General features: G+C 39.1%; 103 protein-coding genes, 1 tRNA gene, 2 pseudogenes and 2 riboswitches. Of the genes and pseudogenes, 30 read left to right on the top strand and 76 right to left on the bottom strand.

The genetic code is table 11. The features are described 5' to 3' along the window. Positions 1-102, top strand: a pseudogene (locus HC176_RS19985) (ISAon1 family transposase); the annotation flags it as partial. Between the two features lie 141 nt (positions 103-243). Here the strand turns inward: HC176_RS19985 and HC176_RS10795 are convergent. The 4 genes and pseudogenes from HC176_RS10795 to HC176_RS10780 form a co-directional block, all read right to left on the bottom strand. Next, positions 244-316: transfer RNA gene (locus HC176_RS10795), tRNA-Met, on the bottom strand. 28 nt (positions 317-344) lie between these two features. Next, positions 345-558 (bottom strand): annotated as a pseudogene (locus HC176_RS10790) (CPXCG motif-containing cysteine-rich protein). A gap of 67 nt (positions 559-625) precedes the next feature. Then, the gene (locus HC176_RS10785; RefSeq protein WP_167918213.1) at positions 626-1,447 is read right to left on the bottom strand and encodes a Two component regulator three Y domain protein; all 822 of its coding nucleotides are present in this window, start codon (positions 1,445-1,447) and stop codon (positions 626-628) included. Positions 1,448-1,555: 108 nt separating this feature from the next. Next, positions 1,556-3,466, bottom strand: a complete 1,911-nt coding sequence (locus HC176_RS10780) for an ABC-F family ATP-binding cassette domain-containing protein (RefSeq protein ID WP_167918212.1) — start codon at positions 3,464-3,466, stop codon at positions 1,556-1,558. An 87-nt stretch (positions 3,467-3,553) separates the two neighbouring features. Between HC176_RS10780 and HC176_RS10775 the strand changes: the two genes are divergently transcribed. Further along, entirely contained in the window at positions 3,554-3,940 is a 387-nt protein-coding gene (locus HC176_RS10775; protein ID WP_167918211.1) for a DUF983 domain-containing protein, read from the top strand. A 72-nt stretch (positions 3,941-4,012) separates the two neighbouring features. On the opposite strand, the gene HC176_RS10770 is transcribed toward HC176_RS10775, so the two are convergent. The 11 genes from HC176_RS10770 to HC176_RS10720 all read right to left on the bottom strand — a co-directional run bounded on the left by HC176_RS10770 (position 4,013) and on the right by HC176_RS10720 (position 17,618). After that, positions 4,013-5,065 carry an NAD(P)/FAD-dependent oxidoreductase gene (locus HC176_RS10770; protein ID WP_167918210.1) on the bottom strand — a complete coding sequence of 351 codons (1,053 nt, stop codon included), beginning with the start codon at positions 5,063-5,065 and terminating at the stop codon, positions 4,013-4,015. A 244-nt stretch (positions 5,066-5,309) separates the two neighbouring features. Continuing rightward, positions 5,310-6,200, bottom strand: coding sequence for a type IX secretion system ring subunit PorN/GldN (gene porN / locus HC176_RS10765; RefSeq protein WP_167918209.1), 891 nt, complete (start codon positions 6,198-6,200; stop codon positions 5,310-5,312). Between the two features lie 65 nt (positions 6,201-6,265). Beyond that, a complete protein-coding gene (porM, locus tag HC176_RS10760; protein ID WP_167918208.1) occupies positions 6,266-7,828 on the bottom strand; it encodes a type IX secretion system motor protein PorM/GldM in 1,563 nt (520 codons plus the stop codon). Between the two features lie 43 nt (positions 7,829-7,871). Beyond that, positions 7,872-8,510, bottom strand: coding sequence for a type IX secretion system motor protein PorL/GldL (gene porL, locus HC176_RS10755; protein ID WP_167918207.1), 639 nt, complete (start codon positions 8,508-8,510; stop codon positions 7,872-7,874). 79 nt (positions 8,511-8,589) lie between these two features. Beyond that, positions 8,590-9,951 (bottom strand): T9SS ring complex lipoprotein PorK/GldK, encoded by a 1,362-nt coding sequence (gene porK / locus HC176_RS10750; protein WP_167918206.1) that lies wholly within the window; start codon positions 9,949-9,951, stop codon positions 8,590-8,592. 163 nt (positions 9,952-10,114) lie between these two features. Then, complete coding sequence (locus HC176_RS10745) at positions 10,115-11,281, bottom strand: formimidoylglutamase (RefSeq protein WP_167918205.1); 1,167 nt, start codon at positions 11,279-11,281, stop codon at positions 10,115-10,117. A gap of 91 nt (positions 11,282-11,372) precedes the next feature. Then, positions 11,373-13,880, bottom strand: coding sequence for a type I DNA topoisomerase (topA, locus tag HC176_RS10740; protein ID WP_167918204.1), 2,508 nt, complete (start codon positions 13,878-13,880; stop codon positions 11,373-11,375). A gap of 137 nt (positions 13,881-14,017) precedes the next feature. Continuing rightward, a complete protein-coding gene (locus tag HC176_RS10735; RefSeq protein WP_167918203.1) occupies positions 14,018-14,785 on the bottom strand; it encodes a hypothetical protein in 768 nt (255 codons plus the stop codon). An 18-nt stretch (positions 14,786-14,803) separates the two neighbouring features. Further along, a complete protein-coding gene (locus tag HC176_RS10730) occupies positions 14,804-15,577 on the bottom strand; it encodes a hypothetical protein (protein WP_167918202.1) in 774 nt (257 codons plus the stop codon). 244 nt (positions 15,578-15,821) lie between these two features. Further along, positions 15,822-17,060: an LVIVD repeat-containing protein gene (locus tag HC176_RS10725; protein ID WP_167918201.1), complete on the bottom strand. Its 1,239-nt coding sequence runs from the start codon at positions 17,058-17,060 to the stop codon at positions 15,822-15,824. A 108-nt stretch (positions 17,061-17,168) separates the two neighbouring features. Then, the gene (locus tag HC176_RS10720) at positions 17,169-17,618 is read right to left on the bottom strand and encodes a hypothetical protein (protein ID WP_167918200.1); all 450 of its coding nucleotides are present in this window, start codon (positions 17,616-17,618) and stop codon (positions 17,169-17,171) included. Positions 17,619-17,786: 168 nt separating this feature from the next. On the opposite strand from HC176_RS10720, the gene miaB reads away from it, so the two are divergent. The 9 genes from miaB (at position 17,787) to groL (ending at position 25,397) form a co-directional block, all read left to right on the top strand. Further along, positions 17,787-19,235, top strand: a complete 1,449-nt coding sequence (gene miaB, locus HC176_RS10715; protein ID WP_167918199.1) for a tRNA (N6-isopentenyl adenosine(37)-C2)-methylthiotransferase MiaB — start codon at positions 17,787-17,789, stop codon at positions 19,233-19,235. 42 nt (positions 19,236-19,277) lie between these two features. Further along, entirely contained in the window at positions 19,278-20,546 is a 1,269-nt protein-coding gene (locus HC176_RS10710) for a sigma-54 interaction domain-containing protein (RefSeq protein ID WP_167918198.1), read from the top strand. Positions 20,547-20,667: 121 nt separating this feature from the next. After that, positions 20,668-20,901 carry a hypothetical protein gene (locus tag HC176_RS10705; RefSeq protein ID WP_167918197.1) on the top strand — a complete coding sequence of 78 codons (234 nt, stop codon included), beginning with the start codon at positions 20,668-20,670 and terminating at the stop codon, positions 20,899-20,901. Next, positions 20,885-21,184: a type II toxin-antitoxin system RelE/ParE family toxin gene (locus tag HC176_RS10700; RefSeq protein ID WP_167918196.1), complete on the top strand. Its 300-nt coding sequence runs from the start codon at positions 20,885-20,887 to the stop codon at positions 21,182-21,184. Before HC176_RS10705 ends, HC176_RS10700 begins: the two co-directional genes overlap by 17 nt. Before the next feature lie 60 nt (positions 21,185-21,244). Then, positions 21,245-21,760, top strand: a complete 516-nt coding sequence (locus tag HC176_RS10695) for an LptE family protein (RefSeq protein WP_167918195.1) — start codon at positions 21,245-21,247, stop codon at positions 21,758-21,760. Positions 21,761-21,921: 161 nt separating this feature from the next. Continuing rightward, entirely contained in the window at positions 21,922-22,869 is a 948-nt protein-coding gene (locus HC176_RS10690; protein WP_167918219.1) for a hypothetical protein, read from the top strand. Next, positions 22,869-23,246, top strand: coding sequence for a preprotein translocase subunit SecG (gene secG / locus HC176_RS10685; protein WP_167918194.1), 378 nt, complete (start codon positions 22,869-22,871; stop codon positions 23,244-23,246). The genes HC176_RS10690 and secG overlap by 1 nt, the downstream gene beginning before the upstream one ends. A gap of 147 nt (positions 23,247-23,393) precedes the next feature. Next, positions 23,394-23,669: a co-chaperone GroES gene (locus tag HC176_RS10680; RefSeq protein WP_167918193.1), complete on the top strand. Its 276-nt coding sequence runs from the start codon at positions 23,394-23,396 to the stop codon at positions 23,667-23,669. 96 nt (positions 23,670-23,765) lie between these two features. Next, a complete protein-coding gene (gene groL, locus HC176_RS10675) occupies positions 23,766-25,397 on the top strand; it encodes a chaperonin GroEL (protein ID WP_167918192.1) in 1,632 nt (543 codons plus the stop codon). 193 nt (positions 25,398-25,590) lie between these two features. Here the strand turns inward: groL and HC176_RS10670 are convergent, their stop codons facing one another. From HC176_RS10670 to xrtF, 6 genes are all read right to left on the bottom strand, one after another. Further along, the gene (locus HC176_RS10670; protein WP_167918191.1) at positions 25,591-25,953 is read right to left on the bottom strand and encodes a heavy-metal-associated domain-containing protein; all 363 of its coding nucleotides are present in this window, start codon (positions 25,951-25,953) and stop codon (positions 25,591-25,593) included. Between the two features lie 167 nt (positions 25,954-26,120). Then, entirely contained in the window at positions 26,121-28,364 is a 2,244-nt protein-coding gene (locus HC176_RS10665) for a TonB-dependent receptor (RefSeq protein ID WP_167918190.1), read from the bottom strand. 4 nt (positions 28,365-28,368) lie between these two features. After that, the gene (locus HC176_RS10660; protein ID WP_167918189.1) at positions 28,369-29,091 is read right to left on the bottom strand and encodes a heavy-metal-associated domain-containing protein; all 723 of its coding nucleotides are present in this window, start codon (positions 29,089-29,091) and stop codon (positions 28,369-28,371) included. A 79-nt stretch (positions 29,092-29,170) separates the two neighbouring features. Then, a complete protein-coding gene (locus HC176_RS10655) occupies positions 29,171-29,572 on the bottom strand; it encodes an HYC_CC_PP family protein (protein WP_245234879.1) in 402 nt (133 codons plus the stop codon). A 59-nt stretch (positions 29,573-29,631) separates the two neighbouring features. Further along, on the bottom strand, positions 29,632-30,060 hold the full coding sequence (locus HC176_RS10650; RefSeq protein ID WP_167918188.1) for an exosortase F system-associated membrane protein: 429 nt from the start codon (positions 30,058-30,060) through the stop codon (positions 29,632-29,634). Then, on the bottom strand, positions 30,053-30,604 hold the full coding sequence (xrtF, locus tag HC176_RS10645) for an exosortase family protein XrtF (RefSeq protein WP_167918187.1): 552 nt from the start codon (positions 30,602-30,604) through the stop codon (positions 30,053-30,055). The genes HC176_RS10650 and xrtF overlap by 8 nt, the downstream gene beginning before the upstream one ends. Before the next feature lie 121 nt (positions 30,605-30,725). Between xrtF and HC176_RS10640 the strand changes: the two genes are divergently transcribed. The 8 genes from HC176_RS10640 (at position 30,726) to def (ending at position 39,370) form a co-directional block, all read left to right on the top strand. Next, positions 30,726-31,184: a GAF domain-containing protein gene (locus HC176_RS10640; RefSeq protein ID WP_167918186.1), complete on the top strand. Its 459-nt coding sequence runs from the start codon at positions 30,726-30,728 to the stop codon at positions 31,182-31,184. Between the two features lie 220 nt (positions 31,185-31,404). Continuing rightward, entirely contained in the window at positions 31,405-32,937 is a 1,533-nt protein-coding gene (gene purH / locus HC176_RS10635; protein WP_167918185.1) for a bifunctional phosphoribosylaminoimidazolecarboxamide formyltransferase/IMP cyclohydrolase, read from the top strand. Between the two features lie 188 nt (positions 32,938-33,125). Next, complete coding sequence (locus HC176_RS10630) at positions 33,126-34,154, top strand: rod shape-determining protein (RefSeq protein WP_167918184.1); 1,029 nt, start codon at positions 33,126-33,128, stop codon at positions 34,152-34,154. 20 nt (positions 34,155-34,174) lie between these two features. Next, positions 34,175-34,993 carry a rod shape-determining protein MreC gene (mreC, locus tag HC176_RS10625; RefSeq protein WP_167918183.1) on the top strand — a complete coding sequence of 273 codons (819 nt, stop codon included), beginning with the start codon at positions 34,175-34,177 and terminating at the stop codon, positions 34,991-34,993. Beyond that, positions 34,994-35,500, top strand: a complete 507-nt coding sequence (mreD, locus tag HC176_RS10620; RefSeq protein WP_167918182.1) for a rod shape-determining protein MreD — start codon at positions 34,994-34,996, stop codon at positions 35,498-35,500. After that, complete coding sequence (gene mrdA, locus HC176_RS10615; protein WP_167918181.1) at positions 35,497-37,434, top strand: penicillin-binding protein 2; 1,938 nt, start codon at positions 35,497-35,499, stop codon at positions 37,432-37,434. Before mreD ends, mrdA begins: the two co-directional genes overlap by 4 nt. Continuing rightward, positions 37,434-38,711, top strand: coding sequence for a rod shape-determining protein RodA (gene rodA, locus HC176_RS10610; RefSeq protein WP_167918180.1), 1,278 nt, complete (start codon positions 37,434-37,436; stop codon positions 38,709-38,711). The genes mrdA and rodA overlap by 1 nt, the downstream gene beginning before the upstream one ends. 32 nt (positions 38,712-38,743) lie before the next feature. Next, complete coding sequence (def, locus tag HC176_RS10605; protein ID WP_167918179.1) at positions 38,744-39,370, top strand: peptide deformylase; 627 nt, start codon at positions 38,744-38,746, stop codon at positions 39,368-39,370. Between the two features lie 3 nt (positions 39,371-39,373). On the opposite strand, the gene gldC is transcribed toward def, so the two are convergent. Together gldC and gldB are read right to left on the bottom strand one after the other, a co-directional pair. Further along, on the bottom strand, positions 39,374-39,706 hold the full coding sequence (gene gldC / locus HC176_RS10600; protein ID WP_209309700.1) for a gliding motility protein GldC: 333 nt from the start codon (positions 39,704-39,706) through the stop codon (positions 39,374-39,376). Continuing rightward, positions 39,706-40,668, bottom strand: a complete 963-nt coding sequence (gene gldB, locus HC176_RS10595) for a gliding motility lipoprotein GldB (RefSeq protein ID WP_167918216.1) — start codon at positions 40,666-40,668, stop codon at positions 39,706-39,708. The genes gldC and gldB overlap by 1 nt, the downstream gene beginning before the upstream one ends. 92 nt (positions 40,669-40,760) lie before the next feature. On the opposite strand from gldB, the gene nadE reads away from it, so the two are divergent. Both nadE and HC176_RS10585 read left to right on the top strand, forming a co-directional pair. Beyond that, positions 40,761-41,549 carry an NAD(+) synthase gene (gene nadE / locus HC176_RS10590; protein ID WP_167918178.1) on the top strand — a complete coding sequence of 263 codons (789 nt, stop codon included), beginning with the start codon at positions 40,761-40,763 and terminating at the stop codon, positions 41,547-41,549. A 96-nt stretch (positions 41,550-41,645) separates the two neighbouring features. Beyond that, positions 41,646-42,278, top strand: a complete 633-nt coding sequence (locus tag HC176_RS10585) for a response regulator (RefSeq protein ID WP_167918177.1) — start codon at positions 41,646-41,648, stop codon at positions 42,276-42,278. Here the strand turns inward: HC176_RS10585 and dnaG are convergent. From dnaG to rsgA, 9 genes are all read right to left on the bottom strand, one after another. Continuing rightward, positions 42,273-44,231 (bottom strand): DNA primase, encoded by a 1,959-nt coding sequence (gene dnaG / locus HC176_RS10580; RefSeq protein ID WP_167918176.1) that lies wholly within the window; start codon positions 44,229-44,231, stop codon positions 42,273-42,275. The two genes, HC176_RS10585 and dnaG, sit on opposite strands and share 6 nt — an antisense overlap. 75 nt (positions 44,232-44,306) lie before the next feature. Next, a complete protein-coding gene (locus HC176_RS10575; protein ID WP_167918175.1) occupies positions 44,307-45,284 on the bottom strand; it encodes a polyprenyl synthetase family protein in 978 nt (325 codons plus the stop codon). Between the two features lie 36 nt (positions 45,285-45,320). Then, entirely contained in the window at positions 45,321-46,361 is a 1,041-nt protein-coding gene (gene rlmN, locus HC176_RS10570) for a dual-specificity RNA methyltransferase RlmN (RefSeq protein ID WP_167918174.1), read from the bottom strand. Between the two features lie 77 nt (positions 46,362-46,438). Beyond that, a complete protein-coding gene (gene queA / locus HC176_RS10565; RefSeq protein ID WP_167918173.1) occupies positions 46,439-47,488 on the bottom strand; it encodes a tRNA preQ1(34) S-adenosylmethionine ribosyltransferase-isomerase QueA in 1,050 nt (349 codons plus the stop codon). Between the two features lie 69 nt (positions 47,489-47,557). After that, positions 47,558-48,784, bottom strand: a complete 1,227-nt coding sequence (locus HC176_RS10560; RefSeq protein WP_167918172.1) for a 3-phosphoshikimate 1-carboxyvinyltransferase — start codon at positions 48,782-48,784, stop codon at positions 47,558-47,560. 54 nt (positions 48,785-48,838) lie between these two features. After that, complete coding sequence (locus HC176_RS10555; protein WP_167918171.1) at positions 48,839-49,165, bottom strand: nucleotide pyrophosphohydrolase; 327 nt, start codon at positions 49,163-49,165, stop codon at positions 48,839-48,841. A gap of 203 nt (positions 49,166-49,368) precedes the next feature. Continuing rightward, positions 49,369-49,674, bottom strand: a complete 306-nt coding sequence (locus HC176_RS19980; RefSeq protein WP_342448684.1) for a metal-dependent hydrolase — start codon at positions 49,672-49,674, stop codon at positions 49,369-49,371. Then, complete coding sequence (gene dtd / locus HC176_RS10545; RefSeq protein ID WP_167918170.1) at positions 49,674-50,126, bottom strand: D-aminoacyl-tRNA deacylase; 453 nt, start codon at positions 50,124-50,126, stop codon at positions 49,674-49,676. The genes HC176_RS19980 and dtd overlap by 1 nt, the downstream gene beginning before the upstream one ends. Then, on the bottom strand, positions 50,127-51,077 hold the full coding sequence (gene rsgA, locus HC176_RS10540) for a ribosome small subunit-dependent GTPase A (protein ID WP_167918169.1): 951 nt from the start codon (positions 51,075-51,077) through the stop codon (positions 50,127-50,129). It lies immediately after the preceding gene. A gap of 89 nt (positions 51,078-51,166) precedes the next feature. On the opposite strand from rsgA, the gene HC176_RS10535 reads away from it, so the two are divergent. Then, entirely contained in the window at positions 51,167-51,616 is a 450-nt protein-coding gene (locus HC176_RS10535) for a hypothetical protein (RefSeq protein ID WP_167918168.1), read from the top strand. A 65-nt stretch (positions 51,617-51,681) separates the two neighbouring features. On the opposite strand, the gene HC176_RS10530 is transcribed toward HC176_RS10535, so the two are convergent. The 4 genes from HC176_RS10530 to HC176_RS10515 all read right to left on the bottom strand — a co-directional run bounded on the left by HC176_RS10530 (position 51,682) and on the right by HC176_RS10515 (position 55,800). After that, entirely contained in the window at positions 51,682-52,764 is a 1,083-nt protein-coding gene (locus tag HC176_RS10530; protein ID WP_167918167.1) for a bifunctional 3-deoxy-7-phosphoheptulonate synthase/chorismate mutase type II, read from the bottom strand. Between the two features lie 84 nt (positions 52,765-52,848). Further along, the gene (locus HC176_RS10525) at positions 52,849-53,700 is read right to left on the bottom strand and encodes a prephenate dehydrogenase (RefSeq protein ID WP_167918166.1); all 852 of its coding nucleotides are present in this window, start codon (positions 53,698-53,700) and stop codon (positions 52,849-52,851) included. A 130-nt stretch (positions 53,701-53,830) separates the two neighbouring features. After that, positions 53,831-54,976 (bottom strand): pyridoxal phosphate-dependent aminotransferase, encoded by a 1,146-nt coding sequence (locus HC176_RS10520; RefSeq protein WP_167918165.1) that lies wholly within the window; start codon positions 54,974-54,976, stop codon positions 53,831-53,833. After that, positions 54,973-55,800, bottom strand: coding sequence for a prephenate dehydratase domain-containing protein (locus HC176_RS10515; RefSeq protein ID WP_167918164.1), 828 nt, complete (start codon positions 55,798-55,800; stop codon positions 54,973-54,975). The genes HC176_RS10520 and HC176_RS10515 overlap by 4 nt, the downstream gene beginning before the upstream one ends. Positions 55,801-56,132: 332 nt before the next feature. Between HC176_RS10515 and gldA the strand changes: the two genes are divergently transcribed. The 3 genes from gldA to HC176_RS10500 all read left to right on the top strand — a co-directional run bounded on the left by gldA (position 56,133) and on the right by HC176_RS10500 (position 60,410). Continuing rightward, complete coding sequence (gene gldA / locus HC176_RS10510; protein WP_167918163.1) at positions 56,133-57,029, top strand: gliding motility-associated ABC transporter ATP-binding subunit GldA; 897 nt, start codon at positions 56,133-56,135, stop codon at positions 57,027-57,029. Positions 57,030-57,129: 100 nt separating this feature from the next. Continuing rightward, positions 57,130-59,220: a phosphate acetyltransferase gene (pta, locus tag HC176_RS10505; RefSeq protein WP_167918162.1), complete on the top strand. Its 2,091-nt coding sequence runs from the start codon at positions 57,130-57,132 to the stop codon at positions 59,218-59,220. Between the two features lie 2 nt (positions 59,221-59,222). Next, positions 59,223-60,410 (top strand): acetate/propionate family kinase, encoded by a 1,188-nt coding sequence (locus tag HC176_RS10500; protein ID WP_167918161.1) that lies wholly within the window; start codon positions 59,223-59,225, stop codon positions 60,408-60,410. Here the strand turns inward: HC176_RS10500 and HC176_RS10495 are convergent. The 23 genes from HC176_RS10495 to HC176_RS10390 form a co-directional block, all read right to left on the bottom strand. Then, positions 60,396-61,142, bottom strand: coding sequence for a head GIN domain-containing protein (locus tag HC176_RS10495; RefSeq protein ID WP_167918215.1), 747 nt, complete (start codon positions 61,140-61,142; stop codon positions 60,396-60,398). The two genes, HC176_RS10500 and HC176_RS10495, sit on opposite strands and share 15 nt — an antisense overlap. A gap of 1 nt (position 61,143) precedes the next feature. Beyond that, positions 61,144-62,244 carry an acyloxyacyl hydrolase gene (locus HC176_RS10490; protein ID WP_167918160.1) on the bottom strand — a complete coding sequence of 367 codons (1,101 nt, stop codon included), beginning with the start codon at positions 62,242-62,244 and terminating at the stop codon, positions 61,144-61,146. Positions 62,245-62,279: 35 nt separating this feature from the next. Beyond that, positions 62,280-63,236 (bottom strand): methylenetetrahydrofolate reductase [NAD(P)H], encoded by a 957-nt coding sequence (metF, locus tag HC176_RS10485; protein ID WP_167918159.1) that lies wholly within the window; start codon positions 63,234-63,236, stop codon positions 62,280-62,282. Between the two features lie 142 nt (positions 63,237-63,378). Then, positions 63,379-66,078, bottom strand: coding sequence for a methionine synthase (metH, locus tag HC176_RS10480; protein WP_167918158.1), 2,700 nt, complete (start codon positions 66,076-66,078; stop codon positions 63,379-63,381). 2 nt (positions 66,079-66,080) lie between these two features. Continuing rightward, on the bottom strand, positions 66,081-66,437 hold the full coding sequence (locus tag HC176_RS10475) for a four helix bundle protein (protein ID WP_167918157.1): 357 nt from the start codon (positions 66,435-66,437) through the stop codon (positions 66,081-66,083). A 63-nt stretch (positions 66,438-66,500) separates the two neighbouring features. Beyond that, on the bottom strand, positions 66,501-67,502 hold the full coding sequence (locus HC176_RS10470; protein WP_167918156.1) for a homocysteine S-methyltransferase family protein: 1,002 nt from the start codon (positions 67,500-67,502) through the stop codon (positions 66,501-66,503). A 55-nt stretch (positions 67,503-67,557) separates the two neighbouring features. After that, positions 67,558-67,682: riboswitch (SAM riboswitch) on the bottom strand. An 89-nt stretch (positions 67,683-67,771) separates the two neighbouring features. Next, positions 67,772-68,662 (bottom strand): cysteine synthase CysM, encoded by an 891-nt coding sequence (gene cysM / locus HC176_RS10465; protein WP_167918155.1) that lies wholly within the window; start codon positions 68,660-68,662, stop codon positions 67,772-67,774. After that, entirely contained in the window at positions 68,646-69,389 is a 744-nt protein-coding gene (epsC, locus tag HC176_RS10460) for a serine O-acetyltransferase EpsC (protein WP_167918154.1), read from the bottom strand. Before epsC ends, cysM begins: the two co-directional genes overlap by 17 nt. Before the next feature lie 111 nt (positions 69,390-69,500). Further along, positions 69,501-70,553: an NAD(P)/FAD-dependent oxidoreductase gene (locus HC176_RS10455; protein WP_167918153.1), complete on the bottom strand. Its 1,053-nt coding sequence runs from the start codon at positions 70,551-70,553 to the stop codon at positions 69,501-69,503. Between the two features lies 1 nt (position 70,554). Beyond that, positions 70,555-71,139, bottom strand: a complete 585-nt coding sequence (locus HC176_RS10450; protein WP_167918152.1) for a precorrin-2 dehydrogenase/sirohydrochlorin ferrochelatase family protein — start codon at positions 71,137-71,139, stop codon at positions 70,555-70,557. Positions 71,140-71,142: 3 nt separating this feature from the next. Beyond that, entirely contained in the window at positions 71,143-71,904 is a 762-nt protein-coding gene (gene cobA, locus HC176_RS10445; RefSeq protein WP_167918151.1) for a uroporphyrinogen-III C-methyltransferase, read from the bottom strand. 9 nt (positions 71,905-71,913) lie between these two features. After that, a complete protein-coding gene (locus tag HC176_RS10440; protein WP_167918150.1) occupies positions 71,914-74,016 on the bottom strand; it encodes a HEPN domain-containing protein in 2,103 nt (700 codons plus the stop codon). 9 nt (positions 74,017-74,025) lie between these two features. Further along, positions 74,026-75,273 (bottom strand): sulfate adenylyltransferase subunit 1, encoded by a 1,248-nt coding sequence (locus HC176_RS10435; protein WP_167918149.1) that lies wholly within the window; start codon positions 75,271-75,273, stop codon positions 74,026-74,028. A gap of 125 nt (positions 75,274-75,398) precedes the next feature. Then, positions 75,399-76,304 carry a sulfate adenylyltransferase subunit CysD gene (cysD, locus tag HC176_RS10430; RefSeq protein ID WP_167918148.1) on the bottom strand — a complete coding sequence of 302 codons (906 nt, stop codon included), beginning with the start codon at positions 76,302-76,304 and terminating at the stop codon, positions 75,399-75,401. 114 nt (positions 76,305-76,418) lie between these two features. After that, a complete protein-coding gene (locus tag HC176_RS10425) occupies positions 76,419-77,039 on the bottom strand; it encodes a phosphoadenosine phosphosulfate reductase domain-containing protein (protein WP_167918147.1) in 621 nt (206 codons plus the stop codon). A 15-nt stretch (positions 77,040-77,054) separates the two neighbouring features. After that, complete coding sequence (locus HC176_RS10420; protein WP_245234877.1) at positions 77,055-77,300, bottom strand: DUF2061 domain-containing protein; 246 nt, start codon at positions 77,298-77,300, stop codon at positions 77,055-77,057. Between the two features lie 174 nt (positions 77,301-77,474). Next, entirely contained in the window at positions 77,475-77,894 is a 420-nt protein-coding gene (locus tag HC176_RS10415) for an RrF2 family transcriptional regulator (RefSeq protein WP_167918145.1), read from the bottom strand. Between the two features lie 18 nt (positions 77,895-77,912). Further along, entirely contained in the window at positions 77,913-78,557 is a 645-nt protein-coding gene (locus HC176_RS10410) for a PhzF family phenazine biosynthesis protein (RefSeq protein WP_342448683.1), read from the bottom strand. Further along, positions 78,544-78,714, bottom strand: coding sequence for a PhzF family phenazine biosynthesis protein (locus tag HC176_RS20325; RefSeq protein WP_342448682.1), 171 nt, complete (start codon positions 78,712-78,714; stop codon positions 78,544-78,546). The genes HC176_RS10410 and HC176_RS20325 overlap by 14 nt, the downstream gene beginning before the upstream one ends. 6 nt (positions 78,715-78,720) lie before the next feature. Continuing rightward, positions 78,721-79,893 (bottom strand): trans-sulfuration enzyme family protein, encoded by a 1,173-nt coding sequence (locus HC176_RS10405; protein ID WP_167918144.1) that lies wholly within the window; start codon positions 79,891-79,893, stop codon positions 78,721-78,723. Between the two features lie 162 nt (positions 79,894-80,055). Next, entirely contained in the window at positions 80,056-83,454 is a 3,399-nt protein-coding gene (gene thrA / locus HC176_RS10400) for a bifunctional aspartate kinase/homoserine dehydrogenase I (protein ID WP_167918143.1), read from the bottom strand. Between the two features lie 63 nt (positions 83,455-83,517). Continuing rightward, positions 83,518-84,792, bottom strand: a complete 1,275-nt coding sequence (locus HC176_RS10395; protein WP_167918142.1) for an O-acetylhomoserine aminocarboxypropyltransferase/cysteine synthase family protein — start codon at positions 84,790-84,792, stop codon at positions 83,518-83,520. Between the two features lie 115 nt (positions 84,793-84,907). Next, positions 84,908-85,020: riboswitch (SAM riboswitch) on the bottom strand. Between the two features lie 94 nt (positions 85,021-85,114). Then, complete coding sequence (locus HC176_RS10390) at positions 85,115-86,668, bottom strand: hypothetical protein (protein WP_167918141.1); 1,554 nt, start codon at positions 86,666-86,668, stop codon at positions 85,115-85,117. A gap of 149 nt (positions 86,669-86,817) precedes the next feature. Here HC176_RS10390 and HC176_RS10385 point away from each other — a divergent pair, with 149 nt between their 5' ends. Then, positions 86,818-87,993, top strand: a complete 1,176-nt coding sequence (locus HC176_RS10385; RefSeq protein WP_167918140.1) for a 2-isopropylmalate synthase — start codon at positions 86,818-86,820, stop codon at positions 87,991-87,993. Between the two features lie 15 nt (positions 87,994-88,008). Further along, complete coding sequence (gene leuB, locus HC176_RS10380) at positions 88,009-89,127, top strand: 3-isopropylmalate dehydrogenase (RefSeq protein ID WP_167918139.1); 1,119 nt, start codon at positions 88,009-88,011, stop codon at positions 89,125-89,127. A gap of 379 nt (positions 89,128-89,506) precedes the next feature. On the opposite strand, the gene argH is transcribed toward leuB, so the two are convergent. The 17 genes from argH to HC176_RS20320 all read right to left on the bottom strand — a co-directional run bounded on the left by argH (position 89,507) and on the right by HC176_RS20320 (position 107,351). After that, complete coding sequence (gene argH, locus HC176_RS10375; RefSeq protein ID WP_167918138.1) at positions 89,507-90,781, bottom strand: argininosuccinate lyase; 1,275 nt, start codon at positions 90,779-90,781, stop codon at positions 89,507-89,509. Positions 90,782-90,973: 192 nt separating this feature from the next. Further along, positions 90,974-92,041 carry a M20 family metallo-hydrolase gene (locus HC176_RS10370; RefSeq protein WP_167918137.1) on the bottom strand — a complete coding sequence of 356 codons (1,068 nt, stop codon included), beginning with the start codon at positions 92,039-92,041 and terminating at the stop codon, positions 90,974-90,976. Between the two features lies 1 nt (position 92,042). Further along, entirely contained in the window at positions 92,043-92,819 is a 777-nt protein-coding gene (gene argB, locus HC176_RS10365; RefSeq protein ID WP_167918136.1) for an acetylglutamate kinase, read from the bottom strand. Positions 92,820-92,947: 128 nt separating this feature from the next. Continuing rightward, a complete protein-coding gene (locus tag HC176_RS10360) occupies positions 92,948-93,892 on the bottom strand; it encodes an N-acetylornithine carbamoyltransferase (protein ID WP_167918135.1) in 945 nt (314 codons plus the stop codon). Between the two features lie 46 nt (positions 93,893-93,938). Further along, positions 93,939-94,703 carry a glutamate 5-kinase gene (gene proB, locus HC176_RS10355; protein WP_167918134.1) on the bottom strand — a complete coding sequence of 255 codons (765 nt, stop codon included), beginning with the start codon at positions 94,701-94,703 and terminating at the stop codon, positions 93,939-93,941. Positions 94,704-94,724: 21 nt separating this feature from the next. After that, a complete protein-coding gene (locus HC176_RS10350; protein ID WP_167918133.1) occupies positions 94,725-95,882 on the bottom strand; it encodes an aspartate aminotransferase family protein in 1,158 nt (385 codons plus the stop codon). Position 95,883: 1 nt separating this feature from the next. Beyond that, positions 95,884-96,678, bottom strand: a complete 795-nt coding sequence (gene proC, locus HC176_RS10345) for a pyrroline-5-carboxylate reductase (RefSeq protein ID WP_167918132.1) — start codon at positions 96,676-96,678, stop codon at positions 95,884-95,886. 34 nt (positions 96,679-96,712) lie between these two features. After that, positions 96,713-97,696, bottom strand: a complete 984-nt coding sequence (argC, locus tag HC176_RS10340) for an N-acetyl-gamma-glutamyl-phosphate reductase (RefSeq protein WP_167918131.1) — start codon at positions 97,694-97,696, stop codon at positions 96,713-96,715. Positions 97,697-97,762: 66 nt separating this feature from the next. After that, positions 97,763-98,941 carry an argininosuccinate synthase gene (locus tag HC176_RS10335; protein ID WP_167918130.1) on the bottom strand — a complete coding sequence of 393 codons (1,179 nt, stop codon included), beginning with the start codon at positions 98,939-98,941 and terminating at the stop codon, positions 97,763-97,765. Then, positions 98,938-99,534, bottom strand: coding sequence for a hypothetical protein (locus HC176_RS10330; protein WP_167918129.1), 597 nt, complete (start codon positions 99,532-99,534; stop codon positions 98,938-98,940). The genes HC176_RS10335 and HC176_RS10330 overlap by 4 nt, the downstream gene beginning before the upstream one ends. Before the next feature lie 520 nt (positions 99,535-100,054). After that, positions 100,055-101,029 carry a ThuA domain-containing protein gene (locus tag HC176_RS10325; protein WP_167918128.1) on the bottom strand — a complete coding sequence of 325 codons (975 nt, stop codon included), beginning with the start codon at positions 101,027-101,029 and terminating at the stop codon, positions 100,055-100,057. Between the two features lie 10 nt (positions 101,030-101,039). Beyond that, positions 101,040-101,777 (bottom strand): 3-keto-disaccharide hydrolase, encoded by a 738-nt coding sequence (locus HC176_RS10320; RefSeq protein WP_425338199.1) that lies wholly within the window; start codon positions 101,775-101,777, stop codon positions 101,040-101,042. A gap of 45 nt (positions 101,778-101,822) precedes the next feature. Continuing rightward, complete coding sequence (locus HC176_RS10315; RefSeq protein WP_167918126.1) at positions 101,823-102,875, bottom strand: sugar phosphate isomerase/epimerase family protein; 1,053 nt, start codon at positions 102,873-102,875, stop codon at positions 101,823-101,825. A gap of 20 nt (positions 102,876-102,895) precedes the next feature. Next, positions 102,896-104,044, bottom strand: a complete 1,149-nt coding sequence (locus tag HC176_RS10310; RefSeq protein ID WP_245234876.1) for a Gfo/Idh/MocA family protein — start codon at positions 104,042-104,044, stop codon at positions 102,896-102,898. Positions 104,045-104,050: 6 nt separating this feature from the next. Next, positions 104,051-105,217: an MFS transporter gene (locus HC176_RS10305; protein ID WP_167918125.1), complete on the bottom strand. Its 1,167-nt coding sequence runs from the start codon at positions 105,215-105,217 to the stop codon at positions 104,051-104,053. A 27-nt stretch (positions 105,218-105,244) separates the two neighbouring features. Further along, positions 105,245-106,207, bottom strand: coding sequence for a sugar phosphate isomerase/epimerase family protein (locus HC176_RS10300; RefSeq protein ID WP_167918124.1), 963 nt, complete (start codon positions 106,205-106,207; stop codon positions 105,245-105,247). 100 nt (positions 106,208-106,307) lie between these two features. Further along, entirely contained in the window at positions 106,308-107,351 is a 1,044-nt protein-coding gene (locus HC176_RS20320) for a helix-turn-helix domain-containing protein (protein ID WP_167918123.1), read from the bottom strand. Between the two features lie 126 nt (positions 107,352-107,477). On the opposite strand from HC176_RS20320, the gene HC176_RS10290 reads away from it, so the two are divergent. The 3 genes from HC176_RS10290 to HC176_RS10280 are packed head-to-tail and all read left to right on the top strand — an operon-like array spanning position 107,478 to position 110,594. After that, a complete protein-coding gene (locus tag HC176_RS10290; protein WP_167918122.1) occupies positions 107,478-109,181 on the top strand; it encodes a GMC oxidoreductase in 1,704 nt (567 codons plus the stop codon). Next, entirely contained in the window at positions 109,178-109,765 is a 588-nt protein-coding gene (locus HC176_RS10285) for a gluconate 2-dehydrogenase subunit 3 family protein (protein WP_167918121.1), read from the top strand. The genes HC176_RS10290 and HC176_RS10285 overlap by 4 nt, the downstream gene beginning before the upstream one ends. Positions 109,766-109,796: 31 nt before the next feature. Then, a complete protein-coding gene (locus tag HC176_RS10280) occupies positions 109,797-110,594 on the top strand; it encodes a 3-keto-disaccharide hydrolase (RefSeq protein WP_167918120.1) in 798 nt (265 codons plus the stop codon). Positions 110,595-110,765: the final 171 nt, after the last annotated feature.

Here is a 110,765-nt window from a genome sequence, read left to right as displayed (position 1 = left end):
GCGGAATCCTTTAATGCCAAAATTAAAGCGTTTAGAATGCAACTTAGAGGTGTAAGAAATAAAGAGTTCTTCCTGTTCAGATTAACTCAAGTTTATGCTTAGTCCCCAACTTTTGTACTTGATCCAACTTTTGTACTTGATCCGTACTTGATCCCGTTTTTGTTGCAAGTCCAGTTTAAAAGTAAGCATAAAAAAACGGTTTAGGAAAACCTAAACCGTTGATTACGTCTGTTTTAAACTTAGTAGCGGGAACTGGACTCGAACCAGTGACCTTCGGGTTATGAGCCCGACGAGCTACCTACTGCTCTATCCCGCGATATTGGACTGCAAATATACAACCCTTTTTAGTTTCTGCAAGCATTTAGCAATAAAAATTTATGTTCTATATTACTTATCTGAAAATCTATTAATTGCGTCCCATTAAATTTTAAACTTATTTGAATCGGGTTACAGCAGACTTCACAATCTTCGATATATTTCTCAGTCAGAAATAGAGTTATCCAACAACATGGAAATTTGTTCCCAACAATATGGACAAGTAAAATAATGTTCAATCATTTATAAATATAAAAAAAGCCATCAAAATATTCGATGGCTCCCTTTAAACAAAATTATAAGCTTTACTTTATTCTTTTTCTAAATCCATTACAGCGGTAGAATTTTCTATTTCCATCATCAATGCTGGCGGGTTTTTACCTGAAATACTTATATACTCGTAATTCAGGTTATTGTCACTTACCATAAACGTATTCAATTTTTCTAAATTCAAAAACTCTTTTGGAATATCACCTGTAAATTGATTTGTTGATAACAACAACTCTTCCAATTCAGTCAAACTAGCCATTTCTGAAGGAATTTCGCCATACATCTGGTTATCCATCACGCTAAACTTTTGCAAGTTTGATAAAGCACCAATCTCGGCTGGAATCGGTCCTGTTAGAAAATTACTTCCTAACAAAAGCACCTTCAAATTAGTCAACCTCATTAAAGAGTTTGGTATTTCTCCAGTAAACTTATTGCTGTACAACTGTAATGACTCAAGCTTTTTTAATTCACCAAGTTCAGAAGGGATTTGTCCTTCAAAACGGTTCATAAACAATTCTAAAGCTGTTAATTCTTTGAGGTTTCTTAATGATGAGGGCAACTCTCCACTTAACTTATTAAAACCTAGATTTATTTTCCTAAGATTAGTCAAGTTTCCTATTTCTTGAGGCAATTTTCCAGATAAATTGTTGAATTGTAAATTGATTTCTACCACTTTACCAGCTTCAACCTTAACGCCGTACCATTTGTCTACCGTAGTATTTAGGTCCCACGAAGTGTTCCAATTAGTTCCATTTGTTGCATCATACACAGCTATTAACGCCTCTCTTTCTGTTGAAGAAATACTTGCAAACGAATAAGCTGTTGTAAAAAAACACAAAACGACAAATTTTAAAGTTTTCATATTTTAGATTTGGGGGATTAATTCTCTCACGAAAGTAACCCAAACCTAGACGAAAAACTATTTTATTCGATTAAATGCATTATTTTTTAACATTTGCACTTCGATGAACTACCTTTCGAAAGCTTCAATTTCCAATTGAATATCTTCCCACTTTTGCATATAGTTCTGCAAATCGGTTTTCTTCTTTTGATAATTATCAAAGAAATTGGGCTTTGAGGTCACTTCTTCATAATTAACTTCCAACTCGACATCAATCGCTTTAATATCACGCTCCAATTGATTGATTTTTGCCTCTACGTTACTCAACTTATTGTTTAGCGATTTTAGCTTTTTTTGCTCTTCGTAACTCTGTTGCTTTCTTTCTTTGGGTTTTGCTGCAACCACCGTACGTTTTTCAACTTCCCGTAAATTTGCAACTTGGCGTTGCTCCAAATAAAAATCAATATCACCTAAATATTCTTTGATTTTGTGGTCTTTAAACTCATAAACCACATTGGTGAGCCCCTGAAGGAAGTCACGGTCGTGCGACACAATAATCAATGTACCATCAAAGCGTTTCAAGGCTTCTTTAAGCACGTTTTTCGATTTGATGTCCAAGTGATTGGTAGGCTCATCCATCACTAAAACATTGAATGGTTGAAGCATCAGTTTTGCCAGTGCCAACCGGTTTCGCTCTCCTCCAGAAAGTACCCGCACATATTTCTCAACCTCTTCACCTCGGAACAAAAACGACCCCAAAATATCACGCACCTTACTACGGTTGGTTTCATTGGCCGCGTCAATCATGGTATCTAGCACGGTTTTATTGCCATCGAGATATTCGGCTTGATTTTGGGCAAAATAGCCAATCTGCACGTTGTGCCCTAATTTTAGCTCTCCCTGGTGCTTTATTTCTCCAATAATAATTTTTGCCAAAGTGGATTTTCCTTGCCCGTTTTGCCCAACAAATGCCGTTTTACTATCGCGCTCAATCAACAAATCTATGTTTTTAAGCACTTGATTTTCGCCGTAGCTTTTTGAAATAGCTTCGGCTTCAACCACCACTTTTCCCGGCGTCACCGAAACCGGAAAGTTAAGCGTCATTACACTATTATCATCTTCATCAACTTCAATGCGCTCTATTTTGTCCAGCTTTTTTATTAGCGATTGTGCCATCGTGGCTTTTGAGGCTTTTGCACGGAATTTTTCAATTAGTTTTTCAGTTTGCTCAATCTGCTTTTGCTGGTTTTTTTGTGAAGCCAACTGCTGAGTACGCAGCTCATCGCGCAGCACCAAGTATTTTGAATAGGGTTTGGGGTAATCGTAAATTCTTCCCAATGAAATTTCAATGGTTCGATTGGTCACATTATCCAAAAACATTTTATCGTGCGAAACGATTACTACAGCTCCAACATAATTTTTTAAAAACCCCTCCAACCAAATAATCGATTCAATATCCAAGTGGTTGGTAGGCTCATCCAGAAGCAAAATATCGTTATTTTGCAGCAAGAGTTTGGCTAACTCGATGCGCATGCGCCATCCGCCCGAAAAGGTATCGGTGAGTTTATCGAAATCCTCCCGTTTAAAACCCAGACCTTGAAGAATTTTTTCGGTGTCACCTTGGTAGTTGTACCCACCTAAAATTTCGTATTGGTGCTGCAATTCGTTAATATCGACCATCAATTGATGGTAGCCCTCACTTTCGTAGTCAGTGCGTTCGGCCATTTGTGTGTTTACCGAATCCATTTTAGCTTCTAAAGCCTTAATTTCAGTAAACGCTTCGTAGGCTTCCTCTAGAACGGTACGACCGAAAATAAAATCGATATCCTGTTTTAAAAACCCAATTTTAAGTTCCTTATCGGTCGCAATCTGACCGGTATCGGGTTCCATTTCCTTTGATAAAATTTTAAGCATGGTAGATTTTCCTGCTCCATTTTTTCCAATTAATCCTACCCTGTCGCCGTTTCCGAGTTTAAAAGTTATATCTTCAAAAAGATATTCTCCTTGAAAAGAAACGGATAAATTATGAATGTTCATCATAGAAATGTAACTTTAATTACAGTGCGTTTGTTTTTTTAGTGGTATTTTTACACTGCAATTCTTGGCTGCAAAAATACACTAAATAATATGTTTAAAAAAGGAAGTAAACTATATAGCATTTTAACTGGTTCTTGCCCAAAATGCCATGGCGAATCGATGTACAAAAACAAAAACCCGTATGCCCTTACAGAGGTTTTGGATATGCACGAAACCTGCAGCTGCTGCGGCACCAAATACAAAATTGAACCGTCTTTTTTTTACGGCGCCATGTACGTTAGCTATGCTGTTGGTATCGCTTTTGCCACGGCTGCTTTTGTTATTTCATTTTTTGTGTTTAATGCTGGGCTAAACGTAATGTTTATTTCGATAGTTGGCACATTGGTTGTTTTTATGCCAGTAATCATGCGGCTTTCCAGAAATATTTGGATTAACTTTTTTATGAGTTACGACAAATCTTTGGTCCAAAAGAAGTAATAGCCTTCCTAACCTCGCCCAAGACGAAGGTCTTTTTAGATTCATATCATTATTTTAAGAGAGTATTATTTCTTACTCAACTTTATCTAAAAAACGTTTAATATCGATTTCCTTTTCCAAGGGCTCGTTATTTTCTATAAAGTTGAAAAGTTGTTGGGCCACATAAGGGCCAATCATTACACCCCGGGTACCCAAACCATTTAAAATATATAAATTTTCGTGTTTAGGATGTCTACCTACTAGGGGCCTACGATCTATAACTGTTGGGCGAATACCTGCTACTTGGTCAATAATTTCGAACTCGCATTTTATCACTTTTTCCAATCGGCTTATAAGTTTTCCCCGTGCTTCTTTAGTAGCATCGTGATTTAAATTTTCCCATTGATGTGTCGCTCCCACTCTGTAATAACCGTCTTCTAAAGGAATTAAAAATACACCAGCTTTTATGATATAATCAACATTTAATTCTGGCCCATGTATGGTCAACAACTCGCCTTTTGTTGGCACCAGCGGTAATGCTTTAAAATACGGGTTGTTCACCACCCCAAAGCCTTCTGAAAAAACGACATGCTTGGCTTCAACATCCTTGTACTTTACGGTATTTCCACCAAAATTCAAATCGTTATGATTGAAAGTTTCCTCTCTTAAACATTGATCGGCTCGCAAATTCGACTTATACCCTTCCACCAAAGCTTTGGCATCAATACGTCCTGTAGGGTTTACTTTTCCGAAACCAAATGGCGCTTCTATGGAGGGGTTATCATTTTTGATAATTTTTTCGCTCATATATTCCGAGAGGAATGGTCTATCGGAAGCTGCTACCCAATTGTTTTGTTCTTCCACTGAAGCAAATTTTCTATAAACCGGAATTTTATAATCCAATTGAGCACTAATATCTTTTTCAATTTTAGCGTATAGCGGCAAAGCCAAATCGAGTTGCTCTGCACTTTTCCAAACGGGCGTAAAACGCTTTAGCACCACAGGATTGTACATACCTCCAGCCACGGTTGACGACTGCTGCGAAGCATCATCAAACACCAAAAACGTGTTGTTATTGGCTTTAAGCTGTTCGCAAAAACTAATACCGGCCAAGCCCACGCCAACTATAATATAATCTACTTGCATAATGGCACGAATATAGCCAGAAAAATTATTGGGAGAACATATTCGCTATAAAAAAGAGATTCAAAAAGTTCATCATTCTAAATTTCGATAACGCACAATAGTTATCGTTTCGAGAATTGAGTTTTAAACAGGATGAGATTTCTCGACTCCGCTCGAAATGACAAGAAAACTACTTTTTATATTCTCCACAAAAAAAAGCCATCATTAAAATGACGGCTTTCTTTTATTCTTTTTGAGTTTTAAACTAGTATGTCCACATATCCAGTTCAAAATCCCTGATTTTATCTTTAATTCGTTCAGATTCGAGCAATTGCATCAAAGCGTTATCTGACACGTATTCTGAAATAGCCCTATCCTGCTGCACGTTTTCCTCTTTGTAAATATAAGCTTGGAAACGTCTGGCATTCAACACATGGTCGAAAGAAAATGGCATGGAGCTGTTCTTATTATTAAACGATTTCGCCTCATGAAGCACTTCTCTGGCATCTGGAAAAAACACCCAAAACAATTCCACTAAATCGGGCGTATCAGAATCAATAAAGTTTACATCGGGCGCTACGGGAGCAATACCCAATAATCTGTATTTCATTTCGGCTTGGCGCTTATCGAAGTACCAAAGCCCTCTGATACGGTACTCCATGATATCGGCAGCAGTAATGTCTCTTCGCACAATATATTCTGGCGACAATTCTTCACCGGCGTTAATTTGCTCGATACCCAATTCGGTGGTATCAATTAACGTTAATGCTCCTTCAATATCCTTTAGGGTTCGTTTTGTGGTAAAATAAGAATCATCGTAAATGTTTTCAATCTTACCGTTTTTGATGCTTTTCATCAAAACATCGTACAACGATCGTCTATTGCTTCCGATATTGTTGGTATCTATTGGATAGTACAGCGGAAAGTTTGCACGCTCGTCGAGTACAATTTTTTCCCATACCATTTTAGAGTACAAAATATCTCTATCATCAACATAACCATATTCCAATGGCTTATCATTGTCAACTGCTTTTTGGGCTTCGGTTCTTACACCTATTTCCTCTGGGCTTTTGGCGTTAAGTATGTTAGCTTGAGCAAACATACCTGATGCCGTTAAAACAGTTGCAGCGGTTAATAAAACACTTTTTAGATTCATCTTAAATATTATTTTGCATTATCAATATTTGGGATGACTTGTAAAAACCATCCCAAATAGTTTTTCTAATTTGTAAGCTCAATAAATACCGGCGATACTTTTTTAAGTATTACACTTACGCCAGTGGCTTTGGCTTCAATATCGAATATTTGAACGCCCTCGCCACGTTTTGCTTTACGCAATGCGCTTTTGGCTCTACTATCTAATTTATTACCGTTAACATTTATTGTAGGCTGGCCTGGCACTTTAAATTTAAATCCGGTTACGCGAAGTGGCAATTCGAAATCGAAATCATCGAACATAGCACCAACAGTAGAAATCTCTAAACTGTTACGTTGCATTTTTACCTGACCATCTTCCCCTCTTATGGTACCAGTTGGCTTTGGTAAATCTTTAATTCTGAATTTCGCGTTATCACTAACTTTTCCGCCATCAGGTAAAGTACCAGTAACATTAATAGTTACTTCACGGCCTTGGATTCTGGTCGCATCCATTACATAACGGCTACCACCAGCTTTAGATAAACCTTGTGCGCTAGCATTAACTTTGTTATCTGGAATACCGGCAAACGAAATAGTCATTGGGTTTTTAACACCACGGTACACTACGTTCATTTTATCGGCCGAAATGGTTGCTGCGTTAGGTTTGGCAACGGTTGCGAACGAAGAACTTACAGGAACCGCAATTTCCTCTCCACCTTCACCAAAATAAAGGTTACCTTCTATTTTGTGCTCTCCAACACCGCCAGTACCAATCTTTAACTTTACTTTACCATCTTCAATTGAATATTGGTTTTCAGTTAACTTTCTGCCGTCTAAAGTCAGTTCAACTCTTTTAGGTTTTGTTGAAGCATCTTTACGACCCAATACAATTTGTCCGTCAAATTGCTCGCCGTTAAAGTAAGCCGATTTCGAAGTTTCCATCAACGTGGTATAGTTGGTCATAGACACCTCACTTGAAAGTGTACCTTGCAACATGTTTGATAGAATTTCAGACTCAGTGGTTTTAATATCAGCTTGTAATTGAGTCATTTTTGTTAATGAAGCTACCAATGGAAATCCTTTATAATGGTAATCCAACCAATCGATTTTGATACCGTCTCTATTGATTTCTTGCTCTGTATTGAATTTTTCCTTTACATCTTTTACGATGCTTTCCATTCCTGGTTCGTTCTCAAGAATTTTAACTACACCTTCTCTAAATGAGTTTATTTGATTTAAGAACTCTTGTCCGTCTTCTTTTAACTTATCGCCTTTAAAGAAGTTTTCGTCAAGATAAGTTCCTTTATCCATAATTTCATAATCGGTAGCGTCGTCTAGACCGGCTGTCATTTTTCCTTTTAAATCCTCTAAATAGTCATCAAATTTATGGGCTAAAACATCAATTTGATCGGCTTTAGCTTTTAAAGGCGCATATTTTTCAGGTTGGTCGTTTGCTTTTTGTTCTAAACTGGCTACAAAGTTGGCGTTTCTTTGCTCTGTAGCTTGATTAGACTCTGTAAGTTTTTCGTTCATTAATCCGAATGCTGAAAGTACTTCTTTCGACATATTCAAGGCCAACATAGCGATGAATATGAGGTACATCAGATTAATCATTTTTTGTCTAGGTGATAAATTTCCTCCTGCCATGATAATTAGGTTTTTGGTTAATAAATTTAGGCTTAACCCCTAATTAGTTTTTGTTCATTGCAGAAAGCATTCCACCGTAAACACCGTTTAATGAAGATAGGTTTGATGCTAAAGATTGCATTTGCTCTTTAAGTTTTGCGGCATTTTCTACAGACTCCTCGTTAATGGCAGCTTGTTTATTGATGCTTTCTAACTGTACTTTGTACAAGCTATTTAGCGATTCCATTTGAGCGGCAGCCAAAGATAATTCCTCGCCATACTTTTTGGTAGCTTCAATAGAATCTACTGTAGAAGACATGTTTTTGGCAGCACCTTCAAAGTTTTTGATACTATCGCCCAAACTTGAAATTAACTCGCCATCAATTTTTGCTTCTTTTAATAAGTTATCTAGTTTTTTAGATAGTAATCCTTGAGCATCTTCGTTTGATTCTCTTTTGGCCGCTTGCCCCCCAGCTAATTCTGGATACACTAAAGACCAATCTAAATCATCATCAACAGGTTCGAATGCCGATAATGCGAATATAATCGCTTCCGTTACCAAGCCAATGGTTAACATAACGTTACCTGTTAGCGGGCCAATTTCGAAGTGAATAATTTTGAATAGTGCACCAACAATTACAATTGCGGCTCCCAATCCATAGGCCATATTCATGAATTTCTTGTTTGCTTTTGACTTTGCCATAATTTTCGGTTTTAAATGTTAAGTAGGTTATACTTAAGTAGGTTAATTAATAGTTTATGATTTTAGATTTGATTATAAATTAGTTACCGTTGCTTGTTACTTTTGTCCCCATGTAATCTTGAACGGTCCTGAAACCTATATAACTTCTTGCTGAATCTGCGTATTCGTAATCTCTTGAACTTACCTGTAAAAAGTATGCTACGTCTTTCCAAGAGCCCCCTCTAACAATTTTACGCGTATTTTCATTATCATTTACACTCGGGTTAATAGTTGAAGTGTATTGATACGATGATGGGTCGTATGATGCATTTACCCATTCGGCCACATTCCCGGCCATATTGTAAAGATTGTAATCGTTTGGCTCGTATGATTTGGCTTCTACGGTGTACAGTGCTTGGTCGGCCGCATAATCCCCACGAACTGGTTTAAAGTTAGCCATAAAGCAACCTCTGTCACTTTTTGTGTAAGGCCCTCCCCAAGGGTAAGTTGCAGCTTGCAGGCCGCCTCTAGCGGCATACTCCCACTCAGCTTCCGATGGCAACCTAAATGTATTTACCAAAGCAGCTCCTTTTTTAGATTTTAGATATGAATTTTTATTGATAGTTCTCCACTCACAAAATGCTTTTGCTTGAGCCCAAGTCACACCAACTACTGGGTAATCGCTGTAAGCATCGTGCCAAAAGTAGTCGTTGTGCATGGGTTCGTTATAAGAATATGCAAAATCACGAATCCAAACGGTAGTATCTGGGTAGACCTCTATTTCTTCTTTTATAATAACGTCTTTGCGTTTAATACCTCTGTTTCTGGCTGCCTCTTGAATATCCATATGGTTGTACTGAAACTTGAATTTAGTAACATCCCAAGTCCGTTGCCCGTTGTAAGACTCTTCCAAAGGCAAATACATGGTGTCCATCACCTCAGTGTAGTACTCATCTGGGTAATCAGAAGTATCAAAAACTAAATCGATGTCTTTGTTAATTTTTCGACCTTCATAACCTGTAGGCCCCAATCCGGTATAGTTTTCGAACATATATTTTTCGTAAACGGACATATTAGCGGTATCGGCATCTTTAAATGCATACTCTCCAATGCCTCCGTCTTCTGGCAACATACCAACCTCATCGGCCAAAACAGCCAACCTGTATCTAATAATTGAATCTCTTACCCAGTTTACAAATTGGCGGTACTCGCTATTTGTAATTTCGGTGGCATCCATATAAAAGGCTCTTACTGTAACGGTTTTAGATGGTGCATCTTGCACACCCGCTAAATCGTCGTCAGCTTTACCCATAATAAATGCCCCGCCTGGAATAAGTTCCATGCCATATGGCTTTTCTGGATGCCATTTTTTTCCTTTAACACCCACTAGCTCGCCCCTATCTTTAGAGCCACAACTAGTTAGCATTGCCAATACTGCGGTTAATAAAATAAACTTCTTCATATCCATAGAAAACTCGAGGTTAATTATTCATGCTTCAATTTTGAGAGCGTAAACATATTTATATATTTTTTAAAAAACAACTTTTCGTCTAAAAAAAACACACTTTATCGTAAAAAATAAGCATTTTACCGATTAAATTAACTATTCACCTATACGCTTTTCGCTACACACTGTTTTTTCTATACGCCTTATACCAACGCTCTGGCACCTTATTATTACAAGCATCGAGGTAATCTTGATGCATGCATGGTAATAACGTGTGCTTCTTTAATTTATTATTGACTTCAGACAAAAAAGGAATTTCAATCCACCATCGGCCTGTTTTGTTACTTTTATAAAACACAAGTTCGTGATCTTCAGTGAGTGTAGTAAATTTTTGGTAGCTTGAATCACCTGAAAAATCGTCGTCTTTTACCCTGTAATTCACACCTTCAACGAAATACCAAAGCATTTGAGCCACCAGCATAGCGGTCATTTCGTCGTCTTTCGATGGCTTGTATTCATAAATGCCAAACGAACTTACTTTATTGCTAATTCCGGCGTAGCGGGCAATGGCACAAATCTCCTTCCCATCTAAGCCATTGGGCGAAAACCGCTGCCTAACGCTCACTTCCGATCCTTTTACGGCATTTAAATCGATGCTCACTATATGGGCATCGCGCATAGCAGGCTCTACTATGGTAATATCTTTTGATACTTCTCCCAAGCGGTACAGCTCGAAATACAAACTGTCCATTAAATCGATTTCTTCTTGCGAATTGAAATAGGTTTGGTAGCCAATATTGGCGTAGTTGAAGAGATTATAAGGCTTATCAAGAATAATCTTCCCAACAAAACTGTTATTTTTAATGGGTTTTGTGGAATCACCCAAATTAAATTGCGCATCAACATTTACCACATTCACCATGGGGATTAAAGCATCGTAAGCACGGTAATTGGCATAAGTAAGATCTTGTGAGCCACCAATAATTAACGGGATAATCTTTTTTTTCACCAGAATACCAGTGGCTTCTTTTAGTGCGAAATAGGTATCTTCAACACTTTCACCTTTTTCAATATCGCCCAAATCTGCAACCATAGTATTCCAACTGCCTGGAAAGAGACTGTAAAACGATTTTCTGATTTCATTTAGCTGAAACTCCTCACCTATGTAATCAACATCGTTTCGGTTTTCAAGAACCCCTAAAATAGCCACATTAACACCTTCTAAATCCGGAATGCCGTTTTGCTCTGAGTGAATTTTAATTTTCCGTCCTAGTGCTTGGGGAGATAGTAGCTCATTATGCGCAAGTACTAAATCTGAAACCGGGGAGAGAAAATTAAAATTCATCTATTTTACACTTTAATAACAATGTTCTTTATTCGCATCCTTAAATTATTTCCAAGATACTGACCATTATCAGTATAATGCCATTATGGGCTTATTTCTTTTTTGTGGATGTTTTCTTTTTGGTTGTGGTTTTTCTTTTGGCCGCCTTCTTCTTTGGGGCATTGGCTTCTATGATGGCTTTGGCCTCATCGAGGGTCATGTCTTTTACCTCAACGGTTTTTGCCAACTCCACTTTAGTCTTTCCTTTTATAACGTTATGCCTGCCCCAACGTGCTTTCTCCACACGAATGCCTTCATCTTCCCAATTATGGATCACTTTATCGATTTCCTTTTGAATTTTTGTTTCAATCAATTCCACAATATCCTCATCAGACAGGTTATCCCAATCGTACTTTTTGTTCACGTTAATGAACATGTTATTCCATTTAATATATGGCCCAAAGCGGCCTTTACCCTTTTGTACCGGCAAATCTTTATACATATATATAGGCGCATCAGCCTTTTGTTTTTCCTTGATCAACACAATGGCATCATCCAACTCAACACTTAACGGATCGGTTCCTTTTGGAAGGGAAACAAACGCATCGCCAAACTTTACGTATGGCCCAAACCGCCCATTATTCACTTCAACTGATTCGCCTTCGTATTCACCAAGTTGCTTTGGAAGCTTGAATAAATCCATCGCTTCCTCGTAAGTAATGGTATTTAATTGCTGATCGGGACTTAAACTAGCGAACTGTGGTTTTTCTTCATCATCCACGGTACCAATTTGCACCATAGGCCCGAATCTACCCAAACGAACGCTCACTTGCTTTCCTGTTCTCGGGTCGGTACCCAAAATACGCTCACCAGACTCCCTGTCGGCATTTTCCTTAACATCTTCAACCACCGGATGAAAATCTTTATAAAAGGATTTCATTATTTTCTGCCAATCTTCCTTGCCTTCGGCGATATCATCAAAATCCTCCTCTACTTTGGCCGTGAAATTATAGTCTAAAATGGCATCAAAATGATTCACCAAAAAGTCGGTTACTATCATACCAATATCGGTCGGCACGAGTTTTCCTTTATCGGAACCTACTTTTTCGGTTAAGGTGATGTCCTTTATTTGTCCGCTTTGCAATTTCAACTGCGAATAATTGCGCTCCACACCTTCAACAGTTCCTTTTTCAATATAATTCCTGTTCTGAATGGTTGAAATGGTTGGCGCATAGGTTGACGGACGACCAATACCCAACTCTTCCAGTTTCTTCACCAAAGACGCTTCGGTGTATCTTGCTGGTGGACGCGTATAGCGCTCGGTGGCCGTAATGAAACTGTTCAATAAAGCTTCATTTACTTTCATGGCTGGCAACATACCGTCTTGCTCAACATCTTCATCGTCGGTGCCTTCCAAGTACACTTTTAAGAATCCGTCAAAAGTAATGACCTCTCCGTTAGCCGTAAAGGTTTCGTTATGGGTTGATGCACTAATTTTCACATTGGTACGCTCCAATTCGGCCTCGCTCATTTGCGATGCGATGGCACGCTTCCAAATCAAATCGTACAAACGGGCTTGATCCCTATCAATATCCACTGAATGCGTCGCAAAACTGGTAGGACGGATGGCCTCGTGCGCCTCCTGCGCCCCTTTTGCTTTTCCGGTGTAATTTCTGGGTTTGCTGTATTTATTGCCAAAAGCATTTTTTATTTCTGCCTCGGCACCTTTTCGGGCTTCATCCGATAAGTTAACACTATCGGTTCTCATGTAAGTAATTAAACCCGCTTCGTAAAGGCGTTGCGCCAAAGTCATGGTTTTACTTACCGAGAAGTATAATTTACGCGACGCTTCCTGCTGTAATGTTGACGTGGTAAACGGCGCTGCGGGCGATTTTTTGGCTGGCTTTTTGGTTAAATCGGCAACCTTAAAATCGGCTGCGGCATTTTGCTCCAAGAACTTTTGAGCCTCTTCTTTGGTTGAAAAGTTCTTTGGAAGCTTGGCTTTAAAGGTTTGTCCGTCTTCATTTGAAAACTCCGCATCAATACGATAGGATGCTTCGGGCGTAAAGGCTTCAATTTCGCGTTCTTTTTCAACAATCAAACGTACGGAAACTGACTGTACACGACCTGCTGACAATCCGCCTTTTACCTTTCGCCATAATACAGGCGACAATTCGTACCCCACAATGCGATCCAACACACGGCGTGCCTGTTGGGCATCTACCAAATCGTAATCGATTCCTCTTGGGTTTTCAATCGCTTTTTGAATGGCCGATTTAGTAATTTCATGAAAAACAATACGTTTGGTTTTGCTTTTATCCAGTTTTAAAGTTTCCGCTAAGTGCCATGCAATGGCCTCTCCCTCGCGGTCTTCATCACTGGCCAACCAAACCATCTCTGCTTTCTTTGCTAAATCTTTCAGTTTTTTTACAACTGCTTTTTTATCTTTTGAAACTTCGTATTTGGGTTCGAAATCACCGTCAACATCAACTCCCAATTCTTTGGAAGGCAGATCGGCAATGTGCCCAAAACTGGACTCGACCTTAAAATCTTTTCCAAGGAATTTTTCAATGGTTTTTGCCTTTGCAGGTGACTCTACTATCACTAAATTCTTCGCCATACTTCACTTTTTGAAGCTACAAATGTATATCAAAAAAAGTTTATCTGCAGCATTTTATGGATTAACCCTACATTAACTGCACAAAAAAACCCGCTTTTACCATCATAAAAACAGGCCTTTTTCAGTTAATTAAAAATTTATTCTATTGGAGTTCCGATTTCGTCAATAGGGTTTTGTTCTTTAAAACCGATAACGTCTTTATAAACAAAATATACCGGCAAATAAGCAAATGATGCGGTTACAAACACACCGACAAAACACATAATCATTCCCACTATTTGCGCTAAAAGCCCAGCAACAACCATTAAACCGAATGCAATCAACCATTTTTTATTTCCTAATTTGAAGCCTACTTTTACAATATCGGACGCTTCCATATCGGGATTAAAAGCATAAATCACATTGATTAATGCTAGAGGCACCATCACATAAATTATTGGCAGCACACATAATAAAGCGGCCAAAAGCGAAATACCGAAAGTTATGGCAGCCAATTTGATGGTTTTTCCTAAGTATGGCTTTTTGAAAAAATAGAAATAATCATCAGAAGTAGCTTCATTAAAATCCTTGAACTTACAAATTCTGTAAAATGCCGATTTTAATGCAAATGCTATAACCATAGCGAAAAACATAAACACCACCATTAATATGTAAAATGGAATAAGCATGGCTACATCTGGTTGACCACCTTGCTGCATCGCCTCGGGATCAAAAATCCCCATGGCAATTAACGGCAAATACATAACAATATAAAAAGGTATCATCAATACCATAGTCAACAACAGCATAACCAAGCCCTGTAACCATACTTTTTTAAAAAGCTCGATGCTTTTATTAAAAATATCGCCGAATTCCAAGTCTTTGGCATTTTCTACTTTTTCAAGTATAACGTTTAGTGTACTCATATTTTTGTTTGTTTAATATTAAAAATCGATATCGTTTTGTTCTCCTATCAAATCGATTTCGTTGGTATCGTCAAACCCAACAACTTCTTTGTAAATAAAAAATGTGGGCAGATATACAATTGAAATGGTAAACAGGATACCTATGCCACAACCTAAAATTCCAAGAAACCCTAATAAACCCGCAACAAACAGCATTCCGAAGGAAAACAGCCATTTTTTATTACCCAAAGCAAAACTAGCTTTAACTATTTCCATTTCACTGAGTTCGGGGTTATTGGCAAAAACAATGGGAAAATAAGCCAAAGGTACTGCGGCATAAATATATGGTATGAAAAACAAAAGTTGAGCTACCGTAGCTATACCTGTGTGGATAATACCCAACATCAATAATTTTGAAAAATAGTCTTTTTTGAAGAATTGGAAATAATCTTCAACCACTTGTTGTTTTCCGGCATCAAACTGAATACAGATTTTATAAAACGCCGAAATCAAAGCTAAACTTACCGTAGTGGTCAAAATGGTTTGGGGGATGTTTTGAATGATGCTCGATGAGTAGAAATCAAGATAGGCTTCAAGATTAATCCCATATGCAAACGGATTGCCCTTTGGAGACAACCCAATTAACGAAAACACTCCCCCAACAAGCATGGCTATGCCCACCATAATCAAAACCATCAAAAATCCTTTCAGCCAAACTTTTTTAAAAAGCTCGATAATGTTATCAAAAATATTACTGAATTCTAAAGGTTTGGCATTTTCAATTTTATGCAGTAAGCGGTTGTACGCATCCATACAATTGGAATTTTGACGGGTTAATTTTGCATAAATGTAATTGTTTTTTAAAAACATCAGCTATGCGTGCATAAAAAAAATCCTGCTGTGGTGCAGGATTTTCGTCAAAATCATTTCGGAGTTTATTTCTTTTGGCTCTCGCAAAAGCGCGAAGTCGCAAAGTTTATTTTACGGAAGTTTTTCTGAGCTTATTTATTGCTTCGCGCCTTTGCGAGCCATTTATATCAAAAAAGAAAATTTGACCTTATAACTCAAATTCACTCACCAGTTCCACACCTTTTTCAACATAGCTATATTGGTAAAGCATGTCGCCACCAATCATCAACAGTTTATCTTCCAACGGAATAACATCTTTAGCCTGAATATCGTCATAAGATTTTACAAAACTCACTTCCAACGGATTGGTTTTATCAAACAACTTTAAGCCCGCCGTACCATCGCAAACAAAAAGCATGTTATTTTTAATGCCCAAACCGTAGGGGTTTTCCAATTCGTATCTTCCCGCTAATTTCGGAGTTGATTTATCGCTTACATCAATCACTTCCAAAACGCTTTCCAATTGTCCGCAAGCATTACCGCCACGCAAAGTTAAATACGCATAATTGCCATCCACCACCACGGGATCACAGCCCTCCCAATGGGTAAACTCTGAAACGTATTCGGGCAACGCCGGGTTATTTAAATTGTAAATATACATGCCATTGGTACTGCCCAAATATAAATAGCCCTCAGCCTGAAACATGGTTTCGATGTTCCAACCGGCATATTGGGTATTGGCCAGCACGGGCGCTTCCAAATTTTGAATATTGAAAATAGCCATTTCGTAATTTCCTACGGCATACAAATAATGGCCCATAATCTGAAAACGCGCTAAAGAAGCACCTGTACCTGTGGCCGATTCGCTGGCATTTAAAACCCGACCGCCATCCAAAAACATATTTATTAAAACATCACTATCCTGTTTTTTGCGTCTTTCGGTGGTGATGGTCCACCCCACTATAATATCGTTTTCATAATCATAATTGGCATAATCAACCGCTTGGGCTTCCAACGGAACGTTATAATCATATACATTGAAAACATCTTTTAAACGCCCAACCACACTGATGTTATCAATATCCGAAATATCAAAAACCACCAAATCGGTAGCGCTATCGGCATACAAAAAATCGTTTTTTACCGAAATATCTTCATTGCCCGGAATCTTGATAAACTTGATGGATTTTGGAACGGCAGGGTTAGAATTATCAATAACATGCACCCCTTTGCTTTCATCACTTACAAAAATGTAATCTTTATAGGCGTAAATTTTCCCAACGGTTTCAATGTCTTTCGGGGCATCGACTTCCACAGAGCTTCTAAACGCCGTTTTATTCATTATTTGTGGCGTGGCCACTTGCACAAATTCGTAGTCTTCATCATTGGTGTCGCACGAAAAAGCCAACACAACAATCAGGGACAAAAAAAGGTATTTTAATTTCATGGCTAAGTATTTTGTTTTTAAATTCTTGTCACTTGAAAAGTGTTTTTCGATACAATTTTCTTCCAGAAAATCACTCGAAATGACGACATTCCCTATAGATTATCTCTGTTAATATTTATAGTTTAACGACGTTTCCAGCCCTTCAACATGTAAAATAATTTCGTTGCTGCCGCTTACCCGAACAGGCATTAAATCGAACGAAATGGTTTTAGTAAAATATGCCAAACAGAGTTCTTCATTTAAAAGTTGAAGTTTTAAATAGCGCTGCTCGGGGAACGATTCGGCCACTGCTCCCGAATCTACCAAACTAAAACGCCACGTGCTTCCGTCGCAACCCGAAGCTCCAATTTCAAGATTCAGGCAATCTCCAGTAATTTCAGCATTAATAATTGTAAAATGGTCTGTTTCCAGATTTTTGTACGTATCGCTATCCACAACAGTATTTTGGTCGCAGTCGCCCATATAGCCACTGGAATCATCGTCGCTTTCGCAAGTCATATTTACAAAACACAACAACATCACTATAGCTAACAATATGGTTTTGAGACTCTTTTTCATCAAACTGTTTTTTTTTATTTTAGATACAAAAATGGCATTTTGGTTGCGTATAAAATTTAACAAATTTTAATACACTTTCAAGAAAAATTAAACTGCCACTTTGTCACAAACACAAATAATATTGTACCTTTGCATGCTAATTGAGTGTGACGAGTTTCAGTATTGACTATGGAAAAAATTATTGACGAAAACAAACAGGGCGAATCTTTGGTTTTAGAACAAAAAGAAGGCAACAAGCGTAAATTGTTTATTGAAAGTTACGGCTGCGCCATGAATTTCAGCGACAGCGAAATTGTAGCCTCTATTTTGGCGACCGAAGGGTTTAATACCACCCAAAAATTGGAAGAAGCCGATTTGGTTCTGGTAAACACCTGCTCCATTCGCGACAAGGCCGAGCAAACCGTTAGAAAGCGCCTTGAAAAATACAATGCCGTAAAACGCGACCACAACCCCAAAATGAAAGTGGGCGTACTGGGCTGCATGGCAGAGCGCCTAAAATCTAAATTTCTTGAAGAAGAAAAAATTGTTGATTTGGTGGTTGGCCCCGATGCTTATAAAGATTTACCCAACCTGTTGAGCGAGGTTGACGAAGGCCGCGATGCCATTAACGTAATCCTTTCAAAAGAAGAAACCTATGGCGATATTGCTCCTGTTCGGTTAAACACCAATGGCGTAACGGCTTTTGTATCCATTACCCGGGGTTGCGATAACATGTGCACATTTTGTGTGGTGCCTTTTACCCGCGGACGCGAACGTAGCCGTGACCCTCAAAGTATTATTGAAGAAATTAACGACCTTTGGAATAGAGGCTACAAAGAAGTAACCCTGCTTGGGCAAAACGTAGACAGCTACCTTTGGTATGGCGGTGGACTTAAAAAAGATTTTGAAAAAGCCAGCGACCTGCAAAAAGCTACAGCGGTAAATTTTGCCAACCTTCTGGAACAATGCGCCAAGGCACAGCCCAAAATGCGTTTTCGTTTTTCTACTTCCAATCCGCAAGATTTTACCATTGACGTGATTGAAACCATGGCGAAATACCGTAACATCTGTAATTACATCCATTTACCCGTGCAAAGTGGTAGCGACCGCATTTTAAAGGAAATGAACCGCTTGCACACGCGCCAGGAATACATGGAAATTATCGACAACATCCGTAGGCTCATCCCCAATTGCGGTATCAGCCAAGATATGATTGTAGGCTTCCCAACAGAAACCGAAGAGGATTTTGAAGATACGGTATCGTTGATGGAATATGTGAAATACCACTTTGGCTATATGTTTGCCTATTCGGAACGTCCGGGCACTTTAGCTGAAAGAAAAATGGAAGACGATGTACCCGAGGCCGACAAAAAACGCCGATTGGCAAAAATTGTCGAGCTGCAACAAAAACACAGCGGTATGCGCACCAAAGAGCATTTAAATACCATGGTTGAAGTGTTGATTGAAAAAGAATCGAAAAAGTCGAGCGACCATTGGTCGGGCCGCACCTCAGAAAATATTGTTTGTGTGTTCCCAAAAGAACACTACAAAGTAGGCGATTTTGTTAATGTAAAAACTATAGATTGTACTACCGCCACCTTAATTGGAGAGGCCGTTGGGTACTCAGAAAACAACTAATAATAATTTTAAAATAGATTCCCGCTTTAGCGGAAAGGTCCTATGGAATCAGTTCAAGCAATAAAACAACGTTTTGGAATTATTGGCAACACGCCCGGACTCAACCGTGCTATTGAAAAAGCCATTCAGGTAGCCCCCACCGATATTTCGGTTTTGGTTACCGGAGAAAGCGGTGTTGGTAAAGAAAGTATTCCTAAAATCATTCACCAATTATCGCACCGTAAGCATAACAAATACATTGCCGTAAACTGTGGCGCCATCCCCGAAGGTACTATAGATAGTGAATTGTTCGGACACGAAAAAGGCGCGTTTACAGGAGCCACCCAAACCCGTGAAGGTTATTTTGAGGTAGCCGATGGCGGCACCATTTTTTTAGACGAAGTGGGCGAATTGCCTCTAACCACACAAGTACGTTTGTTGCGCGTACTGGAAAATGGCGAATTTTTAAAAGTGGGATCCAGTAAAGTTCAAAAAACCAATGTACGCATTGTGGCGGCCACAAACGTAAATATGTTTGAAGCTATTCAAAAGGAAAAATTCCGTGAAGATTTATTTTACCGATTAAGCACCGTCGATATCCATTTACCGCCGCTACGCGAGAGACAGGAAGACATTCATTTGTTATTCAGGAAATTTGCCAGCGATTTTGCTTTAAAATACAAAATGCCCACGGTAAAGTTAACCGATAACGCCGTGCAAGTACTCATAAAATACCGCTGGGGCGGAAACGTGCGCCAACTTCGGAATATCGCCGAGCAACTATCGGTTTTAGAGCAGGACCGCACCATTACCGCTGAAACCTTACGCACCTATTTACCAACTTCAGGAAGCAATTTGCCTGCGGTGGTAAAAACTTCGAAATCGGAAAGCGATTTTAGCAGCGAACGCGAAATACTGTACAAAGTACTTTTCGATATGAAAAGCGACCTCAACGACCTTAAAAAATTGACCATGGAGCTCATGAAATCGGGCAATGTTAAAGAGGTTGAAAAAGAAAACGAAGGACTCATCCAAAAGATATACGGCGACAACGACGAGGACGACATTGCTTTTGAAGATACCGCGGAAGCCGCAGAACTTTTATCTATACCCGAGCATGTTGAACCCAACGAAGACTCTAATACCCCGCAAGACAAATATCATTTTGCCGAAGAAATTGAAGAAGAAGAAACCTTATCGCTGCAGGACAAAGAGTTGGAATTAATTAAAAAATCGCTGGAACGCCACAACGGAAAACGTAAATTGGCCGCTGCCGAATTGGGGATTAGCGAGCGTACGCTTTACAGGAAGATTAAGCAATACGATTTGTAAATTTAGTTTACGGTATTCAGTAGCAGTTAGCAGTAAAAACAACAAAATCTTAAAAAAAACGTTTTTTTACTTTAACAACTAATCATTTCAGAGCAAACTAAAAATAAATTATATTTGGTTTATGGAACTAGATATTCAAAATAAAAAAATTGAACTTATCCAATGGCTAACCACGCTTGAAGATTCGTCTATAATCCAAAAATTATTGGATTTAAGAAAAAGGGAATCGAAAGACTGGTGGAATGAAATTTCGGAATCTGAAAAAAAATCCATTAAAAAGGGCATTGAAGATGCCGAAGCAGAACATTTAAAACCACATTCCGAAGCAAAAAAAATATATGGAAAGTGGTTATAAAATTTTCTGGACTAACCATGCTTTAAAAGAACTCGCTTCCACTTACGAATATTTGGAAACGAATTTTACCAAAAAGGAATTAAACAAGTTATCGCAGGAAATAGAACAGGTTTTAGAGCTCATATCCAAAAGTCCAGATTTGTTTCCGCTTTCAGAGTCCCAAGGCGTCAGAAAAGTGGTTATTAAAAAATTCAACACCCTTTATTACAGAGAAAATCAAGCTACTATCGAAATTTTGTCATTTTTTTCTAATCGGAAAAGTCCCGATGAACGAGAACTTTAAATCAGACCGAATTAATTAGTTTTATTCCCGTTAACAACTTTATTTACGAATATCTAAAAAATGAAATTTAAACAAACCTCAAAACACTTCTTTATTTTTATTATAAGCCTATCCCTTTTTGGCTGCGGCATCTATTCTTTTACAGGCGCTTCCATCCCAGCTGGCACCGAAACCTATCAAGTTAACCGTTTTGAAAATACCGCTCTTTTAGTAGAGCCTGGTTTGGAACGTGATTTTAAACTGGCTCTGGAAGATTTAATACAAAACCAAACCAATTTAACATTGGTTCCCTCTAATGGCGATTTGGTTTACGAGGGTGAAATTACAGAATACCGCATCTCGCCCACCACAGCCACATCGCAAAACACTGCCGCACAAAACCGATTGACCATTAGCGTAAAACTACGCTTTTACAATACCAAAAAACCTGAGGACGATTTAGAACAAAATTTCTCATTTTTTTATGACTATGGCGGAAGCGAACAACTTATAGGGGCACAAAAAACCACGGCACACGAAACTATTTTCGAGCGCATTACCCAAGATATTTTCAATGCCACTTTGGCAAAGTGGTAAGTTGGCAACATCATTTCAGAGAGTCTTGATAACTATCGGGACAACGTGGCAATCTCATTATTCAATACTTGTCTTTAACAGATTTTCACGCCTTTTAAAAAGTCTCGCAATGACAAAAAACAGGCAACTTTAAATAAAAATGAATACATTTGGCAGAGCCAATGAAACTATCAGATTTTACACATTTATTGCAACATCCGCAAACCATTACGCATCAACAAACCGATGATGTAAAATCTGTTATTGATGAATTTCCGTATTTTCAATCGGCACGCGCCATTTATTTAAAAGGTCTTAAAAACCAAGGCAGCATTAGTTACAACCAAGAACTAAAAACCACAGCTGCTTACACCACAGATAGGAGCATTCTGTTCGATTTTATCACTTCGGAAACCTTCATTCAGAATAAAATTTCAAAATTCATCAAACAAAACACGTCAAGTTTAAAAGGTTTTGATGTGGAAGTGGAAGCGGTTTCCGTTGAAAAAAGCATGGAAACCGATGATACCCTCAACCAGCAAATTAAGGATACCGAAGGCACTTTGGACCCCGAACTGTTTGAACCCAAAGAACCGCGACCTAAAAAAATATCTACTTTCGTTTTAGATGAAACGGAACATATTGAAGAAGCCACACCAAGTACTAAAACTCAAGAAGCTTCGGCCGAAGAGGTTTTAAATTTGGGGCAGCCGCTTCAGTTCGATAAACGCGAAAAACATTCTTTTAACGAATGGCTGAAACTCACCCGTTTTAAACCTATTAATCGTGACGAAGACTCCGTTTTTACCGACCACGGTCCGGACGAAAAAAACACTCCTTCCGAGAAATTGGAAAAATTCAAACTGATTGATAAGTTCATTTCAGAGAACCCAAAAATCAAACCCGCAAAATCGGTTTCAAAAAAGGGCAATTTGGCAAAGGCCCAAATGATAAAGCCCGAATCTTTAATGACCGAGACTTTGGCACGAATTTACGTCGAGCAGAAAAACTACAAAAAGGCCATTCAGTCATATAAAATTTTAAGTTTGAAATATCCAGAAAAAAGTGGTTTCTTTGCAAACCAAATTAAAGCAGTAGAACAATTACAAGAACAAAACAATAAAGAATAATGAGTACGTTTACAATATTTTTGATCCTTATAGTGGTTGTGGCCTTCTTACTAGTGGTAGTAGTCATGGTACAAAACCCTAAAGGCGGCGGATTGTCATCTTCATTTGGTGGCGGTGGCACACAGCAATTGGGCGGTGTTAAAAAAACAACCGACTTTTTAGACAAAAGCACATGGACTTTGGCTACATTACTTTTAGTATTGATTTTATTATCGAACGTAGCCATCAACAGAAGCTCTGAAACGGTAGATTCTAAAGCATTAGATCCAGATGCAACTACAACACAACCGTTGCCAGAAGCACTGCCAAATACACAAGACGCTGCACCTGCCACTTCAACCGAAGAAGCGACAGACGCACCTGCAGAAAACGAATAATTTTGTTTTATACACATAAAAAAATGCCAGCTTATACAGCTGGCATTTTTTGTTTCTGCAAGTTTGTCAGTCTGCCTGTATTGGCACATTTTTGGCTTAAAGGCTAAGCATTAACATTAATTTTTAAAACTTAAAATATACAACAAAATGGCATTGAACATTAAACCATTGGCAGATCGCGTTCTAATTGAACCTGCTGCCGCTGAAACTAAAACAGCTTCAGGAATTATTATTCCAGACAACGCTAAGGAAAAACCACAACGAGGTACCGTTGTAGCTGCCGGGCCTGGCACCAAAGACGAGCCTATTACCGTAAAGGTTGGCGATACTGTTTTATATGGTAAATATGCTGGAACCGAATTAAAGCTAGAAGGCACCGATTATCTAATCATGCGCGAAAGCGATATTTTGGCGATTGTTTAAAAATCGAGTTCCAGGTTTAAGGTTTCTAGTTCAAAGTTACCTTGGCTTGGAATCAATTTTAAACTTTGAACATTAAACTTTTAACACATAATAAAAATGGCAAAAGATATAAAATTTGATATTGAAGCACGCGACGGATTAAAACGCGGCGTGGATGCATTAGCAAATGCAGTAAAAGTAACTTTAGGACCAAAAGGTCGTAATGTCATTATTTCTAAAAGCTTTGGAGCCCCTTCTGTAACTAAAGATGGTGTTTCTGTTGCTAAAGAAATTGAATTGGAAGATGCACACGAAAACATGGGTGCACAAATGGTAAAAGAGGTTGCCAGCAAAACCAACGATTTGGCTGGTGATGGTACTACTACTGCTACCGTTTTGGCTCAAGCTATTGTAAAAGAAGGCTTAAAAAACGTAGCTTCTGGTGCTAACCCAATGGATTTAAAACGTGGTATCGACAAAGCCGTTGAAGCCATTACTGCCGATTTAGCAAAACAAGCACAAGAGGTTGGTAATTCTTCAGAAAAAATCAAGCAAGTTGCTGCCATTTCTGCAAACAACGACGATACTATTGGTGAATTAATTTCACAAGCGTTCTCAAAAGTGGGTAAAGAAGGCGTAATTACAGTTGAAGAAGCCAAAGGTCTTGACACTTACGTTGATGTGGTTGAAGGTATGCAATTCGACCGCGGTTATTTATCGCCTTACTTCGTAACGGATTCTGATAAAATGATTGCCGATTTAGAAAATCCGTACATTTTATTGTTCGACAAAAAGATTTCAAACCTACAAGAAATCCTTCCTATTTTAGAGCCCGTAGCACAATCTGGCCGTCCGTTGTTAATCATCGCTGAAGATGTTGACGGACAAGCCTTAGCTACTTTGGTAGTGAACAAACTACGTGGTGGATTAAAAATTGCTGCTGTTAAAGCACCTGGTTTTGGTGACAGAAGAAAAGCCATGTTGGAAGATATCGCTATCCTAACTGGAGGTACCGTAATTTCTGAGGAAAGAGGATTTACTTTAGAAAACGCCGACCTTTCTATGTTGGGTACTGCCGAAACAGTAACCGTTGATAAAGACAATACCACTATCGTTAACGGTTCTGGTGATGCTGAAGCGATTAAAGCACGCGTTAACCAAATTAAAGCTCAAATTGAGACCACGACTTCTGATTACGATAAAGAAAAACTTCAAGAGCGTTTAGCTAAATTAGCCGGTGGTGTTGCCGTACTTTACGTAGGCGCTGCTTCTGAAGTTGAAATGAAAGAAAAGAAAGATCGTGTTGATGATGCCTTACATGCCACTCGTGCCGCCGTTGAAGAAGGTATTGTTGCCGGTGGTGGTGTAGCCTTAGTGAGAGCTAAATCAGTTTTAGAAAAAATAGAAACTGTTAATCTAGATGAAACTACAGGTGTACAAATAGTAAACAAAGCCATCGAAGCACCATTACGTACTATTGTTGAAAATGCTGGCGGTGAAGGTTCAGTAGTAATCAACAAAGTATTGGAAGGCAACAAAGACTTTGGTTACGATGCCAAATCTGAGCAATATGTAGATATGCTTAAAGCGGGTATTATCGATCCTAAGAAGGTTACACGTATTGCTTTAGAAAATGCTGCCTCTGTTTCTGGTATGATCTTAACTACCGAGTGCGCTTTAATCGATATTAAAGAAGATGCTCCTGCTATGCCTCCAATGGGTGGCGGCGGAATGCCAGGCATGATGTAGTCGAAGCTCCTCGACAAACAAATGATTTCACTCGAACTCAAAATGAATGAGAGTGAATCTAACATAACAAACGCTTCTCAATTAATTTTGAGGAGCGTTTTTATTTTGCCATAATGTATCTTGGTAAAAATTCATGAAAAAATGCCCAACCGTAACAGCTGGACATTTTTTACAATATTTATGATTCTAAGCTTTACTCTTTCTCCGTTTTATGGTCATCTACAACCTCTACATCACGGTAACGGCAGCATGGATGAACACTTGCGTAGGCCTCATCTGTAGCCTTTAAATCCTTTAAATCGTGCCCTACAGCCAAAATATTTTTCTTGATGCTGTCTAAGCTAATTTTACGCTCATCATAAAACAATTTCAGCTCGTGGGTCTTTACGTCCCAATTGGCACTTTTTACGCCTTTGGTTCCGTAACAAGCCTTTTCAATTCTAGATTTGCACATTAAGCACACGCCATCTACCTCAAGCTTAGCCTGCGCATTTTTGTTTTGGGCAAATACTGTGGTTCCTAAAACTAATAATGCAATGGTTAATATATTTTTCATTTTTTATGGTGTTTAAGTTGTCTTTACGAAGCAAATTAATGATTTTCTATGGTAATCTTCTGAAAATTCAATCTTTAAAATTTAAGATTACCACAGCACTTCCCTACTTCTAATGACTGTTAATTATTTATTTTTTTATTCATGAAATTACGGCTTTCGCGGGAATTTTAAATTCTAAACCGTAACCCGGCATAGTACAAACTACCAAATATGGGACCGTACACAAAAGTAGTATCAAAATTTGAACCAAAAGGGTCGTTGGCTCCAATAATGGGGTTAGGTTGTCTTAGGTTGGTAATATTTTCGCCCCCTAAATAAACTTCAAACTTTGGAGAAAACACTTTGGTAACTTGGGCGTTTAGGGTGGTTACCGTTGGGGTGCGTTCTTCCAATTGGTATTCCACAGGATTATTTTCGGTGGAAGAAAACCGCTGCGAGCCCAACCAGTTGAAGGTGACATCAAACTTCCATTGGCTATTGTTTTTTACGTGCGTTTCATACCCAACATTCGCAAAAATACGGTGTTTAGGCACTAATGGTTTTTCCAACTTCCCGATGTTGTAATCTGTTTTTACATCATAAAGTTTATAGGCCGTTCGTAAATCGAGTTGTTCAAACACATTATAATTCATTTCCACCTGAAAACTGTTGGCATAACTTTTTCCATCTAAATTATAAAAATTGACTTCCTGCGGATTTTCAAAATCAACTACCACCTGGTTTTCAAAATCGGTTCGGTAGTAATCAAAAGTAATATCGGCTTTTCTACCAAACAGATTGAAGCCTTGCAGATACGAAAGCCCATAATTCCATGCAATTTCGGGGTCTAATCCATAAATGCTTCCGTTGTTATTTAAAATATTAATAGCCCTTGAGGTTGAAAACATATTTTGGTTTTCGGCAAAAATATTGGCGCTGCGCTTGCCTCTTCCAAAAGACGCACGAAAAGCCGATTTTTCCCAAGGCGTGTAACGCGCATGGAAACGAGGCGTTACAAAAGTGCCCAACAAATTGTGATTATCAATTCTAACACCTGCCGTTAAATTGAGCTTATCCAAATTATCGTAATTGTACTCAAAAAATGCCCCCACGGAACGTTCGGTCCGTTCGTAATCCGAATCCAAATTGGGCACATCGAGCATCTCGTCATAATGATCGTATGTGTAGCTAATTCCGGTTTTTATTTTGTGTCGGGAATCGCTAATAATAGAGTTGTAAACCGCATTGGCATATAAACTATTATGTTCAATTTCGTATTGGTTCAACCCAAAATACGATTCCTGTTTATGACCACTAAAAGCGGTTTGTACGCCAATACTTTGCCATGGCACCTGCGGGTTAACATAACCAAATTTGGCTGATATTTCGTAACGCCTCGTATCAATCTCACTACCCCAAGTATTGGTTGTTAGTTTATCGGTGTCTGGATCAAAATCCAATTGCCCGGTTTGCTTTTCATCATTTAAAAATTTCAAATTGATGAAGCTTACGAAACCTTTTTCGGTATCGGTGTATTGCCAACGGTTCATTACATTTATTTGGTTGTACAGTGGCATATCCAAAAACCCGTCGTCGTTTACATCGTGCTTTTGGTTATGGGTGTTACCGTGTACGTACAATCCCGTATGCCATTTATCGCTCACCTGAGTATTAAAATGCGTGTTAAGCTCTAGCCTCTCGCTTGATGCTCCATAAAGGTTAACGAATAGTTTGTCATCAGTTGATGGTTTTACCAACTCGGCATTAATTTGCCCAGCGATACTTTCAAAACCGTTAACCACACTACCCGCTCCTTTGGTAATTTGAATACTTTCCACCCAGGTGCCAGGGATAAAACTCAATCCAAAAGCCTGCGACGCCCCGCGAACAGTAGGGATGTTTTCGGTAGCGATTAAAATATACGGACTGGTAAGCCCCAACATTTTTATTTGTCGGGTTCCGGTAACGGCATCGGCAAAATTAACATCGATGGACGGGTTGGTTTCAAAACTCTCGGATAAATTGCAGCAGGCAGCCTTAAGCAACTCGTCGCTACTTACCGTAAAGGTATTGGTTGCTTTTAAGTACGATTTGGCTGTGGCCTGCTTTCGGGAAGTCACGGTAACTTCATCCAAATTATCGGTTGGCTGTAACCAATGGTGCACCGTTTTGGGTTCATTAATGGTTAATGTATCGGTTTTAAACCCCACATAACTCACCACCAACTTTTTGTATTCGGTTTTGTACGGAATGGTAAAATTACCATCAATATCGGTAACAGCGCCCACTTCGGTATTTAACCAATACACGTTTGCACCGGCTAAACCAATATGTTTGTTTTCGGGGTTAGCTTCCATAATCATTCCGGTAATTTTTTCCTGAGAAAACACCACCGTTGGAAGTATTAATAATATATATAAAAGATTTTTCATTGTTTTAATTGTAGGTTTTAACAAGCATCACAATAGCCATTACAATCATAATACTGTTTTCAATAAAGGTTGCTTTGGTCATGGGAAGTTTTAAAGCTGTTCCTAAGCAGGCACACTGAATGGATTGTTTACCCAACAACGTTTTTGTAACGCCAATGGTGGTAATCCCCAATATGATTAACGTAACAATTAACGCTACCGGAATTTCAATGCGCATTAAAAACATAAGCCCTAGGGCCACTTCAATAAATGGATACACCCATCCGTAGGCCGGAAACGCTTTTGCCAAGGGATCGTACATTCTAAATGATTCTGGGAAACCGTTTAAATCTAACAATTTGAAAAAGCTAAATACAATATAAAACAGTCCCATAAAATCGAGCATAAACTGCTCTGTATTCCACGGGCTGTAATTGAGCAAAATAGAAGCAACCACTATGTAACCAAAAATTAAAAATAACGGAAACAACTGTTGCCAATCACTTTTTTGCACCTCTTGTTTTGGGTTTGTTTTTTGAAAAATATTTTGTTCGGATAGAGCATATTTATCGGGTAATGCTTGCTGCAATGTTTCTGTTGGGACGTGTTCCGACATTTCTATAGAAACCTCTGCCTTATCGACATTTGCGGAGGCCTCAACCACATTAGGCAATTCAGACAGCGCTTTTTCTACCGACGCCTTGCAGCCGTTACAGGTCATGCCCGTAACTGTATATGTATGTTTCATGACTTTTGAATTTGATTTTAATTTTCCTTTTTGTCATTCCCGCGTAGGCGGAAATCCACTCCATAAGAAAAATTTAAAATCAAATGATGAAAACTTGATCCAACAACTGAATATCGGCAATCAAGTTTGGCGGAGAATAATCTTTATGCGGAATGGTATGCTTGGGCAAGCTTTCAAAACGTCCTATATAAGAATCGATAAAGGCTTGCAGAAACTGCTGTTGGTCCAAATCCAAATCTTCGAATGATGAAAACTTGAGTTCATCCTGACCTTTTACCACATCAATTTCATCCTTACAGCATGTTTTTTTTTGAAGCATTTCAAAAGCCTCCATAGCGCATTTTTCAACATCGGTAAAAATGGCGGCATCAACCAGCACATCACCGCAGTAGTGTTTTTCAACCGTGAAAGATACCGTTGAAAACAACACCAACAAGGCCATGGCCACTGAAAAAGCTTTATTTAAACATTGCTTAAGCATGCTGCAAATTTACAAAAAACCAAAAGCACAACAGGTATTTTAGAATTTGATTAACATTTTCAGCCTCTTAGTTTATGGTAATAAAACGCTGGCAACAATACGATTAAAATAATGGGCTGTATTAAAAACCTACGGATATTAAAAAATAAATAATAATCTTCCTGACGTGGATTCACCACAAAATACAAATACACCAAAATAAGCACCACGAAAGCGAATGCGTAAATCATGGCCGCAAACTTTAGCATGCCATTATCTTTAAAAAACAGATAAATTATTCCTAAAGAAATAACGGTGTTCAACCCATAGCGTAGTGTGGTAAAGGCTACCAATTTGGCAACTTCGCGCCTGGGGCTATCGATGTACAAGTAATCGTTTTGAAAAAAAGTAAGGTATGGGTCGTAAAACAGGACATCCTCGTAAAACCGAATTAAAATCAGCAACAAAAACAATAATGCTATGCCCGTGTATTTTACAAACTTATCCATTCTTTCTGTTGATTTGAGAAAATTGGTTCACCCAAAAAATCCATAGCAAAAACACCATACCATAAATAATACCCGGAAAAATAACGGTATGTAAAACATCTTCGTATTCCGTATAATGGTAAAGCCCCATGCTTAAAAGCACAATGCGCAAGAGGTTCACCGAATAAATTAAAACACTCCCGGAAAGGATATAAAAAAAAGTGGTTTTCCAACGTCCTGAAAACGCCACGACAAAGGACAGAAACAAAATAATAACGCTCAACGAATTACAACCTTCTACCACACGCGCCAAGTAATTACCATTTACCAGTAACTTTAAGCTAGGTTCGCTGGGGTGCGGCAAAACTTCGGTATTATATCCGAAAGTTTCTAATAGCGCCCCACTTTGTTTGGCCACCAAATGCGTTACGTAATCGGGATAAAATGTTGAACCATCAGAAAACTGCAAATAAAACTTATACGCTATCGATAAGACCCCGTAAACCAACAAAAATGTAAGGATAAATTTTATAACCGACTTGTATTTTACAAAAAGTGCTTTCAAAAAAAAGGGGTTTTCCTAATACCGAAATTACGTCTTTTTAAATATTTTTGCGCCATAATCGACATTAAATTATTTGAGGGCCCACCTTTTAAAATTAAAAATTTCAACCAAACTTTTCAAAATGAATTTTGAACAACTAAAACCAGAAATAACCCAAATTACTTCGAACGATAACAAAACCGTTAACGAACGTCTTTTGGCTATTTGCCAGCTGCTTGAAAAACACATCGATTATTATAATTGGGTAGGTTTTTATTTTAGAAATGGCGATAAAGAAGAGTTGAAATTAGGGCCTTACGTTGGCGCTCCTACCGACCATACCATCATCCCTTTTGGAAAAGGTATTTGCGGACAAGTAGCCGTGAGCAACCAAAATTTTGTGGTGCCCGATGTTTCGGCACAAGACAATTACATTGCTTGTAGTATTACCGTAAAGGCCGAAATTGTGATTCCCATTTTTGTTAATGGCGAAAACATTGGGCAAATTGATATCGACTCTAACACTCCCGATCCGTTTACCGAAGCAGACGAGCGCTTTTTAGAGTTTGTAACAGAAAAGGTTTCTGAAGTCCTTTCGTAACATTTTAATGGTTGTAACGAAATTCCAATTATTTTTCGCTCCCCTCATTTTTGGAATTTAGAATTTTGGTTTCGGTTTTTAATAATTTTCGTTAAAAAAGGCTGCTTTTTTCAATATCTCAAGCCTTATTATTTAAAGGAAATAAGTACTTTTGCAAATATTTTAAAATTCAGGGATAACACCCCGAAAAAACAGCAAAATCAATTCATAATTATCAGCCATGAGCAACGAAAAAACCATTAAATCGGCATTAATTTCTGTATTCAGTAAAGACGGCCTAGAGCCCATCGTTAAAGAATTAGACAAACAAGGTGTTACCATTTATTCTACCGGAGGTACCGAAAAATTTATTAACGATTTAGGGGTTAGCGTTGTTCCTGTTGAAGATGTCACCTCCTACCCTTCTATTTTGGGCGGACGAGTAAAAACCTTGCACCCTAAAGTGTTTGGCGGTATTTTAAACCGTCAGGACCACGAAGGCGATGTTTCAGAATTAGCCGAGTACGACATCCCACAAATTGATGTAGTAATCGTAGATTTATATCCGTTTGAAAAAACCGTAGCATCTGGGGCCAGCAACCAAGATATTATTGAAAAAATCGACATCGGTGGTATTTCATTAATCCGTGCCGCGGCCAAAAACTATGCCGACGTGATTTGTGTATCTTCAGTGGATGATTACGCCGAATTTTTAGAATTGATTTCTGCCAACAACGGTTCTATTTCCGAAGAAGACAGAAAACGTTTTGCAACAAAAGCATTTAACGTATCGTCGCACTACGATTCTGCTATTTTCAATTACTTCAACCAAAACAACGAAGAAACTGTATTAAAAATCAGCGAAAACAAAGGCAAAGTATTGCGTTACGGCGAAAACCCACACCAAAAAGGGTTCTTCTTTGGCGATTTTGATGAATTGTTTACCAAATTGCACGGCAAGGAATTGAGCTACAACAACCTTTTGGACGTTGATGCCGCCGTAAATTTAATGTTGGAATTTAAAAACGATGCACCAACTTTTGCTATTTTAAAACACAATAATGCTTGTGGATTGGCACAACGCGACAACCTAAAACAAGCCTATTTAGATGCTTTGGCTGGCGACCCAGTTTCAGCTTTTGGTGGTGTTTTAATCAGTAATACAGCGATTGATTTGGCTACGGCCGAAGAAATCCACAAGTTGTTCTGCGAAGTGGTTATCGCTCCAGATTTCGCACCTGAAGCTTTGGAATTACTACAAGGTAAAAAGAATAGAATCCTATTGAAAATCCATGACATTGAAATGCCAAAAACTAACGTTAGAAGTTGCTTGAATGGTGTTTTGGTTCAGGACAGAAACAACATTACCGACAAAGCGGAAGATTTAAAGAACGTTACCAACCTTGAGCCTACACAAGAGCAGGTTGAGGATTTATTGTTCGCTTCAAAAATATGCAAGCACACCAAATCGAACACCATTGTTTTGGCCAAGAACAAGCAATTGTGCGCCAGTGGAACTGGGCAAACCAGCCGTGTAGACGCGCTTCAGCAAGCCATCCACAAAGCCAAGTCTTTCGATTTTGAGTTGAAAGGCGCAGTAATGGCCAGCGATGCGTTTTTCCCATTCCCAGACTGTGTTGAAATTGCAAACAATGCCGGAATTTCAGCCGTAATCCAACCTGGTGGTTCTATAAAAGACCAATTGAGTATCGATTATTGCAATGAAAACAACGTGGCGATGGTCATGACCGGAACCCGTCATTTTAAACACTAAGAATCAAATTAAAAGGTTCAAATTGAAATTTTAAAGCCTGTTTATCATCCAAAACTATATGAACAGCGTATAAGTACCGTATGCGCTTTTTTAAAAATCAATTTGAACCTTTTAAAACTCATATATTTATTTACTTTTATTACTTTTACGAGATTCGTTTTTTAACCGTAAACAACTTTAAATAGCACATGGGATTTTTTGATTTCTTAACAGAAGAAATTGCAATAGATTTAGGTACTGCAAATACACTTATTATTCACAACGACAAGGTTGTAGTTGACGCCCCTTCGATAGTAGCTCGCGATAGAATTTCAGGAAAAATTATTGCCGTTGGGCAGCAAGCCAGCTTAATGCAAGGAAAAACCCATGAAAATATTAAAACCATCCGTCCGTTAAAAGACGGTGTAATTGCCGATTTTGATGCTTCCGAGCAGATGATCAGTATGTTCATCAAAAACATTCCGGCATTAAAAAAGAAGTTTTTCACCCCGGCATTACGAATGGTCATTTGTATTCCATCGGGTATTACCGAGGTGGAAATGCGTGCTGTAAAGGAAAGTGCCGAGCGCGTTAACGGAAAAGAGGTGTACCTAATCCACGAACCCATGGCTGCCGCTATTGGTATTGGTGTTGATATTATGCAGCCCAAAGGAAACATGGTGGTTGATATAGGTGGTGGTACTACCGAAATTGCCGTGATTGCCCTTGGCGGGATTGTTTGCGATAAATCGGTTAAAATTGCGGGTGATGTATTCACTAACGATATTGTCTATTACATGCGTACCCAGCACAACTTGTACGTAGGTGAGCGTACTGCAGAAAAAATAAAAATACAAATTGGTGCAGCAACCGAAGATTTAGAATTGCCTCCAGAAGATATGAGCGTTCAAGGTCGTGACTTATTAACCGGTAAACCAAAACAGGTGTCCATTTCGTACCGCGAAATTGCCAAAGCTTTAGATAAATCCATCCTTCGTATTGAAGATGCGGTTATGGAAACCCTTTCGCAAACGCCACCCGAACTAGCTGCCGATATTTACAATACAGGTATTTATTTGGCGGGTGGTGGCTCAATGCTGCGCGGACTGGATAAACGTTTATCGCAAAAAACCGATTTGCCCGTTTACATTGCCGAAGACCCATTGCGAGCCGTAGTAAGAGGTACCGGAATTACCCTTAAAAATTTATCTAAATACAAAAGCGTATTGATTAAGTAAGCGAAAAATAGGCAAGCCCCATGCAACAGATTATTAACTTTATAATAAGGAACAAAAACTTTTTGTTGTTCCTGTTGCTCTTTTGTATTTCGCTGCTATTCACCATCCAATCGCATTCGTACCACAAAAGTAAGTTTATCAATTCGGCTAATTTCCTTACCGGTGGCGTTTACAATTCCATAAACGACATCAGCAGTTATTTTAGTTTAAAATCGCAAAACGAGATTCTTTCCGAAGAAAACAGAAAACTAAGGGCACTGCTTCAAAACTATGGAATAGACAACGATTCTGTTTATATCGACAGCACCAAGTTTAATCAAGCCTATCGATTTTACACGGCTAATATTATAAAAAACAGTTACTCGCTTACCGATAATTACTTAACCATTAATAAGGGTAAAAAAGACAGTATAAAACAGGATTTTGGGGTTATTTCCTCAAAAGGTATTGTAGGTATTGTAGACCGAACCAGTCGTGGGTACGGTACGGTCATTTCTATTCTGAATACCACTAGCCGAATCAGCGCCCAATTAAAAAAGACCAACCATTTTGGCACCTTAAAATGGAATGGCAAAAACCCGGCTTTGGTTCAGCTTATCGATATTCCCAAAATTGCTCCTGTGCAAAAAGGCGATACCATTATCACTTCTGGGCGTTCGTCCATTTTCCCAAAAGGCGTGCCTATTGGTGTTGTGGAACAGTTTAATTTGGATGCTGCCGAAAACTTTTATGAAATAGACATTCATCTATTTAACGACATGACCAATTTGGAACATGTTTATATTATTGAAAACGTTAACCGCGCAGAAATCAATTACCTTTTGAACAACGACGAATAAATGAACAGCATTTTTTCCATTCATACCGTCCGTTTTATAACCTTGGTTATTGTTCAGGTTTTAATTCTGAACCACATTAATTTTATGGGCTACATCAACCCATATATTTATATCCTGTTCATTGCGCTTTTCCCCATAAAGCACAACCGCATTATCGTGATGCTTTTAGGTTTTTTGTTAGGGCTTATTATCGATTTGTTTATGGACACTGGCGGCATACACGCTGGGGCATCGGTTTTTATAGCTTATTTGCGTCCTACCATTTTAAAATCGTCTTTCGGTACAGTTTACGAGCACCAAAGTGTGCGCTTCAGCAACATCGATTTTGGATCGAAACTCACTTATTTTACTTTATTAACGGTATTGCACCATTTCGTGCTGTTTTCTTTGGAAATTTTTAGCATTTCGAAAATACTTTTAATCCTTCAAAAAACGTTATTCTCAAGTATATTTACTATCTTATTAAGTGTGATAGTAACCATTATTTTCAGTAGGAAAACGAAATGAGACAATTTTTACTTTTTATTTCGGTTATTGCCGTAGGCCTCATGTTTATCTCAAGGCTTTTCTACTTGCAGATTTACAAAGAAAACCCACAAAGCCTATTTGAGGACAATGCTATTAGAACAGTTTTCGACCTCCCCAAGCGCGGCTTTGTTTACGATCGCAACGGCAAACTATTGGTTTCTAACCAACCCTCTTACGATGTGATGGTGATTCCTAGGGAAGTAGAACCATTGGACACTCTGGAATTTTGCAGACTTTTAAAAATTGACAAGGAAGATTTCATTAAAAAATACAATAGAGCCTATCATTATTCTCCGAGATTGGAATCGGTTTTCGTTTCGCATTTATCAAAAGAAGACTACGCCGTACTCCAAGAAAAAATGCGTAAATACAAAGGCTTTTACATTCAGAAGCGTTCGCTCAGACATTACGAAACCACTATCGGCGCCAACGTTTTGGGCGATATTGGCGAGGTGAACAACCGCATTATCCAAAACGACCCATATTACCGTATGGGAGATTTAATAGGAAAACAAGGCGTTGAAGCGTCTTATGAAAAAACCCTCCGTGGCGTAAAGGGCATCAAATTTATACAAAAAGACCGATTTAACAGAAACATTGGACCTTATAAGGATGGAAAATTCGATACTATTCCCAAACAAGGTAAAGACATTACCATAACCATTGATGCCCAATTACAAGCCTATGGTGAATTATTAATGAAAAATAAACGCGGTGGCGTAATTGCCATTGAACCTGCCTCGGGCGAAATACTGGCCATGGTAGCCGCTCCCACCTACGACCCCAATATTTTAGTAGGCCGGGAACGCTCTAAAAATTTCACCAAACTTTACAACGACTCCATTGCCAAACCTCTTTTTAACCGAAGTCTGCAAGGCGTTTACGAGCCTGGCTCTCCTTTTAAATTGATGAACGCCCTCATCGGGTTACAAGAAAATGTTATTACACCGCACGAAACCGTTACGTGTTCTGGGGGCTACCGTTATGGTAACCGTATTATGAAATGCCACTGTAGCTACGGCACAAGAAACGATTTGGTAGGCGGCATCCAAAGATCCTGCAACGCCTATTTTGCGTCAACCTATCGCAAAATTTTAGATAAAAACGGAAATGCCTCCGAAGGCATCGATGTTTGGAGCAAACATGCCAAAAGTTTTGGTCTGGGCGAGTTTTTAAATAACGATTTGTACGTGGGGCAAAAAGGCCGAATTCCAGATCGCGATTATTACAAACACATTTACCCAAAAACGTTTTACTCTACTTACACCATTTCAAATGCCATTGGGCAGGGCGAGGTAGCCACTACCCCTATTCAGTTGGCCAACATGACTGCTGCCATTGCCAACCGGGGCTATTATTATACGCCGCACGTCATTAAAAATATTGAAAACGAAACGTTGCCCGAGCAGTTCACGAAACCAAAGTTCACGACCATCGACAAAAAGAACTTCGAACCGGTAATTGAAGGTATGTTGCAAGTTTATGAAAAAGGAACAGCAGCTTCGTTGCAGGTAAAAGACATCGATATTTGTGGAAAAACAGGAACGGTTGAAAACTTCGCCATTATCGACAGTGTAAAAACACAGCTTACAGACCATTCTATTTTTGTGGCCTTTGCGCCAAAAGACAACCCCAAAATAGCCATTGCCGTATTTGTTGAAAACGGGTACTGGGGAAGCCGTTTTGCAGGGAAAGTAGCCAGTTTAATGATTGAAAGACACATAAAAGGGCACATAACCCGCACCGATTTGGAAGAATGGCTATTACGACACAGCTTGGAAAACGAATACGCCAAACCCTATTCGGGCGAACCGTTTAAAATTAATGGCTATACCACTTTGCAACTTGTAGAAGAGAAAGAATACCAGCGCTTAAAAGAGAAATTAAGCCAAATTAACAAAACCGACGGTTAATGGTTAGAGACACGAACAGGCATTTTAAATTCGATTGGATTACCATTATTCTCTTTTTGCTTTTGGTGAGCTTTGGCTGGCTAAATATTCTTTCGGCTTCGCATACCGGAACTACAGTTGATTATTTCGATTTTTCGCAGCCTTTCGGAAAACAGCTTATGTTCATTTTTTTGAACTTTGTACTCATCGTTTTGCTGTTAGCCATTGACGCCAAGTTTTACGAACGGTTTTCCAGTATTATTTACCTCATTTCCATGCTATCGCTAGTAGGGCTTTTTATCTTCGGAAAAAACGTAAACGGTGCCACCTCGTGGTACGCCATTGGCGGTATGACCATCCAGCCCAGCGAGTTTGCCAAAACCGCTACTGCACTGGCCGTGGCCAAGTACATAAGCGACTTGAACTTTAACATCAATTCCCTGAAAGACCAAATCCAACTGTTTATCATTATCCTCATCCCAGCGGTTTTGGTACTTTTACAAAACGATACTGGAAGTACTATAGTTTATGGGGCATTCTTTTTTGTGCTTTACAGGGAAGGCTTGCCAAAATACTACCTTACGTTCGGTATTTCTGTGATTTTGATTTCCATATTAGCATTAAAATTTGGGGCCATCATAACGTCTATTTTAGTGTTGGCATCCGTTGTGGCGTATCATTTTTTAAGCAAAAAGAAGTTACGAGTTTATCAATCCATTTTAATTTCATTGGTTGCTATTGGCATTTCATTCGGTGTAAAATTCTTTTATCAGAGTATATTGAAACCCCACCAACAGGACCGTATTAGTCTGTGGTTGAATTTGGAAAAAGACCCCGAAAAGTTGGAACGCATGAAACAAACCTTTGCATACAACCTTAACGAATCTGAAAAAGCGATAAGCTCTGGCGGGTTTGCGGGCAGAGGGTTTATGGAAGGTACACGTACCACCGGAAAATTTGTACCCGAACAGCACACCGATTATATTTTTAGTACGGTTGGTGAAGAATGGGGCTTTTTGGGCAGCAGCCTCGTGGTTATTGCCTTTGTGTTATTGATACTTCGTATTCTCCATTTGGCCGAATTGCAAAAATCGCAATTTAGCAGGGTGTACGGTTATGGCGTGGCATCCATTGTCTTTATCCACTTTTTTATCAATATCGGCATGGTTATGGGCCTCATCCCTACTATTGGCATTCCGTTACCCATGTTCAGCTATGGTGGCTCCGGACTTTGGGCCTTTACCATTTTAATCTTTATTTTTATTAAATTAGATTCCAATAAAATCAATGAGTGGTAGCTCGCCATTAACTGGCATTTTATCTTTTTCAAATGAAAAAAACTATACTTTTTATTTTGGCATGCTTAGCCATAGCTGGCTGTTCAAGCACCAAAAACTTAAAAAGACACAACTTTTCTTCCGAAGAAATTAAATCGATTTTAAGCGGAGACTCTCTAAAACCCATGCGGGTTTATAAAATAAACAACAAAACCGATTCTATTTTGCTCCGTACCAAGAGCAGCTACATAAAACCCAATCCGAACGATTCGGTTTTAAAACATTTCGTCAACAGACTTTACGCCACCGTAACAGACAGTATGAGCTTGGGTGTGGGCATTGCGGCTCCGCAAGTAGGTATTTTAAAAAAAATTATTGGGGTACAGCGATTCGACAAGGAAAACTTTCCGTTTGAAGTGTACTTGAACCCTAAAATTTTAGAATATTCTGAAGAAAAGCAAGTGTTTAGGGAAGGTTGTTTGTCTATCCCCAATAGAACGGACACTGTAAAAGCCAGGGCTTACACTATAAAATTGGCATACGACACCATGGAAGCCGAACACAAAACCGAAACGGTTGAGGGTTTTACATCTGTGATTTTCCAACATGAAATCGACCATTTAAACGGTATTTTGTATTTGGACCATTTAAAAAAGGAAGTTCAAGATGCTAAACAATAGAACTTATTTATTCAACTCCAACTTTTCAGCAAAATAGTCACAGAAATCCTTCATGGTAGCGCTCATTTTATCGTCTTGGGTAGCGCGGTAAAAGGTATCGCTCATGGCCACTAAGGTTTGATGGAAAAACACTTTCATTTCATCAACGGGCATGTCTTTGGTCCACAAATCGATACGCAACGATTCTTGGGCTTTCGAATCCCACACCGAAAGCATCATGGCTTTGGCTTCCTCATTGCTTACGCCGCCATCATTGGCCGACCAATGCAATTTTTCCGGCACACGGTTTTCGTCCAATTCTACGTTAAGCTCTATTTTCGACTTTATATTTCCCATTATTTTTTTGGTTTAAACTTTGAATTATTAAAAATATCTTCAGTGCTTTTCTTCAGCATTTCGTTTAAAGACACTTGGTTATTTTCCATATAGGCCCTTACAATTTGCCAACCTATATATCTGCCCAAACGGCCCGGCGAATCGGCATCGATGTCTTCCAAGTAAAATTTACTGAAAGGGGCTGGGTTTATAAAGCGTGCAGGCAATTTGGTATCGGTGCTAAACAACAGTTCGCGTTCTACAAAATAGCGCCAAATATAGCTTTCGTTTGCCTTTGCCCAGTCGAGCTCGGCCTCCGTATAGGCTATTTTTTCGGCATCAGTTTTAAACGGAATAACCGCATCTTTAAAATACAGTTGCTTGCCGTAGTACACCATTTCGTCCAACAGCGTTTTGCGTTGCGGATGGAAAATCAATTTTTCGGCATAGGCATCTGCCAAATCGACTACAATCTGTTCTTTTTTTAAATTGGCTCGGATATATTTGGGGATGCCTTGGTAAAATTTATGGTCGTCTCCCAAATACGAATCTAATGCAATGAGTGCAATGGTATCGGTAACAATAACACTGTTTCGGTAATCTACATCGTTAGTCACCGTAATAACACGTGGCGCACTAAACTGCGGAAAATAATATTTTAAATGATTGAACAACGATTCAATTTCGGCCTCTTCATTATTAAAACTCGGGTAAGCTTTTTCAACCTCATTAAGCAACTCTATTTGAAGCGTATCAGTCTTTCGGCCTAGCCAAAACGAATCGGTGTACTTTTGCGGGAACATAAACGGATAGGCTTGCTTGAGTTTAGGAAAACTTCTGGCATCCGTATTGTTAAATAACGCTTCAAAACGCTCCACCTCAATATCTATATTTATTTGGGCTATATCGGCTTCCAAAGCACTTTTATTTTTACAGGAATCCACCAAAACAAGCACAAAAAACAGGTATAAAGCAAACTTCATAAAAAACTTAAAGGTCATAAATTTTTATAAATTGGGTGTATAGGCTATTTTTGTTTGCAAAGGTACTATTCTTAGAATTAAATTCGATTAAAATGCAAACAGAAAAAGTTGTAGATTATATTGTAAACTGGCTTAAAGATTACGCTACAAAAGCTGGTGTTAACGGATTTGTAGTGGGCGTTTCTGGCGGTATCGATTCGGCCGTAACATCTACCTTATGTGCTAAAACCGGGCTTAACGTACTTTGCGTTGAAATGCCCATTCACCAAGCCGAAAGCCACGTAAGCCGTGCCCACGAACATATCGCACGACTAAAAGAGCGTTTTGATAATGTGGATGCCACCCGTACCGACCTTACCCCTGTTTTTGAGGAATTTAAAACCGAGGTGTTTTTAGACGGCGACCAAGCCACGATCGATATGGCCTTGGCCAACACCCGCGCCAGACTGAGAATGACGACCCTTTATTATTATGCCGGGCTTTATAAACTTTTAGTTGCTGGTACAGGCAACAAAGTAGAAGACTTTGGCGTTGGTTTTTACACTAAATATGGCGACGGAGGTGTGGACCTAAGCCCTATTGCAGATTTAGTAAAATCTGAAGTATATCAATTAGGTGAATTCTTAGAAGTACCCGAATCCATAATGAAAGCCGCTCCCAGCGATGGTCTTTTTGGTGATGCCAGAAGCGATGAAGACCAAATTGGCGCCAGTTACCCCGAGTTGGAATGGGCCATGAATATGGACGATAAAAACAAAACCGCAGAAGACTTTACTGGAAGGGAAAAAGAAGTCTTTAAAATTTACAAACGTTTTAATACAGCCAATAAACATAAGATGATTCCTATTCCAATTTGCGAAATTCCCGATATTTTACACTAAGCATTGTAAAATCCATAAAAAAGTATTACTTTTACGGCAAGCTTATTCTCTCAACCTTAACTATCTCTCAAAATAGTTTTTAAAAAAAGCTTAATTATGATTAAATTATTAATAGCAGACAATCACCCTATTACGAGAAAGGGCCTAGAGGTTCTATTCTCTGCATCACCCAACATTAAAGTTGTTGGAAGTGTTGACAACGGCGAATCCATTCTGGAGTTCGTAAAGAAAAATCCGGTAGACATCGTTTTAACCGAAGCCGATTTACCAAAACTTAACGGCCTAACCGTGCTTCGTTATTTAAAAAACGACCACCCCGATGTAAAAACCATTATTCTTAGTGCACAACCCGAAGAGGTTTATGCCATTAACGCCATTAAAGCTGGTGCTTCTGGATACATAAACAAATCGGAAAATGTCATTACCATTACAGAGGCCATCTCTAAGGTTAACGACGGAGGTATTTACCTTAGCAACGAATTAACCCAGCAATTGGCTTTTGGAACTAGAACTAACAAAAGTGGTAATTACTACAAGAAACTTTCTACCCGTGAGGCCGAAGTACTAAAACTATTGACCGTTGGTAAAAAGAACAAAGAAATATCTAAAGAATTGGATATTAACGAAAAAACCGTTAGTACTTACAAAGCTAGGCTAATGAGAAAACTAAAAGTGAACAACTTGGTCGATTTAGTTAATCAAGCAAAGCTTAACCAAGAGGTATCATAATACCCTATTTAATTTTCTAGATAACAACATTTTTAGACTCGAATAGTCTTTTACTTCTTCGAGTATATTTCTATTCGAGTCTATTTTATTTTTAAGTGTTTCCTGTTGAAACTCCTTAACTTTTTGGTCTATTAAAAAGCAACGTAAGCTCAAAATGGTTTCACTAACCAATTGGGCCACGGTATGTTTTTTCTCTTTCGGATAAATATCCATACGATTCCAATCGTCCAAAGTGTAGCGCTCATCGTCCATAAGAATGGTGGTGATTTCATTGGCCATATCTTGGTCTACGGAATTGATGAAGGTTTTCAACTCAAAATCGGTATCTTGGTTTAAGCGCTCAATAATAGTATAGTAAAGCGTTTTAAAGGTTTCATTTGAAAACTGCATTTCGTCATCCTGCAAATCCAAAAATACCTTTTCAAAAACTCTAGCCTGCTGGATTACCGGTTCCAATTCCAAATCCCCTTTGTCATTTTCCTTTAACACCAAATCTTCAAAATCTTCAGTCTTATTACCGTAAAGCAATAGAATTTCAATGATTTTGCGCTCCATCAAATACTGTACATCCACCTTTTTTACAGGCTGTTGATGTTTTATAACTTCGAATGCTTTCTGCTCGTTTTTGTATCTTTTGTCTTCTTCCTGAAGTTCCTTTTTATCCATTTGCGCAAGGGTACTAAAAAGCACACTCTCACTAATGTCCATAATACGGGCACACTCTTGGATGTAAACCTCTTTTTTGATACGGTCTGGTATCTTGGAAATACTGTTGACGATATCTCGAATGGTTTCGGCTTTTCTTATGGGATCGTTTTTAGATTCCTCATAAAGCACTGAGGCTTTAAATTGAATAAAATCCTTGGCGTTCTCAGCTAAATAATCATGGAGTTCTTCAAGTGTATTTTGCCGGGCAAAACTATCGGGATCTTCACCTTCCGGAAAGGTGCACACCCTAACGTTCATACCTTGTTCCAAAATCAAATCGATACCACGTAGCGAAGCACGCATACCCGCAGCATCGCCATCAAAAAGCACGGTGATGTTTTTGGTGAGCCTATTTATTAATCGAATTTGCTCTGAAGTTAAAGCCGTTCCAGAAGAGGATACCACATTTTTTATACCCGTTTGGTGAAATTGAATAACATCGGTATAGCCTTCAACCAAATAGCAATTATCTTCTTTGGCAATACTTTGTTTGGCATCATAAATACCGTAAAGCACTTTACTTTTGTGGTAAATATCACTTTCTGGGGAATTGAGGTATTTTGCCGCTTTTTTGTCGGTAATCAAAATACGTCCGCCAAACCCCAAAACACGGCCGCTCATACTTTTTATGGGGAACATAACGCGCCCCTTAAAACGGTCGAAACGTTTTTCGTCCTTTACAATAGTCAGCCCTGTTTTTTCAAGATACTCCAATTTATAGCCTTTCTTTAGAGCCTCGTCCGTAAAGGCTTGCCACTCGTCCAGCGAATAGCCCAAATCAAATTTTTTAATGGTTTCCTCGGTAAACCCACGTTCCTTAAAATAGCTTAAACCAATACTTTTACCTTGATCGGTCTTTTGTAAAATATTCTGAAAATATTTACTCGCAAACTCACTTACCAAATACAAACTTTCACGCTCATCGGCCTTTTCCTTTTGTTCGTTGGTCTGTTCGGTTTCCTCTAGCTCAATGTTATATTTTTTGGCCAAGTACCTGATGGCTTCGGGGTAAGTAAAGTGCTCGTGCTCCATTAAAAACGACACGGCCGTACCGCCCTTTCCGGTCGAGAAATCCTTCCAAATCTGCTTCACCGGCGACACCATAAAACTAGGCGTACGTTCGTCGCTAAACGGACTTAAGCCTTTAAAATTGGTTCCGGATTTTTTTAGCTGAACAAAGTCGCCTATAACCTCCTCTACTCGTGCGGTTTCAAAAACTTGATCTATGGAAGATGGTGATATCAAAATTTAATAAATTTATTTGGAACGTTTTACAATATAATCGTGTAAAAACTTAAATACTAAATTAATAAAAGCCTTTTACTTTTTTCGGTCAATCACATAATTCACCATCAGTTTTAGTGAATTTTTATACTCCGAATCTGGGTAGTTTTCTAAAATCTCAAGAGCTTCCATTTGAAATTGTTTCATTTTCCGAATGGCATAATCCAGTCCACCATTTGCCTTTACAAACGCAATGACTTCTTTTACCCGCTTGGTATCCTTGTTATGGTTTTTTATAGAATTTATCAACCATTTTTTATCCTTTTTAGAGACTGTATTGAGCACATAAATTAAGGGTAAGGTCATTTTTTGTTCCTTAATGTCGATACCTGTGGGTTTTCCTATTTGTGCATCACCATAATCAAAAAGGTCATCCTTAATTTGAAACGCCATACCTATAAGTTCACCAAACTTTCTCATGGTTTCCACATGTGGCGATTCTGGCTTTACCGAAGCAGCTCCCAAGCTACAACAGGCAGCAATTAAAGTGGCCGTTTTTTGGCGGATGATTTCATAATACACTTCTTCGGTGATATCGAGTTTTCGGGCTTTTTCAATTTGGAGCAGTTCGCCCTCGCTCATTTCGCGAACAGCAATCGAAATGATTTTCAGCAAATCGAAATCATTATTGTCAATAGAAAGCAACAAGCCTTTCGACAGTAAAAAATCGCCAATAAGCACGGCTATTTTGTTTTTCCAAAGAGCATTTACCGAAAAGAACCCTCGGCGGCGGTTGCTATCGTCTACTACATCATCGTGAACCAAAGTGGCAGTATGTATCAATTCGATAACCGAAGCCCCACGATAGGTCCGTTCGCTCACCTCGCCATTCGATACCATTTTAGAAACCAAAAACACAAACATGGGGCGCATTTGCTTCCCTTTTCTGTTGACAATGTAATGGGTAATACGGTTAAGTAAAGCCACTTTACTAGACATGGAAAGTTGGAACTTCTGTTCGAAGAGATCCATTTCAAAAGCAATGGGCTGTTTTATTTGCTCGACTATTTTCATTTAAAACCCAAAGATACTATTTCAAACGAAAATTGCTTAACTTTTATTAGCCAATTGCCCACAAGCCGCATCAATATCTTTACCGCGGCTGCGGCGAACGGTTACAGTAATATTATTGGCTTCGAGTACCTGGACGTACATGTCCAAAGCCTTTGAATTTGCCTGTTGAAATTCACCATCGTCAATAGGGTTGTACTCAATAAGATTCACTTTACTGGGTGCAAATCTGCAAAACTCCACCAATGCATCGACATCTTTTCTTTTGTCGTTGATGCCGTCCCAAACCACATATTCGTATGTAATTCTGTTTTTAGTTTTAGCGTACCAATACTGCAAAGCTTCACGTAAATCGTTCAACGGAAAAGTTGAGTTAAACGGCATAATGCTGGTTCGCACCTCATCAATGGCAGAATGCAACGATACGGCCAATTTAAATTTTACCTCGTCATCCGCCATTTTCTTTATCATTTTTGGCACGCCCGATGTAGATACCACAATACGTTTTGGCGACATGCCCAACCCCTCGGGAGAGGTTATTTTATCAATAGCCTTTAAAACATTATTGTAATTCATTAGCGGTTCGCCCATCCCCATAAATACAATATTACTCAACGGACGGTTGTGGTACAAACGACTTTCGTTATCAATGGCTACTACTTGGTCATAAATTTCATCGGGGTTCAAGTTGCGCATTCGTTTTAAACGTGCCGTAGCACAAAATCGGCAATCTAAACTACAGCCCACCTGACTGGAAACACAGGCCGTGGTACGAGTTGACGTTGGAATCAATACCGACTCCACCACCAAATCATCATGCAACCGAACCGCATTTTTTATGGTACCATCACTACTGCGTTGCATCGTATCCACCTTAATGTGGTTAATTACAAAATGGTCTTCCAGCATTTGGCGGGTGTCTTTCGAGATATTGGTCATATCATCAAAAGTATGCGCCGATTTTTGCCAAAGCCACTCATAAACCTGATTGCCGCGAAAGGCTTTATCCCCTTGTTCAACAAAAAAATCACGAAGTTGCTCTTTGGTTAATGCCCGTATGTCTTTTTTCTTAGTTTCCATTCGTGTGCAAAAATAAGAAAAGGCTGCCTTATATTTTAAGACAGCCCTTTGTTTTATAAATTCTGATTGACTACGAATTATAAAATTAACATCGCGTCGCCGTAGCTGTAGAATTTGTATTTTTCTTTTACTGCTTCTTCATAGGCTCGTTTTATAAAATCGTGACCTGCAAAGGCAGAAACCATCATCAACAATGTCGATTTTGGTGTATGGAAATTGGTTACCATACAGTTGGCAATGCTGAAATCGTAAGGAGGGAAAATAAATTTGTTGGTCCAACCTTCAAATTCATTTAGCATCCCGTTTGATGAAACGGCACTTTCTATGGCACGCATCGCTGTAGTGCCAACGGCACAAACGCGACGTTTTTCCTGAATGGCCTTATTTACAGTTTGAACCGCTTTTTCATCAATCTTCAGCTCTTCGCTGTCCATTTTATGTTTAGATAAATCTTCAACCTCAACTGGGTTAAAAGTCCCTAAACCAACGTGAAGCGTTACTTCGGCAAAGTTAACACCTTTAATTTCCAATCGTTTTAGCAAGTGTTTTGAAAAGTGAAGGCCTGCTGTTGGCGCTGCTACGGCACCTTCATTTTTTGCGAAAATGGTTTGGTAACGGTCTTCATCTTCTGGCTCTACATCTCTTTTAATGTATTTAGGAAGCGGTGTTTCCCCAAGTTCGTTCAATTTTAAACGGAACTCGCGGTACGATCCGTCATATAAAAAACGTAAGGTACGTCCACGCGAAGTGGTGTTATCAATAACCTCGGCCACTAAAGTTTCGTCGTCACCAAAGTATAATTTATTACCAATTCTAATTTTTCGGGCTGGATCAACCAATACGTCCCACAAACGCTGCTCTTCGTTAAGCTCGCGCAATAAAAATACTTCTATTCTGGCCCCTGTTTTTTCTTTGTTCCCGTATAATCTGGCAGGAAATACTTTGGTGTTATTCAGAATCAATACGTCATCTTCGTTAAAATAGTCGATTAAATCCTTAAACATTTTATGCTCGATGGTTTGTTCCTTTCGGTTTAAAACCATTAAGCGCGATTCATCTCTATTTTCCGCCGGGTATTCTGCTAATAATTCGTTCGGTAAATCGAACCCAAAGTTTGATAATTTCATGTATTATATTTTTAGAAAGTTGCAAATATACAATCTCAACACAGGGGTTGTCAAGTAAATAAGCGATTATTATTTGCTAATTTGGAAACCTATAGACTCTAAATCATCCCAAAACGTAGGATAGGATTTTGAAACCACCATGGCATCTTCAATAATTAAATTGGTTTTTAACGCCAAAGGTGCAAAAGCCATAGCCATTCTGTGGTCGTTATAAGTGGCGATGGGCACCATTTCTTTAATGGTTTTTGAAGCTGAAAGGTGCAGGGATTTATCGGTAATTTCAACCTCACCTCCTAATTTTTCAATTTCAGTTTTTAAAGCCACCAACCTATCAGTTTCTTTTATTTTTAGAGTATGAAGCCCGGTTAAATCGCAAGATATTCCCAAAGCGAAACAAGTTACCGCGATGGTTTGTGCGATATCGGGTGCGTTAACCAAATCTAATGCCAATGGCTTTCCTTCATTTCCCTCCTTTTTCAAGGTCATGGAATTACCATTAAAAATGGTGGACACCCCAAAATGCTTATAAATTTCTACCAACGATGAATCGCCCTGAAGTGAATGTTCTTTGTACGACGACAAGGTAATTTCCGTACCGGGTTGGCAAAGCGCCACAATGCTGAAATAATAGGATGCCGAAGACCAGTCTGATTCAACTGTTAAAGTTTTTGGTTGCTGGTTGTTGGTTGTTGGTTTTACTATAATAGTATTGCCAATAAATGAGGATTCTATTCCAATTTCATCCAACAAAGCTAAAGTCATTTTAATGTATGGTACTGAAGTGATTTCACCTTCCAGGGTTAATTCAATACCGTTTTCTAATTTTGAAGCAATCAGTAATAATGCCGAAATGTACTGGCTACTCACATTGGCCTGTAACGACACTTTATTTTTAGTCAGCTTTTTACCTTGAAGTTTTATGGGAGGATACCCTTCGTTTTCTTCGTAACTTATTTCTGCCCCCAATTCTTTTAAAGCCTCAACCAAAATTTTAATAGGGCGTTCTTTCATGCGTTTGGAGCCTGTTAAAATGGTTTCGCGACCTTCCCGGATAGAAAAATAAGCCGTTAAAAAGCGCATGGCCGTCCCGGCATGGTGGATATCGACTATTTTTTCTTCGGAAGACAGTGCGTTGGTCATTAAGTTACTATCATCAGAATTTGAAACATTTTCGAGTTTAAACTCTGGATACAAAGCCTGCAAAAGCAACAATCGGTTCGATTCGCTTTTTGAGCCCGTTATGGCAACTTCAGATTGACGGTTTGTGATTTCGGATTTATGAAGAGTGATATTCATTTTATAATATTAAAAAACGCTTCTAAAATTAGAAGCGTCAAATATAATTATAAATTATTTCAATTTCTGGTTATTATGGTGCCTATCGTGGTCGCGTTTAGCTTTTTTGTCCATTCGCTTATCGAAAACAGCCTGAAGATCTACTCCCGTTTGATTGGCCAGGCACAATACCACAAATAACACATCGGCCAATTCTTCACCTAAATCTTTGTCTTTGTCGCTTTCCTTTTCACTTTGCTCGCCATAACGACGGGCGATAATTCGTGCCACTTCGCCCACTTCTTCGGTAAGCTGCGCCATATTGGTTAGTTCGTTGAAGTAACGAACGCCGTGGTTTTTAATCCAATCGTCAACTACTATTTGTGCGTTTTTAATATCCATTATATTTTTTTATAATTAAAGAAGTTACTAGAATGATTATACAAGGAACAAAAATATACTTTAATTCGCTAAAAATCACTTTTACTCCTCGAGAAGAAAAAACCGTTCCACGCCAAGGGGCGGCACTTAAATCTCTCGAAACGGGAAAAAAATAGCGACCATTATCAAAAGGAATTAAGACCCCAACACCCTTTCCCCTGAAGTCATCGAACCCAATAAACCGTGCGATAATGCAGACAGAAAAATAATGCAAACCACAATACCTTATTATTTTTTCCAAAGGAAAACATGAGAATGAGAGCCCAAATCAAGGCAAAAACAATAGAGTGTGTAAAAACCCTTTGGCCTAACGGATGCCCATAAGGTATCCCAAAACGGAATGCCAATACATCAAAATCTGAAAGAATGGTTGAAAATATGGCCGCAAAAAGCAACCATTTAGAATTTTTGGAATCCAGTAATTTGGACAAAGCTACCCCAACTGTGCTATGCCAAAAAACGGAAGCCACTACTCTTTGTTTTTAGAATCGATGATGATGGTAACCGGGCCGTCGTTTAAAAGTTCCACTTTCATATCGGCACCAAATTCTCCCGTTTGCACGGTTTTGCCCAAATCGGTTTCAAGTTGTTTTACAAAGGCCTCGTATAGTGGAATGGCAACATCGGGCTTGGCCGCTTTTATATAACTGGGGCGGTTTCCTTTTTTGGTTGCGGCATGTAATGTAAACTGACTTACAGCTATCGCTTCTCCATTTATGTCTTTTAAAGAACGGTTCATAACATCATTTTCATCATTAAAAATGCGGAGGTTTGTTATTTTGTTCGATAGCCATTTAATGTCTTCGGCCGTATCTTCGTTTACTATACCCAATAATATCAATAATCCGTTGTTGATTGAAGCTACTTTTTGCCTTTCAATGGTTACGCTGGCTTTTGTTACTCGTTGTATTACTACTTTCATTTATTCTTTATCCCAAATATCAGTTCTGTAATGTTCTTCTTCGCCTTCAATAATCTGCAAATAACTACGGTATCTGCTGTATTCTACTTCGCCTTCTTCCAAAGCATTTTTAACAGCACACTTGGGTTCGTTGATGTGCAAACAATTGTTGAATTTACAATCTTGCTTTAGTGCAAAAAACTCCGGAAAATAATCGCCCACTTCTTCTTTGTCCATATCCACAATACCGAATCCTTTTATACCTGGCGTATCGATAATTTTGGCCCCGAAACTTAAATCGAACATTTCGGCAAAAGTGGTGGTGTGTTGCCCTTGCATATGTTGGGACGAAATTTCTTTGGTCTTTAAGTTTAAATTGGGTTCGATGGCATTTACCAAGGTCGATTTCCCCACGCCCGAATGCCCCGAAAACATACTCACTTTATCCCGCATCAAGGCTTTTACCTTATCGATATTCTTTCCCGTTTTGGCCGAAACCCCAATACACTCATAGCCAATTTTTCGGTAAACATGCGCCAGATACCGTACTTCATCAAGGGTGTCTGGATCGTACGCATCTACTTTATTGAAGAGCAAAACGGTTTTTACTGAATAAGCTTCGGCCGTGACCAAAAATCGGTCAATAAAACTGGTTAAGGTGGGCGGATTGTTTATGGTTATCATCAAAAAAACCATATCCAAATTAGCTGCAATAACGTGGGTTTGTTTGGACAGGTTCACCGATTTGCGGACGATATAATTTTTTCGGTCTTGAATGTGATGGATAATGCCAGATTCTTGGTTGTTGTCCACTTCCAACTCAAAATCTACTACATCACCAACAGCAATGGGGTTGGTGCTTTTAATACCTTTTATGCGGAATTTTCCTTTTATGCGGCACTCGTACGTTTTGCCCAACTCGGTTTTTACCGTGTACCAACTCCCTGTAGATTTATAAACGCGTCCCGTCATATTTTTTTCAAAAGTAATTTAAAATAATTATTTTTTTTGTACGAATGCACATATATTTGAAGCTTAATTTCAAATCAAAAATCAACAACATGAAAAAAATTTTAATTTTATTAACTGTTTCTTTATTTTTTTTTATTGAAACCCATGCACAAGTGGAGTACAAAGTTGTAACGAGTGTAGAATCTATAGTACCGAATGGCTTAGGGCGCTCAAGAATAATTAGCGCCAACGAAGAGAAAAATTACAAAGAATTTACCACAACCCAAACCGAAGATGACAATTCACGAAATAAATCTGACAGGAGCGAAATTAGGGTAAAGGATTTTGATGAAACCAAACTACTAAACTTCTTTAACATTGGCGGCATCCGTTTTCAAAACATAGCTGCCAATGATGCTATAATTACTTCAAAAATCAACACCATGATTGCCGAAGGTTGGGAACTTGCTTTTGTAAGCAGTGCAGTTGAAAGTGCTGGAAAAGGTGATAATCAAGGTATTTTTATAACCCGATATATTTTTAAACGAAATAAACAGTAACACTTTTTTCGGAAACTAAAAAAGCCTCGTGATTGCGAGGCTTTTTTTAGTTTTACAGAAAATTATTATCCGTTAATAATCTTCTCTTGGTGATTGATCGATTCTTGGTGAATGGCTTTGAACATTTTTAAAATGAACTCTTCACTTAAACCGTGTTGCTCACCTTCCAATACCATTTTACCTAAAATTTCGTTCCAACGTTTAGATTGTAATACCGCTACATTTTTCTCTTTTTTAAGGGTTCCAATGCCATCGGCAGCTTTCATACGCTTACCTAGCAAATCAATAATTTGGTTATCAACCACATCAATCTGCGCTCTTAAAAGCCCTAAAGCTTTATTGTAGTCTGCTTCAGAATCAGTCTCTTTTCTAATTTTCAAATCTTTCATGATCTGAACCAAAGCTTTTGGTGTTACCTGCTGTGAAGCATCACTCCAAGCGTTATCTGGATCGTAGTGGGTTTCAATCATCAATCCATCGAAATTCAAATCCAATGCTGTTTGCGATACATCAAAAATCATATCGCGCTTTCCTGTAATGTGCGACGGATCGTTAATCAAAGGAATATCGGGGTATTTATTTTGAAACTCGATAGCCAATTGCCACTCTGGATTGTTTCTGTATTTCGTTTTTTCGTAAGTAGAGAATCCTCTGTGGATCGCTCCAATATTTTTTACTCCTGAAGAGTAGATTCTTTCAATACCACCCAACCACAAAGATAGATCTGGGTTTACCGGGTTCTTGATCAATACTGGCTTATCGGTACCTTCAAGTGCATCGGCAATTTCTTGCATAATGAAAGGGCTCACTGTAGAACGTGCTCCAATCCAAAGCATATCGATATCGTGCTCTAAAGCCAATTTAACGTGTGCTGCATTAGCCACCTCGGTACATACTTTCATACCGGTTTCGGCCTTTACTTTTTGCAACCACTTCAATCCTAAAGCTCCAACGCCTTCAAAGTTTCCAGGGCGGGTTCTTGGTTTCCAGATACCAGCTCTAAAATAATTTACATCGGTATCCTTTAGCTCGTGGGCTATTTTTAAAACCTGCTCTTCGGTTTCGGCGCTACATGGTCCTGCTACTACTAATGGATGATCTAGTTTTAAATCATCTAACCATGCTCTCATTTCTTTTGTGTTTTCCATAATTCTAATAAAAATTCAATTTTTAAATTCCAAATCCCAAAATCTACAGTTGGAATTTAGGATTTTAAATATTGGTATTTGCTGTTAATGTATTCCGTTTAAAATATCTTTTATATGATTTGTGTTTTTCATTTCGTTAAAAACGCCCTCAAAATCATCTTCCTCCATCATCTCCTTAAAATGCGACAGGTTGGAGATGTACTCGTCTAACGTTTCTATAACGTTCATTTTATTCTGTCGGAAAATAGGCGTCCACATTTCGGGCGAACTTTTTGCCAAACGCACCGTTGATGCAAATCCACTTCCCGCCATATCGAAAATATCGCGTTCGTTTTTTTCCTTTTCAATCACCGTTTTGCCCAGCATAAACGAACTGATGTGCGATAGGTGCGATACGTAAGCGATATGTTTATCGTGAGCTTCTGGGTTCATATAACGAATTCGCATTCCAATATCGGTGAATAATTTCAATGCCTTTTCCTGTAGTTTGAAAGTGGTTTTTTCGACCTCGCAAACTATGTTTGTCTTTCCAACAAAAAGTCCTTCCATGGCTGCACTTGGTCCCGAATGCTCCGTTCCTGCTATGGGATGCATCGCCAAAAAGTTTCTTCGCTTTGGGTGATTTTCAACTGCCCTGCAAATGTCTACTTTTGTTGACCCCGCATCGACCACCAATGCCGTGTCGGGAATTTTATCTAAAACCGTTGGCAATAGCTTAACCGTAGCATCAACAGGAATGGAGATGATGACCAAATCGGCATGCTCAATATCATCTAAGGCGGCTTTTTTATCGATTAGCTTTAGTCGCAAAGCTTCATCTAGCGTCGATTCCTTTCTACTTACACCATGAATTACCACACTGGGGTCATTCTTTTTGATGTCGATAGCCAAGCTTCCACCTATTAATCCAACTCCTATTGCGTATATATTTTTCATAATAAGCCCCCTAGTCCCCGAAGGGGGAACTCTTACTCGGGTGTGTTATTTTTGTTATTTACTCCTTTTTTAAATATCATCTTAAATACTGCTTACTGTTACTGAAACTGTAAACTGAATACAGCCAACTTTACGACACTCTTTCAATAGCTTCTTCCAAAACTTCGGTTGGGGCGCACAACGAAAACCTAATGTAGCCTTCCCCTTTTGTTCCGAAAATGGTTCCCGGTGTTATGAAAATGTGGTTTTCCTTTAACACCAAATCGATAAACTCTTCGGACTTTAAGTATGCTGGCAACTTGGCCCAAACAAATAACCCAGAGGCATTTTTGTCGTAGGTGCAATTAAGTGCATCGGCCAATTTCCAAACCAACTGACGACGTTCTTGGTACACATTATTCAATGTAGCGAACCACATATTGGAACATTTTAATGCCTCAATCGCTCCTTTTTGTATGCCGTAAAACATACCCGAGTCCATATTACTCTTCACTTTTAAAATATTGCTGATATGGGTGCTATCGCCAACTACCATACCTACGCGCCAACCCGCCATATTGAAAGTTTTACTCAACGAATTAAGCTCTAAACACACCTCTTTTGCGCCTTCAACACTCAAAATACTTTTAGGCGAATTGTTCAAAATGAAACTATACGGGTTGTCGTTTACAATTAAAATATTGTTACGCTTACCGAAAGCCACCAAATCTTCAAACAAGGTTTCGGTTGGGTTGGCTCCAGTTGGCATGTGCGGGTAATTTACCCACATAAGCTTCACTTTGCTTAGATCTTGTTTTTCCAAAGCTTCGAAATCGGGCATCCAATTATTGGCCTCGTCCAATTCGTAAAGTACGCCCTTTGCTCCAACCAATTTCGTTACCGATTGGTAAGTGGGGTATCCCGGATTAGGGATCAACACCTCATCGCCTTCATTTAGGTAGGCCATAGAAATGTGCATAATACCTTCCTTGCTGCCCATTAAAGGCAGTATTTCGGTAGCCGGGCTCAAATTCACCGAAAAATTCGACTTGTAGAATTTGGCCATCGCATCCCTCAACTCCGGCAACCCTTGGTAGCTTTGGTATTTGTGCGCGGAAGGATTTTTAAAACTTTCCATTATCTCATCAATCACCTTTTGCGGCGGTTGTAAATCGGGGCTACCAATACCTAAATTGATTACGGGCTTACCGTTTGCAATCAGCAAATTTACTTCCCTTAACTTTTTAGAAAAGTAGTATTCCTCAACGGTCTGTAACCGGTTAGCTACCTCTATCATAACTTGGCGTTTTTATATTCACCTAAAACTTTAAAGCCTTCGGCCATTATATCTATCAACGATTTTGCTTTTTTGAAATCGGTGTACGTTTCGAATGTTACATCAACAAAAAAGGCATATTTCCATGGCGTTTCCACAATGGGCAGGGATTGGATTTTGGTTAAATTCAATCGGCAATCACTCATTACGTTCAAAATAGTTGCTAAACTACCTCGCTTGTGGTTGGCCTCAAACTTAACCGACGCTTTGTTGATTTCGTTTTCCGGCACTTCAGAATTTACACGTTTTACAATTACAAAACGGGTTTCGTTGTGCTTGATGGTTTGTATGCTGTGCGCTAAAATATCCAACTCAAAAATCTCGGCGGCGGTGACGCTTGCAATGGCACCGATGCCTTTTAATTCCTGCTTTCGGATACGTTCTGCCACTTCAGCGGTATCTTTATCCTCTACCAACTTAATATGCGGATGCTGTTTAAAAAACTCCTTGCACTGCAACAAAGCCATAGGGTGCGAGTACACTTCTTTAATATCGTCTATACTTTGTCCAGGCCAGGCCATTAAATTGTGCTGAATATCCAAATAATGCTCGCCCACAATATGCAATTTGTACTTATCGATAAGCGCATAGTTGGGGATTATTGATCCTGCAATAGAATTCTCCAGAGCCATAACCGCCGCATCGCTTTCGCCCGTTATCAAAGAATCTACCACCCTATCGAAAGTTAAACAATCGATACAGTCCACCGGATTTTCAAAAAATTGCTGCGACACAATATGATGAAAAGACCCTTTAATTCCCTGTATAGCCACCGTTTTTATCACAGTTTTCGTTTATTTGTTTTTAATATTCAGTTTAAAAATTTCAACCACTTGTTGACAAAAAAAAGTCCCGATTTTCATCGAGACTCATATTCAAATTTATGCTTATAAATTATACATACAACGCCTCGTTTCTTCCGCTAAAAAAGAAATAGTTGTTAAAATATGTATAATAAACTGTTGTTGTCATAATTACGCCGCTAAAGTAAATATTATTTTAAGAAATAAAAACACAATAAAATCTTTTTTTCGATTTTTTCAAAAGTTTTAAAGATTTTTAGGTAAACGCTACTTTGCGTTAGATAATCATTATTTTTGAAGAAACAATTTTAAATATGTCTATTGAAGTAGCTGGCGTTTCAAAATTATACGGAAAACAAATAGCATTGAACAACATATCCTTTACCGTTGATACACCAGAAATAGTTGGTTTTTTAGGGCCAAACGGTGCCGGAAAATCGACCATGATGAAAATATTGACCACTTTCCTTAATGCCGACACTGGGGAAACCAAGGTGAACGGACATGATGTAACCCAAAACACCAAACAGGTACAGCAAAGTGTGGGCTACTTACCAGAGCACAACCCGCTTTATTTAGATTTATATATAAAGGAGTACTTGGCGTTTAACGCGAATATATACAGGGTGAACAAACACCGCATTGAAGAAGTGATTGAACTCACGGGGCTTACTCCCGAAGCCCACAAAAAAATTGGTCAACTTTCAAAAGGCTATCGCCAGCGTGTGGGATTGGCGAATGCATTGCTGCACGACCCAGATGTGCTGATTCTAGATGAGCCCACCACGGGACTCGACCCAAACCAACTTATCGATATTAGGAATTTGATAAAATCCATCGGAAAAACAAAAACCGTTTTCCTATCTACACATATTATGCAGGAAGTTGAGGCCATGTGCGACCGCGTTATCATTATCAACAAAGGTGAAATTGTGGCCGACAAAAAACTGAAAGATATACGCGACGAAAAAGAGCAAGTGGTGATTGTAGAGTTCGATTATCGGGTGGAAGATGCCTTTTTGTTAAAACTCCCAAAAGTAAAACAAGTGGTGAACACCTATGGTTTTGTTTACGAAATCACCTTTAAAACCGAAGAAGATATGCGTTCGCACGTGTTCGATTTTGCACACGACAACCAATTGAAAATCCTTCAACTCAATCAAAAAAATGCGAGCTTGGAGTCACTTTTTAGGGATTTAACGTCAAATTAAATGCAAGTATGATATTTATCATCATTAACCCCAAACGCACAGGCTAATTTTGCAACAACAAGTTAAATAAAATGTTGTTTTCAAATAAAAAATTAAAAAAATGAGCAAAGGAATTTATGTTGCCACATTAGAACCCAACAGTGGAAAATCGGTAATTGTATTGGGCTTAATGCGCATGCTTTTGGGCAAAACGGCCAAAGTGGGCTATTTTAGACCCATTATTGAAGATACCGAAGATGGCGAAATGGACAACCATATTAACACCGTTATTTCACATTTTGAAATTGACCTCAATTATAAAAAAACCTTTGCATTTACGCGAAACGAAGTATTAAACCTTTATAACAGAGGAAAAGCTGGGGATGTTATTGACGAAATCATCAAAAAATACAAATATCTTGAAGAGCATTTTGATTTCGTTTTGGTTGAAGGCACCGATTTTTCGCATGAAAATTCCAGTTTAGAACTCGACATCAATCTACTCATTTCAAAAAACCTTGGGCTTCCCGTAATTATTGTTTGCCAGGGCGATGGCAAAATGGTTTCGGAAGTTGTTGACCACGTGCAGTTGGCACACGATGCTTTTAAGGAAGAAGTGGACGTGCTTTCCATTATGGCCAACAAAATAAACCCTGATGATATTTCATCTTTAAAATCTCTTTTGAAGTCAAGAATCAACGGCGGCACCGAAATCAACGTCATTCCTAAAATTGGCAGTTTGGCCAGCCCAACCATCAAAGAAATCGTAAAAACGCTTAACGGCGAACTTCTTTTTGGAAAGGACATGATTAACAACCAAGCCGAAAGCTACAGTGTTGGCGCTATGCAATTGCGGAATTATTTAATCCATTTAAAAGAAAACGCATTGGTAATTACCCCTGGCGACCGTGCCGATATAATTTTGGGGGCACTTCAGGCTAATATTTCGAAAAACTACCCTAAAATATCGGGTATTGTTTTAACTGGCGGGCTAATCCCAGAAGACCCTATTTTACGTCTCATTGAAGGACTATCAAGCGTGGTGCCCATAATTAGTGTAAAAAGCGGTACGTTTTCAACTACCAATACCATCGGAAAAATAAAATCGAGGATTTACGCCGAAAACATCGAAAAGATAAACACCTCTATTGAAACTTTCGAAAAACATATTAATACCGATAAATTAGCTAACGATCTCATTACACACAAATCGGGTATTTTCACTCCGAGGATGTTCCAATACAATCTGCTGCAACGCGCTTTAAAAGACAAAAAGCACATTGTTTTACCCGAAGGCTACGACGAGCGTGTGCTGCGAGCTGCTGCACGGTTAATTCACGCCCATGTGGTCGATTTGACCTTAATTGGTGAAAAGGATAAAATTAGAGAAATCATAGAAAAACAAGATATCCCATTAAATTTAGAAGATGTTAACGTGGTATCTCCCACCAATTCTTCTCACTTTGAAGATTATGTTAACACCTTTTATGAACTCAGAAAACATAAAAACGTAAATCTAGACATGGCCAGAGATGCCATGGCCGATGTATCTTACTTTGCCACTATGATGATTCATAAAGGGCATGCCGACGGTATGGTATCGGGTGCTGTGCATACCACCGCCCACACTTTGCGTCCGGCTTTACAGTTTATAAAAACCAAACCTGGTGTAAACATTGTTTCTTCGGTATTCTTCATGTGCTTGGAAGACCGCGTATCTATTTTTGGCGATTGCGCCATAAACCCTAACCCCAATGCCGAACAGCTAGCAGAAATTGCAATTTCTTCAGCGCAAACGGCACTAAATTTTGGGGTAGAACCCAAAGTGGCCATGTTATCGTATTCTTCGGGTGCATCTGGAAAAGGCGAAGATGTTGACAAAGTGCGTCAAGCTACAGAAATAGCAAAAGAAAAAGCCCCAGAACTAAAAATTGAAGGCCCCATTCAATATGATGCAGCTGTAGATATGCGCATTGGAAAAAGCAAACTTCCAAACTCTGAAGTGGCAGGGCAAGCCAGTGTTTTGATTTTCCCAGACCTCAACACGGGGAACAACACCTATAAAGCTGTGCAACGTGAAACCGGAGCACTGGCCATTGGCCCCATGCTACAAGGCCTCAACAAACCTGTTAACGACTTAAGCCGTGGTTGTACGGCAGATGATATTTACAGCACCGTAATTATAACCGCCATTCAAGCTCAAGACCTCTAAACATGCAAGTACTCGTTTTAAACTCAGGAAGTTCGTCCATAAAATTTCAATTGTTTTCAATGCCCGAAGAGCGTATTCTTTGTTCGGGATTAATTGAACGAATTGGTATGAATGATGCTAGATTCGTTTATAGAACAACCGATAATAGCATCGAATTGGAAACACCTATTTTAAACCATAAAAAAGGCCTCAAACTACTTTCAAAACAACTATTAGATTCTGAAACGGGAATCATCAAATCGAAAGAGGACATTGACATTGTTGGTCACCGTGTAGTTCAAGGTGGGGCTTTGTTTGATAAAACTACTCAAATAGATTCCACTGTAAAAGAACAAATAAATGAGTTATCGAGTTTAGCACCTTTGCACAACCCTGCAAACTTTGAAGGCATTAAAGTAGCCGAAACGGTTTTCCCAAATGCTAAACAAGCTGCCATTTTCGATACCGCATTTCATCAAACCATCCCTGAGCATGTATTTAGGTATGCCATACCCGAAACACTTTTCACGAAACACAAAATACGTTTGTACGGATTTCATGGCACCAGCCACAAATATGTTTCTGAAAAAGCGATTGAGTATCTCGGAAAAAAACAATCGAAAATTATTACCATCCATTTAGGTAATGGCTGTAGCGTGACCGCCATAAAAGACGGTAAAAGTATAGACCATTCCATGGGGCTTACCCCTCTTAACGGGTTAATTATGGGAACGCGTAGTGGCGATATCGACCCCGCCGTTATTTTCCATTTATCTAAAAACCTAAATTATAGCTTAAGAGACATTGAAACTCTTTTACTAAAAGAAAGCGGCATGTTTGGACTAACGGGCTACAGTGACTTAAGGGATATTCTGACAAAAGCAGAACGCGGCGACAAAAGTTGCCAATTAGCACTGCAAATGAATGCTTACCGCATAAAAAAATATATAGGAAGCTATACCGCCATTTTAAACGGCTTGGATGCTATTGTTTTTACTGCGGGCATTGGTGAGAATTGCGATGTTATGCGCAAGTTGGTTTGCAAAGACCTCGACTTTTTAGGCATTGAAATTGACGAGGACAAAAACCAAATTCGCACTAAAACCCTTCACGATATTAGTGCAAAGAGGGCTAAAGTTAAAACTTTGGTTATACCAACCAATGAAGAATTGGAAATTGCAAAACAAGCTGTAGAATTATTCAAAAATTAATCGGCCTTTGTAAAGCTCATCGACATTGATTAATGGGGGTTGATTGACAGATATGACATTACCCACACCCCGAATAACACCTGTTAATTCCTGTTGTGGGTTTACAACCATATCGTTTGAACTTCGGTTGTTTACATTCACCTTTTGCGCTGTTAGATTTCTGCCTTCAAAACGCGCGTTCCCGGCTGCAAAATTGATACTCAAGTTTTCGGTTTCGCCTTTAACGTAGCACACCGAAAGATTATTGAAAACTACAGTCAAGTTTTCATTGTTCAAATTCAATCTAAAATCGCCCACATTGAAGGTATCTGGCGCACCAAAATCTTCAGAAAACAAAGTCAGGCTCGGGTAAGTTAAAACACCGTTTGAACTGATATCGTACTGGGTAGAACTTCTAATTTCGGTTAGATTGGGCGCGGTTACAAATACTTTCGTTATCCCGTAATCACGTATATAATTACAGGAATTGTTATTGGTTAAAACCAATCGGTTTTCAATCACCTCAGCTACCACATCATTCATTAAATTCTTTCCTGTTTCAATGATGACTTTTTGTTCTGCGCCTTGGGTGATAACCAATTCAACATCGCGATTCACCAAAATTTTTTCAAAAGAAGGAAGCGGGACTTCAATCTGTATGATTTTACCCAAAGTTTGAAAACAATCGCCTGTGTTTCCACTATCGCAGGAAAACAAAAGAAATACACAGAATATGTAAATTATTTTCTTCATTTTACAATCGTACACCAATTCCAAATTCCACACCTTCAGCTTTTGCTCCATGCGATTTTAAACTTAACGTACCAAACCACTTTTCACCAAAATAGCGTTTTAACCCCAAACGCGTGTAAACCCGACCTTCAAAATCGAATGGATAATACACATAATAGCCCAATTGGGTAAGTAACGACATTTTATTGATAAACAATTCGTGCCCAGCAAAAACACCAACTCGTTTGTAATCCTCATCGCCCGACACCTCTTTTTCAGGAAAAGCCACACTTTCATAATAAATGAGTTCCTTCAAAAAGTTGGAAAAAAACACGTCGGTCCCCAATTGCAGTGCACTGGTTTTATTAATGCGCTTATCGGCGTAAGCAGAGGCCACATACATAGCAAACTGTCCGCTGCCAACCACATCGCTTTCATTAATACCACTTCGAAATACCAAATTATATTTAATGGGCTCTGAAAACTCTTGATCGGCTTTTTTATCTAAATCATCCTGATAAAATAAATCGGTATCATCCAAACTATAATTCAATCCCACGTTAAAAGTAATCGAATTAGTGCCATTATTTGGAGACTTTACATTGGCGTTGGAATAATGAATGAGTGAAAATCCTGCCTGAAGCCCTAACCTATCAAAAAGACGTTCTTTTTTGTAATTGAGCATCACATAAGTACTGCTCATGAATTTCGAGCCAAAAGCCACGTTTTTAAAATTGGTTTCTTTGTGGTACGGATTGGTATTATACGCCAAACCTTGCCCCACCCTAAACATTAAATTTCTTTTGAAGAAATAAAAATTGTAATGTGCGTACAGGGAATAGTTATTCCCCAAAACCTCATTTTTCAGATCCTGATAGGCAAAAGACACGCCATAATCAGGAAAATTGAAACGCTGCTCCCATTCGTTAAAACCGTACGTTTTTTTGTTCCAGCCAATAATACTTCCTTCGGGATGCCCCTGAATTAAATGTAGAATTTCATTGTTATGCAATGCGATATTTCCGTAGAAATAATTGACATCCACATACGAATTATGCTGCTTCTCCTGGGAAAAAACCAATACTGAAACCAGTAACATCATGTAGGTTAAAAAAGACCGCATAAAACTAAAATTTGGGGCTAATTGTAACGGAATATTTAAAATAACGCCGAGGCTATAGCCTTTATATTATCACTTTTTCCCATGGAATAATAATGCAAAAACGGCACACCAGCATCTTTCAATTCCTTCGATTGCTGAATGGCAAATTCAATACCCACTTGTCTCACGGCCTTGTTATCTTTACAATCTTCTACGGCATCAATCAAATCTTGCGGTAAATCTATTTTAAACACTTGGGGTAAAATTTGAAGGTGACGTTTTACCGCAATAGGCTTAATTCCCGGGATAATCGGTACGGTAATCCCTACTTCTCTGGCCTTATCAACAAACTCGAAATATTTTTTATTATCGAAGAACATTTGGGTTACCACATAATCGGCTCCGGCATCAACCTTAGCCTTTAAGCGTTTTAAATCGGTTACCAGACTTGGCGCTTCCATGTGCTTTTCGGGGTATCCGGCCACACCAATACAGAAATCATAATTATGCTCAATCTCTACATCGTCATGCAAATACTTACCGTTATTCAAGCTATTGATTTGCTCGACTAATTCGCTGGCATAAGCATTGCCGCCTTTGGTTGGCACAAAATAAGGTTCATCCTTTCTGGCATCTCCCCGTAAAGCCACCACATTGTCAATACCTAAATAATGACAATCCACCAACACATATTCGGTTTCTTCTTTTGTGAAACCACCGCACAATAAATGCGGTATCGCATCAATCTGGTATTTGTGCATAATCGATGCGCAAATACCTACAGTACCCGGCCGCATGCGGGTAATGCGTTTATCTAAAAGTCCATTGCCTTTATCAACATAAACATACTCCTCACGCGAGGTGGTTACATCAATAAACGGTGGTTTAAATTCCATTAAGGGATCAATATTATCATACAAATCCTGAATATTGGTTCCTTTTTTTGGTGGTATCACTTCAAACGAAAACAAGGTTTTTCCGTTGGCGTTTTTTATATGGTCTGTTACTTTCATTTGGCCTCCCCTAGCCCCTCCAAAGGAAGGGATTTAAAGGGTCTTATTTTTTTATATGTTTAATTCTCTTCTTATTTCGTTTTACACGACCTAATGTTAAGCGTTCTATTCCTCCCTTTTGGGGAGTTTAGGAGGGGCTTGTTTAATCGGCAATATTGGCATGCAACCATTTTCTGGCTACCTCCTTTTCAATACCCTTTCTGTTGGCATAATCGATAACTTGGTCGTCGGTAATTTTACCCAGCCCAAAATACTTCGCTTCTGGATTGGCAAAATAATACCCTGACACCGCCGCTGCCGGCCACATGGCTAAACTTTCGGTAAGCTTTACACCAATAATTTTTTCAACCTCCAGCAAGTCCCAAATGGTTTCTTTTTCCAAATGATCTGGGCACGCCGGATAACCTGGTGCCGGACGGATACCTTTGTAGCTTTCCTTTATGAGTTCGTCGTTGCTCAAATCTTCATTTGGTGCGTAGCCCCAATGTTTGGTACGTATTTGTTGATGCAAATATTCGGCAAAAGCTTCAGCAAATCTGTCAGCAATCGCTTGGGCCATAATGGCGTTATAATCGTCTTGTTTTGCTTTGTAGCTATCGGCCAATTCCTGTGCTCCAAAAATACCTACGCAAAATGCGCCGATATAATCGGTTTTACCACTTTCCTCTGGCGCAATAAAATCGGCCAATGCATGGTTAGGCACGCCTTCGCGTTTGCTTAATTGTTGGCGAAGCGTTCTAAACACAGCGATTTCCTTGCCCTTTTTCTTTACCGAAATATCATCGTCGTTAATGGTATTCGCTTCAAACAGACCAAACACCGCTTTAGGTTTTAACGATTGCTTAGCAATGATTTGTTCAATCATCACTTGGGCTTCGTTGTACATAATAGTTGCTTGTTCGCCCACCACCTCGTCGGTTAAAATATCGGGAAATTTACCGTGTAAGTCCCAGCTTCTAAAAAACGGACTCCAATCAATAAACGGCAACAATTCTTTTAAACTGAGCTGCTTCAACATTTGAACGCCCATTTCGTTGGGCTTCACTATTTCAGCCGCTTCCCAGTCAATTTTATATTTTCTTTTACGGGCTTCCTCAATAGAGATATACGATTTCTCTTTTCCTCGTTTTAAAAACTTAGTTCGGAATTCATCGTAATCCTTTTTCAATTTCGCCACGTACTCGTGCGATGTTCTTTTATTCAGCAAATCGCCCACAACGGTGACCGCTCTCGATGCATCGTTAACGTGAACTACTGCATTTTGGTATTGCGTATCTATTTTTACGGCCGTGTGCGCTTTTGAGGTTGTAGCCCCACCAATAAGCAGAGGCAACTCGAACTTTTGGCGTTGCATTTCTTTGGCGAGGTACACCATTTCGTCCAGCGATGGCGTAATTAATCCCGACAGCCCAATGGCATCCACACGCTCTTTAATGGCAGTTTCAATAATTTTTTCTGGCGGCACCATAACGCCCAAATCAACAATCTCATAGTTGTTGCAGGCCAATACCACGCTAACAATGTTTTTACCAATATCGTGCACATCGCCTTTTACGGTGGCCATGAGTATTTTACCAACAGGCTCTGATTTATCTGATTTTTCGGCTTCAATAAACGGATTGAGATAAGCCACGGCTTTTTTCATCACTCGCGCCGATTTTACCACTTGTGGCAAAAACATTTTTCCGGCACCGAACAAATCGCCCACTACATCCATACCTATCATTAAATGGCCTTCAATAACTTCAATAGGTTTATCGGCCTCTTGCCTCGCCTGCTCTACATCCTCAATAATATATGCATCGATGCCTTTTACCAAAGCATGTGTAATGCGGTCTTGTAACGGATTTTCACGCCAAGACAAATCCACCGTTTTTTCAGCTTTGCTGCCTTTAACGGTTTCGGCAAATTCCAATAATCGTTCGGTGGCATCATCGCGACGGTCTAAAATCACGTCTTCGATATGCTCTAATAAATCCTTTGGAATATCGTCATAAACCTCCAACATCGCTGGGTTTACAATACCCATATTCATACCGGCCTGGATGGCATAGTATAAAAATACCGAGTGCATGGCCTCACGCACAATGTTATTTCCTCGGAAAGAAAACGATACGTTACTGACCCCGCCACTAACGCTTACATTTGGCAAATTTTCACGCACCCAGCGGGTAGCTTCAATAAAGTCAATAGCATTTTTTCGATGCTCGTCCATTCCCGTTGCTACGGGAAAAATATTCAAATCGAATATAATATCTTCGGAAGGAAACCCCACTTTATTCACCAAAATATCATAGGAGCGTTTAGCGATTTCAATTCGGCGCTCGTAATTATCGGCTTGCCCCACTTCATCAAATGCCATAACGATTACTGCAGCACCATAACGCAGGATTTGCTTGGCTTCCCAGATAAACTTTTCTTCACCTTCTTTAAGGGAAATGGAATTCACCACACATTTTCCCTGAACCACTTGTAGCCCGGCTTCGATGATTTCCCATTTGGAGCTATCAATCATAATGGGTACACGGCAAATATCGGGCTCGGCAGCAATGAGGTTTAAAAACTTCACCATAGCTTCCTTGCCGTCTATAAGTCCGTCATCGAAGTTTATATCGATAATCTGGGCGCCTCCATCTACTTGGTGACGCGCAATATCGAGGGCTTCATCAAATTTTTCCTCCTTAATCAACCGAAGAAATTTTCGTGATCCCGCCACATTGGTTCGTTCTCCTACATTGATAAAATTGCTGTTTTCGTTTAAAACCAATGGCTCTAAACCAGACAATTTCATGTAACGCCTTTGGTTATTTGTTTTTTGTTGCGTGTTGCTTGTTGTTTCCATTCTTATAATTTCTTGTAGTAGTTGATAAATCCGTTAAGCAACTTCATACAAGCTTCTATTTGAACTAGTATTTTATTTAGTTCTTCTTCAGAAAGAAAATTTAAATCTTTAGACAGGAAAGATTGTGTTTCTAATTCGTACAAAGAACCTCTTGATATATACAAAAAATGTATTGTTTCTTTTGAAGATTGTCTTCCACAGCCTTCAGCGATATTTGAAGGAATGGAAATTACGCATCTTCTCATTTGATTTACTATTCCGTAAATTTCTTCGTTAGGATATTTTTGAGTTGACTCATATATAACAGCGACCAATTTTCTGGCTTCCTTCCAAACATCTAAGTCTTTATATGATTTCATTAGTTTTTAAATTATCCTAATCTTTGTTGCTAAAGTTCAATTGCTGAAACCAACAACCAAAATCTAACAACCAACAACCACTTGACGGGGTTTATATTTTGCGGCTATATCTGCAATTACTTTGATATGCTCAGGTGATGTACCACAACAGCCACCAATAATATTGATTAAATTTTTCTTTAGATATTCTTCTATTTGAGCGCCCATTTCTTCTGGGGTTTCGTCGTATTCTCCAAAGGCATTGGGCAATCCTGCATTGGGATGTGCCGAAATGGCGAAATCGGTTTTATTGGCGATGGCCTCTAAATGCGGCTGCAATAAATTCGCTCCTAAAGCGCAATTGAAACCAATAGAAAGTAATGGCACATGCGATACCGAAATTAAAAAGGCTTCGGCCGTTTGTCCAGAAAGTGTTCTTCCCGAGGCATCAGTTATCGTTCCACTCAACATGATTGGAATATCGATGTTACGCTCTTCTTTTACTTCTTCAATGGCAAACAAAGCCGCTTTCGCGTTGAGTGTATCGAATACGGTTTCTACCAACAAAATGTCTGAGCCGCCATCCATCAACGCTTCCACTTGTTGCTTGTAGGCTATTCGTAATTCATCAAAAGTTACGGCTCTATAGCCCGGATCATTCACATCGGGCGACATGCTCGCGGTACGATTGGTTGGACCAATGGAACCTGCTACAAATCGCGGCTTGTTGGGTTCTTTTTTGGTGAATTCTTCAGCAACCTCCTTAGCTATTTTTGCCGACTCGTAATTGAGCTCGTATACCAAATCTTCCATTTGGTAATCGGCCATAGCAATTGTGGTTCCCGAAAAGGTATTCGTTTCCACGATATCGGCTCCCGCTTCAAAATACTTGGCATGAATTGTTTTTATAGCTTCGGGCTGCGTGATGGACAGCAAATCGTTATTGCCCTGCAAAGGCACAGGAAAATCCTTAAAACGTTCGCCACGGAAATCGTCTTCAGTAAATTTATAAGCTTGGAGCATGGTACCCATGGCACCGTCCAAAACCAGAATTCGCTCTTTTAAAGCTGCTCTTATATCTGACATTTTTCTGATATTATCTTTAAGTCATAATATCATCAAGAAAAGTAAAAAATACTATTCGTTATCTTTCCGCTAAGACCTGAAACAAATCAGAATTGGCGGTAGAACGTAGCACCTTCTTTACAAGTTAAAGGGTTGCCAAGGCTTCACTGGGTCTAATCCCTCTACCTTTCTTGATAACACTATTACGTAAATGAACTTTTGTTCGTAAAATTTGGAATGCAAAAATAGTGACTATATTTTGGTTTTCCTATTTTATTGAATACTCTCTCTTATTCAAATAAAGTAGATGATAAATACCTATCGCCCCTATCGCAAATAATGGCCACAATAACGCCTTTATCTATTTTTTCGGCAATTTGCAAGGCACAGTAAACTGAACCACCACTGCTCATCCCAGCGAAAACGCCTTCTTCTTTTGCCAATTTTATAGTTGTGGCTTTGGCATCGGCTTCGGTGACTTCAATTACCTCATCGACTTTACTTCTGTCGAAGAATTTGGGCACGTATTCTTCCGGCCATTTTCTAATGCCCGGAATTCGGGAATCGTCGTCGGGTTGCGCCCCAACAATGGTTACATTTTTATTTTGCTCCTTTAAATAGGTGGATACGCCCATTATGGTTCCTGTAGTCCCCATAGCCGATACAAAATGGGTGATTTCCCCTTTGGTATCGCGCCAAATTTCTGGGCCTGTGGTTTTGTAATGTGCTTTCCAGTTATCGTCGTTTTCAAATTGGTTTAAAAGCGTATAACCTTTTTCGTCCCGTAATTTAAAAGCTAAATCGCGTGAGCCTTCAATACCGATATCAGCTGGGGTTAAAATCACTTCAGCACCGTAAGCACGCATGGTTTTTACGCGTTCTTCAGTAGAATTTTCAGGCATAATCAAAATCATTTTCAATCCCAATAAATTGGCAATAAATGCCAAGGCTATTCCGGTGTTTCCGCTAGTGGCCTCGACCAAAGTACCTCCTTTTTTTATATCGCCGCGTTTTAATGCTTCGTTTATCATATTGAAAGCGGGGCGGTCTTTTACACTTCCTCCCGGATTATTCCCTTCCAATTTTAAAAATAACCGTACGTCTTTTTTTGAAATGAGGTGCGTAGCTTCCACCAACGGCGTATTTCCTATTTGACCAATAATACTATTCTCGTATGCCATTCTTTTTAGGTCTGATTTTTATTTCTGTTTGATAGGTTACCAATGAATTTTCCGGAACCGATTCCGTAATCCAAACATTGGCCCCAATAATGCTGTTTTTCCCGATAACGATGTCGCCGCCTAAAATGGTAGCATTGGCGTAAATGCACACATTATCTTCTATGGTTGGGTGGCGTTTGGTTGAAGCCAAATCTTTAGCCACCGAAATACCGCCCAAGGTAACCCCTTGATAGATTTTAACGCCATTTCCAATAATTGAGGTTTCGCCAATTACGATTCCCGTACCGTGGTCGATGTAAAAAGAATCGCCAATGGTTGCTCCGGGGTGGATGTCAATACCGGTGATACCGTGAATATATTCACTCATCATTCTTGGTAAAATATGAACACCCAACTTAATTAAAGCATGACTCAAACGGTAAATGGATATCGCATGAAAACCAGGATAAGCCATATAAATCTCAGCCAAACTGTGCGATGCGGGATCGTTGTTTTCAAACGCAATGGCATCGGCATCCAACTTTTTTCTGATGGAAGGTAATTCGGTTTTAAATTGTTCCCAAATTTCCTTTCCGTTTTCAATCTCTAAATTAGAAACGATTTTTAAAAACATATCTTCCAAATATTGGCTATTGGCTTCCTCCTGCTCACAATCGAACAACGAATAAAACAATTTTTTGGTGAATGCTTTAACCGTATCCTTTAAACAAACATTGTAACTCTTCATGTGTTTTTGTTTGATGTTTTATGGTTTTGAAACCAAACTTCCCAAAAATATTAAATCCCACAAGGCTAACATAACCTTGTGGGATTTTTTTAACCTCTTACTTAGTTTATTTTAGTTTATAGCTTGAACTACTGCTTTTGGTGCTTCTTTACGAGACCCATCAAAACCATCAATTCCACTTACGGTGGTGTATTTCAATACATACTTTTTACCTGGGTTAATGATTCTGTAAGCCGCCTGACACATTAAAGTCGCTTCGTGGAATCCACAAAGGATCAACTTTAGTTTTTCTGGATAAGTATTCACATCACCAATCGCAAAGATGCCAGGAATATTGGTTTGATAATTTAGTGTATTATCTACTTTTATAGCGTTTTTCTCTATCTCTAAGCCCCAATTTCCAATCGGCCCTAATTTTGGAGACAACCCGAACAATGGCACAAAGTGGTCTGTTTCTATTCTAACAGATTCACCTTCCATTTCGTAAGTTACTGCCTCAATTTTACCATCGCCGTGCAATTCTTTTACTTCGGCAGGTGTTACCAGGTTAATTTTACCTTCTTGGGTAAGCTCTCTTACTTTTTCTACGGAATCCAACGCGCCTCTAAACTCGTTTCTTCTGTGGATCAATGTTACTTCTGAAGCTACATCAGTTAAAAAGATACTCCAATCTAAGGCTGAATCTCCACCACCTGAAATCACCACTTTTTTATCGCGGTAAAACTCTGGGTCTTTAATAATGTACTCCACACCGTTATCTTCGTAATCGGCCAATCCATCAATAGCTGGTTTTCTAGGCTCGAACGACCCTAACCCACCTGCAATAGCTACTACTGGGGCATGGTGCTTTGTTCCTTTATTGGTTGTTACGATGAACGAACCGTCGTCTTGTTTTTCAATGGTTTCGGCACGCTCACCCAAAGTAAATCCGGGTTCGAACTGCTTACCTTGCTCCAACAAGTTTCTGGTTAAGTCGCCCGCCAAAATTTCCGGGAAACCGGGAATATCGTAAATCGGTTTTTTGGGATAAATCTCTGAACACTGTCCGCCAGGTTGTGGCAATGCATCAATTAAATGACATTTAAGCTTTAACAAACCTGCTTCAAAAACAGTAAATAATCCCGTTGGTCCTGCTCCTATTATTAGTATATCTGTTTTAATCATTTTAAGACTCTTTTTTCTCGATTAATCCTTTAGTGAATTCGTTAAGTGTTTCCACTTTTTGTTCAAAATCACCTTTTATTGTTTTTCTATATTCGTTTAAATTTTTCACTAAATCATCTACATTTTCCGGGATAACATCCTCAAAAAACTGACGCAAACGTTTTGCTGTTGTGGGCGACTTTCCGTTGGTTGAAATTGCCACTTTTACATGCCCCTTGGTAACAATACCGCCCATATAAAAATCGCAATACGGCGGGTTATCGGCCACATTTACCAAAATGCTTTTGTTACGACAATGCTTGTGCACTTTTACATTCACTTTGGGTTTATCGGTCGTGGCCACCACAATGTGCTTCCCTTTTAAATACTTCTTTTTGTATTTACTTTTTACAAGGGTTACGTTTCCTTTTTTTGCCAACTCCACCGTGTCTTCCCTAAACATGGGCGACACCATAGTGACATTGGCATCTGGGCTTGATTTTAGAAGAAAAGTCAATTTTTCTTCAGCCACATAGCCCCCACCAACTATAAGAACGTTTAAGCTTTTCGCTTTTAAAAAAATAGGGTATAAATTATTTCTTTCCATAGCCTATTCCTTTACAACCTCGGCACAAATAGAACTCAACACGGCTCTTTCTTTCACCACATCACCAATAATAATGATGGCCGGAGACGATAACTCCTTTTCAGCAACAATATTTTGAATGGTACTTATAGTGCCAATGCCTACTTTTTCGTCTGCTCGCGTTCCATTTTGTATAATGGCAATGGGCGTTTCCTGTTTGTTTTCTTCTGAAAAAATCTTTACGATTTCATCCAGTTTGCCCATGCCCATTAAAATAACCACTGTAGCTGTCGATTTAGCCGCTAAAGCCACATCGCCTGAAATTTGGTGTTTTTTGGTCGTTCCTGTGATGACCCAAAAGCTTTCGGAAGCCCCTCGTTTTGTTAACGGAATACCTTGATAAGCTGGCACTGCCACCGATGATGAAATACCCGGCACCATAAAAGTTTCCAATCCGAAACCGCGCACATAATCAATTTCTTCAGCACCGCGACCAAAAATAAATGGGTCGCCGCCTTTTAACCGAACCACGTGCCCTTTTTCTTTGGCTTTAGAAACAATCAATTCGTTGATTTGTTCCTGCTGAAACGCATAGCACCCCTTACGCTTGCCCACAAAAATAAGCTCGGCATCACCTGAAGCATATTTAAGAAGCGATTCGTTGATTAGTGCGTCGTACAGGATCACATCGGCAGATTCAATAGCCTTAATAGCTTTAAGGGTTATTAAATCTTCGTCGCCCGGACCTGCACCTACAACAGTTAATTTTGGGGTTTTCAAACTCATATTCTTTATTTATACCGCCTTAGTTTCAACTGCATCAGCCTCTCTAAAAGCTCTTACTTTCTCTAAAAACTTGCTGGCATCTTCAATGTATTTTTCAGCAAATTCTTTTGTTGGCGCATTTTGGTTAATTTGGTAAATCAACTCAGAAAACGAACCACCAAGATCTATTTTTCCGCCTTCAACAAATAACTTATCGAAATCACTTATGATACCCGCTTGAGTGTTGGTCTTTTTGTTCTCGGCCAACAACAACGCTTTCGCGGAATTAACCAAAGAACTGTAAGCATGGTAAATAGCATAAGAATACACCTCATTACCAAAAGCTTCCCTAGCTTTTTCGATTTTTTCTTCACTTTCTAAAAACAAAGTGGCAATTAAATCGATAACCACACCGGCACACTCACCAATACCAATTTCTTTTACATATTCTTCTTCGTTACCCCAATCGATAAAATCTTCTGGAGTTAGGTTGCTCACGTCTTGTAAATCGTTAAGCAAATCGTAGAAATAGCGGTCGCCCGTTTCTTTGTAATACTCCACGAATTTCTTTCCACCGGCATTGGCTTCGTAGTCATCTAAAATTCTACGTAACGCTTCAGGACCTCTTCTACTTGGTACTTTTACCACTTTATCGGCAAAAACTCCGGTACCATCACCAAGGTTACCACCTCCTAATAGTACTTGCAAGGCTGGCGCTACCAATTTATCTGGCGTACGAACCGACATCCCTTGGAAACCAATATTCGCCATATTGTGCTGTCCGCAGGCATTCATACAACCACTAATTTTTATAACAAGATCTTCGTTTTTAAGATACTGTGGGTATTCGGCTTTTATTACACGCTCCAACTCATCGGCAATACCCGTACTACTGGCAATACCCAAATTACAGGTATCGGTTCCTGGACAAGCCGTAATATCAACCGCTTTGTTGTAACCGGCCTCTACAAAACCAAGTTTTTCCAATTCGGTGTAGAAAAATGGCACCAACTCCTCTTTCACAAAAGGAATAACAATGTTTTGGCGCAGGGATAAACGGATTTCACCGGCTGCATAATTTTCAACCAAATCGGCCAATAATCGCGCTTTATCCGTGTAAAAATCACCTAAAAGCACTTTTATACCGATAGCTACATAGCCCTCTTGTTTTTGAGGAATGATATTGGTGGCTTTCCAAGTTTCGAACGCTTGTTCGTTTTTTATATCAACTTGAGGAATTTCTGAAACCTCAACCGGTTTTGAAGCCACATAAGCATCGGCATCAATTTCAACGGTTTTATTGGCTATGGCTTTTTGCTCTGCTTCCACCAATTCTTTGAAAGCCTCAAGACCGATGTCTTTTATTAAGAATTTCATTCTCGCTTTGGCACGGCTTTTACGCTCACCGTGGCGGTCGAAAATACGAACCACACCTTCCATTAACGGAATAATCTTGTTACTTGGCAAAAAGCTATAAAGCTCATCGGCGTGGCGTGGCTGCGAACCTAAACCACCACCAATCATCACTTTAAATCCACGAACACCGTTTTCAATTTTTGCAATAAAACCTAAATCGTGCATGTACGACAGCCCCGTATCTTCATCGGAAGATGAAAACGATACTTTAAACTTACGTCCCATCTCCTGACAAATTGGGTTACGCAAGAAGAAACGGAACAACGCATCGGCATACGGCGACACATCGAACGGTTCGTTTACATCAACACCCGCCAATTCTGAAGCGGTTACGTTACGTACCGTGTTACCACAAGCCTCACGGATGGTGACATCGTCTTTATCCAATTCTGCCCATAATTCTGGCGTACGGTTAATATCAACGTAATGGATTTGGATATCCTGACGCGTAGTAATGTGTAAACGTCCACGAGAGTACTCGTCAGACACATCTGAAATTCTTCGTAATTGGTTGCTCTTTACTTTTCCGTAAGGCAATTTGATACGAATCATTTGAACGCCTTCTTGACGCTGACCGTAAATACCACGGGCCAAACGCAGACTTCTAAATTTTTCTTCGTCAATTTTTCCATTGTTGAACAATTCGATTTTATTGGCTAATTCAATAATATCTCTTTCAACAACTGGATTTTCTATTTCTGTTCTAAAACTTTGCATTTTCTTTTTTTATTGAATGAATCCTGCCCCAACGGTATGGTTGGTTTGCGGATCTATTAGAATAAACGACCCATTGGTTCTATGCTTTTTAAACTGGTCATAGAAAATAGGTTTATTTAATTTGAAGGTTACCGAAGCAATATCGTTAACCCCTATAGTGGTCACCCCTTTTTCAAAACCAGAGTAATCTGGATTGATTTTATGGTTAATTCTGTCTACTTTTGCCAACACTTTATTGACACCATGCTGAACAATGTATTTGCCGCCCGTTACCAATTCGTCTGAATCCATCCAGCATACATCGGCCGTAAACTGCTTGTCGATGGTTGGTAAATCGCCTTCCTTAACAATCATATCACCGCGGCTTACGTTAATATCGTTTTCTAAAGTGATGGTTACCGACGAACGACGCGATGCCGTTTCGTACTTTTCATCATAGAAATAAATGTCTTTTATTTTTGAACGCGTTTTTGATGGCAACACAATAATATCGTCGCCCACGCTTAGCTCACCACCGTACACTTTTCCGGCGTAGCCTCTAAAATCGTGGAAATCTTCGGTTTTAGGACGGATAACATACTGTACCGGGAAACGTGGCGTTCCCACATTAAAAATATCGGCTTTATCCAACTGCTCTAGGTGTTCCAATAATGCCTCTCCTTTGTACCAAGGCATGTTTTCTGATCTATTCACTACGTTATCGCCTTTAAGGGCACTAACAGGAATAAACGTTATTTTTTGGTCTTGATAATCGCGCTTGCTCATCAATTCAGAGAAGTCAGCTTTGATTTTATTGTAAACCTCTTCAGAATAATCTACCAAATCCATTTTGTTTATCGCAACCACTACATCTTTAATCCTTAAAAGGTTATTGATGAAAAAGTGACGATTGGTTTGCTCTATCACTCCTTTACGGGCATCAATCAAGATAATAGATGCTTGCGATGTTGAAGCTCCGGTAACCATGTTTCGTGTATATTCCACGTGGCCCGGTGTATCGGCTATAATGTAACTTTTCTTTCCTGTTGAAAAATAAATGTGTGCCACATCGATGGTGATACCCTGTTCTCTTTCTGCAACCAAACCATCGGTAGCCAACGAAAAATCTAAATAATCGTATCCACGTTGTTTACTGGTTTTTTCAATAGCTTCCAATTTATCGGTAGTCAATGATTTTGTATCGTAAAGAATACGCCCAATCAACGTACTTTTCCCATCATCTACACTTCCTGCTGTTGCAATTTTTAATACTTCCATGCTTTATAGCTGTTAGCCTTTAGCTCTTAGCCGCTGGCTTGTTTAATAATCTACTTTTATTTTTATTTTATTTTTAGCTAATAGCTCCTTGCTAAAAGCCAATGGCAAAATTTGTTCTACAAATTTTAAAAATACCCTTGTTGCTTACGCTTTTCCATAGCGGCTTCAGAACGCTTATCGTCAATTCTGGCACCTCTTTCTGAAATTGTGGAGTCTCTAATTTCCTCTACAACTTTTGAAATGGTTGAAGCTTCAGACAACACTGCTGCCGTACAGCTCATATCGCCCACGGTACGGAAACGCACCATTTCTTCAATTACTTCTTCGTCTTCATCTCTGTAAACCACCTCATCATCGGCAGACCAAATCATACCATCTCTTAAAAATACTTTACGTTTGTGCGCGAAGTAAATGGATGGAATTTCGATGTTTTCTTTTTCAATGTACGACCACACATCCAACTCTGTCCAGTTTGAAATTGGGAATACTCGAACGTTTTGCCCCAACTCGATTTGACCGTTCAACATATCGAATAACTCCGGACGCTGGTTTTTTTCGTCCCACTGACCGAAATCGTCACGCACTGAAAAAATACGCTCTTTCGCTCTGGCCTTTTCTTCATCACGACGCGCACCACCAATACAAGCATCGAATTTAAATTCTTCAATAGCATCTAAAAGCGTAGTGGTTTGCAATTGGTTTCTACTCGCGTAACGACCAGATTCCTCTTTTACTTTTCCTTGATCGATAGAATCCTGAACGTTACGAACAATAAGCTCCAACCCTAGTTCTTTTACCAAACGATCTCTAAACTCAATAGTTTCGGGGAAATTGTGCCCCGTATCGATGTGCATTAAAGGAAATGGCACTTTTGCTGGATAGAATGCCTTAACAGCCAATCTTACTAAAGTAATGGAATCTTTTCCTCCAGAAAATAACAGAACAGGTTTTTCAAACTGTGCCGCCACTTCTCTCATAATGTAAATCGCTTCGTTTTCCAGCGAGTTGATATGTGATGTATCTTTCTTCATAAAAAGGCCCCTCCTAGCCTCCCCAAAGGGAGAGGAATTCTTACTCGGGCGAAGTAAGAATATTTATTATTTAACTCTATTATTGTTTACTGTGACTGCTTACTGCCAACTAAACTAGGCGTGCAAACCACACTCTCTATTCTCTAATGCTTTTGTTGGGTCAAAATATTTAAACTCGTTAGGCAATTTGTTTTCTTCCAAATAGCCATCTAATTTTTCTTCAGACCAATAATAAAACGGACTCACTTTTAAAACGCCATCTTTGCTCAAACTAAAAATACCAATGCTATCTCTAAAAGCCGTTTGGCCTTGGCGCAAATTAGTAAACCACACTTTTGGTTTGTGCTCTTCCATGGCTCTTCTAAACGGCTCCAGCTTAACTTGCTCTGTGAACAAAGCATGCTCTGGCGCGTCAATTGATGGAATGCCCATTATCACATCGCGGTGTGCAGAGGTTTGCTTTGGCACATATAAAAAGATGTTTAAATCTAAATCTTTTATTACCTGCTCGGCATGCCTGTACGTTTGCGGGGTGTTGTAACCCGTATCGCACCAAACCACTGGTGTTTTCGCTTCAACCGAACTCACTGCGTGCAAAATGGCCGCTTCGTATGGTCTAAAGTTAGTCGTAACCACTGCCTCATCATTAAGCTCGAAAGCCTTTTTTATGATTTCGGCCGGTGCAGCATCTTTAAATGCTTCGTTTAATTCTTTTATTTGGTTTTCTGTAAACATCGTTTCCTTAAAATTTTATTTCCCCCACTTTATTGAATTCCAAACACGCTCGTGGAAAAAGTACAATACCATTTTGGTGATCAGCTCGATACCTCCAATTGAAAAAGCCAAATCCAATTTTCCGGTTATAATCCAAGAAATCAATATAGTATCTATAGTACCTATAGTTCTCCAACTTAAAGATTTAACTACACTTCTAATAGGCTTTTCACTGGTGCGGTCTTCTTTATAAGTGGCTTTTTCTTTATCTTTTAATAACATCTGTCCTATCATTTGTCATTGAATTATATTAATCCTATCAATTTACTAGGGATTACAAAAGTAATACTTTTTTTTAGATGACAAATACTGAAATCTTATTTTTAGGATAATGATGTATTTTTTCGATAAACGGAATAATATTGACAATAAATGGTTTTTAAATTTGAAGAATCCTTAGCGCTTTTCGTCCGATAAATCGGCTAAGGTAGTGTTTCTAAACACATTAAGTGTGCTGTCGCGCACCTGAATCATCAGTTTATTGACGCTACAAAGCGTCTCATCAGGGCAGTCGTCGCAAGGCTCGTAATAATTCAAACTTACACATGGCACCATGGCAATAGGCCCTTCCAAAATACGCATCACCTCGGTCATTAAAATTTCCGAAGGCTCCTTTCTTAGATAATAGCCACCATGCTTCCCTTTCTTAGAACCGAGTATACCCGATTTGCGCAAGCTAAGTAAAATACTTTCTAAAAATTTCTGCGGAATAAATTCGGCTTTGGCTATTTCGCCCACTTGTACTGGAGTCTCTTCGCCCCTTCTTGCAATATACGTAAGCGCCTTTAAGCCGTACTTTGTTTTTTTGGATAACATGCCGCTAAGATATGGAAATTATATTTTCAATTGAGCCTCAAAAATCGTTACGGCCTGTCCTTTTATTTCCACTTTATCTCCTTTTACACCTACTTTTAACACTCCTCCTCGTTTTGATATTTGATGCGATACCAATTTTTGTTTTCCCAATTTCCCAGACCATAATGGCGTTAAGGCACAATGCGCCGAACCCGTTACAGGATCTTCGTTTATTCCCATATCGGGTACAAAACACCGCACCACAAAATCAGCATCATTGCTATTTGCTTCTGAAGTTACAATTAACCACCCCAAACCATTCGACTTTAGTGCTTCAAAATTAGGTTGGCAATGCTCCACTTGTTGCTGACTTTCTGCAACGGCAAGCATCCAATGGTCATCGCTTTTGTAAAATTCGACAGGCTCAAAACCCGCACTTTCCTTAAAAACTAAAGACACTTCAACTTTGGTTAAACTATACTGCGGAAACGTCATAACCAAGAAATCGTTATCCTTACTTACCGCTAAATCTCCGCCTTTTGCTTTAAATTGAATACTTTCATTTGAAGATTTCAATCCCAATTGATAAATAATATGTGCAGAAGCCAAAGTAGCATGTCCGCACAATGCAATTTCTGCCGTAGGCGTAAAAAACCGAATATCGTAGCCTTTACCGTTGGGCACAACAAAAAGCCGTTTCCGATAGGTTCATTTCAGCAGCCATATTCTGCATCCAATCTTCCGATAAGGGTGCATCGAGAATCATCACCCCAGCCGGGTTGCCCTTAAAGGCTTCATCGGCAAAGGCATCCACTTGAAATATGGTTTTGCTGTTTATCACTTTAAATTATTTAAGCGCCTTTTCTAAATCGGCAATAATATCATCTACATGCTCCAATCCCACTGAAACGCGCGCCATACCGTCAGTGATACCCGCAGCGGCCTTTACTTCGGGCTCAACTTTGGCGTGCGTGGTACTTGCAGGGTGTGTAACGATGGTTCTAGTATCCCCTAAATTAGCTGAAAGCGAACACATTTTTAAACTGTCTAAAAACGTTTTTCCACCTTCCAAACCGCCTTCAACCTCAAAAGCCACAATATTTCCGCCTAAACGCATCTGCTTTTTCGCCACCTCATGTTTGGGATGCGACTTTAAAAACGGGTATTTCACCCATTTTACTTTAGGATGCGCCTCCAAATAAGTAGCGATTTTCAAGGCGTTTTCACAATGTTTTTCTACTCTCACCGCAAGTGTTTCCAATGATTTTGACAATACCCAAGCATTGAACGCACTCATAGATGGACCAGTAAGTCTTGAGAACAAATAAATCTCTCGAATCAATTCTTTTTTGCCTACGGTAACCCCGCCAAGTACGCGCCCTTGGCCATCCATTAATTTGGTAGCTGAATGGATTACCAAATCAGCCCCATGCTTAATCGGGTTTTGCAAATATGGTGTCGCAAAGCAATTGTCTATCACTAAAAGGATATCATGTTTTTTGCAAATTGCGCTTAAAAATTCCAGATCCAACACGTCAACTCCTGGGTTGGTTGGGGTTTCAGCATAAATGAATTTGGTATTGGGTTGGATTAAACTTTCAACCGAATCTACTTCGCCCACATTGAAATACGTACATTCAATATTCCATTTCGGCAAATATTTTGTGAAGAGTCCGTGGGTGGCCCCAAAAACGGAACTGCACGACACCACATGATCGCCAGCCTCCAGCAAGGTTGCAAAGGTTGAAAACACGGCAGCCATGCCACTGGCAAAAGCAAAACCGGCTTCGGCTCCTTCCATAGCACAAACTTTGTCAACAAACTCGTTAACATTAGGATTGCTATATCTACTATATAAGTTTCGTTGCTTTTCTTCAGCAAACGATGCCCGCATTTCTTCGGCATCATCGAAAACGAATCCCGAGGTTAAATATAACGGCACGGAATGTTCTGAAAACTGCGTGGTTTCGGTTTGCGTGCGAATGGCTTCTGTTTCGAAATGTTTTTTATTCTCGCTCATTTTATTTTTTTGGCCACGAATTTACTAATCAATCTTTGTTTGTAAGTATTTGTGGCTGTATTTAATTAATAGACCCCCGCCTTCACTTCGACAAGCTCAGTGTGACCTGTGGAACTGACAATCCCAAAGGGAATCCCAAAATAAATTTTGGGAAGTTCTTTTCTAATTTATATGTTTCGACAACCTTAAAATATCGCCAAAAACACCTCTGGCGGTCACTTCGGCACCGGCACCTGCCCCTTGGATTACAATGGGCTGCTCGCCGTAACTTTCGGTAAAAATTTCAAAAATGGCATCACTGCCTTTTACATGCCCCAAAGTACTGTCTTCGGGGATGGACACCAATTTCACTTCCAAAGTCCCCTTATCTTTCGAAAGGTCTCCACTTAAATCGCCCACATACCTTAACACATGCCCCGGCTTTTGGTTGTCTTTTATCTTTTGGTATTGCTCATCCAAAACATCCAACTGTTTTAAAAAGGCTTCCACCGAAATATTTTGATACGCTTCCGGAATTAAATTTTGAACGGACACATCTTCAAATTCGTTTTGCAAATCCAACTCTCTGGCCAAAATCAACAATTTTCTGGCCACATCGTTCCCTGAAAAATCTTCACGCGGGTCGGGCTCGGTAAAACCTTTATCAATCGTTTCCTGAATGATTGCGCTAAACGGTTTGTCCTGAACAGAAAAATTATTGAACAAATAGCTTAAGGTGCCCGAAAACACACCTCGGATTCGTGTAATGTTCTCGCCCGATTCGTGTAACAGTTTAATGGTATCAATCAAGGGTAAACCTGCACCAACCGTGGTTTCATATAAATATTCTTTATTGTTTTCTTTCAGTTGAAGACGCAAATCTCTATAAAAATCGTGCGAAATGGTATTGGCAATTTTGTTTGACGATACCAAATCGAAACCAGCCTCAACCAACGGTACGTAGTTTTTATAGAATTCTGAACTCGCCGTATTATCTACCGCAATAAGGTTTTCCAAGTGATGGTTTTTTGCGAAGGTGATAATATCTTCAACCGAAAGGTTACTACTCACCTTGGCAATGTCTTCTTTCCAAGTATTCGACGCTCCATTTCGGTTTAAAAGCACCTGTTTGGAATTGGCAATAGCAAATACATTTAAGTTAATACCTTTTCGTTTCTCGATATCGGCTTTCGATTTTAAAATTTGATTGATCAGCGCGCCACCAACACCGCCGTGGCCAAAAATGGCAATGTTTATCTTTTTTGAAATCCCGAAAACTTCACCGTGAATAACATTCACCGCTTTGTGTAATTGGGCTTTCTTTACCACCAAGCTCACGTTTTTACCAGTTACGGTATTATTGAAAAGCAATGGTGTAATTTGGTTTTTTATCAAGGCATTGAATGGCTTGTGGAACGAACTAAGCTCAATACCTACAATGGAAATTACAGCTACATCGTCTACGACATCAATTTTATTGACATCCTGAGAATAGAAATCGCTTTCAAACTCACGCTCCAGGGCAATTACCGCCTGTGTAGCTTGGTCGGCATCAATGATTAAACCAATACCGCGTTCCGAAGAACCTTGCGAAACAATGCTCACGCTAATGCCGTGGTTACTCAACGCACCAAAAATTCGGGCATCGACCCCAATTTTACCGAGCAATCCACGCCCTTCTAAATTCAATAATGCCACATTATCGAGAACCGATAGGGAAGTGACTTCCTTTGTACTCGGTCTAGCCGTGATTAATGTTCCCTCATCGTCTGGATTGAAGGTATTTAAAATACGAAGGTTGATGTTTTTTTCAACCAACGGAATAATGGTTTTGGCATGTAACACCGAAGTACCGAAATTGGCCAGCTCGTTGGCTTCGCTGTACGAGAGTTCCCTTATTTGCTCTGCATCGGCCACCAAACCAGGGTCGGCGGTATAAATACCGTTTACGTGGGTGTAATTTTGCAATTCTTCGGCATCCAAAAAATTGGCCAAAAGTGCTGCCGTGTAATTGCTACCGTTGCGCCCTAAAGTTGTGGTTTCGTTCTTTAAGTTGGATGCAATAAAACCAGTTACCACATTCACCACATCTTTATTATCCTTGAAATACTTTTCGGTATTTTCTTTAGACAATTTTGAAAGCGGCTGTGCATTACCAAAAGCCTCATCGGTTTTTATCAATTCACGGGCATCGGTAGCCTTAGCCTTAATACCCTGCTCGTTCAACAAATTGGCAATGAGCTTAACCGATAAGAGTTCGCCCTGTGCCAAAATATTGTCTTTTGTTTTTTTACTGTAATCGCGCAACAAACTTACCCCCTCAAACAACTTATCAAGAACCGAAAATTCTTCTGAAAAATCGATGGTTTTTGATGGCTGTGATTGGTAGGCTTTAAAGGCCTCCAACTCCTCTTGATAGGGTTTTCCTTTTAGGGCTTTGTTTAAAATCGCCTCTAAATCGTCTGTGGCCGACCCCCTTGCCGATACGACTACCGCCAAACGTTCATTCGCCTCTACTTTATTTTTTATAATTGAAAGCACCGTTTCCAACCCTTTTCCGTTAGCCAACGATTTTCCTCCAAACTTCAATACTTTCATTCTTTTTCTTTTTGAATCTGGCACAAAAATGCCTTCAATAATTTTTTCCAACTGCTCGTATTCCATTAAAAACGCATCGTGCCCATGTACCGAATGTATTTCATTATAAGTTACATTTGGGTGCGTTAAAGCCAATTGCTTATGGGTTTCGCGGTTTTCTTCGGCTGTAAAAAACAAATCGGAATCTACACCAACAATATGTATGTTGGCTTTGATGTTATCCAAAACATTAAAATCGTTCGCTCGGCCTTTCGTAACATCGATGGTTTTTAGCAACTGATTCATCAATTTATACGCCGAAAGCTGGAAACGTTCCTGTAATTTTTTACCGTGATGGAGCAACCAACTTTCTACATTGAAAATCTCCAAATCTTCATTTTTGGAGCGTTTGAAACGCTCTTTAAACGACTCTGGCGTACGATAGCACAACATAGCATGCATTCGGGCATCGTGTACCGGGTTTTTAGAATTCAACAGAAATTGCTCTTGAATTTGGCAATTGGCAATGAGCCAATCGGTGGCTTTCCAGTCGGTAGCTACAGTGATTAAATGCTCAGTAAAATCGGGGTTGTTCACTGCCATTTCCCAAGCAATACCGCCACCAAGAGAGCCGCCAATAGTGGCGAATACTTTTTTAATTTCCAGTTTTTCGAGCCCCAACAAAAAGATGTTGGCCACATCGCGCGCTACGAAATCCTTGTAATTTTTAATTATAAAACCATCGTAACCGTTTCCCGGAATATTAAAAGCCAAAATGGTATATAAATTGGTATCGATTACTTTGTTGTCTCCAATTAAATCTTTCCACCAGCCATCTTCACCGGCCACATTGCTATTCCCGGTTAAGGCATGGTTTACAAGGATAATAGGCGCCTCGCCCAATGTTTGTCCGAATACCTGGTAACTCAGTTTTAGCTCTGAAACGAGCACACCACTTTCGGTGGTATAATTTTTAATATTGATATGTTGCAACGGGTGCTTCAATGTTTTGTTGTTTTAAAGGCTCCGTTGAATATTGCCTCCTAACGGAGCCTCTCATTTTTAAGTTTATATTTTTGCGAAAGCTTCTTTTAAATCGGTTTTTAAGTCTTCAACATCTTCAATTCCAACCGATAATCTAATTAAATCACCTGAAACACCTGCCGATGCTTGCTGTTCTTCCGTTAATTGCTGGTGGGTTGTACTCGCTGGATGAATAATTAGGGATTTGGTATCTCCAATATTGGCCAATAATGAGAATAATTTGGTGTTATCTGATATGGCTTTTGCCGCATCAAATCCGCCCTTGGCACCAAAGGTTACAATACCACTCTGCCCTTTTGACAAATACTTATCGGCCAATTCTTTATACTTACTACTCTCTAAACCAGGATAATTTACCCATGCTACTTCTGGTTGTTCTTCTAACCATTTGGCTATTTCGAGTGCATTTTCACTATGCTGCTTTATACGAACTGGCAAAGTTTCCAACCCCTGGATGATGTTAAAAGCATTGGTAGGGCTCAATGCGCCACCTAAATCCCTTAAGCCTTCTAAAATTAATTTGAATGTGTAGGCTGCTGCCCCAAGTGCTTCGCTATACACTAAACCATGGTAACCTGCCGATGGCTCTGTAAATTCTGGAAATTTTCCGTTGGTCCAATCGAAAGTACCCGCATCAATAATAGCACCTCCTAAAGAAGTACCTTGACCACCAATGTATTTTGTTAACGAATGGATTACAATGTTGGCGCCATGCTCAATCGGGTTAAGCAAAGCAGGAGTTGCCACGGTGTTATCTACAATAAAAGGCACCCCGGCAGCCTTAGCATGTACCGAAATAGACTTTAAATCCAACACATCCAGCTTAGGGTTTCCTAATGATTCTACAAAAAAGGCTCTGGTATTATCCTGAACGGCCTCTGCAAAGTTATCTGGGTTATCGGCATCTACAAAGGTAGTTGTAATACCTAACCTTGGCAAAGTTACATTCAACAAGTTATAAGTCCCTCCGTACAAACTGCTTGATGCTACAATATGGTCGCCAGCTTTTAGCAAAGTAAGCAAACCAGTAGAAATCGCCGAAGTTCCGGAAGCGAACACCACAGCGCCAATACCGCCTTCAACAGCTGCTAAACGTTCTTGCAAAATTTGGTTGGTAGGGTTATTTAAACGGGTATAAATAAACCCTAATTCCTGTAATGAAAATAAATTGGCCGCATGATCTGTGTTATTAAACACATAAGATGTTGTTTGGTAAATAGGAACCGCTCTGGTTCCTCCATTGGTTGTTACATCATGCCCAGCATGTAAAGCGTTTGTTGCTAATTTTTGATTACTCATTTTTCTATTTTTTTCTTATTTAACAAAAATAATATAAAGTCAATGCACTTAAAAAAGTGTACTTATTAGAAAAATGTTATGAAGAATTTATAAAACTACCTGAAGTAATTCTGTGTGGTTATCTATCCAACAGCGCAAAGCTATGTGGCAGAATGTAGCACCTTCTTTACAGATAAAGGGTTGCTAAGGCTTCATTGGGTCTAATCCCTCCGCCTTTCTTGATAACATCTCAATAAGTGTTTGAACTTCGTGAATGCAAATATTCGTTCAGAAAAAGTTAATATCCAAATTTTTTAAGGGAAAATTTACTTTTTCGTCGGGATTATGATTTCTCGTGCCGCCTTTGGTGAAACTTATTTCTAATTACCAAACCTATGGGCCTGTTCTGTATTTTAGACTCCAACCAAGAAATAATATCTAAATACAAAAACGCCCGACTCTGGTAGGGATCGTCTTCAAATTCTTTTAGTTTTTTATGCAGTTTAATGAATTCATTTTTCACCTCATGCGGATAAATATCGCCTAAACCACGTAAAAATTTGATAAACTCTTTCTGCACTTCGTACAAATCTTCCATCTTGATTAAAAATTTATAAGTACTTCTAATCAAGGCATCCAAGTTGTAATCCAGACCCGCTTCGTAATGCGCTACCAAATTCAGAATACGTGAAAAGCACAACAAATCTTCGCGCATTTGCAAAGACTTGTTACTAATAATTTTATCTAAAAACTGAATGCATTTTTTGTTTTCGCCAGCACCAAAATACATACTGGCTATTTTATAGTAAAACACCATAATATGGTGCTCGTCTATGCGGTTTTGGTAGTTTTTCAAACGCTCCAAAACCTCTTCTATTAAAGGCAACCCTTCCTTAAAAGAGCCCTCCATAAAGTGCAGATTGAACTTGTTGTTGTAAACGTACAAGAAGGCTAAACTTTCATTATTATCATCTAACGGAAACCATTTTTCCTGGGTGATTTCCTCTAAACGATGAAGCGCTGTTTTAAACTTCTCGTATTGCTGCAAGTAGAACAAAGCTTCCAACAGATAATGATTACCCCGTAAAAAGAACACCGGGTTAAGTACAATCATATCTTTGTTATCATAAAACAAATCGACCCATTTTGAAGCATACTTATAGCAGGATAAAAAATCGACTGTTAAAAAACTGTACCATAAATACGATTTGTACAGCCATAGCTTTTCCCGAAAGCCTAGTTTATTGATATCGTATTTTGGTAAACGGTCATTAAAATATTTGGTAACAATTTGGTGTTCTTCGTCGTTTTTAATGTAACCTGTTTTTAGGAACAACCCATATAATTGCAGCGATAAATTAGACAGTTTACTGGCCAAAACGTTTTGCTGGCTCAGCTCTTTGGCTTGAATGGACAGCTCGTCGGCACGATTGCTCAAACTACGGGTTATGTATTGCGACTCGATTACTTTTTCGAGTTCAACAATTTCGTAGGCCGCATTCTTTTCTTCGTGTGCAATAGCCAAATTTTTAGCTTTATCGAGAATTTTCAAACTTTGTTTGTAAAGTCCTTTGTGGTACAAAATGGTAGCAAAATCTAACTGTTCGCGAATTTGAATCCTTACATTTTGATGGGAAGGGTTTAACCGTAAACTGATTAAGATTTGCTTATACAAGTGTGCTTTTAAATTAGAAAGCTGCTGTTTTTTTACAATGCCTTTTTTAAGTATGGCAGCTTCGTCGTACACCGAAAGCTTATCGAGAATATTAAAAAGCATCAAGAATTTCGAATCTTCATTCACCCCCAATCGCCCAACATAAAGCTTAAATTGTCTTTTTTCAGACTTAGAGAGCGATTTCACCAAAACAAACAAATTATCTTTTTGCTCTTTTGTCATAGTTACAATAACAGTGTTAATTTATTGATTTTCAGTATTTTAATAAAACATCAACTTGCTTAAACATCGTAAAAACAATTTCTTGAATTCTGTTTTTTAGAAACCAAAATATACATTCGTAGAACAAAAAGAAAATATATTTTAATTAAATGTCTGATAACAAAGTACAAATTTTTGACACAACGTTAAGAGATGGCGAGCAAGTCCCTGGATGTAAGCTTAATACCGACCAAAAATTAATCATAGCCGAGCAGCTAGATAAATTAGGGGTAGATATTATTGAAGCAGGCTTTCCGGTGTCGAGCCCTGGTGATTTTAAATCGGTCGAAGCTATTTCCAAAATAGTAAAAAACGCTACCGTTTGCGGTTTAACGCGCTCAGTAGAAAACGACATTAAAGTTGCTGCCGAAGCTTTAAAGTATGCCAAAACACCAAGAATACATACTGGTATTGGTACTTCGGACTCCCATATAAAACACAAATTTAGATCTAACAGAGAGGCCATTATCGAGCGCGCTGTTAAAGCAGTAAGCTACGCTAAAACTTTTGTAGAAGATGTTGAGTTTTACGCAGAAGATGCCGGTAGGACCGATAACGATTATTTAGCCCAAGTGTGCGAAGCTGTTATTAAGGCCGGAGCCACTGTATTAAATATTCCAGACACGACGGGCTATTGCTTGCCTAGCGAGTATGGTGCAAAAATTAAATATTTAAAAGAAAACGTAAAGGGTATAGACAAAGCCATTCTATCTTGCCACTGCCACAACGATTTAGGTTTGGCCACTGCCAATTCTATTGAAGGGGTAATTAATGGTGCAAGACAAATAGAATGCACCATAAATGGTATTGGAGAACGCGCCGGAAACACCGCTTTAGAAGAGGTTGTTATGATTTTAAGACAACACCCTTATTTGAATCTAGATACCAATATAAAATCTGAAATGCTTTACGGCTTAAGCCAATTGGTTTCAGATAACATGGGGATTTACACCCAACCGAACAAAGCTATTGTTGGGGCCAACGCCTTTGCTCACAGTTCGGGCATCCATCAAGATGGGGTAATTAAAAATCGTGAAACATACGAAATCATCGACCCTAAAGATGTTGGTGTTACCGAATCGGCTATTGTATTGACTGCCAGAAGTGGTAGAGCCGCATTAGCTTACAGAGCGAAAAACATTGGATACGAATTAACCAAGCTTCAATTGGATGAAATCTATGCTAATTTCTTAGATTTTGCCGATACCAAAAAAGAAGTTGACGATAACGACATCCATTACATTATAGAAAACAGCAAAGTGTACAAGGAAATCACTTCTGCTTAAATCAGTAAATACAAAATGAAGTTAAATATTGCCGTTTTGCCAGGTGATGGCATTGGTCCAGAAGTTACAGCTCAAGCCGTTAAGGTTCTGAAAGCTATAGCTATGGAATTTAACCACGTATTTACATTTAATTATGCCTTAGTTGGTGCCAGTGCCATCGATAAACATGGCACGGCGCTTCCGCAGGAAACTATTGATATTTGCACAAAAGCCGATGCTGTCCTTTTTGGAGCCATTGGAAAAACAGCTTTCGATTTAGACCCCGATGCCAAAATACGTCCTGAACAAGGTCTCTTGGGTATCCGAAAAGCTTTGGGTCTACACACTAATATCAGACCGATTATTGCCTACGACGATTTGTTGAGCAAATCTTCATTAAAGGTACGTCAAATAAAAGACACCAATATTCTTATTTATAGAGAGTTGACTGGCGGAATTTATTTTGGCGACCGGAGTTTAAGTGAAGATGGCAACACCGCTTCTGATGTTTGTACCTACCACCGTTTTGAAATTGAACGTATTGCACATCAAGCCTTTAAAGCGGCACAATCGAGAAAACGCAAACTTGCCCTGGTTGACAAGGCCAACGTTTTGGAAAGTTCCAGATTGTGGCGCCGCGTGGTACTGGAAATCGCACCGCAATATCCCGATGTAAAAGTCAATTACCTTTACATTGACAATGCGGCTATGGAGCTTATTATCCGCCCAAGACAGTTTGATGTCATTTTAACCGAAAATATGTTCGGTGATATCCTTTCGGAAGAAGCCAGCGTGATTGTGGGATCTATAGGTTTATTGGCTTCGGCCTCACTTGGGGACGAGCATGCTATGTTCGAACCCATTCACGGTGCGTACACCAAAGCAGCCAACAAAGGCATTGCCAATCCCATCGCTTCCATTTTATCGGCAGCTATGTTGCTTGATCATTTCGGACTTGACGAAGAAGCTGCATTGGTACGCGAAGGTGTAGACAAGTCGTTAAAACTACACATCACCACACCCGATTTAAATAACAAGTACGACAATATTAGCACTACGAAAGTGGGCGACTTTATTGAAGATTTCATCAATAATCCAGACGAGACCAATCTAAACTTTACAAATATACATTTAGGGCAATCCACTATTATTTAATTATTTGAGTTAGTCGCCAACATATTAAAACTAAACATTTTGGAAGTCCTTAAAAGCGCATGTAACCAATGCGCTTTTTTAATGGTGAATATTTTGTTTGATTTTTGAGTTAGGCAAATAGAAAGATACTATCTTAAAAAATATTATGTGATGTCTCCTATCATCGACATGACTACAGTTTCATTCAATTAAATATTGCAAGTCATTTCAAACATTTATAAGAAAACACAGGGCACTTGAAGAACCTCTGTTATTAAATGTCTCATCTCGATAGCTATCGAAGTGCCGACAAGACTTCCATTAGCTTATAAAAATAGATTTAATTCGGGTTACATCAGCAACCAATTTACCACAAACCACACCTCCACATCAAAAAAAATTACTTAGGGAATTTAGCCCGTATTTTATCCAAGCATAAATTATGAATACTGCCCACGTGCGTATGCTTTTTCGAGGTATCTGGCACGTAAGTCCCATCTTGTACCTGCCCTCCTATTTTTTGGTAAGCCTCTCGGAAAGTTTGCCCTTCAACCACTAAAGTATTGATGTTATCCACCGTAAACAAGTATTTGTACAAATCGCTGTTGATATCAATATCATTTACAATGATTTGCTGAATGGAATAATTGAAAATATCCAAAATATCCTTAATTTCTTCAAAGGCGGCAATCATGTTTTCTTTCAACAATTGAAAATCGCGGTGATAACCACTTGGCAAATTATTGGTAATTAACAGCATTTCGCTTTGAAGTGCTTGTATTTTGTTGCACTTACCACGGATAAGCTCAAACACATCAGGGTTCTTTTTATGCGGCATGATACTACTTCCTGTGGTTAACTCATCAGGAAATGAGATAAACCCAAAATTCTGGCTCATATACAAACAAACGTCCATGGCAAATCGCGACATGGTATTAGCCAAACTTCCTAAAGCAGCCGAAATAGTACGTTCGTTTTTACCACGTCCCATTTGCGCAGCTACCACATTGTACTTTAGTGTTGCAAAATCCATTTCATTCGTGGTAAACTCCCTATCGATAGGGAATGAACTTCCGTAACCCGCTGCAGAGCCCAACGGATTTTGGTCTACCGTTTTTATGGCCGCATCTATTAAAAACACATCATCGACCATCAATTCGGCATAGGCCGAAAACCACAACCCGAAAGACGATGGCATGGCCACTTGCAGGTGCGTATAACCAGGCAATACTTTGTCTTTATAATTTTCAGCTTGATCTAAAAGTGTATTGAAAAGCGTTTTGGTCTTTTCTTTAACCAAGGCTAGATTTTCTTTGTAATACAAATGAAGGGCTACTAAAACCTGATCGTTTCTAGAGCGTGCCGTGTGTATCTTTTTTCCAACGTCACCCAAACTTACAGTCAGTTCGTACTCAATTTTAGAATGTACATCTTCAAACTGCTGGTCGATTACAAACTCGCCTGCTTCAATTTCATTTTCCAAAACTTGCAGTCCGCCTAAAAGTTGCTCCAATTCAATGGTGCTTAAAATGCCTATTTTATGTAGCATTTTCGCGTGCGCCTTGGATGCGATTACGTCGAATTTTGCAATATGGATATCAATTTCACGATCGTTGCCAACCGTAAATTGTTCTATTTTTTTATCGATGGATATACCTTTGTCCCAGAGTTTCATAAATTTCTGCGAAAGCAGAAATCTCTGCTTTCATTTTTAATTATTATTCTTTAGTTTTTTTTAAGACCCTTCGTCCCGATAGCTATCGGGAGCGCTCAGGGTGACAACCATTCTTATTATCATTTCGAACGAATTATACCATCTTTTCTCTTTTGAAGAGATAGCCACGTCGCTCCGCTCCTCGCTATGACGCTACACGATAACCCGATTCAACAATTCAACATATATTTTAATACCTTCTTCAATTTCGTTGATATAAATAAATTCGTCTGCCGAATGCGAGCGCGTGCTATCACCGGGCCCTAGTTTTAAACTTGGACACTTTAACACCGCTTGATCAGATAGTGTTGGTGAACCATATGTACTTCTGCCCATGGCTACCCCAGCTTTTACCAAATCATGGCCCATGGGGATAGACGACGAATTTAATCGTAAACTACGCGGTGTAATTTTTGTGCACGGCGATTTTGTTTGCAGTATTTCGGCAATTTCAGCATTACTGTAAGCGTCGTTTACACGGACGTCTACTACCAAATCGACATGACCAGGAACCACATTGTGCTGCGACCCTGCGTTTATTTGCGTAACGGTCATTTTAACATCACCCAAGGCTTCGGTACTTTTTTCAAATTTAAAATCCTTAAACCATTGCAGTACCTCAATACAGTTATAAATAGCGTTGTTATCATTAGGGTGTGCGGCATGGCTTGGCGTACCTTCAACGACGGCATCGAAAACCACGAGGCCTTTTTCCGCCACCGCTAAATTCATCAACGTCGGTTCTCCTACGATGGCTACATCCACTTTTGGGATGATGGGCAACATACTATTGAGTCCATTAGGCCCGCTACTTTCTTCTTCCGCGGAAGCGACCAAAACCAAATTATATTTTAAATCTTTTTGATTGTAAAAATGGGTGAATGTAGCGATTAACGACACCAAGCAACCACCGGCATCGTTGCTACCCAAACCATACAACTTACCATCTTCAACAATGGCTTTAAACGGATCTTTGGTGTAGGCACTGTTTGGTTTTACGGTATCGTGATGCGAGTTTAACAACAGCGTTGGCTTGCTCTCGTCGAAATATTTATTGACCGCCCAAACGTTGTTTTTGGTGCGTGTGTAATCAATATTAAATGTTTTAAACCAATCTTCAATATGTGCCGCAGTAGCACCTTCTTCTGAAGAAAACGACTGCGTTTCAATTAATGTTTTTAAAAGCGCAATGGCTTTTTGTGTTAATTCCTGTAGTGCCATATTATAAAGTTATGGTTGTAAAATTAGAGTCGGTTTTAGTCAACATCGAGGTATTCCCCATATTGATGTTGCTAACGCCGTTATTTAAAGCATCAAAACAATTTTCAAGTTTCGGAAGCATTCCGTCAGCGATGATACCTTGCTCCAAAAGTTCTTTATAGGTTTTAGAGTCGATGTGCTTAATCACCGAATTTTTATCGTTAATATCTTTCAAAACACCATTGAGCTCAAAACAATAATAAATCGATGTTTCGTACAATTCACTCATGCCTACTGCGACTTGAGAGGTAATGGTATCGGCATTTGTGTTGAGCAATTGCCCATTGCCGTCGTGTGTTATAGCACAAAATACGGGGGTAAAATCGGCCTGAATCAATTTGTCGACAGACTGATAATCCACGCTTTGCACATCACCCACAAAGCCAAAATCGACTTCCTTTACAGGACGTTTTACCGATTTGATGCTATTGATATCAGCACCCGTTAAACCAATGGCATTGGTGTTTAAAGCCTGCAATTTGGCGACTACATTTTTGTTGACCAAACCGCCGTAAACCATCGTAATAACCTCTAGGGTTTCGGCATCGGTAATTCGGCGGCCATTTACCATTTTTGATTCTATGCCCAATTTTGATGCGATATGCGTGGCGCGTTTACCACCGCCGTGCACCAAAATTTTCTTTCCCTCTAAATTTGAAAATAATTTTAAAAAGGCATTTAGAGCACTTTCGTCCTCAATAATGTTTCCTCCTATTTTTACTATGGATAGTTTTTCCATTGGACTGAAGCCTCCCCTAACCCCTCCAAAGGAGGGGAACTGGCGAGCGTTTTATATTAATTTTTTTCTATCAATTCTAAATTCCCTTTAGCATTTAATTGGGTTCGCATTTCTCCCCTTTGGGGAGCTTAAGAGGGGCTATTCTCCAATATTTTTTTAAGCACCAACTGCGCGGCATACGTTCGGTTGTTGGCCTGCTCGATAACCAATGAGCTATCGCTATCGAGTACGGCATCTTCAACAATAACATTTCGTCTTACTGGTAAACAGTGCATAAATTTAGCATTGCCCAACTTTTCTTTGGTAATCATCCAATTGGGGTCGGTGTTTTTTACTTTTCCGTAGTCTTCGTAACTGCTCCAGTTTTTTACATACACAAAATCGGCATCCTTTAAGGCTTCTTCCTGATTGTGGTAAATTTTGGTATCTCCCGTAATTTCGGGGTTTAAATCGTAACCTTCGGGGTTGGCAATAACAAACTCCACATCCATTTTTTGCATGGCTTGGGTAAAACTATTGGCCACGGCATGTGGCAAAGCTTTTATATGGGGCGCCCAACTTAGCACCACTTTTGGCTTTTTAGCTAGCGTATGTTCTGAAATGGTTAAAGCATCGGTAAACCCTTGCAGCGGATGGCCTGTTGCGCTTTCCATGTTCACAATGGGCACGGAAGCGTATTTTTGAAAAGCACTCAACACCTGCTCGCTTTCGTCTTTTTCTTTATCGGTTAGCGTTGGAAAAGCTCGTACCGCAATAATATCGCAGTATTGTGACACCACAGCTGCCGCTTCTTTGATATGCTCGGCAGTTGAACCGTTCATTACGGTGCCATCTTCAAATTCCAATCCCCAAGCATCTCCAGAAACATTCATCACAATAGGATTCATCCCTAAATTTAAAGCAGCCTTTTGAGTACTTAAACGGGTACGCAGGCTCGAATTAAAAAACAACAAACCTAAGGTTTTATTTTTTCCCAATTCGATGTGCTTTAAAGGGTTTTCCTTTAATTGTCTGGCTTCCTCAATCCATGAATTGATGTTATCGATATCGTGTATGGAGGTGTAATGTTTCATTCTTCTATCTTGTTTTTTAGACCTAAAATAGTCTGTAATATTATCGTTATTTGATTTTTGTAAACGGCACTTTGTTTTCCATCGCATTTAAAATAAAATGGTCTTCCAAGCCATTAACAATCCATGTTTCAATATTGGCATTTTTAGCTACCGAAGCAGCTTCAATCTTCGATTGCATACCGCCACTGCCGTGGGAAGATTTGGAATCGACTACCTGTTTGGTCAACTCCTCAAAATCATCAACCACTTTAATGGTTTCCGGCGTACCGTTTTCGTAGGATTCTTTCGTATAAATCCCGTTGGTGTTGGTAGCGATTATAAATAAATCGGCTTTTAAAAGCGAGGCCGTTAAAGCTCCTAATTTATCGTTGTCACCAAATTTTATCTCATCAGTAGCCACCGTATCGTTTTCGTTAATGATGGGAATATAATTATTGTTCACCAAAACATTGATGGTATTCACGATGTTTTTTCGGCTTTCCTTTTTTTCAAAATCGGAATAACTTAATAAACACTGCGAAGTCAATAGCCCATATTCACGGAATATCTCTTGATAGATACGAATTAAATGGGGTTGCCCGATGGATGCCAAAGCCTGTTTTACAAAAACGTCCTTTTGCTTGCTTTCCAGTTTTACAAATTGCTTGGCTACGGCAATAGCCCCAGAACTGACGATGACAAACTCGTGCGTATCTTGAAGTTGTGCAATCTGGCTAGCCAAGTCTTCAATCTTACCCCTGGAAATATTATTGGTTTCTTTTGTTAGGGTATTGGAACCCACTTTTAATAAAACACGTTTTTTTCTTTTCATGCTTTTGGTATGCAACGATTGCTAAATGTTTTGCAACTGATTTTCTTCAATTTCAGATAACGCCTCAATCAAGGCTTCAAAAAAGTGGTTAATATGATCTTTTCTAATAGTTAGCGGCGGTAAAATCCTTAATAGCTTTTTGTTGGAAGCTCCACCCGTAAAAATACGATGCTCGTAAATGAGTTTTTTTCTGAGTTCACCCACTTCAAAGTCAAACTCCAAACCAAGCATTAAACCTCTTCCTTTTATATGTTTTATCTGCGGAACACTTTTCGCCAATTTTAAAAAGTATTCGGACATCGCGTTAACGTTATCCATCAATTTTTCATCTTCAATAACGTTCAACACGGAAAGACCAGCCGCACAAGCCAAATGATTCCCACCAAAAGTAGTACCCAACATGCCGTGTTTAGCTTCAATATCGGGGTGGATTAAAATACCGCCAATAGGGAAACCGTTACCCATACCCTTGGCTATCGAAATGATATCGGGGGTAACATTGTAATGCTGAAAAGCGAAAAATTTGCCCGAACGTCCGTAACCCGATTGTACCTCATCAGCGACAAACATGGTGTCATTAGCTTGACAAAGGGCATAAACTTGCTCGAAAAAATCAGCCGTACCTTGGTCCAATCCGCCTACACCTTGGATAAACTCTACGATAACAGCACAAACATCACCTTTTTCCAATTCGGCCTTAACGCCCAAAATATCATTCAACTCTAAAATGGTTACTTTTTGCTGAGCGTTTATCGGTGCGATAATATTTGGGTTATCGGTTGCCGCCACTGCTGCCGAGGTTCTTCCGTGGAAACCATTTTTAAACGCTACCACTCTCGATTTTCCTGTTTTGAACGAAGCTAACTTCAGTGCATTTTCGTTGGCTTCGGCTCCCGAATTGCACAAAAACAAATTATAACCTTCGCAACCAGAAAGTGCTTCCAACTTTTCGGCCAATTGCACCTGTAACGGGTTTTGAATGGCATTGGAATAAAAGCCCAATTCGGCCACTTGGCTTGAAACGGCATCGACATATTTTGGGTGTGCATGCCCAATGGAAATTACGGCATGCCCACCGTAAAGATCTAAATATTCGTTATCGGCATCATCGTAAACATAAAGTCCCTTGGCTGAAACCGGCGTTACGTTGTATAATGGATAAACATCAAATAATGGCATGTTAATTCTTTTTTAGTTGGTTAATTTTTTCGAAGGAAGCATTAATTCCTTTAATGAGCGAAGAGCTTAATCCTTGGTGCTCCATTTCGTTAAGACCTTCAATGGTGCAGCCACTCGGGGTGGTTACACGATCTATTTCTTCCTCTGGATGTCTTCCAGATTCTTTCAATAAACTGGCTGCTCCGTAACAAGTTTGCAAAGCCAATTGGTGCGCTTCATGAGCTTCGAAACCCAATTGAATAGCCCCTTGGGTTGTGGCACGCACCAAACGCATCCAAAAGGCAATACCACTGGCACATATAACCGTAGCAGCCTGAATTTGGTCTTCGGGAATGACCATGGTGGTCCCCAGTTGATTAAAAATATCTCGAGCCATTGGCACTTTATCTTGCGCTGCTTTATTAGCTGCAATGCATGTCATTGATTTTCCTATGGAAATAGCCGTATTGGGCATCACGCGGATGATGTTTTTATCAGCACCAATAATACCTTCAATTCTTGAAATCTCAACACCAGCTGCTACCGACATTACCACATGCTTCTCGGAAATTTTAGAAGACACTCCTTCTAAAACCGAATTAATGTGTTTGGGTTGCAAGGCAAAAATAACAATATCAGACTCCGCAACGGCCAACTCGTTATCGTTGGTTACCACGACATTGGGCAAACTTTTATACGCATCAACATTTGTCGTGTTTTTGTCACTTAAATACAAGGATGAAAAGGTGTTGTTTTTCACCAGTCCTTTGGCAATCGAACTCCCTAAATTACCAGTACCAATAATGGCTATTTTCATTTCAAAAAGTTTGTTAGTCGTCAGACATTAATTATTAGAAATAAGTTCCTTTTAAGCTTAAACCCGTGGTTTCCTCCAGTCCGAACATTAAATTCATGTTCTGAACCGCTTGCCCTGAAGCGCCTTTCAATAAGTTATCAATAATACTCGTTACCAACAATTTACCTTCGTGCTTATGCAAATGGATTAAACATTTATTGGTATTTACTACTTGTTTCAAATGTAAAAAATCATCAGAAACAAATGTAAACTTAGCCTCTTTATAAAATTCGTCATATAAGGTTTTAGCCTCATCTACCGAGCCTTCGAAATCGGTATATATAGTTGCGAAAATACCTCTTGAAAAATTCCCTCGGTTGGGCATGAACAAGATGTCTTTTGAAAAACCATTTTGCAATTGCTTAACCGATTGGTTGATTTCACCCAAATGCTGGTGCGTAAAAGGCTTGTAGTACGAAAAATTGTTATCGCGCCAAGTATAATGTGTGGTTGTCGAAAGCGATGTTCCAGCTCCTGTGGCTCCGGTTACTGCGTTTATATGCACATCGGTATTCAACAAGCCCTTGTTCGCCAATGGCAAAAGCCCCAATTGAATAGCGGTGGCAAAGCAACCTGGATTGGCAATATTATTGGCGTTTTCGATGGCTTCTTTTTGCAATTCGGGCAGTCCGTAAACAAAAGTTTTACCTTCAAAAGTTTTATCGGCTTCCAATCTGAAATCGTTGCCTAAATCGATGATTTTCGTGTTTTCCGAAAAGGTGTTGGCCGACAAAAACTTTACCGAATTACCATGTCCCAAACACAAAAACAACACATCAATATTTGGATTTACCGTATCGGTAAATTCTAAATCTAACGAGCCGATTAAATCTTGGTGCACTTTGCTTATTTTGTTGCCGGCATTACTGGTACTGAACACAAAATTGATTTCGGCTTGCGGGTGATTAATCAGCAGTCTGATTAATTCGCCTGCCGTATATCCTGCTCCTCCAATTATTCCTACTTGTAGTTTTTTCATTTTTAATACTTTAAAATTAGGCTTCGACTGCGCTCAGCCTGACAATTCAGCACATCAAAGCCCGTTTTATTTCGAATTTACTTGCTGATAAATTTTGTTTTGGTTGCCCACAATTTTAATAAACCCTTTGGCTTCATCGGCAGTCCAACCTTTATTTTCTTCGCCATAACTTCCGAATTTGGCGCTCATTAAATCGTGATTTGAAACAATACCGTCTAAAGTAAAATGATACGGTTTTAATGTTACGGTTACATCGCCAGACACTTTATCTTGACTGCTTTGCAAAAAGGCTTCCATATCGCGCATTACGGGATCTAAGTACTGCCCTTCGTGTAAATGCATGCCATAAAAACTGGCAATATATTCTTTATGCTGCAACTGCCATTTGGTAAGCGTGTGCTTTTCCAACAAATGGTGCGCTTTTATGGTGATTAGTGCTGCAGCCGCTTCGAAGCCTACGCGACCTTTAATGCCCACAATGGTATCGCCCACATGAATATCGCGACCAATAGCATAAGCCGATGCTAAATTATTCAGTGTTTCAATATTGATTTCTGGAGCATTTTCAACTCCGTTTACTGCCACCAATTCGCCTTTTTCAAAAGTTAGTTTTACTTTTTCCTCTTCGGTATGTTTCAATTGTGACGGATAGGCTTCCCCCGGCAATGGGTTTTCCGAAGTCAATGTTTCGGCACCACCAACACTGGTTCCCCAAAGACCTTTGTTAACCGAGTATTTGGCCTTTTCCCAAGACATATCGATACCGTTTTCTTTTAAATAATCGATTTCCTCTTGTCGGGTTAATTTTTGGTCTCTAATTGGAGTAATGATTTTAATATTTGGCGCTAGGGTTTGAAAAATCATATCGAAGCGCACCTGGTCGTTACCGGCACCCGTACTTCCATGGGCAATGTATTCGGCATCAATACTTTTGGCGTATTCAATAATTTCAATAGCCTGAACAATACGCTCGGCACTTACAGAAAGCGGGTAGGTGTTATTTTTCAATACGTTACCAAATATTAAATACTTTACTACTTTTTGGTAAAATGTAGATACGGCATCAATATTTTTATAAGTTGAAACACCCATTTTATAGGCGTTGCTCTCAATGTGCTCAATTTCTTTTTTGGTAAAACCACCAGTGTTTACACTTACTGCGTGCACATCGTACTCTTTTGATAAACTAACGGCACAATACGAGGTATCTAAACCACCACTGTAGGCTATTACTAACTTTTTCATATGTTCGGAATTTTACTTTTTAAAATCTTATTTATTTGATTGAGTTTTGATTCGAAATAAGGGTTAACGTAATATTTATATTTAACCTCATCCCTTAGTTTTCCTAATTTTTCTAAGGTTGAAATTAACACCGGCGACAAATCTTTTAAGGTAACGAATTTCATCCCCAACAATAAATTGTTATGATGAACGGTAGGCTCTTGAGCGATGGAAATAAGAAAATCTTTCCTAAAATTTTGCGTCAACAAATCCATAAGCAATAGCCCGAGGTTATGGTTTCTATGCGCCTCATGAATCCATAGGGCAGAGCGTTCGTAAACAGAAAATTTATCCACAACATGCCTGTGTGCAAAAATATGCCCGTAAATTTCACCGTCTTTCCTTAACAGGTAGCATCCGTTTTTTAAACGGTCCAGTAACATACCTACATTGGCGTGAAACATGGCGGGAAGATTTTTGGTTCTTTCGGAGATGACCTGCAAGTTGATTGCCGAAATCTCATGCGTAAAAACAATTTCAAAACCCTGTGCTTCACAATAGGCTTTTGCTTCGTCAATCAAGGTGTGTTTTTCTATATCCAATATTGAATCCATTTTCAATAATTATTAAACCCCAAGCAAACCACTAAGGATTCCAAAAAAGTCTTTTTAACTTTTTTAATTTTTATTAATTCTAAAATAATAACGAAAAACGAAAGTAGCGAATACTTTCTGAAACTAGACAGCCCCTAGGGGCGAGTTTTTGGAAAACGCACAACAACAGCGCTAGCGGTTTTTGCTAGCTTAAAAGAGATAGGAGATATGTTGTTTCCTGTTTTCACTGAATAACTATCTTTACTATTAACTCTAAATCGTCGGCATGAGCCCCTTTCGTTAATATAAGGCGCAAAATTACAACTTATTATGAATTACGCAACTTTATTATATGATAAAATAAAAGGATTTTGCATTTTACTCTGAAAGAGTTAAATGTTAAGGAAATTGAATAGCGGAGTTTGATAGTTTACACCGAATCAGTCCATGAAATTGTAAACAAAAGAAAGACCTCAAAGAAACTAACTGCGAAACTTATGGGGCCTTTCGTAAAATTTTAATTCACGAAAAAGAGATTATATTAGTTTTTCAACTCAAAATCGCGCGTAGATTTTTCGGTTTCCGATGGAAAATCATCGGGCACCTCAGTTTGGGTTACCTTACCTGTAGCGGCCCATTCTGTACCGCGTTTTAACAAGGTGATAAAACCAACGCACTCAAAAGCCTCTTCATCGTGCCCCAGTGTGGTATGGAACACTCTGCCTTTACCATAATCTATGGTCATTACCACAGGTTCCTTTTGTTCCAATTCTGGCTTTTTAAGCGTAGTAACCGCCGTTGATAAAATGGTTACATTTTTGGCCGGTCCACGCAGAAAGGCATAACACTCGTCATTGGCATGCATCCATTTTTTTGGAAACCCTGCTGTAATAGCATGTTGGTTATAATTAGTTACCACGAAATCTTCACGTTTACCGTGCGCCCCTCCTTTTCCTTCTGAATAATCTCTTTTAGGTTGGTTATCTTTATCGATATACAAATAAGGCCCGTGTTGTTCGGTGCGTCCGCCCCAGCCGCCAATGGCTATCATTTCGTTGTAGGCTTTCCAATTTGGAAATGAATTATCTGCAGCGTGAACACTCACAAAACCACCTCCTTTGCGCACAAACTTTTCAAAAGCCCGTTGAGTTTTCTCAGGCCATGAAGCCGCCTTGTACCCAAAGTTTGAAATAACGACATCGTAGTTTTTAAATTTAGGACCAAAATCGGGGTCGGTTTTTGGTTTTCCCTCAGTGCCTTCTCCTGCATTCGCCAATAGCAGCCAATCCTTAAACCGCTCGCTATTGGTTAAATACTTGGTACGCGCAATATCTACCTCAAACAAACCTGTTTCTTCTAGATATTGCTTCATCATAATAGTAGATTTTGGCCAAACCGAATGGTTATTTTGCCCATCTACTATTAACACTTTAATTTTTCCTCTTTTATCGTTTAGGCTGTACCCTGTTGCAAACAAACAAATGGCCATCACCACTAAAACAATTCGCTTTATCATTATTTTATTTTTAATTTAATTCGCGTACCCAAATATTCCTGTAGCTCACACCACTATTATCTTTGTGGTCCTGTAGCCGAATTGGCGCTTTACCATGAGGCTCGTTTTTAGGCCAACCAATAAACTCGGTTGTGCCTTTTATCTCTACGTGGTCCTGAATCAAAACCCCATTATGGAGCACAGTAATTGTGCCAGATTTAGTTTTGTTTCCGCTTTCATCAAATTTTGGTGCATGGTAAATAATATCGTAAACATTCCAATCTCCCGTTTTTGATAAGGCTTTCACCAATGGAACAGCTTGCTTGTAAATAGCTCCAACCTGACCGTTAACATAGGTATCGTTGTCGTTATTATCCAGAATCTGCACTTCATATCTGTTTTGCAAAAACACCCCACTGTTGCCTCGGTGTTGTCCTTCGCCACGAATATCTTTTGGCGACTTCCACTCTAAATGCAGTTGTATATCGCCAAAATTTCGTTTGGTTTGTATGTCGCCTGCTTTATCTTTAACGGTCATACTTTTATCGGCATTCAATATCCATTTTACCGCTGAAGAATCTTTCGTTGACACCCATTCATTAAAATGTTCACCATTAAAAAGGACAATCGCATCCGATGGTATTCCTGCTTCCGCATCAACGGTTACCGCTTTCGGTTTGGGCTGCCACACTTCTGTTTCTTTGGGATTGGTGGGTTCTTTTATTCGTTTCAAATCGTTAACCTGACCAAAAGCACTCCCCGAAAACATCGTAACACCCAACAAGGCTAACAGTAATCGCTTCATATTACAGGATTAAATACCCAACACACTTTTCAAATAATTTTCGTCAATATCACCTCCGGCAAAATCATCAAAACTACGTGTGGCCGCTTCAATAATATGCTTTTGAATAAACGGTGCGCCTTCCCGTGCGCCCTGCTCCGAAGATTTTATACAACATTCCCATTCCATAACCGCCCACACGTCGCAGTTATACTTGGTTAACTTTGTAAAAACACCTTTAAAATCTACTTGTCCGTCGCCCAAACTTCTAAAACGGCCGGCTCGGTCTTTCCAATCGGCATAACCACCGTAAACCCCTTGTTTTCCCGACGGGTTAAACTCTGCGTCCTTAACGTGAAAAGATTTAATGCGCTCGTGGTAATAATCTATAAAAGTTAAGTAATCTAACTGCTGAAGCACAAAATGGCTAGGGTCGTACAAAATATTAGCACGTTTATGGTTGTTCGTCGCTTCTAAAAAACGTTCGAAAGTAATACCGTCGTGCAAATCTTCACCCGGGTGTAATTCGTAACACACATCAACCCCATGCTCATCAAAATGATTTAAGATGGGTAACCAACGGTTCGCCAATTCCTTAAACCCTAAATCCACCAATCCTGCAGGACGCTGTGGCCACGGATACACCGTTTGCCATAGCAGCGCCCCCGAAAAACTTGCGTGCGATTTTAAACCCAATCGTCCACTGGCCGTCCCACATTTTTTAACAAAATCTATCGCCCATTCGGTTCGGGCTTTGGGATTACCCCGCACATGCTCTGGCGCAAAACCATCAAACAAAGTATCGTAAGCTGGGTGAACCGCCACCAACTGCCCTTGCAAATGCGTTGAGAGTTCGGTGATTTCCAACCCGTAAGACTGCACTTTTCCTTTTAATTCGTCGCAATAGGTTTGGCTTTCGGCAGCCTTTTCAATATCAATTAAACTGGCTTCCCAAGTTGGTATTTGTATGCCTTTGTAACCTAAATCGGCCGCCCAATGGCACATGCCATCCAAACTATTAAATGGTGCTTCATTACCCGCGAATTGCGCCAAAAATACTGCCGGACCTTTTATTGTTTTCATATGTTATTATATTCTTTCATTTAACTGAGTTTAGTCCATGCTGCATTGTTTTTATCACTTTCTACCGCCGCATAAATAAATTTCATACCACGCACACCATCTTTAATGGTAGGGTAATCGGGTTTTTCAATTGTTCTTCCTTCTTTTATTGTGGTAAGGTGTATGGCAAAACTCTTGTATATTGTAGCAAACGCCTCCAAGTAACCTTCAGGGTGACCGGCAGGAATCCTACAAACCGCCAAAGCCTCATCATGCAATCCGTTGCCATTGGGCGTATAAATCTTTTTCGGTTCTTTTAACCATCGTGTTATCAGTTCATTTGGGTTTTCTTGGTTCCATTCCACACTTCCTTTTGTACCATAAACTTTGATGCCCAAATTATTTTCTTCACCCAAAGCAATTTGTGAGATAGAAATTGTGCCTTTTGCACCGTTCTCCATCCGTATCAGCATATTACCATCGTCATCTAAAACACGCCCTTCTCCAAACCTTCCCAAATCAGCTGCAATTTCTGTAATCTTCAACCCCGTAATATATTCAATTAGGTTTTCAGCGTGCGTGCCAATATCTCCTAAAGCACCACCAATGCCAGAACGTTTTGGATCTACCCTCCATGCCGCTTGCTTTTGCTCTGTCTTCTCCAAAGATGTCGATAACCAGCCTTGTAGATATTGTGCTTGTATCTTTCTTATAGTTCCCAATTCGCCTTTAGTTATCATAGCTTTAGCTTGTTTTACCATACAATTCCCTGTGTAATTGTGAGTCAAGGCAAATAGCTTTCCACTTTTATCAACCACTTTTTTTAGAGCTTCAGCTTCGTCCAAAGTTAAGGTTACAGGTTTGTCACATACTACATGAAAGCCATTTTCCAAAGCTAGTTTAGCAGGAGGAAAATGCATATGATTTGGTGTTACAATGGTTACAAAATCCATTCGGATAGCTTCAGGAAGTTCTTTTTCCTTTTGAATCATTTCTTCAAAAGTACCATAACATCGGTTTTCATCCAGCCCAAGAGCTTTCCCAGATGCTATTGATTTTTCTACGGTACTACTAAACGCTCCACAAACAAGCTCTATCATACCATCAATACCTGCAGCTTTTCGATGCACATCTCCAATAAAAGAGCCTATGCCTCCACCAACCATTCCCATTTTTAGTTTTCTATTCATTCTGATTTATGCTTTTTGTTTTCTTTTATTCATATAAATGTGTAAACCTAAAAATGCTACTATCAAAACACCAGGTAAAATAGACATAGTTCGCAATGCTTCAGAGGCACTAGCATTATCCATTAGATTACCCATAATTGGCAACACTAAGGAAACAGAAAACATACCAGCTCCTCCCATTACTGATAACCCCAAAGCTCCTGTTTCTGGTAAATATTCAGCAACAAACCCCAACATGGTTGGCCAAAAAAACGTAACCCCGATAGCAAAAACGGCCGCCGCAACAAAGGTCATCCCTCCACTTGTTACCGTTAGTAACCACAACCCAATAAACGTGAAAATGGCAGAGTACAATAACATCCCTGATGGACTTAATTTATGCACCACTTGTCCCGCAAACAACCTTCCCAAAGCCATAATGCCGTTAATAAATGCCAAAACTAATAATGGTGCAGTTACCGATTCTTTTAACAAGGATTCTATTCTTTGGGTGGTTCCTAATTCTGAAGCTGCTGTTAAAAACATACAAGCTACCATGAACAAAAACAGAGGTTTTAAAACACTAGAAAACATTTTTTTATTGCTCACTCCCATTTGAACACGCTCGGTAACCGGTATTTTTTGCCCCCAAAATAATAATCCATAAATCACTAATGGAATAAACAGAGTCCCTACCATAACTTGCCAACTTAAGCCTAAAACATCCATAACCAACCAGCCTACTAGCGCGCCAATAACAATACCCCCAGGAAACCATACGTGAAATCGGTTTAACATTTTGGTTTTCTCTTGTGGATACATTGATGCCACCATAGGATTGAGCGCCGCCTCAACAAAGCCATTACCAATTCCTATAAATAATGTAGCAATAAATAATGATGTCATGGAATCTGCCATAAGCGTTAAAACAATACCAATAGCGTGCGTAATAAATGCCATCCACGTTATTTTTTTTATCCCCAGTAAGTCAACTAGTGGCCCACCAATAATCATAGCAATTGTGAATCCAAAAAAGGCGGGTGCAAAGGCATATCCAATTTGCTCCATGGTTAACCCCACACCCTCGGGACCAAAGACAGTTTCTAAACGCGCACGTATAGCAAAAGTCATGGCTGTTGTAATTAGAGCGAGACAACTTCCCAAAAACAACCTGTTTTTATTAATATTCTCCATAAATTATGTGGTTTGATTAGTTTTGCATTAAGTGAGCTGTTTACCAACTTTAATGAGCAAATCACGAGTGGCTTGTATTCCTTCTTCTTCCGAAATCGTTTTACCTTCAAACTCAACCCCCACAAATCCTTTATAACCCGAATCCTTCACCATCTGCATGACACGTTTATAATCTATTGTAGTTTCATTCCCCTGAGCATCAAACCCATATGATTTGGCACTAACTGCTTTAGCAAAAGGCAATACTTCTTGCATCCCTTTATACCTATCGTAGGCTTCCAAACAATTCCTTTCTGCATCCTTTGTAATGCAAAAATTTCCAAAGTCTGGTAATGTACCACAGTTTTCATTTTTTATTTGAGAAAACACTCTTGACATCCAAGCGCCATTGGAAGAAAAGCCACCATGATTCTCTACCAAAACATTAATATTTGACCCTTTTGCAAAATCGGAAAGTTGCGTTAGAGAATCAATTCCTGCTTTTGCAGCTTCATCTTCATCTATTCCTCCGGCCAAATTAACTCTAATGGCATGACAACCTAAAAAATGAGCCGCTTCAACCCATTTATAGTGATTTTCAATAGCTTTTAAGCGCTTTTTGGTATCGACATCTGCCAATGCCCCCTCTCCATCTACCATAATGAGTACATTTTTTTGACCTTCAGCATTAGCTCTAAGATTCATTTCTTTTAAATAACTCATATCTTGAGCCTTATTCTTAAAGAAACTATTTACGTATTCTATACCTTCAAAGCCAAAACTTCTTGATTTTGCAGCAAAATCCAAGTTATCCATAGCCCCACTTCTGAGTGATCTATTGTAAGACCATTGCGCTAAAGAAATCTTAAAAAACAGTTCTTCTGATTCCTTTGGTTCTTCAGCTTTATTAATAACTTTATTTTCCTTTGAATTCTTACATGCGTGAAGTCCAAGTACTGAAACTGCTACACCTGTTTGGGATGTTTTTACAATAAAATCGCGACGTTTCATATTTTTTGTTCGTATATAAATTAATTAGACGAGACGTGAAGTTATAGAAATATCCCGCAAGAGCTGTTTATTTTTGTTCAGTGAAAAAATTTAAACAAATTTAAACCTCTGGATAGGCGGTTATTTTTTCGTTCAAATGAAACCTTTCCCTAAAAGCTTTCGGAGAGCATTTTTCGTGTTTTTTGAATACCGTAGAAAAGTATTGACTTGTTGTGAAACCACACATATAAGCCACTTCTCCAACCGTTAAATTAGGACTATCTTTTAGAATATTTTTAGCCATTTCTAAACGACGAATATTTAAATATCGCATAGGAGTTAAATTGGTTAATTGCTTACAATGGTAAGTAAACCGAGTTAGCCCAACCCCCGAAGACTTTGCCATCTCCTCGATTGTCCAGTTTTCAGACAAGTTCTTATCTAGTTCTTTTAAAAAATATTGCACACTCCTAGAGCTATCAGTTAAAGATTCATTAAGTACAATATCCTCAGTTTTCAACAAATCTAAAATCAGAATCAACAAATAATTTATTAGCAACCTAATTCTAGAGGCATTGCTTCCATTTTTATCTGTATTTACCGTAACATTTATGCGCTTAAAACAATCGCGAACTCTCTGATCTGCCTTTAAAATAGATTTCTCGTTATGCCTTAAAATAGTTGTTAATTTTGATAAATCATCATTTGTTAACGTAATCCAATCTGGCCATACCCAATCCTGATGCGGCCTTCGAACTCCTAAATCAATAATCACCCAATAAAATTTTCCCATTCCAATATTAGGGTTCCCAACTTTATGTGCTTCCCACGGACGTGTGATGGTTAAATTATTAGGAGTTAATAGCACCTCTTTACCCTCCTGAGCATATGGCATGGTACCTGATTCTAGAAAATGAAATTCTATACCCTCATTTCGGTGCCAATCTAAACCCCAATCTTGTGGCTCGTTGGCATCCCAATAACCAATGCTATTCAAGCCTAAGGTATTTTCATCTAACCGTTCCCCCGGATATGTGTGCCTCGCCAAGGCTTTAAATTTCAATTTACCCCTATTAAAGGCATCAATTAACGGCAAACAAGTATCTGCATGATACACCACACCGTTTGCTTCATAGGGCTCAATTTCCTGTACGTTTACTTTCACTGAAATATTTTAAACAAATAACACATGCAAAATAATTATTTTTAAGACATATTCATATTTTTAAACATATTTATACCAAAATATCATAAAAGTACTTTAACAACTACAATTTCTTAACTAATATTTATGACAGAAGAAACTAAAGTTACCAAATATGACGCTATAGTTATAGGCTCAGGAATGACAGGAGGTTGGGCCGCTAAAGAACTATGTGAAGGCGGCTTAAAAACTTTGGTACTAGAGCGTGGACGCATGGTTGAACACATAAAAGATTATCCCACTATGAATTTAGACCCATGGGATATGGAACTAAGAGGAGACCCCACAGCTGAACAAAAAGCCAGACAATACAAACAAGCACGAACAAGTTACGTTGTAAAACAAGATTCCAGACATTGGTTTGTTGATGATTACGACCATCCCTATAATGAAAAAAAGAGATTTGATTGGATTCGGGGCTACCATGTTGGGGGACGGTCCATAACATGGGGAAAGCAAACCTACAGATTAAGTGATTTGGATTTTGAAGCTAACAAAAAAGATGGTTATGGTGTAGATTGGCCCATTCGTTACAAAGATATTGAACCATGGTACAGTTATGTAGAACGCTACATTGGCATTAGTGGAGAAGCTCTTGGTTTGCCCCAATTGCCCGATAGTGTTTTTGAACCACCCATGGAACTAAATTGCGTTGAGCAACATCTTAAAGAACAAATGGCACAAAACCATGGGCGTGTTCTAACCATTGGAAGGGCAGCACATATTACAGGAAACCAACCACATGAAGGCAGAGGCAAATGCCAATTCAGACACAGGTGTAGGCGTGGATGCCCGTATGGAGCTTATTTCAGTAGCGTTTCTTCAACTATACCTGCTGCCAACAGAACAGGTAATTTAACTTTAAGACCACACTCCATAACCTATGAAATTATTTATGACGAATCCTCTAAAAAGGCGACAGGAGTCAAGGTTATTGATGAAAAGACCAAAGAAAAACTTGAGTTTGAAGCAGATATTATTTTTTGTTGCGCCTCCGCCATAGCATCTGCTTCCATTTTAATGCAATCAAAATCTGATAGATTTCCTAATGGTTTAGGAAATGATTCTGGTGAATTAGGACACAATATCATGGATCACCATTTAGGTTCTGGTGCGTCAGGTTTAATTGAAGGTTTTGACGACAAATATTATAAAGGAAGAAGACCTAATGGCATTTACATTCCTCGATTTAGAAACCTAGGCGACAAGGAAAGTGAGCAAAAATCATTTCTTAGAGGTTACGGCTATCAAGGTGGCGCTGGCAGATATGGTATTTCTGAGCATGTTGCCGAACTAGGTTATGGCGCAGAGTTTAAAGAAGAATTACTAAAACCCGGTCCGTGGAGAATGCACCTAGGCGGTTTTGGAGAATGTTTGCCTTATCATGATAATAAAATGACATTAGATTATAACAAACTAGATCAATGGGGATTACCAACCATTACCTTTGACGCAGAATGGAAAGAGAACGAACTTAACATGCGAAAAGATATAATGGAACAAGCTGCAGATATGCTAGAGAAAGCAGGTTTTAAAGATATTCACACCTATAACACACCACATGCACCTGGCATAGGCATCCATGAAATGGGCACAGCAAGAATGGGAAGAGACCCAAAGACATCTGTACTTAACAAATACAACCAAATTCATAACGTTCAAAATGTCTATGTTACCGATGGTGCCTGTATGACCTCGGCAGGTTGCCAAAACCCATCTTTAACCTATATGGCATTAACTGCACGAGCCGCAAATCATGCAGTTAAACAATTTAAAGCTAAACAACCATGAATCGTAGAGAAGCATTAAAAAATATTGGTTTAACCATTGGTTATTCTTCCATTGCCCCAAGTGCCCTGAGTATTTTACAAAGCTGTACAAGTGACGTTGAAAAATGGACTCCTGTGTTCTTTACTGAAGAAGAAAGCATCGTTATAAAACACTTAGTGGATTTAATTTTACCTAAAACCGAAGCAACACCGGGCGCTTTAGATGTTAATGTCCCCGAGTTTATAGATTTATATGCCTCTAAAGCTTATAATGATGAAGATAAAGCAGAATACAAAAAGGGTATAGAAAGTATAATTGAGGCCCTACACATCCCTGAGTCTGGAGCAAAACACCTAAACACCGAAGGCTATAGCACTTTGTTGGATAAATACTTAAGAGCAACTAAAGCGGAAGAAAGACAATTTAAAGCAGAAAAAAGTATAGTTTACGAAGCACTCTTAAATTTAAGAAACCAAACGGTTTGGGCTTACCAAACCAGTGAAACTGTTGGTGAAAAAGTATTGGCATACGACCCCATTCCTGCATCACAAAAGGGATGTATTTCAGTTGAAGAAGCTACTGGTGGAAACGCTTGGTCTTTGTAAATAATTCAAATCTTTATAAACTATAACATACATGAAATCTATTTTAATCAAAATTGTATGCACTCTATTGGTATTTTCTTTTACACTTTCGTGCAAGAAAAAATCAGAAAGCCCCAATAACAAAGCAGAATGGAAATCCATATTCAACGGCAAGGACTTAAAAGGATGGACGCCAAAAATAATGGGGCACGAATACGGTAATAATTACAGAAATACATTTATTGTTGAAGATGGCCTATTAAAAGTTTCCTACAAAGCTTACGATTCCTTCAATAACGCATTTGGGCATCTTTTCTACAAAACACCATATAGCAACTACAAGTTTAAAATGGATTATCGCTTTACGGGAGAGCAAGTTTCTGGAGGAAAGGCTTGGGCGTTAAGAAATAGTGGTATTATGATTCATTGTGAAGACCCAAAAGGCATGGAACTCAACCAAAACTTCCCAGTTTCTATTGAGGTACAACTTTTAGGAGGCAATGGTCTAGACGAACGTTCCACCGGAAATTTATGTACCCCTGGTACGCACGTTTTTTACAAAGATTCTTTGGTTACAGAGCATATTATTAAATCGTCTTCAAAAACCTATCATGGTGACCAATGGGTAAATGTTGAAATTGAAGTGAGAAATGACTCTATTATTAAGCATTATATAAATGGAGAAGAAGTATTAACATACAACAAACCCCATATTGGAGGAGAGGCCGTTAATACTGGAAACAAGTGGAAGCCAAAAGAAAACCAACCTTTAAAAGGGGGCTATATTTCATTGCAAAGCGAAAGCCACCCTATAGAATTTAAGAATATTGAACTATTAGAGTTAAAGTAAAAACTCTCAGCGCAAGTGTACTGAGAGTTTAAAACCTTTTAAGCGGCAGTATCTCACTAAGTGTGTAAAGTTTAAATATCGAGGGTTGCAACCCTCGATATTTTTTTTTGTTTAATTTTAAATTTTATACACTTATGAAGAAAGAAGATTTTCTGAACGATGATTTTTTAA

It is taken from the genome of Tamlana crocina, assembly GCF_012037625.1.
The sequence above is the reverse complement of the archived record's forward strand: the minus strand, read 5'-3'. Positions and strand labels throughout refer to the sequence as shown.

Excerpts from the sequence above, each read along its gene's own strand:
- porM (WP_167918208.1), bottom strand. The coding sequence starts at position 7,828 with ATGGCAGGAGGAAATTTATCACCTAGACAAAAAATGATTAATCTGATG.
- HC176_RS10725 (WP_167918201.1), bottom strand. The coding sequence starts at position 17,060 with ATGAAATTAAAATACCTTTTTTTGTCCCTGATTGTTGTGTTGGCTTTT.
- HC176_RS10585 (WP_167918177.1), top strand. The coding sequence starts at position 41,646 with ATGATTAAATTATTAATAGCAGACAATCACCCTATTACGAGAAAGGGC.
- HC176_RS10785 (WP_167918213.1), bottom strand. The coding sequence starts at position 1,447 with ATGAAAACTTTAAAATTTGTCGTTTTGTGTTTTTTTACAACAGCTTAT.
- proB (WP_167918134.1), bottom strand. The coding sequence starts at position 94,703 with ATGAAAAGAAAAAAACGTGTTTTATTAAAAGTGGGTTCCAATACCCTA.
- HC176_RS10330 (WP_167918129.1), bottom strand. The coding sequence starts at position 99,534 with ATGGATTCAATATTGGATATAGAAAAACACACCTTGATTGACGAAGCA.
- HC176_RS10425 (WP_167918147.1), bottom strand. The coding sequence starts at position 77,039 with ATGTTTACAGAAAACCAAATAAAAGAATTAAACGAAGCATTTAAAGAT.
- HC176_RS10695 (WP_167918195.1), top strand. The coding sequence starts at position 21,245 with ATGAAATTTAAACAAACCTCAAAACACTTCTTTATTTTTATTATAAGC.
- groL (WP_167918192.1), top strand. The coding sequence starts at position 23,766 with ATGGCAAAAGATATAAAATTTGATATTGAAGCACGCGACGGATTAAAA.
- HC176_RS10630 (WP_167918184.1), top strand. The coding sequence starts at position 33,126 with ATGGGATTTTTTGATTTCTTAACAGAAGAAATTGCAATAGATTTAGGT.
- epsC (WP_167918154.1), bottom strand. The coding sequence starts at position 69,389 with ATGAAGAGTTACAATGTTTGTTTAAAGGATACGGTTAAAGCATTCACC.
- porN (WP_167918209.1), bottom strand. The coding sequence starts at position 6,200 with ATGAATCTAAAAAGTGTTTTATTAACCGCTGCAACTGTTTTAACGGCA.
- HC176_RS10735 (WP_167918203.1), bottom strand. The coding sequence starts at position 14,785 with ATGAGTACACTAAACGTTATACTTGAAAAAGTAGAAAATGCCAAAGAC.
- cysM (WP_167918155.1), bottom strand. The coding sequence starts at position 68,662 with ATGGCATACGAGAATAGTATTATTGGTCAAATAGGAAATACGCCGTTG.
- HC176_RS10490 (WP_167918160.1), bottom strand. The coding sequence starts at position 62,244 with ATGCGGTCTTTTTTAACCTACATGATGTTACTGGTTTCAGTATTGGTT.
- argH (WP_167918138.1), bottom strand. The coding sequence starts at position 90,781 with ATGAAACTCTGGGACAAAGGTATATCCATCGATAAAAAAATAGAACAA.
- HC176_RS10470 (WP_167918156.1), bottom strand. The coding sequence starts at position 67,502 with ATGTCAGATATAAGAGCAGCTTTAAAAGAGCGAATTCTGGTTTTGGAC.
- HC176_RS10730 (WP_167918202.1), bottom strand. The coding sequence starts at position 15,577 with ATGGATGCGTACAACCGCTTACTGCATAAAATTGAAAATGCCAAACCT.
- HC176_RS10405 (WP_167918144.1), bottom strand. The coding sequence starts at position 79,893 with ATGAGCGAGAATAAAAAACATTTCGAAACAGAAGCCATTCGCACGCAA.
- HC176_RS10575 (WP_167918175.1), bottom strand. The coding sequence starts at position 45,284 with ATGAAAATAGTCGAGCAAATAAAACAGCCCATTGCTTTTGAAATGGAT.
- HC176_RS10700 (WP_167918196.1), top strand. The coding sequence starts at position 20,885 with ATGGAAAGTGGTTATAAAATTTTCTGGACTAACCATGCTTTAAAAGAA.
- HC176_RS10680 (WP_167918193.1), top strand. The coding sequence starts at position 23,394 with ATGGCATTGAACATTAAACCATTGGCAGATCGCGTTCTAATTGAACCT.
- HC176_RS10360 (WP_167918135.1), bottom strand. The coding sequence starts at position 93,892 with ATGAAACATTACACCTCCATACACGATATCGATAACATCAATTCATGG.
- HC176_RS10310 (WP_245234876.1), bottom strand. The coding sequence starts at position 104,044 with ATGAATAGAAAACTAAAAATGGGAATGGTTGGTGGAGGCATAGGCTCT.
- gldC (WP_209309700.1), bottom strand. The coding sequence starts at position 39,706 with ATGGGAAATATAAAGTCGAAAATAGAGCTTAACGTAGAATTGGACGAA.
- HC176_RS10650 (WP_167918188.1), bottom strand. The coding sequence starts at position 30,060 with ATGGATAAGTTTGTAAAATACACGGGCATAGCATTATTGTTTTTGTTG.
- argC (WP_167918131.1), bottom strand. The coding sequence starts at position 97,696 with ATGAAAAAACTACAAGTAGGAATAATTGGAGGAGCAGGATATACGGCA.
- gldA (WP_167918163.1), top strand. The coding sequence starts at position 56,133 with ATGTCTATTGAAGTAGCTGGCGTTTCAAAATTATACGGAAAACAAATA.
- rodA (WP_167918180.1), top strand. The coding sequence starts at position 37,434 with ATGGTTAGAGACACGAACAGGCATTTTAAATTCGATTGGATTACCATT.
- HC176_RS10770 (WP_167918210.1), bottom strand. The coding sequence starts at position 5,065 with ATGCAAGTAGATTATATTATAGTTGGCGTGGGCTTGGCCGGTATTAGT.
- topA (WP_167918204.1), bottom strand. The coding sequence starts at position 13,880 with ATGGCGAAGAATTTAGTGATAGTAGAGTCACCTGCAAAGGCAAAAACC.
- HC176_RS10640 (WP_167918186.1), top strand. The coding sequence starts at position 30,726 with ATGAATTTTGAACAACTAAAACCAGAAATAACCCAAATTACTTCGAAC.
- HC176_RS10660 (WP_167918189.1), bottom strand. The coding sequence starts at position 29,091 with ATGAAACATACATATACAGTTACGGGCATGACCTGTAACGGCTGCAAG.
- purH (WP_167918185.1), top strand. The coding sequence starts at position 31,405 with ATGAGCAACGAAAAAACCATTAAATCGGCATTAATTTCTGTATTCAGT.
- HC176_RS10535 (WP_167918168.1), top strand. The coding sequence starts at position 51,167 with ATGAAAAAAATTTTAATTTTATTAACTGTTTCTTTATTTTTTTTTATT.
- HC176_RS10335 (WP_167918130.1), bottom strand. The coding sequence starts at position 98,941 with ATGAAAAAGTTAGTAATAGCCTACAGTGGTGGTTTAGATACCTCGTAT.
- HC176_RS10745 (WP_167918205.1), bottom strand. The coding sequence starts at position 11,281 with ATGAATTTTAATTTTCTCTCCCCGGTTTCAGATTTAGTACTTGCGCAT.
- HC176_RS10415 (WP_167918145.1), bottom strand. The coding sequence starts at position 77,894 with ATGTTATCCAAAAAAACAAAGTACGGCTTAAAGGCGCTTACGTATATT.
- HC176_RS10500 (WP_167918161.1), top strand. The coding sequence starts at position 59,223 with ATGCAAGTACTCGTTTTAAACTCAGGAAGTTCGTCCATAAAATTTCAA.
- HC176_RS10305 (WP_167918125.1), bottom strand. The coding sequence starts at position 105,217 with ATGGAGAATATTAATAAAAACAGGTTGTTTTTGGGAAGTTGTCTCGCT.
- rlmN (WP_167918174.1), bottom strand. The coding sequence starts at position 46,361 with ATGGAAACTAAGAAAAAAGACATACGGGCATTAACCAAAGAGCAACTT.
- HC176_RS10320 (WP_425338199.1), bottom strand. The coding sequence starts at position 101,777 with ATGTTTTCGGGGAGTGCTTTTGGTCAGGTTAACGATTTGAAACGAATA.
- metF (WP_167918159.1), bottom strand. The coding sequence starts at position 63,236 with ATGAAAGTAACAGACCATATAAAAAACGCCAACGGAAAAACCTTGTTT.
- HC176_RS10720 (WP_167918200.1), bottom strand. The coding sequence starts at position 17,618 with ATGAAAAAGAGTCTCAAAACCATATTGTTAGCTATAGTGATGTTGTTG.
- HC176_RS10315 (WP_167918126.1), bottom strand. The coding sequence starts at position 102,875 with ATGAAAACAATAAAAGGTCCGGCAGTATTTTTGGCGCAATTCGCGGGT.
- HC176_RS10455 (WP_167918153.1), bottom strand. The coding sequence starts at position 70,553 with ATGATTAAAACAGATATACTAATAATAGGAGCAGGACCAACGGGATTA.
- cobA (WP_167918151.1), bottom strand. The coding sequence starts at position 71,904 with ATGAGTTTGAAAACCCCAAAATTAACTGTTGTAGGTGCAGGTCCGGGC.
- HC176_RS10705 (WP_167918197.1), top strand. The coding sequence starts at position 20,668 with ATGGAACTAGATATTCAAAATAAAAAAATTGAACTTATCCAATGGCTA.
- HC176_RS10525 (WP_167918166.1), bottom strand. The coding sequence starts at position 53,700 with ATGAAAAATATATACGCAATAGGAGTTGGATTAATAGGTGGAAGCTTG.
- HC176_RS10555 (WP_167918171.1), bottom strand. The coding sequence starts at position 49,165 with ATGGATATTAAAAACGCACAAATAGTAGTTGACGATTGGATTAAAAAC.
- proC (WP_167918132.1), bottom strand. The coding sequence starts at position 96,678 with ATGAAAATAGCCATTATTGGTACTGGTAATTTAGGGAGTTCGATTGCC.
- cysD (WP_167918148.1), bottom strand. The coding sequence starts at position 76,304 with ATGAAGAAAGATACATCACATATCAACTCGCTGGAAAACGAAGCGATT.
- HC176_RS10495 (WP_167918215.1), bottom strand. The coding sequence starts at position 61,142 with ATGAAGAAAATAATTTACATATTCTGTGTATTTCTTTTGTTTTCCTGC.
- HC176_RS10390 (WP_167918141.1), bottom strand. The coding sequence starts at position 86,668 with ATGACAAAAGAGCAAAAAGATAATTTGTTTGTTTTGGTGAAATCGCTC.
- HC176_RS10440 (WP_167918150.1), bottom strand. The coding sequence starts at position 74,016 with ATGCAAAGTTTTAGAACAGAAATAGAAAATCCAGTTGTTGAAAGAGAT.
- miaB (WP_167918199.1), top strand. The coding sequence starts at position 17,787 with ATGGAAAAAATTATTGACGAAAACAAACAGGGCGAATCTTTGGTTTTA.
- HC176_RS10670 (WP_167918191.1), bottom strand. The coding sequence starts at position 25,953 with ATGAAAAATATATTAACCATTGCATTATTAGTTTTAGGAACCACAGTA.
- HC176_RS10475 (WP_167918157.1), bottom strand. The coding sequence starts at position 66,437 with ATGAAATCATATAAAGACTTAGATGTTTGGAAGGAAGCCAGAAAATTG.
- HC176_RS10290 (WP_167918122.1), top strand. The coding sequence starts at position 107,478 with ATGACAGAAGAAACTAAAGTTACCAAATATGACGCTATAGTTATAGGC.
- leuB (WP_167918139.1), top strand. The coding sequence starts at position 88,009 with ATGAAGTTAAATATTGCCGTTTTGCCAGGTGATGGCATTGGTCCAGAA.
- rsgA (WP_167918169.1), bottom strand. The coding sequence starts at position 51,077 with ATGACGGGACGCGTTTATAAATCTACAGGGAGTTGGTACACGGTAAAA.
- gldB (WP_167918216.1), bottom strand. The coding sequence starts at position 40,668 with ATGAAGTTTGCTTTATACCTGTTTTTTGTGCTTGTTTTGGTGGATTCC.
- HC176_RS10780 (WP_167918212.1), bottom strand. The coding sequence starts at position 3,466 with ATGATGAACATTCATAATTTATCCGTTTCTTTTCAAGGAGAATATCTT.
- HC176_RS10300 (WP_167918124.1), bottom strand. The coding sequence starts at position 106,207 with ATGAAACGTCGCGATTTTATTGTAAAAACATCCCAAACAGGTGTAGCA.
- mrdA (WP_167918181.1), top strand. The coding sequence starts at position 35,497 with ATGAGACAATTTTTACTTTTTATTTCGGTTATTGCCGTAGGCCTCATG.
- argB (WP_167918136.1), bottom strand. The coding sequence starts at position 92,819 with ATGGAAAAACTATCCATAGTAAAAATAGGAGGAAACATTATTGAGGAC.
- porL (WP_167918207.1), bottom strand. The coding sequence starts at position 8,510 with ATGGCAAAGTCAAAAGCAAACAAGAAATTCATGAATATGGCCTATGGA.
- HC176_RS10560 (WP_167918172.1), bottom strand. The coding sequence starts at position 48,784 with ATGAATATCACTCTTCATAAATCCGAAATCACAAACCGTCAATCTGAA.
- HC176_RS10665 (WP_167918190.1), bottom strand. The coding sequence starts at position 28,364 with ATGAAAAATCTTTTATATATATTATTAATACTTCCAACGGTGGTGTTT.
- HC176_RS10370 (WP_167918137.1), bottom strand. The coding sequence starts at position 92,041 with ATGGCACTACAGGAATTAACACAAAAAGCCATTGCGCTTTTAAAAACA.
- queA (WP_167918173.1), bottom strand. The coding sequence starts at position 47,488 with ATGAAATTATCAAACTTTGGGTTCGATTTACCGAACGAATTATTAGCA.
- HC176_RS10420 (WP_245234877.1), bottom strand. The coding sequence starts at position 77,300 with ATGTTATTAAAAGATAAAGAAAAAGCCACTTATAAAGAAGACCGCACC.
- pta (WP_167918162.1), top strand. The coding sequence starts at position 57,130 with ATGAGCAAAGGAATTTATGTTGCCACATTAGAACCCAACAGTGGAAAA.
- HC176_RS10395 (WP_167918142.1), bottom strand. The coding sequence starts at position 84,792 with ATGAGTAATCAAAAATTAGCAACAAACGCTTTACATGCTGGGCATGAT.
- HC176_RS10710 (WP_167918198.1), top strand. The coding sequence starts at position 19,278 with ATGGAATCAGTTCAAGCAATAAAACAACGTTTTGGAATTATTGGCAAC.
- porK (WP_167918206.1), bottom strand. The coding sequence starts at position 9,951 with ATGAAGAAGTTTATTTTATTAACCGCAGTATTGGCAATGCTAACTAGT.
- HC176_RS10285 (WP_167918121.1), top strand. The coding sequence starts at position 109,178 with ATGAATCGTAGAGAAGCATTAAAAAATATTGGTTTAACCATTGGTTAT.
- HC176_RS10385 (WP_167918140.1), top strand. The coding sequence starts at position 86,818 with ATGTCTGATAACAAAGTACAAATTTTTGACACAACGTTAAGAGATGGC.
- secG (WP_167918194.1), top strand. The coding sequence starts at position 22,869 with ATGAGTACGTTTACAATATTTTTGATCCTTATAGTGGTTGTGGCCTTC.
- mreD (WP_167918182.1), top strand. The coding sequence starts at position 34,994 with ATGAACAGCATTTTTTCCATTCATACCGTCCGTTTTATAACCTTGGTT.
- HC176_RS10450 (WP_167918152.1), bottom strand. The coding sequence starts at position 71,139 with ATGGAAAGAAATAATTTATACCCTATTTTTTTAAAAGCGAAAAGCTTA.
- HC176_RS10520 (WP_167918165.1), bottom strand. The coding sequence starts at position 54,976 with ATGATAGAGGTAGCTAACCGGTTACAGACCGTTGAGGAATACTACTTT.
- mreC (WP_167918183.1), top strand. The coding sequence starts at position 34,175 with ATGCAACAGATTATTAACTTTATAATAAGGAACAAAAACTTTTTGTTG.
- HC176_RS10435 (WP_167918149.1), bottom strand. The coding sequence starts at position 75,273 with ATGGAAGTATTAAAAATTGCAACAGCAGGAAGTGTAGATGATGGGAAA.
- nadE (WP_167918178.1), top strand. The coding sequence starts at position 40,761 with ATGCAAACAGAAAAAGTTGTAGATTATATTGTAAACTGGCTTAAAGAT.
- metH (WP_167918158.1), bottom strand. The coding sequence starts at position 66,078 with ATGGAAACAACAAGCAACACGCAACAAAAAACAAATAACCAAAGGCGT.
- HC176_RS10350 (WP_167918133.1), bottom strand. The coding sequence starts at position 95,882 with ATGCCATTATTTGATGTTTATCCATTATACAACGTAACGCCGGTTTCA.
- HC176_RS10690 (WP_167918219.1), top strand. The coding sequence starts at position 21,922 with ATGAAACTATCAGATTTTACACATTTATTGCAACATCCGCAAACCATT.
- HC176_RS10530 (WP_167918167.1), bottom strand. The coding sequence starts at position 52,764 with ATGGAAAACACAAAAGAAATGAGAGCATGGTTAGATGATTTAAAACTA.
- HC176_RS10280 (WP_167918120.1), top strand. The coding sequence starts at position 109,797 with ATGAAATCTATTTTAATCAAAATTGTATGCACTCTATTGGTATTTTCT.
- def (WP_167918179.1), top strand. The coding sequence starts at position 38,744 with ATGAAAAAAACTATACTTTTTATTTTGGCATGCTTAGCCATAGCTGGC.
- HC176_RS10325 (WP_167918128.1), bottom strand. The coding sequence starts at position 101,029 with ATGATAAAGCGAATTGTTTTAGTGGTGATGGCCATTTGTTTGTTTGCA.
- HC176_RS10775 (WP_167918211.1), top strand. The coding sequence starts at position 3,554 with ATGTTTAAAAAAGGAAGTAAACTATATAGCATTTTAACTGGTTCTTGC.
- dtd (WP_167918170.1), bottom strand. The coding sequence starts at position 50,126 with ATGAAAGTAGTAATACAACGAGTAACAAAAGCCAGCGTAACCATTGAA.
- HC176_RS10655 (WP_245234879.1), bottom strand. The coding sequence starts at position 29,572 with ATGCTTAAGCAATGTTTAAATAAAGCTTTTTCAGTGGCCATGGCCTTG.